The sequence below is a fragment of the uncultured Desulfovibrio sp. genome (assembly GCF_902477725.1).
In the GTDB taxonomy this organism is placed as follows: Bacteria; Desulfobacterota; Desulfovibrionia; order Desulfovibrionales; family Desulfovibrionaceae; genus Desulfovibrio.
Genome location: NZ_CABSIF010000005.1, coordinates 1 through 115,343, shown reverse-complemented (window position 1 = coordinate 115,343; position 115,343 = coordinate 1). Strand labels below are relative to the sequence as shown.

At 53.3% G+C, this 115,343-nt stretch carries 96 protein-coding genes, 1 tRNA gene and 1 pseudogene (1 of these 98 running past the window's edge); 62 read left to right on the top strand and 36 right to left on the bottom strand.

All coding sequences use genetic code 11. The features are described from left to right. Positions 1-999, top strand: the 3' portion of a protein-coding gene (locus tag RDK48_RS05795) for an aspartate aminotransferase family protein (protein ID WP_298996623.1). 360 nt of this gene lie to the left of the window's left edge; 999 of the gene's 1,359 nt are visible here — the last part of the coding sequence; its start codon lies beyond the left edge, outside the window; the stop codon is at positions 997-999. A 152-nt stretch (positions 1,000-1,151) separates the two neighbouring features. On the opposite strand, the gene RDK48_RS05790 is transcribed toward RDK48_RS05795, so the two are convergent. Next, positions 1,152-2,981, bottom strand: a complete 1,830-nt coding sequence (locus tag RDK48_RS05790; RefSeq protein ID WP_298996625.1) for a sigma-54-dependent Fis family transcriptional regulator — start codon at positions 2,979-2,981, stop codon at positions 1,152-1,154. A gap of 303 nt (positions 2,982-3,284) precedes the next feature. On the opposite strand from RDK48_RS05790, the gene xsc reads away from it, so the two are divergent. Beyond that, positions 3,285-5,027, top strand: a complete 1,743-nt coding sequence (gene xsc, locus RDK48_RS05785) for a sulfoacetaldehyde acetyltransferase (RefSeq protein ID WP_298996627.1) — start codon at positions 3,285-3,287, stop codon at positions 5,025-5,027. Positions 5,028-5,197: 170 nt separating this feature from the next. After that, the gene (locus tag RDK48_RS05780; protein ID WP_298996630.1) at positions 5,198-6,670 is read left to right on the top strand and encodes an APC family permease; all 1,473 of its coding nucleotides are present in this window, start codon (positions 5,198-5,200) and stop codon (positions 6,668-6,670) included. A gap of 604 nt (positions 6,671-7,274) precedes the next feature. Here RDK48_RS05780 and RDK48_RS05775 read toward each other — a convergent pair. Beyond that, positions 7,275-7,421: a hypothetical protein gene (locus tag RDK48_RS05775; protein ID WP_298996633.1), complete on the bottom strand. Its 147-nt coding sequence runs from the start codon at positions 7,419-7,421 to the stop codon at positions 7,275-7,277. A gap of 597 nt (positions 7,422-8,018) precedes the next feature. Here RDK48_RS05775 and RDK48_RS05770 point away from each other — a divergent pair. Continuing rightward, complete coding sequence (locus tag RDK48_RS05770) at positions 8,019-10,625, top strand: cation-translocating P-type ATPase (protein ID WP_298996637.1); 2,607 nt, start codon at positions 8,019-8,021, stop codon at positions 10,623-10,625. 327 nt (positions 10,626-10,952) lie between these two features. Here RDK48_RS05770 and pyk read toward each other — a convergent pair whose 3' ends face one another. The 6 genes from pyk to RDK48_RS05740 form a co-directional block, all read right to left on the bottom strand. Further along, entirely contained in the window at positions 10,953-12,380 is a 1,428-nt protein-coding gene (pyk, locus tag RDK48_RS05765) for a pyruvate kinase (protein ID WP_298996641.1), read from the bottom strand. Positions 12,381-12,416: 36 nt separating this feature from the next. Then, on the bottom strand, positions 12,417-13,745 hold the full coding sequence (locus RDK48_RS05760; RefSeq protein WP_298996647.1) for an enolase C-terminal domain-like protein: 1,329 nt from the start codon (positions 13,743-13,745) through the stop codon (positions 12,417-12,419). 1 nt (position 13,746) lies between these two features. Further along, complete coding sequence (locus tag RDK48_RS05755; RefSeq protein ID WP_298996652.1) at positions 13,747-15,120, bottom strand: MFS transporter; 1,374 nt, start codon at positions 15,118-15,120, stop codon at positions 13,747-13,749. A gap of 135 nt (positions 15,121-15,255) precedes the next feature. Further along, complete coding sequence (locus RDK48_RS05750) at positions 15,256-16,560, bottom strand: glycerate kinase (protein ID WP_298996661.1); 1,305 nt, start codon at positions 16,558-16,560, stop codon at positions 15,256-15,258. A gap of 110 nt (positions 16,561-16,670) precedes the next feature. Then, positions 16,671-17,558: a 2-hydroxy-3-oxopropionate reductase gene (gene garR, locus RDK48_RS05745; RefSeq protein WP_298996665.1), complete on the bottom strand. Its 888-nt coding sequence runs from the start codon at positions 17,556-17,558 to the stop codon at positions 16,671-16,673. Positions 17,559-17,582: 24 nt separating this feature from the next. Next, the gene (locus tag RDK48_RS05740; protein ID WP_298996670.1) at positions 17,583-18,473 is read right to left on the bottom strand and encodes a dihydrodipicolinate synthase family protein; all 891 of its coding nucleotides are present in this window, start codon (positions 18,471-18,473) and stop codon (positions 17,583-17,585) included. 225 nt (positions 18,474-18,698) lie between these two features. Between RDK48_RS05740 and RDK48_RS05735 the strand changes: the two genes are divergently transcribed. From RDK48_RS05735 to RDK48_RS05720, 4 genes are all read left to right on the top strand, one after another. Then, positions 18,699-20,897, top strand: coding sequence for a sigma-54-dependent Fis family transcriptional regulator (locus tag RDK48_RS05735; protein WP_298996673.1), 2,199 nt, complete (start codon positions 18,699-18,701; stop codon positions 20,895-20,897). Between the two features lie 315 nt (positions 20,898-21,212). After that, entirely contained in the window at positions 21,213-22,751 is a 1,539-nt protein-coding gene (garD, locus tag RDK48_RS05730) for a galactarate dehydratase (protein WP_298996676.1), read from the top strand. A 63-nt stretch (positions 22,752-22,814) separates the two neighbouring features. Beyond that, positions 22,815-24,149 (top strand): enolase C-terminal domain-like protein, encoded by a 1,335-nt coding sequence (locus tag RDK48_RS05725; protein WP_298996681.1) that lies wholly within the window; start codon positions 22,815-22,817, stop codon positions 24,147-24,149. A 958-nt stretch (positions 24,150-25,107) separates the two neighbouring features. Further along, positions 25,108-26,427 carry a hypothetical protein gene (locus RDK48_RS05720; RefSeq protein WP_298996686.1) on the top strand — a complete coding sequence of 440 codons (1,320 nt, stop codon included), beginning with the start codon at positions 25,108-25,110 and terminating at the stop codon, positions 26,425-26,427. Positions 26,428-26,685: 258 nt separating this feature from the next. Here the strand turns inward: RDK48_RS05720 and RDK48_RS05715 are convergent, their stop codons facing one another. The 4 genes from RDK48_RS05715 to RDK48_RS05700 form a co-directional block, all read right to left on the bottom strand. Beyond that, the gene (locus tag RDK48_RS05715; protein ID WP_298996689.1) at positions 26,686-28,383 is read right to left on the bottom strand and encodes a VWA domain-containing protein; all 1,698 of its coding nucleotides are present in this window, start codon (positions 28,381-28,383) and stop codon (positions 26,686-26,688) included. 130 nt (positions 28,384-28,513) lie between these two features. Beyond that, a complete protein-coding gene (locus RDK48_RS05710; protein ID WP_298996692.1) occupies positions 28,514-28,777 on the bottom strand; it encodes a hypothetical protein in 264 nt (87 codons plus the stop codon). A gap of 31 nt (positions 28,778-28,808) precedes the next feature. Next, entirely contained in the window at positions 28,809-29,843 is a 1,035-nt protein-coding gene (locus RDK48_RS05705) for a DUF3150 domain-containing protein (protein ID WP_298996700.1), read from the bottom strand. A gap of 9 nt (positions 29,844-29,852) precedes the next feature. After that, the gene (locus RDK48_RS05700) at positions 29,853-30,878 is read right to left on the bottom strand and encodes an AAA family ATPase (RefSeq protein ID WP_298996706.1); all 1,026 of its coding nucleotides are present in this window, start codon (positions 30,876-30,878) and stop codon (positions 29,853-29,855) included. Between the two features lie 68 nt (positions 30,879-30,946). Here RDK48_RS05700 and RDK48_RS05695 point away from each other — a divergent pair, with 68 nt between their 5' ends. After that, a complete protein-coding gene (locus RDK48_RS05695) occupies positions 30,947-31,186 on the top strand; it encodes a CopG family ribbon-helix-helix protein (protein ID WP_298996708.1) in 240 nt (79 codons plus the stop codon). Next, a complete protein-coding gene (locus RDK48_RS14945) occupies positions 31,176-31,463 on the top strand; it encodes a type II toxin-antitoxin system RelE/ParE family toxin (protein WP_081640410.1) in 288 nt (95 codons plus the stop codon). Before RDK48_RS05695 ends, RDK48_RS14945 begins: the two co-directional genes overlap by 11 nt. On the opposite strand, the gene RDK48_RS05690 is transcribed toward RDK48_RS14945, so the two are convergent. The 10 genes from RDK48_RS05690 to RDK48_RS05645 form a co-directional block, all read right to left on the bottom strand. Then, the gene (locus RDK48_RS05690; RefSeq protein ID WP_298996709.1) at positions 31,464-31,826 is read right to left on the bottom strand and encodes a hypothetical protein; all 363 of its coding nucleotides are present in this window, start codon (positions 31,824-31,826) and stop codon (positions 31,464-31,466) included. Positions 31,827-31,842: 16 nt separating this feature from the next. Then, complete coding sequence (locus RDK48_RS05685; RefSeq protein ID WP_298996716.1) at positions 31,843-33,003, bottom strand: hypothetical protein; 1,161 nt, start codon at positions 33,001-33,003, stop codon at positions 31,843-31,845. A gap of 68 nt (positions 33,004-33,071) precedes the next feature. Continuing rightward, positions 33,072-33,773, bottom strand: coding sequence for an ERF family protein (locus tag RDK48_RS05680; RefSeq protein WP_298996721.1), 702 nt, complete (start codon positions 33,771-33,773; stop codon positions 33,072-33,074). 303 nt (positions 33,774-34,076) lie between these two features. Continuing rightward, complete coding sequence (locus RDK48_RS05675; protein WP_298996724.1) at positions 34,077-37,433, bottom strand: DEAD/DEAH box helicase family protein; 3,357 nt, start codon at positions 37,431-37,433, stop codon at positions 34,077-34,079. Then, a complete protein-coding gene (locus RDK48_RS05670; protein ID WP_298996727.1) occupies positions 37,433-40,597 on the bottom strand; it encodes a site-specific DNA-methyltransferase in 3,165 nt (1,054 codons plus the stop codon). Before RDK48_RS05670 ends, RDK48_RS05675 begins: the two co-directional genes overlap by 1 nt. Positions 40,598-40,625: 28 nt before the next feature. Next, positions 40,626-43,520, bottom strand: a complete 2,895-nt coding sequence (locus tag RDK48_RS05665; protein ID WP_298996734.1) for an SNF2-related protein — start codon at positions 43,518-43,520, stop codon at positions 40,626-40,628. Positions 43,521-43,852: 332 nt separating this feature from the next. Continuing rightward, positions 43,853-44,512 carry a lysozyme inhibitor LprI family protein gene (locus tag RDK48_RS05660; protein WP_298996737.1) on the bottom strand — a complete coding sequence of 220 codons (660 nt, stop codon included), beginning with the start codon at positions 44,510-44,512 and terminating at the stop codon, positions 43,853-43,855. A 79-nt stretch (positions 44,513-44,591) separates the two neighbouring features. Continuing rightward, positions 44,592-45,962 carry a hypothetical protein gene (locus RDK48_RS05655; protein WP_298996740.1) on the bottom strand — a complete coding sequence of 457 codons (1,371 nt, stop codon included), beginning with the start codon at positions 45,960-45,962 and terminating at the stop codon, positions 44,592-44,594. Between the two features lie 11 nt (positions 45,963-45,973). After that, the gene (locus RDK48_RS05650) at positions 45,974-46,450 is read right to left on the bottom strand and encodes a hypothetical protein (RefSeq protein WP_298996743.1); all 477 of its coding nucleotides are present in this window, start codon (positions 46,448-46,450) and stop codon (positions 45,974-45,976) included. A gap of 28 nt (positions 46,451-46,478) precedes the next feature. Continuing rightward, positions 46,479-47,165: a hypothetical protein gene (locus RDK48_RS05645; protein ID WP_298996746.1), complete on the bottom strand. Its 687-nt coding sequence runs from the start codon at positions 47,163-47,165 to the stop codon at positions 46,479-46,481. A 151-nt stretch (positions 47,166-47,316) separates the two neighbouring features. On the opposite strand from RDK48_RS05645, the gene RDK48_RS05640 reads away from it, so the two are divergent. Then, positions 47,317-47,655 carry a helix-turn-helix domain-containing protein gene (locus RDK48_RS05640; protein ID WP_298996748.1) on the top strand — a complete coding sequence of 113 codons (339 nt, stop codon included), beginning with the start codon at positions 47,317-47,319 and terminating at the stop codon, positions 47,653-47,655. 405 nt (positions 47,656-48,060) lie between these two features. Here RDK48_RS05640 and RDK48_RS05635 read toward each other — a convergent pair whose 3' ends face one another. The 5 genes and pseudogenes from RDK48_RS05635 to RDK48_RS05620 form a co-directional block, all read right to left on the bottom strand. Further along, the gene (locus RDK48_RS05635; protein ID WP_298996750.1) at positions 48,061-48,687 is read right to left on the bottom strand and encodes an inovirus-type Gp2 protein; all 627 of its coding nucleotides are present in this window, start codon (positions 48,685-48,687) and stop codon (positions 48,061-48,063) included. An 893-nt stretch (positions 48,688-49,580) separates the two neighbouring features. Further along, entirely contained in the window at positions 49,581-50,891 is a 1,311-nt protein-coding gene (locus RDK48_RS05630) for a hypothetical protein (RefSeq protein WP_298996753.1), read from the bottom strand. A 3-nt stretch (positions 50,892-50,894) separates the two neighbouring features. Then, positions 50,895-52,469 (bottom strand): site-specific integrase, encoded by a 1,575-nt coding sequence (locus RDK48_RS05625; protein WP_298996758.1) that lies wholly within the window; start codon positions 52,467-52,469, stop codon positions 50,895-50,897. A gap of 12 nt (positions 52,470-52,481) precedes the next feature. Beyond that, positions 52,482-52,688 (bottom strand): annotated as a pseudogene (locus RDK48_RS14940) (DUF6538 domain-containing protein); the annotation flags it as partial. A gap of 145 nt (positions 52,689-52,833) precedes the next feature. Then, positions 52,834-52,920, bottom strand: a tRNA-Leu gene (locus RDK48_RS05620). A gap of 494 nt (positions 52,921-53,414) precedes the next feature. Between RDK48_RS05620 and flgF the strand changes: the two genes are divergently transcribed. From flgF to RDK48_RS05560, 12 genes are all read left to right on the top strand, one after another. After that, positions 53,415-54,209 (top strand): flagellar basal-body rod protein FlgF, encoded by a 795-nt coding sequence (gene flgF / locus RDK48_RS05615; RefSeq protein WP_298996765.1) that lies wholly within the window; start codon positions 53,415-53,417, stop codon positions 54,207-54,209. 59 nt (positions 54,210-54,268) lie between these two features. Continuing rightward, positions 54,269-55,054 carry a flagellar basal-body rod protein FlgG gene (gene flgG, locus RDK48_RS05610; RefSeq protein ID WP_298996772.1) on the top strand — a complete coding sequence of 262 codons (786 nt, stop codon included), beginning with the start codon at positions 54,269-54,271 and terminating at the stop codon, positions 55,052-55,054. 145 nt (positions 55,055-55,199) lie between these two features. Continuing rightward, positions 55,200-56,429, top strand: a complete 1,230-nt coding sequence (gene flgA, locus RDK48_RS05605) for a flagellar basal body P-ring formation chaperone FlgA (protein WP_298996780.1) — start codon at positions 55,200-55,202, stop codon at positions 56,427-56,429. 27 nt (positions 56,430-56,456) lie between these two features. Further along, the gene (locus RDK48_RS05600) at positions 56,457-57,176 is read left to right on the top strand and encodes a flagellar basal body L-ring protein FlgH (protein ID WP_298996785.1); all 720 of its coding nucleotides are present in this window, start codon (positions 56,457-56,459) and stop codon (positions 57,174-57,176) included. A 922-nt stretch (positions 57,177-58,098) separates the two neighbouring features. Then, positions 58,099-58,890, top strand: coding sequence for an HpcH/HpaI aldolase/citrate lyase family protein (locus RDK48_RS05595; RefSeq protein WP_298996790.1), 792 nt, complete (start codon positions 58,099-58,101; stop codon positions 58,888-58,890). Between the two features lie 2 nt (positions 58,891-58,892). Next, complete coding sequence (locus tag RDK48_RS05590; RefSeq protein ID WP_298996792.1) at positions 58,893-59,807, top strand: NAD(P)-dependent oxidoreductase; 915 nt, start codon at positions 58,893-58,895, stop codon at positions 59,805-59,807. 102 nt (positions 59,808-59,909) lie between these two features. Then, positions 59,910-60,680: a 3-deoxy-manno-octulosonate cytidylyltransferase gene (locus RDK48_RS05585; RefSeq protein ID WP_215647079.1), complete on the top strand. Its 771-nt coding sequence runs from the start codon at positions 59,910-59,912 to the stop codon at positions 60,678-60,680. Beyond that, positions 60,681-61,472, top strand: coding sequence for a DapH/DapD/GlmU-related protein (locus RDK48_RS05580; RefSeq protein ID WP_298996798.1), 792 nt, complete (start codon positions 60,681-60,683; stop codon positions 61,470-61,472). It begins immediately after the preceding gene. A gap of 79 nt (positions 61,473-61,551) precedes the next feature. After that, positions 61,552-62,187 carry an HAD family hydrolase gene (locus RDK48_RS05575; protein ID WP_298996801.1) on the top strand — a complete coding sequence of 212 codons (636 nt, stop codon included), beginning with the start codon at positions 61,552-61,554 and terminating at the stop codon, positions 62,185-62,187. An 89-nt stretch (positions 62,188-62,276) separates the two neighbouring features. Next, positions 62,277-63,272, top strand: a complete 996-nt coding sequence (locus RDK48_RS05570) for a hypothetical protein (RefSeq protein ID WP_298996803.1) — start codon at positions 62,277-62,279, stop codon at positions 63,270-63,272. A 142-nt stretch (positions 63,273-63,414) separates the two neighbouring features. Next, complete coding sequence (locus RDK48_RS05565) at positions 63,415-63,834, top strand: hypothetical protein (RefSeq protein WP_298996805.1); 420 nt, start codon at positions 63,415-63,417, stop codon at positions 63,832-63,834. A gap of 347 nt (positions 63,835-64,181) precedes the next feature. Continuing rightward, positions 64,182-65,933 carry a methyl-accepting chemotaxis protein gene (locus RDK48_RS05560; protein WP_298996807.1) on the top strand — a complete coding sequence of 584 codons (1,752 nt, stop codon included), beginning with the start codon at positions 64,182-64,184 and terminating at the stop codon, positions 65,931-65,933. Between the two features lie 102 nt (positions 65,934-66,035). Here RDK48_RS05560 and truA read toward each other — a convergent pair whose 3' ends face one another. From truA to thiD, 4 genes are all read right to left on the bottom strand, one after another. Continuing rightward, positions 66,036-66,818: a tRNA pseudouridine(38-40) synthase TruA gene (gene truA / locus RDK48_RS05555; protein ID WP_298996809.1), complete on the bottom strand. Its 783-nt coding sequence runs from the start codon at positions 66,816-66,818 to the stop codon at positions 66,036-66,038. Then, positions 66,818-68,122: a MotE family protein gene (locus tag RDK48_RS05550; RefSeq protein ID WP_298996811.1), complete on the bottom strand. Its 1,305-nt coding sequence runs from the start codon at positions 68,120-68,122 to the stop codon at positions 66,818-66,820. Before RDK48_RS05550 ends, truA begins: the two co-directional genes overlap by 1 nt. Beyond that, positions 68,079-68,516, bottom strand: coding sequence for a flagellar export protein FliJ (gene fliJ / locus RDK48_RS05545; protein WP_298996813.1), 438 nt, complete (start codon positions 68,514-68,516; stop codon positions 68,079-68,081). The genes RDK48_RS05550 and fliJ overlap by 44 nt, the downstream gene beginning before the upstream one ends. Before the next feature lie 120 nt (positions 68,517-68,636). After that, positions 68,637-69,440 (bottom strand): bifunctional hydroxymethylpyrimidine kinase/phosphomethylpyrimidine kinase, encoded by an 804-nt coding sequence (thiD, locus tag RDK48_RS05540; protein WP_215647076.1) that lies wholly within the window; start codon positions 69,438-69,440, stop codon positions 68,637-68,639. 247 nt (positions 69,441-69,687) lie between these two features. Here thiD and RDK48_RS05535 point away from each other — a divergent pair, with 247 nt between their 5' ends. Genes RDK48_RS05535 through RDK48_RS05525 form a run of 3 tightly spaced genes read left to right on the top strand, consistent with a single transcriptional unit; the run spans position 69,688 to position 72,295 of the window. Continuing rightward, complete coding sequence (locus tag RDK48_RS05535; RefSeq protein ID WP_298996815.1) at positions 69,688-71,037, top strand: hypothetical protein; 1,350 nt, start codon at positions 69,688-69,690, stop codon at positions 71,035-71,037. Further along, positions 71,037-71,600 carry a bifunctional adenosylcobinamide kinase/adenosylcobinamide-phosphate guanylyltransferase gene (locus RDK48_RS05530; RefSeq protein ID WP_298996817.1) on the top strand — a complete coding sequence of 188 codons (564 nt, stop codon included), beginning with the start codon at positions 71,037-71,039 and terminating at the stop codon, positions 71,598-71,600. Before RDK48_RS05535 ends, RDK48_RS05530 begins: the two co-directional genes overlap by 1 nt. Next, positions 71,594-72,295: a hypothetical protein gene (locus tag RDK48_RS05525; RefSeq protein ID WP_298996819.1), complete on the top strand. Its 702-nt coding sequence runs from the start codon at positions 71,594-71,596 to the stop codon at positions 72,293-72,295. The genes RDK48_RS05530 and RDK48_RS05525 overlap by 7 nt, the downstream gene beginning before the upstream one ends. Positions 72,296-72,399: 104 nt before the next feature. Here RDK48_RS05525 and lon read toward each other — a convergent pair whose 3' ends face one another. From lon to RDK48_RS05500, 5 genes are all read right to left on the bottom strand, one after another. Next, positions 72,400-74,838, bottom strand: a complete 2,439-nt coding sequence (lon, locus tag RDK48_RS05520) for an endopeptidase La (protein ID WP_298996821.1) — start codon at positions 74,836-74,838, stop codon at positions 72,400-72,402. A 301-nt stretch (positions 74,839-75,139) separates the two neighbouring features. Next, positions 75,140-76,432, bottom strand: coding sequence for an ATP-dependent Clp protease ATP-binding subunit ClpX (gene clpX, locus RDK48_RS05515; protein WP_298996824.1), 1,293 nt, complete (start codon positions 76,430-76,432; stop codon positions 75,140-75,142). 1 nt (position 76,433) lies between these two features. Further along, complete coding sequence (gene clpP, locus RDK48_RS05510) at positions 76,434-77,042, bottom strand: ATP-dependent Clp endopeptidase proteolytic subunit ClpP (protein ID WP_022658344.1); 609 nt, start codon at positions 77,040-77,042, stop codon at positions 76,434-76,436. A gap of 97 nt (positions 77,043-77,139) precedes the next feature. Then, positions 77,140-78,483: a trigger factor gene (gene tig, locus RDK48_RS05505; protein ID WP_298996827.1), complete on the bottom strand. Its 1,344-nt coding sequence runs from the start codon at positions 78,481-78,483 to the stop codon at positions 77,140-77,142. Positions 78,484-78,728: 245 nt separating this feature from the next. Next, positions 78,729-79,499: a S24 family peptidase gene (locus RDK48_RS05500; RefSeq protein ID WP_298996830.1), complete on the bottom strand. Its 771-nt coding sequence runs from the start codon at positions 79,497-79,499 to the stop codon at positions 78,729-78,731. A 316-nt stretch (positions 79,500-79,815) separates the two neighbouring features. On the opposite strand from RDK48_RS05500, the gene RDK48_RS05495 reads away from it, so the two are divergent. The 36 genes from RDK48_RS05495 to terL all read left to right on the top strand — a co-directional run bounded on the left by RDK48_RS05495 (position 79,816) and on the right by terL (position 114,997). Further along, complete coding sequence (locus RDK48_RS05495) at positions 79,816-82,428, top strand: DNA-directed RNA polymerase (protein WP_298996833.1); 2,613 nt, start codon at positions 79,816-79,818, stop codon at positions 82,426-82,428. A gap of 165 nt (positions 82,429-82,593) precedes the next feature. Next, on the top strand, positions 82,594-82,914 hold the full coding sequence (locus RDK48_RS05490) for a hypothetical protein (RefSeq protein ID WP_298996836.1): 321 nt from the start codon (positions 82,594-82,596) through the stop codon (positions 82,912-82,914). Continuing rightward, a complete protein-coding gene (locus RDK48_RS05485; RefSeq protein WP_298996839.1) occupies positions 82,904-83,644 on the top strand; it encodes a hypothetical protein in 741 nt (246 codons plus the stop codon). Before RDK48_RS05490 ends, RDK48_RS05485 begins: the two co-directional genes overlap by 11 nt. A gap of 2 nt (positions 83,645-83,646) precedes the next feature. Then, positions 83,647-84,117 (top strand): endonuclease, encoded by a 471-nt coding sequence (locus tag RDK48_RS05480; protein ID WP_298996842.1) that lies wholly within the window; start codon positions 83,647-83,649, stop codon positions 84,115-84,117. Positions 84,118-84,129: 12 nt separating this feature from the next. Further along, the gene (locus RDK48_RS05475; protein ID WP_298996844.1) at positions 84,130-85,818 is read left to right on the top strand and encodes a DnaB-like helicase C-terminal domain-containing protein; all 1,689 of its coding nucleotides are present in this window, start codon (positions 84,130-84,132) and stop codon (positions 85,816-85,818) included. Positions 85,819-86,074: 256 nt separating this feature from the next. After that, positions 86,075-87,982, top strand: coding sequence for a DNA polymerase (locus RDK48_RS05470; protein ID WP_298996846.1), 1,908 nt, complete (start codon positions 86,075-86,077; stop codon positions 87,980-87,982). Between the two features lie 237 nt (positions 87,983-88,219). Continuing rightward, positions 88,220-88,603: a hypothetical protein gene (locus RDK48_RS05465; protein ID WP_298996848.1), complete on the top strand. Its 384-nt coding sequence runs from the start codon at positions 88,220-88,222 to the stop codon at positions 88,601-88,603. 28 nt (positions 88,604-88,631) lie between these two features. Then, entirely contained in the window at positions 88,632-89,018 is a 387-nt protein-coding gene (locus tag RDK48_RS05460) for a hypothetical protein (RefSeq protein WP_298996850.1), read from the top strand. Between the two features lie 103 nt (positions 89,019-89,121). Next, positions 89,122-89,325 (top strand): hypothetical protein, encoded by a 204-nt coding sequence (locus RDK48_RS05455; RefSeq protein WP_298996851.1) that lies wholly within the window; start codon positions 89,122-89,124, stop codon positions 89,323-89,325. Between the two features lies 1 nt (position 89,326). Next, positions 89,327-89,905 (top strand): hypothetical protein, encoded by a 579-nt coding sequence (locus RDK48_RS05450; protein WP_298996854.1) that lies wholly within the window; start codon positions 89,327-89,329, stop codon positions 89,903-89,905. Positions 89,906-90,239: 334 nt separating this feature from the next. Further along, positions 90,240-90,596, top strand: a complete 357-nt coding sequence (locus RDK48_RS05445; protein ID WP_298996857.1) for a hypothetical protein — start codon at positions 90,240-90,242, stop codon at positions 90,594-90,596. Beyond that, positions 90,571-91,341 (top strand): hypothetical protein, encoded by a 771-nt coding sequence (locus tag RDK48_RS05440; protein ID WP_298996860.1) that lies wholly within the window; start codon positions 90,571-90,573, stop codon positions 91,339-91,341. The genes RDK48_RS05445 and RDK48_RS05440 overlap by 26 nt, the downstream gene beginning before the upstream one ends. 104 nt (positions 91,342-91,445) lie before the next feature. Further along, entirely contained in the window at positions 91,446-91,664 is a 219-nt protein-coding gene (locus RDK48_RS05435; RefSeq protein WP_298996863.1) for a DUF3310 domain-containing protein, read from the top strand. Continuing rightward, positions 91,657-92,091, top strand: coding sequence for a hypothetical protein (locus RDK48_RS05430; protein WP_298996866.1), 435 nt, complete (start codon positions 91,657-91,659; stop codon positions 92,089-92,091). Before RDK48_RS05435 ends, RDK48_RS05430 begins: the two co-directional genes overlap by 8 nt. Positions 92,092-92,123: 32 nt before the next feature. Beyond that, positions 92,124-92,588, top strand: coding sequence for an ATP-binding protein (locus RDK48_RS05425; protein WP_298996869.1), 465 nt, complete (start codon positions 92,124-92,126; stop codon positions 92,586-92,588). Positions 92,589-92,653: 65 nt separating this feature from the next. Beyond that, positions 92,654-94,579 carry an anaerobic ribonucleoside-triphosphate reductase gene (nrdD, locus tag RDK48_RS05420; protein WP_298996871.1) on the top strand — a complete coding sequence of 642 codons (1,926 nt, stop codon included), beginning with the start codon at positions 92,654-92,656 and terminating at the stop codon, positions 94,577-94,579. 3 nt (positions 94,580-94,582) lie between these two features. Further along, the gene (locus RDK48_RS05415; RefSeq protein ID WP_298996874.1) at positions 94,583-95,080 is read left to right on the top strand and encodes a 4Fe-4S cluster-binding domain-containing protein; all 498 of its coding nucleotides are present in this window, start codon (positions 94,583-94,585) and stop codon (positions 95,078-95,080) included. Then, complete coding sequence (locus RDK48_RS05410) at positions 95,055-95,276, top strand: hypothetical protein (protein ID WP_298996877.1); 222 nt, start codon at positions 95,055-95,057, stop codon at positions 95,274-95,276. The genes RDK48_RS05415 and RDK48_RS05410 overlap by 26 nt, the downstream gene beginning before the upstream one ends. A gap of 87 nt (positions 95,277-95,363) precedes the next feature. Continuing rightward, a complete protein-coding gene (locus tag RDK48_RS05405; protein WP_298996880.1) occupies positions 95,364-95,549 on the top strand; it encodes a hypothetical protein in 186 nt (61 codons plus the stop codon). Next, a complete protein-coding gene (locus RDK48_RS05400; protein WP_298996882.1) occupies positions 95,527-97,185 on the top strand; it encodes a portal protein in 1,659 nt (552 codons plus the stop codon). Before RDK48_RS05405 ends, RDK48_RS05400 begins: the two co-directional genes overlap by 23 nt. A 12-nt stretch (positions 97,186-97,197) precedes the next feature. After that, positions 97,198-97,356 carry a hypothetical protein gene (locus RDK48_RS05395; protein ID WP_298996885.1) on the top strand — a complete coding sequence of 53 codons (159 nt, stop codon included), beginning with the start codon at positions 97,198-97,200 and terminating at the stop codon, positions 97,354-97,356. Between the two features lie 24 nt (positions 97,357-97,380). Next, positions 97,381-98,142, top strand: coding sequence for a hypothetical protein (locus RDK48_RS05390; protein ID WP_298996887.1), 762 nt, complete (start codon positions 97,381-97,383; stop codon positions 98,140-98,142). Next, positions 98,139-98,663 carry a lysozyme gene (locus tag RDK48_RS05385; protein ID WP_308587834.1) on the top strand — a complete coding sequence of 175 codons (525 nt, stop codon included), beginning with the start codon at positions 98,139-98,141 and terminating at the stop codon, positions 98,661-98,663. Before RDK48_RS05390 ends, RDK48_RS05385 begins: the two co-directional genes overlap by 4 nt. A gap of 148 nt (positions 98,664-98,811) precedes the next feature. Further along, complete coding sequence (locus tag RDK48_RS05380) at positions 98,812-99,114, top strand: hypothetical protein (protein ID WP_298996889.1); 303 nt, start codon at positions 98,812-98,814, stop codon at positions 99,112-99,114. Between the two features lie 34 nt (positions 99,115-99,148). Then, positions 99,149-100,111, top strand: coding sequence for a phage capsid protein (locus RDK48_RS05375; RefSeq protein WP_298996891.1), 963 nt, complete (start codon positions 99,149-99,151; stop codon positions 100,109-100,111). 104 nt (positions 100,112-100,215) lie between these two features. Further along, positions 100,216-100,851 (top strand): hypothetical protein, encoded by a 636-nt coding sequence (locus RDK48_RS05370; protein WP_298996893.1) that lies wholly within the window; start codon positions 100,216-100,218, stop codon positions 100,849-100,851. Positions 100,852-100,853: 2 nt separating this feature from the next. Beyond that, positions 100,854-103,241, top strand: a complete 2,388-nt coding sequence (locus RDK48_RS05365; protein WP_298996895.1) for a hypothetical protein — start codon at positions 100,854-100,856, stop codon at positions 103,239-103,241. Positions 103,242-103,258: 17 nt separating this feature from the next. Next, positions 103,259-103,732 (top strand): hypothetical protein, encoded by a 474-nt coding sequence (locus tag RDK48_RS05360; RefSeq protein WP_298996898.1) that lies wholly within the window; start codon positions 103,259-103,261, stop codon positions 103,730-103,732. Continuing rightward, complete coding sequence (locus RDK48_RS05355) at positions 103,725-104,303, top strand: hypothetical protein (RefSeq protein ID WP_298996900.1); 579 nt, start codon at positions 103,725-103,727, stop codon at positions 104,301-104,303. The genes RDK48_RS05360 and RDK48_RS05355 overlap by 8 nt, the downstream gene beginning before the upstream one ends. A 41-nt stretch (positions 104,304-104,344) precedes the next feature. Further along, on the top strand, positions 104,345-106,279 hold the full coding sequence (locus tag RDK48_RS05350; protein WP_298996903.1) for a hypothetical protein: 1,935 nt from the start codon (positions 104,345-104,347) through the stop codon (positions 106,277-106,279). Between the two features lie 2 nt (positions 106,280-106,281). Continuing rightward, positions 106,282-110,085, top strand: coding sequence for a hypothetical protein (locus RDK48_RS05345; RefSeq protein WP_298996906.1), 3,804 nt, complete (start codon positions 106,282-106,284; stop codon positions 110,083-110,085). 55 nt (positions 110,086-110,140) lie between these two features. Next, positions 110,141-111,898 (top strand): phage tail fiber protein, encoded by a 1,758-nt coding sequence (locus RDK48_RS05340; RefSeq protein ID WP_298996909.1) that lies wholly within the window; start codon positions 110,141-110,143, stop codon positions 111,896-111,898. A gap of 10 nt (positions 111,899-111,908) precedes the next feature. Beyond that, entirely contained in the window at positions 111,909-112,388 is a 480-nt protein-coding gene (locus RDK48_RS05335) for a hypothetical protein (protein WP_298996912.1), read from the top strand. Between the two features lie 44 nt (positions 112,389-112,432). Beyond that, entirely contained in the window at positions 112,433-112,762 is a 330-nt protein-coding gene (locus RDK48_RS05330) for a hypothetical protein (protein WP_298996914.1), read from the top strand. 12 nt (positions 112,763-112,774) lie between these two features. Then, a complete protein-coding gene (locus tag RDK48_RS05325) occupies positions 112,775-113,050 on the top strand; it encodes a hypothetical protein (protein WP_298996916.1) in 276 nt (91 codons plus the stop codon). 120 nt (positions 113,051-113,170) lie between these two features. Further along, positions 113,171-114,997, top strand: coding sequence for a phage terminase large subunit (terL, locus tag RDK48_RS05320; RefSeq protein ID WP_298996918.1), 1,827 nt, complete (start codon positions 113,171-113,173; stop codon positions 114,995-114,997). The last annotated feature ends 346 nt before the right edge of the window (positions 114,998-115,343 follow it).

Below are 115,343 nucleotides of genomic sequence, written 5' to 3'. Positions count from 1 at the left end.
GCCTTCAAGATGGTTCGTCTGCGCGCCTATAACAGCGATACGAAAGCCAAGAAAAAGATTCTCTACCGGTACCGTGACTATCATGGCACTACCATTGGAGCTCTGAGCGCTACAGGCCAGCCTGAACGAAAGGAATGCTTTGATCCTTTTGTGCCTGGTTTTGTGGAAGTTCCCCATGCCTGTTGTTACCGTTGCGCCTTTGGCAAGAGCTACCCTGGCTGCGACCTTGAATGTGCTAAGGCAGTTGAAGAGGTGATTCTTAAGGAGGGGCCTGATACCGTGGGCGGCGCCATATTTGAGCCGATCACAGCCGGCGGGGGAGTGATTCCCCCTGTACAGGAATATTACAAAATTGTTGCCGAAATATGCAAAAGGTACGGTGTCGCGCTTATCATGGATGAGGTGGTCTGTGGTGTCGGTCGTACCGGTAAGATGTTTGGTTACCAACACTATGACGTTATTCCGGACATTGTGACCATGGCCAAGGGCGTGGCAAGTGCTTACATGCCTATCTCCTGCACGGTGAGTACGGAGAAAATATTTTCTTCGTTGCAGGATCCGACTAGCAAACTTTCGTACTTCCGTGACATCAGCACCTTCGGCGGTTGCACGGCAGCCCCGGCAGCCGCTCTGGAAAACCTTAAGATCATTGAAGAGGAAAAGTTGCTCGCCAATGTTGTGACTATGGGCGACTACACGCATGAAGGGCTGAAAGAGCACCTTGCACACGCTAATGTTGGTGATGTGCGCGGTAAAGGGCTTTTGCAAGGCATTGAATTTGTTGAAGACAAAAAAACAAAAATACCTCTGCCCGAAGAAAAAGTCATTGCTGTGTGCGGGGCAATGGCCAAGCGAGGTGTGCTTGTGGGCAGAACCAACCGCAGCTTTGCTGGGCAGAACAACGTAATTAACCTGGCTCCAGCCTATATTGTAACTAAAGATCAGGTCGACACCATTCTTAAGGCATTACGCGAGTCCATAACCGAAGTACTCGGCTAGCATCAATGTTTTGCCAGACTGATATTAGGTAGTCAGTCGCCCTCAGGCAATAATGAGCCTTGCCTGTTGGTGCTGGGCCGGTGATGATGAGACTGTCTGGCAAACCATCAGGGGTCGTTTCAGAGATAATACTCTGAGCGGCCCCTGTATTTTTATGCTTCGTTTCTTTTTTTCTCTGCAACAGGTATACGCAACTGCTTGGCTTTGCGCACCACGGTGGACTGGCTGATGCCAAGTCTGGCAGCAGCCTTGTATGTGCTGCCAGTATCTCTCAGAGCCTTGCTGATAAGTGAGCGCTCCAGATTCTCGACAGTTTCCCTGAAAGAAATATTTTTTTCAACTTGGCTTGGCACGGATTCTTCCTCTTCATCATCGCAATAGATTTCAGGAATATCTCCCAGCAGGTATGAAGGAAGGTCACGCATGGAAATAACGCTGCTCTCGGTCATGGCAGCCAAAAAATCCACTGCAGCGCGCAATTCGCGCACGTTTCCTGGCCAAGAGTGCTTGCTGAAACAGTCTACAACGCTAGGTGAAAAAGTTTTTATCGTATTGTAGCGAGTACAGGCCTTGTCCAGAAACACAGTAATGAGCGTCGGAATGTCTTCGGGGTGTTCCCGCAATGGTGGCATGTTTATGCTCAGCACTCGCAGGCGGTAATACAGGTCGGCCCTGAACAATCCACTGCTTACAAGCTGGTCCAGAGGCCTGTTTGTGGCGGCGATAATGCGCACGTCCACGCGTAGTTCTTTTTCGCCACCGATCTTGCGAAACCCTTGGCCGTCAAGCACGTGCAAGATTTTTGCCTGCATGCTCAACGGTAATTCACCAATTTCGTCCAGCAGCAGAGTGCCGTTATCGGCCAGTCCGAAATACCCCTTCTTGCCCGATCGGCTGGCCCCGGTAAAGGCTCCTTTTTCGTAGCCAAACAGCTCTGACTCTATGAGGGTTGGGGGGATGGCCGCGCAGTTAACGGAAATGAACGGACCATCAGCACGTGGGCTTTTCTTGTGTATGTAGGATGCAGCATAAGTTTTTCCTGTGCCTGTCTCGCCAAGGATAAGAATGCCCGAGGGCGCTCTCGCGGCTTTTTCAAGCTCGGCTACGCAACGGCGCATGACCTTGCCAGTGGCAACAAATTTGTTTTCATTACTGTGCTGCAGGGCTGCTGCTTCGGCCTGAAGCAACTGGGCGGCGCGTTCTGCATCTGCCAGCCGTCGCTGCAACATTTCAAGCTCAGTGATGTCGCGAATGCAGGCAACCACTCGCCAGATATTGCCCTGTTTGTCAAAGATTGGTGTGCTTGTATTGAGGCAGCGGGTTCCATTTGGATAGTCATCGAACCGCGTAACAATTTTTCTTTGTTCAAGGGCCTCCAGAGTCACCGCTGCTGAAAATTTTCCTTCAAGCATCGGAATAGTGACAGACTTGCCGATCATCTCTTCCGGTTCAATGTTGGCGATGCGCTTCATGGCCCTGTTGACATAGAGGGTTGTGCCTTTGCTGTCGATAATCCACATGCCATCGTACATGGAGTCCATGATGGCGTGTAGTTCCTTGTATAGAAGGTTCACGTCAGGCTCGTTATCCTTTGCGCTGTTTTCGTGCAGCACGACGAACCTGTGCCTGTCGTTTTCGTGTGTGGACCCAACATCGTCCAGCCATTTCCAACAGAGCGTCCATTTACCCCAAGGCAGACAGATGCTTATGGGTACATCTGGTTTGCTTGATTGTATTTTTTTGAACAAGCTGTGTCCGCAATATAATTCTATCATTTTTAAAAGCGAACTATAGTTATCGTGTTGACAGGTATTATTGTCTTTATCTGTTGGGTGTTTACTACATAGATTTTGTATAAATAGTTTGAAATGTCGATTACATGCCTCGATAACCCACTGTTCATCTCGGCAGATTAGAGCGCATATAGTGGAAGGCATCAAGTCAAGTGTGTGCATGATGCCATGTAAATACTTATTCATCATGTGGTTTTCCTTTTTGTCAGGTAATGCGAAGTTGCATCATGTTGGCATGATGATATGTTTTACAATGCGATGCTGCATTATAATTATGCAAGAGTGTAAATAATAATGTCAATATTTAAAATGTCTTAACTGTTTTTGTTCTCTGGAACACTTCTTGTAATACTCAGATACAAGCTGAAAAGGAGCGAAGGCAATGTCCACATTATCTTGCAATCCATGGGCCACAATTCCCTGCGACATGGAATCGCCAGATGTGTGGGCAGCAGTATCGTAACCCACCATGTATTCGTATCGGAGGATAGCATGCCCAAGATGACGCCCAGTGAGGCCATGACAGAAGTTCTGGTGCAGGAAGGAGTGAACCATGTAAGCGGTATTCTCGGTTCCGCCTTCATGGATATGCTGGACTTGTTCCCCTCTGCGGGGATTGATTTTATCTCGGTGCGTCATGAGCAGACCGCCGGGCATATGGAAGACGCCTATAGCCGCCTCACCGGCAGGGCTGGTGTTGTTATTGGGCAGAACGGGCCTGGCATCACCAACTATGTGACGGCTGTGGCTACCGCCAACATGGCGCATTCGCCCATGGTGGTCATTTCGCCTAGCGCTGGCAGCATTTCTGTGGGATGGGACGGCTTTCAGGAATGTGACACATGGAATCTGTTCAAACCCATAACCAAAGCATCGCTGCGCGTGCCGCATCCCAAGCGCGCTGCTGATATTATGCGTACAGCCTTCCGCATTGCCTATGCAGAGCGTGGTCCTGTGCTTGTGGATATCCCCCGCGATTACTTTTATGGCGAACTGGACGAAGATATCCTGCGTCCTTCCCAGTATCGTGTAGCTCCCGGCGGCATCGGCAACCCCCAGCATTTCGCCGCCGCCGTGGAAGTGTTAAAAAACGCCAAGAATCCGGTCATTGTTTCAGGCCGCGGCGTTGTAGACTCCGGCTGCATGGAAACAATCAAGGCAATGGCGGAATATATGGGGGCACCAGTAGCAACAACCTATCTGCACAATGATGCCTTCCCATGCGACCACCCGTTATGGACAGGTCCCATTGGCTACATGGGTTCCAAGGCCGCCATGCGCATTCTGCAGAAGGCTGATGTTATTCTGGCCGTGGGGACCAGATTGTCTTACTTCGGTACGCTTCCGCAGTATGATATCAACTATTTCCCCAAGGCTGCCAAAATCGTGCAGATCGACATCAACCCTCGCCACATTGCCAAGACGCATCCTGTGGCTGTGGGACTGTGTGCTGACGCCAAGGACGCTTCGGAAGAATTGTTTGCGCGTTTGCGTGAAGCCGTTCCTGCCAAGAAAGACCTCACCCATGTGCATAATATGGTAAAGGACGAGCTTGCAAGCTGGTACAAAGAAATAGCCTTGATTGCGGATGAACCTGTGGAAGCCGGGCGCATGCACCCGCGCAAGGCGCTGGAGGTCGTGGGCAAGTTTATTACAGACCATGACGCCATTGCCACCACTGACATAGGCAATACATCCTCCACTGCAAACAGCTATCTTCGTTTTAAGAAGACCAAGCGCCATGTGGCCACACTGACGTTTGGCAATACAGGATTCGCATATCAAGCAGCTCTTGGAGCGCAACTAGCCTGCCCTGATGATCTGACAGTGGCCATTGTGGGTGACGGCGCATGGGGTATGAGCCTTTTTGAAGTGCCGACCGCCTGCCAGTACAATCTGCCGGTTATTGCTACTGTGTATAACAACGGGGCATGGTGCGCCGAAAAGAAAAATCAGGTGGATTTTTATAATAACCGCTTCGTAGGCGCGGACATCTGGTCCAAGTCCTACGCTAAAATTGCCGAGGCCATGGGGGCAGACGGTTACACCGTAAATACGCAAAAAGATCTGGCCGAGGCATTGGATACAGCCAAAAAGAATCGGCGTCCTGCGGTTATCGAAGTCATGACCGATGGCACGCGCCTTGCGCCTCCTTTCCGTAGAGACGCTCTGGCTTTGCCGACCAGGTTCCTGCCTAAGTATGAACATCTCGACAAGGCGCATTTCAGCAAATAGCCTCAAAAAGGGCGCGCTCGGGTAAGGCCGGGCGCGCCCTCCTGTTTACAGGGGCAAATTTATCTCACGCCTTGTGTATGGCGAGTTTTGCACTCCACAGAACTGTAAATGCCAGCAATTTCATTGTCTGATGCGCCACGGAAGGTGCCAAAACCGAGGAGAACTGTTGTATGTCAAAAGTTCATGAATCCCGACCGGTCTTGGAAAAAAATATGTCCCCATTGTCGATATGGGCTTTAGCATTTGGCGCGATCATCGGGTGGGGAGCCTTTATCATGCCCGGCTTGCGTTTCTTGCCGGGATCTGGGCCGATCGGTGCCTGCATAGGTTTTGTATGCGGGGGCCTGTTACTCATGTTTATAGCGGTAAGTTACGGTAAGGTTGTGGGGCTTTACCCTGTTGCTGGCGGTGTTTTTGCCTTTGCCTATGCGGCGTTCGGGCCAGGATTGGCCTTTATTGGCGGATGGGCACTACTTTTGGGGTATCTATGCATAATCGCCCTCAACGGCACCGCTATCGTACTGTTGACGCGTTTTCTCATACCCGGGGTCTTGGAACTGGGGTATATGTACAGCATTGCCGAATGGAAAATATATTTCGGAGAACTATTGTTTCTGGAGGCTGTGCTGGCGCTGTTCTGGTATCTCAACTACAGAGGTGCGGACATAGTAAGTAGGGTGCAGGTCGTGCTCGCTGTGATACTGGCTATTGGCGTTCTTTCGCTCCTTGTGGGTGCCGTTATATCCCCGACAAGTAATTGGCAGAATATTGAGCCGTGGTTTGCGCAGGATAAATCGGTGATTGCCTCTATCGCTGCCGTTACAGCCATAGCCCCATGGCTTTTTGTGGGCTTTGACACTATTCCACAAGCTGCCGAGGAGTTTAATTTTTCCGCAAAAACTGGTGTGCGGCTTATGTTGCTATCTATTGTTTGCGGTATCGTAACTTACAGCATAATTACCCTCGCCGTAGCGGCCGTTATTCCCTACCCTGAATTGCTTGCACTCAATCCTGTATGGCATACCGGCTATACCGTCAGTGTTTCGCTGGGTAAAGTGGGGAGCGTTGTGCTTGCTCTTGCGGTGTTCTCCGCTATCTTGACTGGTATTAACGGCTTCTTTATCGCCAGTTCCCGGCTTATGTTCAGCATGGGGCGCGCCCATATTTTGCCGGTATGGTTTGCTTCTTTGCATGGAAAACACAAGACTCCGCACAACGCGCTTAATTTTACTCTCGTTGTCGTGGCTATCGCGCCCTTTTTTGGCCGGGAAGTCCTGTCCTGGGTTGTGGACATGTCTTCAATCGGCACGATCATCGCCTATTTTTTTGCTTCTGCAGCAGCCTTTGTTATTATGCGTAATCATGAAACTCCCTGTAACATAAGCGGAATATTAGGTTGCGTTGCCTCTTTGATATGTCTGGGACTGCTGACGTTGCCCATGTCTCCTGCCAGCATTGGACCCGAATCATGGCATGTATTGGTCGCTTGGTCGGTATTGGGAGTTTGTTTTTATATCGTACGCTACAAAGCCGTACATGCCATTTCTGAAGAAGAACGCACATATATGATTCTGGGCGAATCCGACTTGAAGAACCATGTAACTCAGCGGACTACCCAAAAGCCTGATCAGCTTGTGGCATGATCTGAAAAGTCCTCTCCTTAAGAGGTCATGACGCGAAGTAGGCTGCCTTTGTTTGGTTTATTTTCTTTCTCCAATTTTCTCCATGTCCATGCGCATGGGGAATAACGCCATCAAGTTAACATGTGTTTGCCCCGCATAATGAGTTGATGGCGACTTCCTCCACTGGTCGGTCCCTTCTCCACGTCAGGGACCGACCACCTTTTTTTGTGGATCGATCTTGTCCCATTGCCTGACGGTGTTCCCGTTGGAGTTTGCCAGAACTGGGAGGCGAAAAGATCCCGGATCCAATTAAATTTGACCCTCCCACCGAAAGGTATGGTATTGAAAAGTTAGTGTTCCTGACATAGCGGCAAGCTGAGGCTGGAGTTCGCGTTGTCGATCTGTGCCGCCAGCCTGTTATCTCGGATGCAACCTTTTACGAAATTCCCTAGCTTGCCATGTTAACGGAAGATTATGCCCAGCAAGGCCAGATCGGTACCACAATGCTGGGCATAATCGTCAATAGTTAATCCTTAAATTCGTCCCCAATAGCCTTTGCAGCTTTTAGCAGGGCGATTGCAAGACAAGCCATGCTGAGGCATCAAGATTGTGCGCAGGGGGATTTTCAGCCATTCTTAGCTCCTTTCAGTAATGCAGTCTGCAGTATGGCAAACATGGCAGGCACCAGATCAGGCAGATAGTTGACCACTTTGCTGGTGTGCGGCAGCAGGTACGTGATGTGTTCATTCCGTATGCCAAGGACGTGCAGCATTATGGCTCATTCAACAAAACAGCGCAGTTATTTCAGATCAACAGATCTACACTATTCAGAAAACTGAAACGTAGTCGGGCATACAGTTTATGTGTTGACGGCGAGGATTGTCTGTAATCAAGTTTGTGGCAACGTCGGCTATTCGCATCAGGCGTTGGGCCCTACGTGCACTGTGGATTGAACCCACCTTGGTAATATTGCTTGCTACCACCCAATACAAGCAACCTTTGCCTGGTTATGGCCCGCAATCCTTCCCTGCGCCCGCCTGTTCCCTGCAATTGTCTCCATGAATGTTTAAAGGCCGCCGCTTGGCTGCCCTTAAACCCGGTGTTGTGATTCATATCTGTGCGGCAGCAACAAACGTCTCCATTGTTTTTTCGGTAAGTGTGTCCAGCATGGCAGTTGGAGTCTGGCGGCAGGCGCATGTTGATGGCAGCCTGAAAGGCAAAATATGCCCCAAGAAGCCCAAAAAGTAGCCAGAGTACTGGGGCAAGTCATGTTCTGTCGACTTTTGAGGTCAGAAGGGTAAGGGTAGTCTTGGCACCAGCCAAAGGCACACCGGCTACCGCGAAACACCTCCAGGAGGGCAATGAGCCCATGACGCTGATGCAATTTGATCCCTCTCGCGCCACAGGTCTGAGCGAGGCCGAGGCCACCCTTCGGCAGCAGAGTGAAGGTTTCAACGAGATACCTCAGGAGGCCAAGCGTGGCGTGCTCTCCATCGCTTTTGAGGTCATGCGGGAACCAATGTTTCTGCTTCTGGTGGGGTGCGGCAGTTTGTACCTGCTCATGGGCGAACTGTCGGACGCACTTATGCTCCTGGCTTTTGTTTTTGTGGTCATAGGTATTACCATCATTCAGGAGCGGCGAACAGAACGTGCCCTAGACGCGCTGCGCGATCTCTCCAGCCCGCGCGCCCTGGTTATTCGCGCAGGCACGCAGCGGCGTATCGCCGGGCGCGAGGTGGTTCGGGGTGATCAGATTCTGCTTTCAGAGGGTGATCGGGTTCCTGCAGATGCGGTGCTGCGCTACGCGCTCAACGTGACGGTGGATGAATCTCTGCTTACTGGCGAATCTGTGCCTGTGCGCAAATCAAGCTCACAGAATGCCACCTGGAAAGGCAAGCCCGGTGGTGATGACCTTCCAGAAGTTTATTCTGGCTCGCTCATTACACGAGGGCAGGGTTTGGCCGAGGTGGTGGCCATCGGGGCGAATACGGAGCTTGGCAAGATAGGCCGGGCACTCCAGTCCATCGAACAGGCAAAGACGCCACTTCAGACCGAAACGGGCCGCTTGGTCAAGCACCTTGCTGGCATCGGGATTGCCCTGTGCGCTGTTACCATCGTGGCTTATGCCCTTACACGAGGCAACACACCGCAGAGCTGGGCGCAGGCGACACTGGCGGGCATAGCTATGGCCATGGCCGTGCTTCCAGAGGAGTTTCCCGTCATCATGACCGTTTTTCTGGCCATGGGAGCGTGGCGAATTTCTCGCAGCCACGTGCTCACCCGGCGCATGCCTGCCATAGAAACGCTGGGATCAGCAACCGTGCTTTGCACGGATAAGACCGGCACTCTCACTCTCAACCGCATGGCCGTTCGCCAGCTATATGCAGGCGGCCAGACCTTTGTTGCCCGCCAAGGTGCAGCGATGTCCGAAATGTTTCATCCGTTGCTGGAATACGGGGTGCTGGCGAGCAAAAAGGAAATTTTCGACCCCATGGAGCGCGCCCTGCATCAGATGGGTGACGAATATCTGAACAAGACCGAACATGGGCATGATCAATGGGAGATGGTGCGCGACTATCCACTTTCCTCCAGGTTGATGGCCGTGTCCCATGTATGGCGCGTGGCTGACGCTGAAAACCTGGTAGTTGCCACCAAGGGAGCCCCCGAGGCCATCGCTGATCTGTGCCATCTTGATGAAGAGCAACGAAGCGCCATAACCGCTCAGGTTAACAAGATGGCGGGCGGGGGGCTGCGTGTGCTGGGTGTTGCCCGGGCCATCTGGCCCACGGCAGCCGTATCCCAGCCTGCTTTGCCCGAAGTTTCTTTGCCCGACGATCAGCATGATTTTGCTTTCGAATTTTTGGGGTTAGTCGGCCTTGAGGATCCCATCCGTCCCACCGTTCCTGCAACGATTCAGGAATGCTACACGGCGGGGATTCGGGTGATCATGATTACCGGCGATCACCCAACTACTGCCCAAAGCATTGCCAGGCAGATTGGGCTGCGCGGTGTGCCCGGGGAGGGTATCAAGGTTATTGGCGGGCCAGAGCTGGCCGCCATGAGCGACGAGGAACTTACGCAGCGCATCAGGGATGTTGACGTGTTTGCCCGCGTGGTGCCAGAGCAGAAGCTGCGCCTGGTGAACTCCATCAAGGCCAGCGGCGAGGTTGTTGCCATGACCGGGGACGGCGTGAACGATGCCCCTGCCCTCAAAGCGGCGCACATAGGCATTGCCATGGGCGGACGCGGCACGGATGTGGCACGCGAAGCCTCGGCCCTGATACTGCTTGATGACGATTTTTCTTCAATTGTGCAGGCCATCCGCCTCGGTCGCCGCATATACGACAATATCAAAAAGGCCGTTGCCTACACAGTGGCCATTCATGTGCCCATTGCTGGGCTTTCAATGGCCCCGGTATTCGTTGCCGACTTGCCACTCATGCTGCTGCCTGTGCACATCGTTTTTCTTGAGCTTATAATCGATCCAGCCTGTTCGCTCATCTTTGAGTCAGAAGGTGCTGAAAAAGACGTTATGCTTCGCCCACCACGCAAGCCGGATGAGCAGCTCTTTAACGCGCGAGTGGTAAGCATCAGCTTGATGCAGGGGCTCTTTGTACTGGCCTCGATATTTTTCATGTTCTGGGTGGCGGGTATGCAGGGGCAGCCGCTGGATGATACCAGGCGATCCTTTGTTTTTGCCACCTTGGTTTTTGCAAATCTTGCGCTGATAATGACCAACCGCTCATGGAACCGCACCATCGTCACCATGTTCAAGGAGCCAAACGCCGTGCTGTGGTGGATATTGGGAGGCGCGACGGTGATGCTGATTCTGGTGCTCAACGTCCCAGTGCTCCGCATCCTCCTCCATTTAAATGCACTGGAGCCAAAGGATTTCGGCTTTTGCCTGCTGGCTGGTGCAGCGAGTGTCGGATGGTTTGAAGTGTACAAGCTCATGCGTAAAAATGTACATCCATGATGCCGCCAGCTCTGCACAAACGTTTCATTCAGCTGGTTTGCCGCAAAGGCATCTATGCCAATGGCAAACAAGTGCCCCAACAAATATGTATGGGGTGAAGCTCGGTGTTGAACAGGGATGTGGGCATAAAGATGCCACTGCTTTGAAACCTGCGTGTATACTGCGGCGGATTTGCAGTTGGCATCAACCGGCAGGCCGACTGATGTGCGCCAAAGAGTGTGCAATAAGGATCGCCCCAGCCATCCACCCCCGCCACCCTGTAAAATTGGGGTTGAGCAGGTTTGGAGGGCTGGGGCGTTTTGCGTGAATAAAGGGGCCGTGGAGCGGCTACTTCCAGAATATCTTGACCAGGTTTGTGCCTTTGGGGGCGCTGGACGAACCGGCATTCTGGCCTGCGGTGATAACAGCGCAGGAACCTTCTGGTATGCTGTCCAGTTCGGCCACAAAGCGTTGTGCCCTGGCAAGGTGGCTTTCTTCAGAAGCAGACTGCGGCATCAACACGGGGGTCACCCCCCATGAGAAGTTCAGCCCCTTCATGGATTCAGGATCATGGGTGATAGCATATATCTGTTGCGAGGGCTTGCAGCTTGAAACCAACCGTGCTGCGGCCCCCGTGATACTGTGGGCAACTATGGCGGCAGCGCTGGCCTTGTCTGCCAGCAGGCAGGCCGAGTACCCAAGGAATTGAGAAATCCCCTTGTCGCGTCCCGGTTCAACCAGTTGGCGGTTTGCCAGCAGCAGAGCTTCAGCCTGTGTTGTTATTTCGCTCATATAGCGCACAGTTTCTACAGGGAAATTGCCCATGGCAGTTTCTTCAGACAGCATAACGCAGTCTGCGCCATCAAGCACGGCATTGGCCACATCTGTTGTTTCCGCGCGTGTTGGAGCGGGGGAATTGAGCATGGAAAGCAGCATCTGCGTAGCAACAATGACGGGTTTTGCCGCCTTGTTGCAGGCGCTGATAATGCTTTTTTGCAGTCCCGGCAGCTGCGGCAGGGGGCATTCTACCCCAAGGTCGCCGCGCGCTACCATGACCATATCTGTCTCCGCAAGAATCTCTTGCAGGTTATCCACGGCATTGCGCCGCTCAAGCTTTACAACCACGGGTACATTGCGTCCCTCGGCAGCAATCAGCTCCTTGGCTTCGCGCACGTCATCTGCCGTTTGCACATAAGAAATGGCCACGGCGTCAACGCCCAGCTTGAGCCCTGCCGCAAGATCCCGCTTGTCTTTATCGGTAAGTGCCCGAAGCGTAGTGGCCTTGCCGGGCAGCGCCAGCCCCTTGCGGGACGTGACTACGCCAGAGTTGTTGGCTTCCAGCACCACAAGGCCGTTGCTTTGGCGTTGCAGAACCGTAAATTGTAACCCGCCGTCAGCCAGAACCATGATGTCGCCAGGTTCAAGGCTATCCATGATGGCCTGGTGGTCAAAAGGCAGATAACTGACCGTCTCTGGCTGGGCATCCTGCAATTCTGACGGGCCAAGCAGCAGATGCATACCCTTGGTAACCTGTATGCTGTTGACGCGCAGACCCCCCAGGCGGATTTTGGGACCGGAAAGATCCTGCATGATTGTCAGCGAGCGTTCGCACTGGCTTTCGGCCAGGCGAATGTGGCTGATAATGTCCACAAAGTCTTCGGCCTTGCCGTGTGAGAAGTTGAGCCTGAAAATGCTGACTCCAGCTTCTGCAAGCTCACGGATTTTTTCAGGGCTTTTGGATGCGGGGCCGATGGTGGCTACAATTTTTGTCTTCATTGTGTTCTCTGTCTGTAGGCTGTGATGCCGGTCTGACTAGCGCACCAGGGCTGGCCGTTTGCGGTCAAATGTCCAGCCGGGAATAAGGTATTGCATGGCAAGGGCATCATTGCGGCCACCCGCGGGCATGCTTTTATACAGGGCGTGAGCCTGTTCAACCATGTCCATGTTCAGTTCTACCCCAAGGCCGGGGGCGTCTGGCACGCGAATCTGGCCCTTTTCTATTTGCAGGGGGTTGTGGGTAAGGTGCTGCCCTTCCTGCCATATCCAGTGGGTGTCAATGGCGGTGGGGGTACCGGGCGCAACGGCGGCCACATGGGTAAACATGGCAAGCGACACGTCAAAGTGGTTGTTGGAATGGCAGCCCCATGTAAGCCCCCAGTTTGCGCACAGTTCTGCAACCTGCACCGCGCCCGAAAGCGTCCAGAAGTGGGGGTCTGCCAAAGGAATATCTACGGATTGCAGCATGACTGCATGGCACATTTCGCGCCAGTTTGTGGCAATCATGTTGGTGGCAACCGGCAGGCCTGTGCCCCGCCGGAATTCTGCCATGATCTCCCTGCCGGAAAATCCCTGTTCTGCACCGCAGGGGTCTTCCACATAGGTCAGCACGCCGCGCAGACCCTTGCACAGGGCAATGGATTCATCCAGTGTCCACGCACCGTTGGGGTCAATGTTGATGTGCCCCTGCGGAAAGGCCTGGTGCAGGGCGTGCACAGTCTCAATTTCTTCTGCTCCGGGCAGTACGCCGCCCTTGAGCTTGAAGTGTTCGAACCCGTATCTGTCGTGTGCCGCCTCGGCCAGACGGACAACCGAGGCCGTATCCATTGCTTTTTTGCGACGCAGGTCGTACCAGTCGTGCCCGTTCTCGGCTGCGGGATATGGCAGGTCGGTCTTGCCGGCATCACCAATATAAAACAGGTAGCAGAGCACAGTTATGGCATCGCGCTGACGGCCAGGGCCAAGCAGATCACAAACGGGAACACCCATGAACTGCCCAAGCAGGTCGTAAAGCGCCGTTTCAAGAGCCGCAACCGCGTTGACCCGCAGTTCAAACGTCCAGGCACCCTTGCCAAAGGTGTCAAAGTCAGCGGCCTGATGGTTGGTGTGCGCCTGATACACCGTGTTTTTGAGCTGCCCGAGGCTTTTGCCCACAACCAGATCGCGGAAGCTCTCCAGCGTCTGGCGGATAGTTTCACCACCGGGGGCTTCGCCCACCCCCTGATGCCCTGTATTGTCCCGCAGAATGATCAGGTTGCGGGTAAAATACGGGTGATGCGCGCCGCCAATATTCAAAAGCATGCTGTCATACCCGGCTACCGGGATAACGCGCATTTCTGTAATGCGTGGAGTTTGCCCGGCCATATTAGCTCTCCTGCGGCACGGTTTGAGCAGGGGCCGGTTCATTTTCCTTCTTCAGCTCAAGGCGCTGGATTTTGCCAACGATGAACAGGTAGCTCACAACGGCGATAGCCGCGTGCACTGCCACAAAGACCAGGGCCATCTTGAACGAGCCGGTGGACTTGATGATGTAGCCAATAGCGATGGGCGTAACAATACTGGAGATGTTGCCACACATGTTGAAAACGCCGCCGGTAAGGCCGCTGATTTCCTTAGGGGCAGAGTCTGCAAGTACAGCCCAGCCAAGAGCGCCAATTCCCTTGCCAAAGAAGGAAATTGCCATGAAGAAAACCACCAGCACAATGGAATCAGTGTAGTTGCAGGCCAGAATGACCATGGAAAGCAACATGCCAAGAACGATGGGGGTTTTGCGGGCAAGGGTGAGGGATTTGGTCTTGCGCAGAATAAAGTCAGACATGACGCCGCCCAGCAAACCGCCTGCAAAGCCGCAGACAGCAGGGATGGCGGCATAGATGCCCGCCTTGAGGATATCAAGGCCGCGTTCCTGCACCAGGTATACCGGGAACCACGAGATGAAAAAGAAGGTCAGCGCGTTGATGCAGTACTGTGCAAGACATACACCCATAAGCATGCGCGACTGAATAAGCTGCTTGATGTAGGAGAGTTTGGGGCCCTGGTTGCTGACACCGGGCTTTTTCTGATCCATGCTGACCAGCGCGCCGCCAGCGGTGATGTAGTCGATTTCAGCCTTGTTGGCATTGGGATGATCCTTGGGATCATGGATGAAATAAAGCCAGATAATGCTGCCCACAATGCCGATGCTGCCCATGAAAATGAACACGTAGTGCCAGCCAAAGGTGTGGGTCAGCCAGCCCATGATGGGGGCAAAAATTACTGTGGCAAAATACTGGGCTGAATTGAAAATGGAAACAGCCGTGCCGCGTTCCTGCGCAGGGAACCACGCCGCCGCAATGCGGCTGTTGCCGGGGAAAGAAGGCGATTCTGCCGCGCCAACGCAAAATCTGAGGCAAAAGATTGCCAGAAAGGCCCAGCCTGCGCTGAACATCCACACCGTGCCCTGTAACAGGGTAAACAGCGACCAGAAAAATATGCTGAAGAAATAAACTTTTTTGGAGCCAAAGCGGTCAAGCAGCCAGCCGCCGGGAATCTGGCAGATCACATAGGCCCAGCCAAAGGCAGAAAAAATATAGCCCATATCTACCGAATCCATGCCAAGTTCCTTGGCCATGGGGCTACCAGCAATGGATATGGTGGCGCGGTCACCGTAGTTGATGGCCGTGATAATGAACAGAATAACTACAATAAGCCAACGTACGTTGGTTCGTTTTTCAGTCGAGGTGGAAACTTGGGAATTCATGGTGTCGTCCTTGAGTTGGAGGCACAATTGCTAAAACCCAGAGATGAGGCGGAGACAGTGACGGATTGCGTGTGGCGTCATGTCCTGGTTACCTTCAGTCGTTTCCTTGATCCTAACTCCCTAAATTCAAAAAAGTTATGGTTTGCCAGAAACAAGAATGGCCATATCCATAACATTGGTGCGTGTTGGGCCGGTAATAAACAGATCACCGGCAAGGGCCAAAGCCTCATAGCTGTTGTTGTTGTGCAGCAGGGCATCTGGTGAGGCCTGGCTGCGGATGCGCGCAGCAGTTTGCGACAGGGCAAAACCACCAGCCGCGTCGGTGGGACCGTCTGTACCATCCGTGCCCGCAAAAAGGGCAGCAAGGCTGCTTTCCCCTTCCAGTAACAGCGAAGCGGCAAGAGCCATGTGCTGATTGCGTCCGCCCTTGCCCTGTCCTGTTATCTGCACGGTACATTCGCCGCCAGCCAGAAGGCAGGTTCCGGCTGGAGCGTTGCGCAGTTGGGCAACAAGCTCGCGGGCGCGGTTTTCTGCATTGCCGGTCATGCAGGTGGTAAGGATCTGGGGCGTATACCCCAGGTTGCGTGCCTGCGCAGCCGCCGCTTCGAGAGCCAGGCTGTTGGTGGCCACCAGTTCCATCTGCACGTTGTCAAAAACAGGGTTGGCAGACTTGGGCGTTTCTGGCTGCTTACCAATACACCCCTGCTGGAGATGCGACATTACCGTTTCAGGCAGGCTTTCCGCCAGGCCATAGTGGGCAATGATTTTCATGCAGTCGTCGAATGTTGAGTCATCTGGCGCGGTGGGGCCAGAGGCGATGACATCGAGGTTGTCGCCCACCACGTCTGATACGATAAGCGCCACCACCTTTGCGGGTGCGGCAGCCTGGGCAAGACGCCCCCCGCTGAACTGCGAAAGGTGCTTACGCAGGGTGTTGATTTCGTGGATTGTCGCGCCACAATCAAGCATGGCAAGGGTGAGGGCGCGCAGATCGTTCAGGGTTACGCCTGATACGGGGGCCGGTGTGAGGGCACTGGCCCCACCCGTAATCAGGCATATGACAATATCTTCGGGTCCGGCGGCCTGGGCAAGTTGCAGCATTTGTCGTGTTGCGTTTGCGCCAGCCTCGTCGGGAACCGGGTGCGCCGCTTCGGCAAGCTTTATATGTTCAAGGGGTAGACCGTGGTCGTATTTGACCACCACAAGGCTGTTATCAATGCGACCACCCAGCATGTTTTCCAGGGCCATGGCCATTGGGGCTGCCCCCTTGCCCGCACCCAGCACAATCACATGCCCCTGGCTCAGGTCGTAATTGCGTCCACAAATGCAAAGCCTGTCTCCATCCGTATGCAGGTGGGACAAAATGGCCTGATCGGGCGATACGGCGGCTACTCCCGCCTGAAAGATTGCAGTCAGGTCACTGCGGAAGGGTTCGCTCATCAATGCTCCCCATGTGTGCAGAGTGGTCAAGGGGTATGTTCACGCAGGGGGCAGCCAGCGGGAAGCCGCTGAATGCGGCTCCCCTGCGTATGTCGGTGGCTGCCTTGCTGCTAGCGTTTTACAGTGATGCCAGCCATTTTTTCATAGTACTGGATCAGGCCGCCGTGGTCGTCGCCCGCCTTGCCGTCAACGCGCAGGGCCTGCATAATTTCCATGACTGCCGCCGTAAGAGGCAGGGGCACGCCAACGGCGTGCGAGGTATCAAGGGCGTTTTGCAGGTCCTTGATGTGCAGTTCGATGCGGAAACCGGGCTTGAAGTTGCGGTCAAGCACCATGGGGGCCTTGGCATCAAGCACCGTGGAGCCAGCAAGACCGCCCCGGATGGCCTTGAACACCAGTTCCGGCTCAACACCTGTCTTGGTTGCCAGCACCAGCGCTTCAGACATGGCGGCAATGTTAAGAGCCACAATGACCTGATTGGCCAGCTTGGTCACGTTGCCAGCGCCAATGTCGCCGGTATGAACCACTGAGGCGGCCATGCTCTTGAGCACGGGTTCTGCCTTGTCAAAAGCATCCTTGGGGCCGCCAACCATTACAGACAGCGTGCCGTCAATGGCCTTTGGTTCGCCACCGCTCACGGGTGCGTCGAGCATGACCACGCCTTTGGCGGCAATCCCTGCACTGACTTCGCGGGCCACGAGGGGGTCAATGGAACTCATGTCCACATAAAGAAGGCCAGCGCGGGCGCCTTCGGCAATGCCGTTTTCGCCCAGGGCAACTTCTTTGACGTGCGGAGAGTTGGGCAACATGGTAATGACCATATCAACCTGGGCGGCCACTTCGGCAGGAGAACTGGCCACCTTTGCGCCGCATTCTGCTAAGGCCGCAGTTGCATCCGAGGGACGGTTGTAAACTACAAGGTCGTACCCGGCCTTGATAAGATTTTTCGCCATGGGCTTACCCATGATGCCAAGGCCGATAAAGCCGATAGTTTTCATATTTCCTCCTGAGTATTCAGTAAATTAGCAGGTGGGCAGATTGTCCAGCACTTCCCGCAGGCGTTGCCGCATGGGTTCGGTGAGGGGGCCGATGGGGCGGCGGCACGGGCCGACTTCAAATCCCATCATGTTCAGGGCCTCCTTGACCACAACCGGGAATGTTCCCAGATCAAAGGCCACGCGCAAGGGTTCGATTGCGGACTGGGCAGCCATGGCAGCATCGAGGTTGCCTTTCTGGAAGTCGTTGTAGATGCCCGACATGAGGCGGGGGGCAACGTTGCCGCCTGCGGCAATCGCGCCGGAAGCGCCGTAAACGAGGCCCGCGTAGATAAGTGTGTCGCGTCCGATAAGCACGCTGCAGTTTTTGCCTTCAACTGCCCGCAGATAGCTGAGCCCCAGCGACAGGTCGCCGCTGCTGTCCTTGATGCCCACAATGGTGTCAAATTCCATCAGGCGAGAAAGCAACGAGGGCAGGAACCTGACCTGCGTACGGGCAAAGTTGGGGTAGGGCATGGTGGGAATACCCACGGCAGCCACAGCCTTGTAATGTTCGTACAGTTCGTCCTGCGAGGGAGTGATAAAAAAGGGCGTGATAACCGAAACCACGTCCACTTTTACTCTCTTGGCCTCCTGGGTGAGGCGCACCGTTTCTTCTGTGGTGATGCAGCCGGTGCCGCCGTATACGGGCACACGCCCAGCCACGAAATCAACGGTCATTTCCATAAGTTCCACGCGTTCTTCAAAAGAAAGCGCCCAAGCTTCACCCTGGCTGCCTGAAACGAAAATGCCGTGCATTCCATTGTCTATCTGAAAATTTATGAGCTTTTTAAGAGAATCGGCCTGAATGCGTTTGCCGTCGGGGGTAAATGGCGTAACAAGGGCGGGGATAATGCCCTTGGGTTGAAATCTTTGCATGCAAGGCTCCGTTGTTGAGATTAAACCTGCTGGTGGCGCACACCGTTGCGCCCGAACGATATTGGCAAGAGTAGAAGCAAAGGCTTTGCCAATAATAAAAATAATTCGATATGCCGCATTGTTAGTTGTGTCGCTGAACATGTCTGCTTGCGAAATTCGCGAGAATGGAACATGTTTGCAACGATTTGATGTGTTAACCGCAACAAAATGTTGCAGAGGTGTCGTATGCAGGAACTGCCCATAGGTTTTATTGCCCCCATGGAACAACTATACAGTGTTGTTACAGGCGTTATTGCTGAAATGGGAATTGGCAACAAAATAGAGGTGCACAGGGCAAATCTGAAAGATGCCGTAGGTGTTGCCTTTGACATGGAACGCAGAAATTTTTCCTGCGTAGTTTCGCGTGGCGGTACGGCAGAAATGCTCAATTCATGCGGCATTGTTTTACCGGTTATTACTATTCCACTCACTTCGTATGAACTGAGTCACGCTATTTTTGAGGCAAAGCGCATCACTGGTCTCAAGCGGCCGCGCATTGCCATGTTCACCTTTCGCAATATGGAAGAGAATATTGACCTGTTTGCGAAGGTTCTGGGCGTGGAAATGCACCTGTACAAGATTGCGGGGAACGAATCCGACATCACAAGCACGCTGGAAAAAGCCGTCAAAGACGGGCTGGATGTGGTGGTAGGCGGGGAATGGACGTGCAGGATATCCAAGGAGCTGGGCCTGCCCACGGTCAAACTGTTTTCCAATCCCGCCAGTGTGCGCGGCGCGCTGGAAGAGGCCCTCAAGGTTCGCTACAGCATTCAGCTCGAGCATAGCCGTTCCGCCAGCCTGCGCATGCTTGTAAACAGCATCAAGGATGGCCTGCTGCATGTGGACAACCAAGGCTCCATCTGTCACGCCAATGCCGCTGCCGCCGACATGATGGGCCTGGAGGCCAATGGCCTGGTAGGGAAAAGTTTTTATGAATGTTTCCCACAGTTTCAGCCGATGGAAGGCAATCTTGACCAAAGTTATGAAGAGGTCGTCAGCTTTGGCAGCACAACCGCTCTTGTGACGCTCAGCCCCATGCCGGGTAACATTGATAGCTCGGCGCCATCGTTCATGGTTGTCATGCACGAGACAAACCGCGTTCTGCAAATGGACGCCAGGCTGCGTAAAATGCAGACAGCCAAGGGGCTTAATGCAATCCACCGGTTCAATGACATTGCAGGGCGTTCGCCCGTGCTGCGTGAGGCAAAGCGCCTGGCAACAAGTTTTGCCGCGTCTGATGCAACAGTGCTGATTTATGGAGAAAGCGGAACAGGCAAGGAGCTTTTTGCGCAGTCCATCCACAACGCCAGCCCCTGGGCCAACGGGCCGTTTGTGGCGGTTAACTGTGCCGCCTTGCCGCCCTCGTTGCTGGAGTCGGAGCTGTTTGGTTACGAAGAAGGCGCATTTACCGGTGCCAACCGCAAAGGCAAGATTGGCCTGATAGAAATGGCCCACAACGGCACGCTTTTTTTAGATGAAGTTTCTGAAATGGATCATTACGGCCAGGTGCGCCTGCTCAGGTTTTTGCAGGAGCGCAGCATCATGCGCCTCGGTGGCGACAAGTATCTGCCCGTGAATGTCCGGATCATAGCCGCCACCAATAGAGATCTGGGAGCAATGGTGGCCGAGGGTAGCTTTCGGCGTGATCTGTACTACCGTTTGCGTGTGCTGCGGCTGCGCCTGCCACCCCTGTGCGCAAGAAAGGGAGATGTCCGGCTGCTTACAGAAGACCTTTTGCGGGCGCTTGCTGTGCGGCATGGTTATGAAAAACGCTGCACAGCTGAGGCCTATGAGGTGCTGGAAGAACACCCCTGGCCAGGAAATGTGCGTGAACTCTATAACGTGCTGGAATGCCTTATGGTTGGGCAGCGCGGCAAAACCATTACGGCTTCCATGCTACGTCAGGTCTTTGCTCTGGACGACACGGGAGATGTTGCATCTGGTCGGCCCTGTGCAGTGGCATGGCCCGGCGGCGCGCCAGTGATGCCCTCGGTGCATGGAGGCGGATGGTCTGCCCAAAACAGCAGTTCTGCCCAGCCGCCAGATGCTTTGGCTGCGGCAACGCCTGGCAGGGCAGACAATACCTGGCAGTACCCGGAACATTCCGGGCAGGCGTTGCCAGCCGATAGCCAAGAACTCGGCTATGCCGTGCAGCCAGCTGCCGCGCATCCTTTGGTCTACGGTAACCAGCAGCCTGCCCCCATAATGGGGGCAGGCCAACGCTACCGTGTGCCGTTTGCTGATGATCCAAGCCCGGCAGATGAAAGGGCGCAGATTTTAGCCGCCCTTTACCGCTGTGGTGGACGACATGGCAAGGCAGCCGCCGTGCTGGGTTTGCACCGCAGTACGCTGTACAGAAAAATGCGTCGCCTGAATATTGAGTAAGCCATTTTGGCTGTTTGGTTGATTGGGCTGAGTGGGTAGTTTGTCCATGTGTTGCATATTTGTGGTGCAATGCTACAAAATGTCGCGTTGTAGTGTTTTGTGGTGCGGGATGTTGCATGTTTTGTTGCGTTTTTGTGTCGCACTGAGAGCAATAGCTATTTAGATGTTCCGTATTGTTGTGTAAAATCGGTATCATGGCTCTGTGGCATGTCTCTTGCTGTATGTGAAAATGCGTGTGGCAGAGGCGAGACGGGCGGTTTCTGTTGGAACAGCTCAGTCAACTGCGGTTTTTCCGCAAGGATGCAGAGGAACGCCATGAACCAAAGCAACGCAACTCCGGGGTTATGTGTACGCATTCATCCCGACGACAATGTTGCTGTAATTGTTAACGATGACGGGCTTCCGCCAGGGGCGGCCCTGGTCAACGGCCCTGTCCTCAAGGAACATATTCCCCAAGGGCACAAGGTCGCGCTGGCTGACATTGCCAGCGGGCAGGTGGTGCGCCGCTATGGTGTAACCATTGGGTATGCGCTTGAGGACATTCAGGCTGGCATGTGGGTTTCGGAGCAGCGCATGCGCATGCCCGAACCGCCAGAGCTGGATCATCTGGTATACTGCCCGCGCAGCTTCCCGGCTTTTTCGCCGCTTGAAGGCCGCAGTTTTCAGGGGTACCGCAACGATGACGGAACCTTCGGCACGCGTAATATTCTTGCTATCGGCGCGTGCGTTCAGTGCGCCGCAGGCGTGCTTGATGTTGCCGTACAGCGGGCCCGGCAAGAGCTGTTGCCCCGCTATCCCAATGTCGACGATATCGTAGCCATCAATCATATCTATGGTTGCGGCGTGGCCATTGATGCGCCCGCTGCGCCCATTCCCATCCGCACCTTGCGCAATATTCTGCGTAATCCCAATTTTGGCGGCATGCCTTTGCTGTGCAGCCTTGGCTGTGAAAAGCTGACACCAGAAAAGCTTATGCCAAGCAATACCCCTGAAACCGTATGCCTTCAGGACGAGCAATACCACGGCTTTGAATCCATGCTGGATGCTCTGCTGGATGCCATGCGCCGCAGGCTGGAGCTGATGGACAAGCGGAAGCGTGAAGCATGCCCTGCTTCCGGCTTGCGCGTGGGCATGCAGTGCGGTGGGTCAGACGCCTTTTCGGGCATTACGGCCAATCCGGCCCTTGGGGCTGCGGCTGACCGTATTGTGCGCGCCGGGGGTACGGCCTTTTTTTCAGAAGTAACAGAAGTGCGCGACGGCATAGATCAGCTTGTGGCGCGTGCGGCCTCGACGGAGGTGGCGCAGGGCCTCATACGCGAAATGCGCTGGTATGATGATTATCTTGCCGCCGGTGGTGTTGACCGCAGCGCCAATACCACGCCGGGCAACAAAAAGGGCGGCCTTAACAATATTACCGAAAAAGCCATGGGCTCGTTGATCAAGTCTGGCAGTGCTCCCATCGTTGGGGTTGTCTCGCCGGGTGAGCAGTTGCCGCAAAATGCCGCTGGCCTTTATTATGTCGCAACCCCCGCATCTGATTTTGTTTGCGGTACGCTGCAACTGGCGGCGGGCATGAATCTGCACATTTTTTCTACTGGCCGCGGCACACCATACGGGTTGCGTGAAGTGCCAGTAATCAAAGTGGCAACGCGCACCGAACTGGCACGGCGCTGGCACGACCTGATGGATTTTGACGCTGGCGGTATTGCAACCGGAGCTAGCAGCATTGATCAGTGCGGCGAGGATCTGTTCAATATGATTCTTGATGTTGCCAGCGGAAAACGCCAGACCTGCACCGACCGATGGGGGCTTTACAATGATCTGGCCCTGTTCAATCCGGCCCCCATTACATAATAGCAATCTACTCACAGGCCATATCCGGAAATAATATGCAAACTCCATACATAAGGAATTGCCATGAATATTGAATCTCCCCGCGTTACAGATATGAAGGTGTACCCTGTTGCAGGACGCGACAGCATGCTGCTGAACCTCAGCGGTGCGCACGGGCCATACTTTACCAGAAATGTTGTTGTTCTTACGGATAATACTGGCAATATCGGCATTGGTGAAGTGCCGGGCGGAGAAAAAATACGGCAGACGCTGGAAGACTCCATCCCCTTGGTTGTGAGCAAAGGCATTGGCGATTACCGCAACATCCTGCGCACGGTTCGCACTCGGTTTGCCGAGCGGGATGCTGGCGGTCGCGGATTGCAGACCTTTGACCTGCGCACGACCATCCATACGGTAACAGCCATCGAAGCTGCCCTGCTGGATTTGCTGGGCAAGTTTCTTAACCTTCCCGTGGCGGCCCTGCTGGGTGATGGTCAGCAGCGCGACACGGTCAAGGTGCTGGGATATCTGTTCTATGTTGGGGACAAAGAAAAGACTAATCTTTCTTACGACCGCTCAAACGAGGGCGAAGACAGCTGGTATGGTCTGCGCAACCAGGAGGCTATCACCGCTGAAAGTATCGCCCGGCTTGCCCAGGCATCGCACGATGTTTACGGATTTGAAGACTTCAAGCTCAAGGGCGGCGTGCTGAGTGCAGAGCAGGAAATTGAAGCCACCGCAGCCATTGCAAAGGCTTTTCCGCAGGCGCGTGTGACCATTGACCCCAATGGTGCATGGTCGCTGGAAGAAGCCGTGCGGGTTTGCAGCGCAGCCAAGGACGTGCTGGCCTATGCGGAAGATCCATGTGGGGCGGAACAAGGCTTTTCTGGCCGCGAGGTTATGGCAGAATTTCGCCGTGCCACGGGCATCCCCACGGCAACCAACATGATTGCCACAGACTGGCGGCAGATGTCCCACTCCATCATGCTGCAGTCGGTGGATATCCCCCTGGCCGACCCGCACTTCTGGACGCTGGAAGGTTCTGTTCGCGTGGCGCAGATGTGCGATACTTTTGGCCTAACTTGGGGCTCGCACTCCAACAACCACTTTGACATCTCGCTTGCCATGTTTACGCACGTTGCCGCTGCCGCCCCGGGCCGGGTCACAGCCATCGACACACACTGGATCTGGCAGGAAGGGCGCGAGCGCCTGACCAAGGAACCCTTGCCCATCCGTCAGGGCAATATCCGCGTTCCCGATGCGCCGGGTCTTGGCATTGAGCTGGATATGGCGCAACTGGAAGCCGCACACGATCTTTATAAAAAGCAGTGCCTTGGTGCTCGTGACGATTCCGTGACCATGCAGCAGCTTATCCCTGGCTGGACATTTAACCCCAAACTTCCCTGCCTCCTCCGCTAGCTCCTCAGTCATGGTCTGCTGCGGCCTGACTGCCATCAGGCCGCAGCAGACCAATTCAATCTTGCCCGCCTGAAATACCGCTTTTTCCACTCCATTGGTGCAGCAGTTTCGTTCCTGCGTCTTGGCGCAGAAAGATCATTAAGACTACATAGCATGAGTGAAGGAGGGGGCCTTAACCCGACTCCCTGGTGTTGTGCAGCAACGGATTCAAGTGTTGTTCCCATTGGCCAGATAATGCTCACAATCTCGTCCAAGCAGCTCTTCTGTCTCGTTTTCGTCATCTGTGATTTTTGAAGTTGGGTCAGAGGGACCTGCCCCGGAGGTCTCGTGCTGACTGAGGTGGTCGCTACGCTGCCGGACGATGATTGGGTTTCTGTCGTTTCTGATTCTTATGGGAGAGAAGCTATAGTTACCTTGCCTTTCAGCAATCCTTGAAGGCTATGACCTTTGAACGATGAGGACAGAGTATGGCTCACTTGGGACAAGATTCGTTACCGAAACATTGTGCAATTAAGGTGTGCAGGGGTTGATTTTTTGTCATCATCCTAGTTGTTGGCGATGGCATATTTTTTGGCGGGAGGGTCAGGCGGGTTTTTGTAAGGTGTCTATGCTGGGCACAAGCCAAACGAAGAGTCGTTACAGGCGGTTGCTTGTAACGACTCTTAAAAGATGATGAAGGGGAGACTCGGCACCATTTGATATGTGGAATTTCAACAGTCTGAAATCGTTGTAATTTATTTTTTGTCCACGAAGGCTTGTGACCCCGTTTGTGACCCCATAGTAGCTGTGACTTACGTGAAAATCTAGATAGCAGCGGCATACAACTTCAACAACCTATCGATACTGGAATATGCCCTTCCCCCCAAAAATATGTTATTGAAAAAATAGCTATCTAGATATAAATTAATATAATTATTGACAGTGGATTTTTTAAATAACTTGTAACTATCATAAATTTATGTTGAAATTTTTTCTATATCCATATTATACAATGCTGATTTCCGGTGCTTGGAGCATTGCACAGAACTTAAGCGGCCTTGGAATGCACCAAAGCATACTACTTCCCATGCCCGGTGCTACATCAGCACCAACTCCTCCTGAGGTCGCGCTAGCATGTTTTTTAGTATTGTTCATTTATGCGATTTTTCTTTCACTACTTCTATTTTTTGCAGGTTATGTCTTGCAGCGAAAAATCGGCTTAATGTCTATCGCCATTTTGCTTATATTGCCTGGGCTGCTGGGGATCTGTGATATATGGCCTAGCACCGGTTGGGTTCCAAAAAATTTTACTATTGATGGTACGGGGATACTTGGTGCCCCTTTGGGGACAGTTTCATTGCTTCTTTTCGGTCTGCTGTCGGGGTGGGCCATAACGATTTTACTAGTTGATATTTTTACATTTAAAGATGGCTTTTGGCATGCATACGATCATGTGTGGTGTGTCGCAGCAATTTTGGCTGGGATTTTTTTTGTGGCTGATGCTGAAATGAATCAACATCGACGGGAGCTTGATCAAACTATCGAAAAAATCAGCCAGACGAGTTCTTATCTTTTACGGCAAGTTGAACTATATGATGCTTGGTGTTTGAAGAACGGTGATGCCGCTAGTCCCTCATGTAAATGGGCTAATGCCGTTCAGTTTCGATTGTATGACTATGCTTACTCCAGTGCCACTAAATGTTTACCGGGCTTGGCGCCAAAATCTACTGCTCAAATATACGGGGACGGTACCTCCGACGCGTCTCTAGAAGAAATTCGTAAAATTCGAACCGAGATTGCAGCCTACAATCGCCTACAGTGTCCCGTGATTGATCTTGGGCACGGAACGTTGCGATACTCTATTACAACTAGCTGCAAGCCCACACCCATTGCCGTGGCAGAGGCTTTACCAGAAAATTTAGATGGTGAAAAAAATTCATACTCACCTGAGATTCCTATTGCGTTGGCAAGTGAACTTCTCGTGCCGAACATTATTAGATTGAGCGCTATTCATGATAAACTAATTGAAAATGAACAAGTATGTCTGCGAGACAAACAGTACCGTTGGCTGTTCTACATTTTTTTCTCTATAGTTATTGGAGGTAAAGTTGCAAATGCGACCGCTAAGCTAATTAAGATGTCAGAACGAACCGGAGAGGAAACTCGACGTTGCCTCTACTTGTTTCGCCGCATTATTATGTTAGAGCGACGGACACGCGTGTTCATTCTTCGCTCGATATGGAAGTTGACATCGTGGTTGATAGGCAAAGTTCGTAGCTTATTTTTAAAGCTGGAATAATTTGAGGAAAAGTGTCTGCCTGAGAATTAGACTCCAAGTGTGATGCTTCCAAATTTGTTCTAGGGTATAGCAGATCAAGAGTGCTGACGATAAAATCTTAAGGATTATGCCCAGTAAGGCCCAATTAATACCATATTACTGGGCGTAATCCTCAATATTTAATCCTTCAATTCATCCCAAATAGCCTTTGCAGCTTTTAGCAGGGCAATTGCAATGACAAGCCATGCTGAGGCGTCAAGACTGCTGACAGGATTATTTTCAGTCATTCTTAGCTCCTTTCAGTAATGCAACCTGCAGTATGGTAAACATGGCAGGCACCAGGTCGGGCAAGTCGTTGACCACCTTGCTGGTGTGCGGCAGAAGGAAGGTTATGTGCTCATTCCTGATGCCAATACCATAAACTTCAAAGCCAAGTTTTTGCGCCACCCCTATGGCGTTGTTTGCAGCCTGCGAATTGTCTGGCATGCCATCAGTGATAACCAAGATTATTTTACGCTGCTCTTTGAGGGGCAGCATGGTTTGCAGCACCCACCATAAAGCCTCAGCCAACGGTGTCCCGCCAGAAGCTCGACTATCGAACAAGTCTGGCATCGCCTGCCCGTGCCGCATGATGGGAAATACAGAGTTCGTGCCTGCGGTAGCAGGGAAGGCAGTCGCTGCCGGATTCACGCCACGAATGTGCCCCAGCGCCTTTGCCAAGGCAAAGCAGGCCCGATTGGCGAGATTAATCGGTGCGCCAGCCATGCTGCCGCTTACGTCCAGCAGGATGTGGACAGCGGTGTTAACGCCCCGCTGTTCTGATTCTTTTTGGAAAACACGAGTATTGCCAACCTGCAGGCGGTACAGAGAACTGGTATGGAGTTTGCCTCTGCGCCCAATGATACAACGTCTGTAGGTTTGCGCCTGCAGAAAGCCTTGCAGGCGTGTGCGCAGGGCGATGCTAGCCTGAAGTGCTTGCAGTTTTTGTTCTGCAGGCAAGGGGGCTGTTTGTCGGATGCCTTCCACAGCAACGCTCAGAGTGTCGCCTGCGGACTCCACGCTGTATTTGGCAAGCTCACTGGCCATGATTTCCCCGATGTTCTGGGGTAGATCCTGCGTCTCCGCATGGAAAAGGGCCTTGAGCGGTAAAGCGCTTAAGGCCTGCAGTGGAGCTACTGCTTCAGGCGAATGGGCGGGATGCCCCTGTCGCTTAATATGCGTGGTAGAATCGTTGGGCTTTTTTGTAGCCCAATGCTCAGAGTCTTTATGGTTTGTGTTGCCTTTGCGCAGTGATTCGCCGTGGATTCGTTTGTTTTGCGTGGTGTTTTCGTGGGGCTTGCGTCGTTGCTGTGATGGTTCCCACTGCCGGATGCACATGGCAATTTGTTGAGCATATCCGACTGCTGCCGCTGTATCCGGGCAATGGATGTAGACCTTGACCAAGATGGCATCCAGAGCCTCTTTCAGACCGGGGAAATGCTGCACCATAATGCTTGCCGCGTATTGGCGTGCCGGGGTCACTTCGTCCACATCCCAGACTCGCACCGTCAGCAGCACATAGTCTAAAACCGCAAGGGCCGGGGAATCATCCCCGGCCCTTGGCTGTGCTCGTTCTACAAAGAATCGTCGTATCAACCAGTTCAGGTTTTTCCGGCAGCCAGGGAAAATGCCTGACAGCTTCTTTTCAACGCGCCAGTCCTCAAGGCAGTTGAACAAATGAAAGGTTACCGGGTCAAGGGTAGCAGCTTTCAGCGCGCCAAAGTCTGTATACCGTATATGGGCCGCTTCATGGTCTGTGAAGCCCTTGGCCAGTGCCAGCAATTCAGGCTCACAATCCATAGGCAATGAGGGCAAGTGAATGATCTTACCGTTGGTGCATGCCTCCTTGCCGCCGATACGAACCTGCACCCCGTAGCGATCACCCAAAATGGACGCCACAAGCGGCAGGCAGCTGAGAACGTCTTTTGTACGAATCATGGTACCGCTCAATAAGAAAGCCCGACATTTCTGCCGGGCTTCTGTTTGGGTTTGTTTTGTATTTCTACAAGATTTCGCCAATCGCTTGCCACCGTAGTATGTCGCCCTGCGGGCAGGAGGTAAGTTCGATTCATTTTGCCAACTTTTTATAAAGCGTATCGTGTTCAATCATGCTTTTATCAAGAGCATCAAGTACGCTCTTCTGTGCAATATTTTCCTTGCGATTTTCAATGAATGCTCGTGTAGCATCTTCTAGAACTGCCCCAATAGGACGGCCTTCCTGTCGAGCAATTGTTTTGAGGCATTCATAGAGGTCCGTATCCATCTGGCTGGCGAACCTTGTCCGTCTGGTTGATACTTGTGGCATGAGCTCCCTTTCCTTGAGGCTAGCCATAGCGTTAGCCTTATTCAATGAATTTTTGATATTACCACAGGCCCAGGCTTGGGATGGCAGGATGCGGCAACGGGCTGTCCGCCTCGGTGATGTCGGGCAGAATGGGCTCGTCATATTCTTCATCAACAGCACCATCTGCCTGCATCGTGCTGTCATCCTGTTCAACTATGATGCTCGGACCAGCCAGCAGCGCATCTAATACAGAGGCTGGGCCATATCCTTCAATAACCTTTTGGGCATGAGCCACAAGCGCCGCGCTGTCCTTGAGCAGGCAAACCAGACCCTGCAACAACAGCAGATCTGTGCCGGTGATGTTGCCCTTCTTGGGCATGCGCAGCAGAGCAGCCTGCACGATGTCAGCCACTGGGGCCACATGTGGCTCTACAAATGATAAGCCCGTGAGCTTGGCATGCAGGGTTCGCAGTGGCGAAAGAGCCTTGTGGGTCACTTCCGTTCTGCCGTGGTAAACCCTGCGCCATATATCGCCAGCCGACTTGGTCACCTCATCAAACAGGGTACCACCAAGACCGTGAACCTCTTCAGCAAGACCGGCTTCAAGCACTGCTGTATTGTCCGCATGCTGTTCCAGAGGAGCTACCTTGTACAGCTGCCAACGAAAATCCATTCGGGCGCGTACATAGTCCGGTCCCACGATGGAGTTGCGGATGATTTCGCCCCATTGATGGTGCTTCTCAATCCATGCTTGCACATTTTGGTCGTAGCCAGCCAGGAACGCTTCCTTTTCTTTCTGGAATACGGTGCGGATGTTGAGCAGCTCCTGTACGATTTCGCCAGCCTTTTCTTCAGGTATGGCCCAGCCAGACATGAACCGTACCCCATGACGGTCAAGGTAGTTGAAGGCGCGGGCCTTGAGCGTGCCGAAAACATTGAGGTTTTCCGGGTCGGCAATGCGCTTTGATCCCAGAGATGCCAGGTCTTCAGGGGGCAGATCTGCACCGCCCAGGTCCTCCTGGCTCATCTTGCAACGAGCCGACCACAAGCTGACGCTGAGGTTGAGGGCCAGCAAGTTGTCCAGAATGCGGATGTCAGAAACAAGTTGTGTCATTATAACCTCCTACATTGATTTATCGGAAGATGTAGCGTTGAGACCTTCAGTCTCCACTAGTTGCGGGAACATGCGTTGAGCCAATTCATGCAACATGGCGCGAGTTTCACGGCTTGCGCGGAAAGCCAGAGCACGGTCAAGAGCATAGGTGACGGGCTGTATGCCGCGATGGGCCAGCGGCTGAAAACGAACGGTCAGATCACCCCAGCGAAGCAAGCTGCGCGTGGAGAATGTTACTTCAATGGTATTGGTCAGATTGCTGGTAGAGGACTCGCCCATGAACAGTTTGCGAACCTCATTGGCGTAGTCCACCATGGTGGCGCACAACGATTCGGGCAGCGAAGGAAATCGCTGGGCAAGCAGACTCTTTTCTACATCGGCAGAAGGGTAGCCCACTTCGCAGATGGTAAAGCGGTCCAGCCAGGCAAGGTTCTGCCGCTGGGTGCCCTGGTAGAGGCCGGTGTCATCGCCACCGCCATTGGTATTGGCCGTGGCAACCAGACGGAACAAGGGGTGCGGCACAATCAGTTCGCCGCCATTTTCCGCTATGCACAGGGGGGAGCCGTCCAGCACGCTGTTCAAGCCTGCTGCAATTTCAGGGGATGTCAGGTCGATCTCATTCAGCAGCAAAAGTGCGCCGCAACGCATTGCAAGCGCAAGCGGGCCGTATTCAAAGGTCATGTTGCTGTTTTTGACTGCCAGGTGACCAACCAAGTCGGCAAATTCCAGCCGCCCGTGTCCGATAACCTCAAAGACAGGGTAGTTAAGTCTGGCTGCCAGCTGCTTGATGCAGCTGGTCTTTCCACAACCTGTGGGGCCAAATACGTAAAGCGGTTCTTGTGGGTTGAGAAGCCAGACCACAACATCGCGGCTCGATTCATGGAAGATATAGTCAGGGTCAATAGCCGGGGTGTAGGCCGAAGGAACGGCGTAGCCCCTGACCGTGGTACCAGAGGGCTTGCCGCTGAAAACCTGCCCGGCATCAAGGTCGGTGGGTTGAAGAGAGTCAAGGCCAGAAGTAAGATTGGTGTGCATCACTTCTCCTGTGTGTTCTATTGACACGTTTAACTTGAATGTACACAATGAAGACAAAGGAGATTCCCATGTCTACGGTAACGGCACGATTGGATACGGATACGCAGGCGCAGCTTGAAAAGCTTGCCGCTGCTACGTCACGTTCTCGTTCATGGTTGGTGGCAGAGGCGGTAAGGCAATATGTGGCCGAACAGTCTTGGCAGATAGAGGCCATTCAGGAAGGCGTTCGTCAGGCAGATGAGGGGAAGTTTGCTTCTGACCAAGAGGTAACGGACGCCTTTGCTCGTTGGGGCGTTCATGCAAAATAGGCCTGTGCGGTGGCTCGCTCTAGCCATTGAGGATTTGGAAGGCATAGCGGCGTATTTAGCTGAAAAGGACTCAGATGCAGGGAAACAAATAGCCCAATGCGTATGGAATGCTGGGCAAAGCCTTGCCTCCCTGCCTTCACGAGGAAGGGCTGGCAGGGTCGCAGGGACTCGTGAGCTTGTTCTGACAGAATTTTCGTATTTTATTGCATACCGCGTCGTGAAATCGGAAGTACAGATACTTCGTGTTCTTCATACCGCCCGCCGTTATCCGCAATAATCACGCAAATGCGATTTTTCTTTCCACATATATCCCAAACGGTTTGCCACGAAAGCTACCGCGAGTTTCAATGTCGTCATAATCTTCGCCAATACGGATGAACAGGAAGTCTTCGTGGGGCAAGTTGTCCATGAGCTTGCCAACAAAGGCGATTTCATCAAATTCATCGTACCACTTTTCCCCTTCCCACAGAAAGACAACGGAGCCTGAGCCTTCATCGATTTTGTTGGGTTTGCCACCGATGAGCATTTTGATTGCTGCAAAGTTGTCGGGATTGTTCTTTTCTGCCTCTGCAAGAGCTGTTTTTAACCGATTCATGCCATTTTTTGTCAGGCACAGGGCCACGTCAGAATAATATCCCATGTAGATCTCCCGAAGTTCAGTTTATGGGCGAAATGCTCAATTTTTCGAAAGGTGAGCCAGTGCGCTCGCAACAGGCCAGCAAGGTGTCCACGTCGATGCCTCTCAGGTGCTCAGCGTTAAGAATCTCGGTCAATTTCTCACGCAAAGCATCCTTGTCTAACGTGGTCCGACCTGCTGCCACTGACATGCGGAATCGGTAATTTCCCGTGTCTACCCAATCCCGCGTGCCAGCCTGGCGGTGGACCAGCTTAAGCACAGTCTCCATTTCTTTGATTTCATTACCTAAGGCCGTGCGCTGCTCCTTGAGGGCAGCCAGCTTTTCCAGAGCTGGTTCCCATTGGGGCATTTGCACGCCCTGCGGGAATTTGGGACAGCCACCGTTGTGTTCGCAGTACGAGCACAATGGGTAAAACCCTTGAGCGCAATCCACCTGTGCTAGGGTTATGTGCCCGGCGCGGAATGCTGTAAGCTCGCCCCAAAGCTGCGCCGCATGGTCAAGGGCCGTATCCAGCATGGCCTGATTAAAGCCATAGGGGCCGAATGCTTTAACCTCTTTCATGGAAAGGCAGAGCAACCACGCTTCCACGCTTGCCTCGGCAGCAATTGGGGGCATCTCAAGACCAAGCTGGGCACGGCAAAGTTGAGGGAAGGTCATTTTGTCATGCAGAATCGTGCCGTCCTCAGCACGAAGACTGAAAACGGGCTTGTTCCATGCTTTTACCAAAAGGCCGATTTGCCCGTGCAGTTGCAGCAGATGGGAATCGTGCGGTATGTCGGGCAGCTTGTCGGTGCTTTTAACTTCCAGAATCCGTATGGCATTAACGGGCGCATCCCATACCAGCACAAAATCAAGATGAGCTTTGATGGGTACACCCTGATGCTGCCAGCTGATTTCAAGCTGGGGCAATACATGCAGGCCCTGCGATGCCAGAGCTTGCCCAACCCCGGATTCGAACCAGTGCCCGCGTTGCAACGTAAGCAGGCGTTCCAGGCTATTTGTGGTGGGGAGCACCTTTCTGGCTAGTGCCGCCCGGGGGCATTCCCAGTGTTGGCCGATATCACTCATTCCCACATAGCTGGAGCGGTCGCCCAGATGGGCGAGTGTGTCTTTGTGGGCAACGGCTTGCAGGCCTTGCCGAATTAACGCCCGTAATCCTTCTGTGCGGTTCTGTTCCATGGTTTAGTCTCCATAAAAGCGAGAGGGCCGCCATCAGGCAGCCCTCTCGCTCGGTCTTTTGATTTTTGTTATGCGGCATCAACATACTTCCACCACAATTTTCTCTGCGGGTTCCAGCGGAAGCCCGAACCGGTCAGTAATTCTTTTTTGGCCTGCGTGTTGCCGGTGGCAATGATGCAAGGGCGTCCGTCCTGGGCTGTAACTTGCTGGTAGGTGATGCCTTCAAGCGGTGGAAGGCTTTCAAGACTGGCTGACAGGCGATTTGAGGGGCCTGAAATATTGTTTGTGGTGGATGAGTTGCATTGTCGCTCTTTTTGTGACTCAGGGGTGATTACGGGTAATTTTTGCCGTGTAGGCGATTTTTTGCCATTTTTAGCCCCTTCGCCATCGTCATCTTCAGTTACCATGCCCAACATGGCGGTTAGAGCGTAGCGGCGGGCATAGGTAATTGCCGATCCCATGCCCTGCGGATCGGCCTTAGGCAGAGGAACCACTGCAAGAGAGCTTTGCCACTGCCCTGACTCTGCATGCGTCAGTTTGGTGACCAGCCCTATGGTGTTGGGCTGTTCAACAGGCACAGGGTACTGGCACAACCAGATGCCGTTTTCGATGAGCGCATCGCGGCAGGCGTCCATGACACTGTTGAGGCTGGCGTACCAGCTTTTGGTGAAAGGATTTTCAGCATCCTTTGTAACAGGTTGCACGGTTCGCTGCACATCAAGTAGAGATTTGGCCAGATCTGTGATGTTTTCTGATTGGTATTGGTTCATATGGGCATCCTCCTTAGATAGCAAAACGACAAAGCCCTGCCCAGCTTAGTGCTGGACAGGGCTATTAGGATGATCTGAAGCATTACTCTGGTGTTCTCAAAAGAGTAATATGTTTTTTAAAATTTATGAATAACGTTGTTCCATTATTGTGCACCTATGTCAGGGACACTAACTTTTTAATGGCATACTTTTCGGGTGGAAGGTCAACAGAATACAGCTCCTGCTCTTCACAGAACTACAATCAAAGCCCCGTCACCTGAAAAATTTCCGTTATCCACTAACGATTTACTGCCTCTTCCCCCCTCACTCTAAAATCTTTGCGAACATTTTTTGCAAATATACGGTGTCGCCGTCTTCCATAAACAGAACATGGCGGTTTTCAAGGTCTGCCTTGGTGGTAGTGCTGGCAAGGTTCAGCAGGTTTTTATGTTCCGTGGGTGTAAGAATGAAGGCGTTTAGAACCAGCGGGGCATCGCCTGGTTTTGCCTCGGCGTGCAATTTGGCTTCCAGTACTTTAATTTCTTGATACAGACCAAGTTTTGGGTCGGAAAGGTCAAGTTGCCGCAAGCCCTTGGGGTCTACAAAGCTTAGCCACTGTTTGCCTGTGGCATCGTCCACCAGCCACAGTAAAAAGTCTGGGTAGAAGTTGCCAGCCAGGGCAAAGCCAAGGCCTTTTTCTTCGCTGGCGGCGTTACGAAGTAAATACAGGCTGTAGCCTTTAAGGCATGCCTTGCCGTGTGCTGAAGCATAGAAGGCTTCCAGCGCCTTTACAAATTCCCATTCACTGGGGGCATCAAAGGCAAGGGGCCGCATTTTTAAGGGCACGGCTTCTTTATCTTCCAATGAAAGCAATGGGTAATACAAGTGTCTGTCAAAGCTTATGGCCACCATGTGTGGTGCATTCCATGTGCTGGCTTCACCAATCTCCCCATTCGTCACAAGTTCTTTTAACTTATTCAATTTTTCCAGGTATTCTTTGCCCGTGTCTGTGTTATCAATGGCAAACTGGTACAGGTGCAGCATGGAACCATGCTCTTCAGTCACATGGGTTATATCGTAAAACTGGCCTTCATAGGCATTTTTCAGGGCCTTGTAAAAACGCTCAGTATAGTCCACCAGAAGCTGGCGCAAAATACCTTCCTGCTTTTTCACATCGGCAAAGACAGTAATTTCTAGCTCTGACTGGGGTATCAAAAGAGTATACCAGTCTTGCGAGGCAACACAAAAATCATAAAGCTTCTGCTTGTTCAGCCGCAGGTTGCTCCAACTACGCTGCATTTTATAGTCTTGCAGGACAAGATACAGGCTGTCCCAGTCGAACAGGCTAAAAAGCGCAGGATCTAGCTTGCCTTTGTGGCGGGCATCATTGCTGCTGTGGGCGCTGGCCCCCTTGCTACCCAGTGCTTCCACCCTTGGGTAGAGGTCTAGCAGCACATGCGGTTGTTTGATTTTTCCCAGGAATTCTGCAGGCACTTCATATAGCCAGGGAAAATGCGTGCGCTTGAAGCCCATTTTTTGGTTGTCTTTGTAGCCATCTTTCAGGGCCAGGGTTTTCAGCTTGGCAGCAGGCAGGTTGGGCTGCGTGGGAAAATCCAGCTCCAGAATTTCATCACTGGGGGTAATGCCTTCTTCCTTCAAATAGTCTTTGAAGGCTGCCATATACCCTGCCCGCACACCAAACACGTTGAGCGTTTCCAACTTGTCCACATGGGTGCCTTTGGGGCGTTCATGCTCCAATGTGCGCTTCAGGGAAAAGCCTTTGCCTTTAAGGCGCACACCACGCCCAAAAAGCTGGATAATTTGCGAGCCTTCGCTAGAGCCCATGTTCAATAGGCCCATTGTTGCTACGCGCCAGCTGCTCCAGCCCTCGGTAAACTTGCGTGAACCAATAAGCACGTTGGTTTTACTTGTGGTGGTGTTAATGCTGTGAAACTGGGCTTCAGAAAATTCGTCCTGCTCCTGGTCAAAATCGGTTTGTTCATCAGCCAGTTTGAAAAAGCCAGAATCATCGCCAATGCTAATAAGCCCGAAGGGGTCTGCACCGCCCACCCGCAAGGCTAGCTCGCCCTTGCTGTTTTTTATGTTCACCAACTTCAGGCGTTGCCGGGCAGGGGCATTGAACACCCGGCGCAGAATGTCGGCATACAGGGCTCCCGGCTTTTCCATAAAGCCCATAAGCGGTGTGAAACGCCCAAGGAAAATGTTGTTGCCTTTGGCGTCCAGTATGTGGGCTTTATCTGCCACAAGGTCTGCCAGCCAGGTTGTTATAAGGGCATCATTATTCAGGAAGTATGCAAAAAAGTTCACCACTTCCATAATGTCAGAATCTTCTGCAGAAACGGTGTTGCCCACAAACACCCACAGGGGCTTTTCAACATTAATGTCGCGCAGCCTTTCCCCGTGGGTGTCCCACAGCCAAAGCTGCTGGTAAAAAGCAAGCAGGCAGGCGGTGAAATACTTTTTTGCGTTGTCTTCACTTTCATACGCCTTGCCAGCCATGTTCAGAATGAGAGAGTCTTTACCGTAGCCGTCTTCATAAAAAAACTTATAGGAATAATCGAACAGAATGCACTTTGCATAAATTTCTTTGGTAGCGCCAATGCGGGCCTTACGTTGTTCTTCTGCCGTAAGCACAAGCTGTGCTTTTTGCGCCTCGGTGAGTTTTTTCAAGCTGGCAGTTTCAAACAGCATTTTGGCCCGTTTTTTCAGGGCTTCTTCTTCAGCTGCCTGCACAGTAAGCCCTTTGGCCACGGCCTGCCCAAACGTGGCGGAATATTCAAAGGCAAAGCCCCCACGCACCAGTGCCTCGCGCCTGCTTAACCAAGCCCCGGCGGTGGTACTGGAACCTCTGTGCCCTTCATCTACCAACACCAGATTGTTGCCTTCAAAGGCTTCTACAGCAACGGTTTTGTCGCCCATTTCATCGCCAAGCTTGTTAATGTCAATCACTTCTATGGTGCTTGGCGTTGGCAGGGTGTTGTTTTTATCAAACAGCCTGCCGGAAAAGCCTGAGAGCTGCATTTCTTGCACGTGCTGGCGGGAAAGTCCTTCATTGGGTGTAAGCAGAATAATTTTGCTGGGCCAAATGTTGCTGTTGCCTGCCTGAAAATAGTGTAAATATTGTAAAATGTTCACATGCAGCAGCAGGGTTTTGCCGCTGCCCGTGGCATTCCAGAAGGCAATTTTGTTTAAGTCGTCCGCCTCAAAGGGGCTGAAGTTTTCACTACCTTCTTCTTTATTATATTGGGCAAGCTCTTCATTCAGGCCGTCCAGCATTTCCTGCTTGTGGTTGAAGTACCAGTCCAGATAAATTTCGGTAAACAGCAGGGAAAGGTACTGAAAGTACTTCATGTGCAGCACATGTCCTTCCTGCTTGTTACGCTGCTGGGTAATGCGCAGCCAGTGCGCTACAATGTTCAGGTCGTAACGGCGCAGAGTGGCATGGGGAATTTTATCCACTTCAATCAAGGTGCGTGTGAGCTCGTGAAAGTAGTGTGTTTGGCCATCCTCTGCCAGTCCTTCCAGCCTGTCTGCCCCAAGGCGGACTTTTAAAGAAGCAAGGCCGCCCCCCATAAAAAAGCCGAACATCCAGCGGTTCAGCACAAGATCCTGGTGAAAGCTGCGTTTTTGGGTGCCCTTTTTTTTCTGCGGTGCAGCCATTATGCCCCCTCCACCGCAAACATACGTTCCAGAAACTCCGTTTCAATCTGGCGTAGCTTCAGGGTTTTGGTGCCCCCGCCTTCTGCCGCTGTTTGGGCAAGCACGGTGGGAATGTTGTGGTCGCCGTTAATGTACACTACGTCATATTCACTATCTGCCGGGTTAATGGCAAGTTTTTCGCACAGTTCTGCAAGAGTTTCATAGCCCAGTGTTTCGCAGTCACGCCAAAGCACAAGGCAGTTTTCCCCGCTGGGCAGGGTGCCTTCCACCGTCACAAAGCCTCGATTTTTTTGGCTGTCAATGTGCTTAACCCGAAGCCCCAGCAGGTAGTTGAAAGTTTCCACCAAATCAACGGCGCGTGGGGCAAAGGCCCCGGCAGAATCTATGCTCACATTCAAGGTGTAATGGAAGGGTTTGGCAAAGTCTTCCACAGAAAGGAGAGAGCCTTTGCTTTCCACATCCAGCATATACTGCACCAGATATTCGTTTTGGACTTTTTCAGGCAGCAATTCGAGCATACTGGTTTGCATGGCACTGCGTTGCAGCTTCAGGTTGTTCAGGGCATCTTCATACGATTCAAGGCGAATGTACTTGAAGCAGTGAGAAATACCCGTGTTGCGGGCTACGGGCTTGCCGTTTTTCCACTCGCTGCCATACACCACCTTGGCAATGCGGGGTTTGAGTACGGTGTTGAAGTAGTCGCCCATTTCCACTAGAATGTACTTACGCTTGCCGCCATCTTCCCGGTTCAGGTTGATAACGGCATGACCTGTTGTGCCGGAGCCTGCGAAAAAGTCCAGCGTTACGTCATGTGCTGCTTCAATGCCAGAGGCTTTTAATGCGTCAATGACTAGTTGTTTTGCCTTTGGAAAATCAAATGGCTTATCTCCAAAAAGCCCCTTAAGTTCCGTTGCACCATAGTTGGCAGAGGCATATTCACTCTTATCCCACCATGTTGATGGGGCTGCCGTAGTATCCATACGAGTCTTGAAATCAATAGTAATTTCTCCCTGCTCGTTTCTTCGTACTCGATACTCGCCATATTCCTCAGAAACACGCTTATGGCCTCTTTGCCACCTTTTTTCAATTGTGCCTTGATCTGTTTTTTTTATTGGGTAAACCAAAGTCTCTTCTTCATTACATTCTTCAAGAAGAATATATTCTCGCCTCGGATCATTCCATTTCATGTCCAATATGCGAATTTGATTGCTTTTAGTTACAGCGATCGGATAATAAAGTTTTGGTCTATCGGTTCTTAGGTCATTATTCCCAGAACGAATAAAATTCATCCACGCATATTGACCTAGCTGATCTGTATGGGGATATCGTGATAATTTCCCCTCTGTGGAACCTATGGTTGCAGGGGTAGCTTCATCACCACATCCAAAAAAATACATATATTCATGGACAGGCGATAATTTTTCCTTCGCTTTACGGCTCTGCGGATTAGAGCGCACAACTGCAACTCCAAGCGCTTTGGGAAAGGTAGATTTTAATAAATGATCTAGAGATGAAGCTTCTTGATCGTCAATTGCAACACTAATAATACCGTTTAATCTCATAAGTCTTTTGGCAACATCCAATCTGTTTTGCATCAAAGCAATCCAAGACGAATCCTTATAACCATTCTTGTATACTATCGCTGACGCATCCGTATTATACGGTGGATCAATGTACACACACTTCACCTGTTCTCTGTACCGTTCCTGCAAAAGGTTCAGTGCTTGGAAGTTTTCGGAATGCACCAGCAGGCCGTCGCACTGCTCGTCAAAATTGTCTATGCTGGTCAGCAGTTTGGCTTTAAAGGTGTCATCAAAAAAGCGGGTGTCCAGCACAAGATTGGTATTGGCCTGCAAAAAGAGTAGGGTAAGGGGCCGGGTGAAGCCGGGGGCTTCTTGCACGGCAAACAACTGCTCCCATTCGTCAATTTGCGCTTCATTTTTGGCAATTTCGGCATACAGGCTTGGTGGCACTCTGTCCAAGGTTATGCAATAGTTGGTTTCCACCACAAATTTCTTTTTCAGCCACAGCTTTTTCTGGAAGTCTTCCAACTGGGCCAAAAACACAATAAGTTCCCCGGCAATGGCCCGCAGGCACTGTATCATGCGCAGGTTTTGTTCAATGTCTGCAAAGGTGTTGGCATTTTGCACATCGTCCAGGTGCAGCACTTCGTTTTTTATGTAAAAGTCCAGTTCCCGGCGTAAAAAACCGCCCAAATCTTTATGAATAAAGTAGTCTGCGGTGTGTTTGGCGGTGTAGTCGGTAAGGTGCTTTTCCAGCAGGGTGCGTTTGGGCTTTTTTTCTGTGGGGGTGCGCTTTTCCAGGGCCAGCCAGCGGGCCTTTACCGTGGCATGGCCAAGCACTGTTTCCACAGCCCCTGCAGTAAGGGTTTCCTGCTTGCTGCCCTTGGGCTGCGCCTTGTATTCAAAGTAAATAACCAGTTCCTTCTTGCCTGCATCCCCGGTTATTTCTTCCACAGGCACAAGGTTTTCTTCATATTCTTCGCCTTCCTCGTCTACCCGTGTTACGGTTTTGGCTTCCACCAGGGTAAAGCGGCGTTCTTTTTCATTGTCCTTATTGTTGTCTTTGGCGGTGTCCGCTGCCACAAGGCGAAAATGCACCAGCCTGCCGTCTTCCAGGCGGAAGCTGTAGTTGGTGAAGCTTTCCCCGCTTTTGGTGTAGTACTGATCTTTGTTGGCCCAGTGCAGCACCACTTCTTCCCCTGCGTAGGGAATGGCGTAGGTGTCGCCCTTGTAACGGCGCAGGCTTAAAAAATCGCCTTTTTCATAGTAGCGGGAAAAAAAGACGAGCAGGTGAGAGAACACAGCGTTTTCATATTCGCTGCTGCCCTGCCGGGCAGCGGCAAGCTTGGCCTTCAATTCCAACACCTTGGGCACGCTTTCTGCCGCAACGCCAAGGGCAGCGGCCTTATCAATGGCTTTTTTCAGTTCTTCCTGCACGCTTTCAATATTGGCTGTGTTGCCAGCGGCAAGGGAAGCAGCCACCTTTGCGGGCAGTTTTTTTTCCAGATATTCGTTAATTTCTTGCTGGCGGGAATTCAAAATGCGGTAAATGCCAAAGTCCAGGTCTGGCCTGTCTATTTGAAAAATTTCGCGCAGTTTGGAGACAAGCTCCTGGAATTTGGCAGAATGCGTTGCTTGCATGGAGTTTCCCTTCATAATTCAATGGTAACTAAACAACGGTCCAGCGTATGGTAAACACCGGGTTAATTGTGGATTTTTGGTGCATGCGCTTTTCAAGCGAGTCCACAAGGCGGTCGCGCTTTTCAGCTATTTCGTCTTCAAGGTCAAAAATGCGGGTACGCAGAGTGCGCTTTTTCCGCTCCCAGCGGGATATCTCTTCCTGCAGGGTGTGCTGTTGCTGCATGGTGGTGGCCTGGCGGCACTGGCGCTGCAATTCTTTTATGCGGCGTTTGGTGTCGTCAATTTCTTTTTGGGCGGCAAGTTCCATGTCTTCTGCCCATTTATCAAGCTGGTCGCGGGCTTCGGCAAAGTGTTTATTGTTTTCTTCCAGGTTTTTGGCAAGCATGGCCAGTGCATGGCGTTCCTGTTCTTGTCCAAGGCGGTGTTGTACCTGCTGGGGTACAGCTGTCAGGGGCTGGGTTTGCCCCTGGCAGTGGAACAGTTTTTCACACGTTTCCTGGTCAAGACTGTTGCCAGCATCATCAAAGGCAGAAAACAGCAGGTATTCCTGTGCGTCAAAGGAATCTACCCGCATGTGCTGCAAATGCAACCAGCCTGCTTTGCCCTTTAGCCGTTCAACAAGGGCTATACGGGTGGGATTGCCCGTTACCTGAAACACCACCTGCGCCGAGGGGCAGGGGCCATGCAGGGCTTTTTGCACGGCATATTCCCCAAGGGGGTGGCTTAGGCGGTATAAAAACTGCCCCGGTATGTTGGACTGCTGTTTGGAAATAAGGTGGTAGGTGCCTGTGGCAATGCCCTGAGCCGGGCTTTTGTGCAGAGCAAAGGCACAGACGGCATCGTCAAATTCCGCATGATTTTTCAGTGTGTGCCGGGTTACGGCCCAAAACATTCTGCCAATGCGGTCTAACCGTTCCTGTGTGCCTGCAAGATTTACCTTAAGCCGTTCGTGCACGTCTTCATCAAAATGTTCCAGCAATATTTTACGGGTGTCGCACATTTTGGTTTGAATCTGTTCGTCCAGCTCTGCCTGCAGCTTCTCGAACGCGGATTGAATTTCTTCTTCGCTCCGACACCCTTGGTATATTTCCAGGATACGGCGTTCAAAATCCACACCGGCTTCAATTGAGCCAAGAACATCATCGCTGGCCCCGAATACGCCGGTAAACAGCTTGAATTTTTGTTCCAGCAGCTCATGGACGCGCCGGTCGGCCTCGTTGCGCTCGTTGAGAAAGTTGATAACGACGACATCGTGTTTCTGCCCGTAACGGTGACAACGGCCAATCCGTTGTTCGATGCGCTGAGGGTTCCAGGGCAGATCAAAGTTGACGATGGCTGAACAAAACTGAAGGTTAAGACCTTCTGCACCAGCCTCTGTTGCAATCAACACACTTGCTCGATCACGGAAACGGTCAATAATTGCCGCTCTGAGGTCCACCTGACGAGAACCGGTCGCACGACCTGATTCCTTGTTGGCGGCAAGCCAATCCTGATAAATTTGGCCGGAGGCATCATCTTTGTTGGTGCCATTGAAAGTCAACACCTGACCAGCATACCCATTCCCTTCTAGGAAATCTTTTAGCCAATTTTGAGTTCGACGGGATTCGGTAAAAATTACTACCTTTTTAGCCGCACCCATTTCTTCCATAGCGCTAAAACCGACATCCAGGGCTGTCAGAAGCGCTTTCGTTTTTGTGTCAATGCCAAGACTTCTAGCCCAGCGAGTATAGTCATTCAGTTCTTTAATTTCAGCATTAAGCTTTTCCAGATCGACTTTTTTCCTCTGCGGCTCAGGCACGTTCGCGGGCATAGAGGATTCATCCTCAAGGGAGGCCTCCTCCTGGTCTTCGAGAATTTCATCGAGGAGATCGTCGTCAATTTCTTCACCGGAAATCAAAAGGTCCAAAGCGTCCGCATTTAGCTTGGCTTCGTCTCTCAATTTAAGCAGACGGTCACGCATGATCTCAAGTGTTCCCGCTACGGCGTGTGGCGAGGATGCCAGAACTTTTCGGACGAGAAGTATGAGGAGATGTTTTTGTCCTGATGGTAGCGCATAGGTTTCGCCACGCATGAGATAGCTGGAAACTGCCTCATACAGTTCGTGTTCCCGCTCTGTGGGTTTGAACGGTCTGGTAATGAGCCTGCGCTCGGTGTAGCGCACAAATTCGATGACCTGGCTGCGTAGCGAACGCCAGCAAAATGTGGCCAGGCGTTCCCGCAGGCCAGAAATATCGCCACCATAGTTAATGTACTGCGTTCTGAAAGATGCCAAATCACCAAATAGCCGGTCATCGATCAAGGTCGAAAGGCCATAGAGCTCGATCAGAGAATTTTGCAGAGGCGTAGCTGTCAAAAGCAGCTTTTTGCGATCTTCAGTTGCCCAGCGGATACGCTGGCCTAACCGATTGCTTTCCCTGTAGGCATTACGGAGTTTGTGAGCTTCATCAATAACCACAAGATCCCAGGCAATCTCTTTGAGTTCTTCCGCACGGCTGGCGGCAAAGTGCATGGAACAAATGATGATTTGCTTGTCCCTGAACGGGTTCAGAACGCCAAGCTTTTGCTGGTCTTTATAAGCTTTTGCATCCAAAACGATGGATGGCAGATTAAATTTTTCGGCGAGCTCCAGTGCCCACTGCTTGCGAAGCGAGGCGGGACTAACAACCAGAATGTTTCGCCTGCGTTCTGCCCAGTATTGGCATAATACAAGACCAGCCTCGATAGTCTTGCCAAGGCCGACCTCGTCGGCAAGCAACACTCCCTTTGAAATGGGTGAGCGTAATGCGAAAAGAGCTGCTTCAATCTGGTGTGGATTCAAATCTACACACGCATCAAACAACGCACGTCCAAGGCGATCAACACCAGCACCACCAGACTTCATCAACTCAAGGGCGTAATACTTTGCATGGAAATTTGTAATCATTTGTGGCCCGATTGTATGGACAGGTTGCCGAATTTGTTAAGCTCTAGGGCAGTTTATCATGCCGACTTTGAGGTTGAATTCCCACCAGTATACGGCCATTGGACGCTGGCCGTCAAAAGCTATATGCTGCAGCTGTTCGTGTGGTTCTGAACTGTGAGCAACGCAGAGGACGGTAGCTCCGCTGCTGCATATGTATGCTATAATCAATAGAAGCATTTTTGAAAAAAGAAGCATGAAAAGCCCGACCTCAAGTGAGGCGGGCTTTATCGTGCAAGAAAGTTTTGCAAACTGTATCAGGTTATTTGAGCTAGTCAGAATTATCCAACGGGTTTTTACTGCTGCGCTTTAAGTCTTTCAGCTTGTCGTTGAGTTTCTTCCAGGATGAAAGAATTTGCGGACAGAGCACTCAGGCTCCCCCCTCCGTCAAGTGCTCTGAGTGCGATGGCCATCTTGTCACGCCAGACCAGCCATGCCTGTTGGGCAGCTTTGAGCGCGGCCTTGTCCTGCTCAGATTCCAGAGAAGACAGTGCGGTTTTATAGTTGGCGTTCAGTTGCTTGTCCCACAGAGTAGTTGCCTGTCGGATGCACTGCAGCACGGAATCCGTCACACCAACGGCTTTATCAATGCATTCATCAAGAGAAAAGGTCTGAGGTTGGGCGGTGAGAGGGCCCCCATCCTTACATACATATTGCCGAGAGCATTCATTGCCTAACTCATTCCAGAATTGCTGCAATTCAAGAGCTGCTTTGACATGTGCCCCTTTCTGCCCGAAAAACTTGGCGGCATTGTCCTCCCCACAGAGGAAGGTTAAGTCCTCGCCATTACGAAGTCGTATGGTCGAGTAACAAAAATCCTCGCACGCTGTTCCTAAATACACCCCCTCAACCGCTTCTGTCCCCAAAACCTTATCGGGGCACATGGATTTACTTGCCGCGGAGGCATTGCCTGAGAGCAGAATTACTGCAATTAATATGTGGAAGATAACCCTCATGCCCGTATCTCCTCGGTGTTGAATTATACCTATAAATGGCGCGTGATACTGTATGCAAGAGGTGCTTGAGTAATAGGCGTCAAACCGGTAGTGGTGCGGCCTTGATTTCCAGAACTTCAAGCTGTGCAACATAGCTCTGTAGCTGTTCGATTTCTTTAGCTTCAATTTCTCCCCATAACTTAAAATGCTTCTGCAGCAACGCCCACTTGAGTGCGTGGAAGCCGTTCCAAGCCAGCCCCATCCAGGAAGCATAGTTAAGGTTGAGGAGATTTTGAGTGATATACATCCTGCCAGCGTTGACGCCACTAAATGTACCGAACGCCAATGCCAGAAGTATGCGGAACCGTGGGTTCATTCTGGTTGGCACGGTGTCCAAAAGAGTTTGTCCAAAAGGAGCATCGTATAGTTTGACCTGCTTGCCGACGTAGAAGGCACGAAGCAGCACCTCCATAATTGCAACAGGAATGCTTGTTGCTACGAATTGACGGAAGTCATAGCCTCTAACGTACATCCATTCGATTTGCTTCCCGAAGTTCGAATCACCAACAGGGATATTCTCAAACATGCGCAGCAAGCCCATGAAGGGCGCAGGCAATCCCATCCCCCTGTTGCCGTTGGCAGAAGGGGCGTTCACGTCTGAAAGCAGGTGCCCAAACATTCGTCCAATCATCTGAAAAACCGTGCCGCCAACCGGGGGCTTTGTACTGGAATAGCTCGTAATACTGCCATTGTGTACGACTGTGCAGGTATTGCGCAGCATATCAAGCACGCCAAATATGAGGCCTAGTACGGGGTCGTGCGACAGCGCGCGCAAACGATGGTTGGTTGGAGTGATGGTTTTTGCTGGGGCTCCCAGAAGGTCGCTGATCACTGAAGAATCTGGAGCTCCAATCGTATATGCATCACTGAGCTTTTTGCTCAAATCGGGTGGAATGAGCTTGTTGAATGCCTCTTGCACTGCACGGTTAAAAATTCCGTCTGCCTGTTGCGTGAAAGCGGCAGTCGGCTTGAGGGGGGCTCTGACACACAGAATATCCAACATGGCTGCAAACAATCCACAGCAACCTGCAATGGCATAGTCCCAACCATCAAGGCCATAGCGCTGGTTGAAGCTGGCTATATGTGCATCATAGCGGGCTTGGGCTTCTGCAAACTCAGCATTGTTCAGCACATCCGTAAGGCTGATGGCCTTTGGGTAAAGCTGCTCTGCCATGGAGTAAATGTTCGTCACTTCCTCTTGTGGCAACGGCTTGTGAGTACCCCATTGGGCAAGAATTGACTCTTTCACTTGGAGCACATCCGGCGTGGCATTGACTGAGCTTCCAGTAAGTATTGTCAGCTCGTTGCGCAATGTGACCAGGTCGGCAGCCATGTCGTGATGGCAATCATCAATCTTCTCACCCCGATCCTGAAGCAGACAAATAGCTTTGAGCTCTTTCTGGTACGGCATGGTTGCGTCCGTTAGGCCTGCTTGGCCTTCAAAAATTCTATCGTTGCCTTGATTGTTGCTATTTCATCCTTGAAGTATTCGGCATTTTTCATAAGCCGAGTTTGGATGTTGAACAGCTTCTCAATGGCCGTACCCAGTGCCGCAGCAAGTTTGGCATTCTTATGCTTTTTGGCTAAGGCGTAGCCAAGTACGCCAAGCGCGGCTACAGGGGCTGCCAGCACCCCAATTCCAGCAACCATCCCTCCACCTACAAGGGCACCAGCAGCAGCCAAGCCTGAGGTTATTCCCGCAGCGGAGAGTCCTGAAACCCCAAGAAAGGTGAGCGCGGCGAATGATCCTGCTGCCCCTGTCCCTGCTCCCAAGGCAGTTGCTAATCCTTCTGAGATTCCTGGGTAGTCGTTTTCCAGCGCTTTGATAACAGAGTGTGTTTCTTCACTGGCTTCTTCCCGCATGGCTGCTACCGCCTGTTCGCTCATATGCTCTTGCATAAAACTGCCTCACTATTATGGCGGTTGCTTAATCGCTAGTAATTGCTTTCAAAAAATCATTAAACGTGAGATTGGGGAGTCCATCTCCTCCGAATTGAGAAAGAGCAAAACTCTTTTTGTTGTTGCTTATTTTCCATTCTATAAAAACTTGTGAACCTGGCGTCCAAAAGTAAGTCTTGATAGAATCACGTACGACGGATTCAAATATTTTTATGCACTCTTCAGCTTGTGCATTCCATTCTGGAGAAACATTTACTCCGGTAGCAGCAGATAATTTTTGGCAGTCGATGGCTCGAGGCAATAATCCCGTTTTGACGTGTTGATATTTCTCAAAATCAACACGATTGGCTTCACCCAGAGTCTGCGGAAGACGATGAAATGCTGCTAACATCTGTGTGAGTTTCTCTTTGGTAGTGTCAGGTGCTAATATGCCATGGTTTACCATCATCAATAGCAACTGATAAAGCGCAACATCCATTTTTTCATGTAATTTTGGTGAAATGCGCCCATCAAAGCGGACAACAGTTTCACCAATAGCAGTCTGTGATGAGGACCATTTTATTTTCTCAAAATTGCTGTCCAGAATTTTTCCAACAGTTGTGGTGGGGTATCCAGTAAAACTTCCATTTTTTACTAATTCCACGTCACTATTGCTGAAACAGCCCGCAGTCAGGACTAACAGGGCGACAAGCGCAGCAGGCAGGCATTTTTTCATCGTGATCTCCATGCAATGTGTTGTTGAATATAACGAAGCGTGAATTTTGGTATTAAACAAGTTTTAGTTGTTGATTTTGACAACTACTACTCCCTTACAAGTATTGTCAAGGCGCTCCAAGATTTGTGCATAACAATCGCAGGAGATCTTGATGAGCAACAGCCAAGAATCATTAATAAAAATTCTGGGAACGAACATCGCAGTTCGAAGGAAAGCGCTTGGGATGAGTCAGGAAATTTTGGCGGAGAAAATAGGCATAACCCAGCAGGCTCTGGCACGGATGGAGCAGGGGAAAATTGCCCCCAAGCTTACCAGGTTGCCCGAATTGGCTGGAGCCCTGCAATGTACGGTTGCAAATCTTGTAACGGTTCAGGAAGGCGACACGCTTGAGGCCAGCAGCAGACTACAGGCCGCGTTAGAAAGAGTTCCAGCCCATAAGCAGGCAGCCTTTATTCAGCAAGTCTGGCTGACAGTTGAATTGATGCGATGAGTGGATCATTCTCAGCGCATACCACTTGGATTGGTGCCGATTCGATTGCTGGAAAGAATACACGCCTTACCGGTTTATTGCTGTGGCCTTCGTTGAACGTCTGTTTTGCTCTGACCTAGCTAGATGAACAGCTTATGACCGTTCCCGAATCTGGATGGAGGCATTGCTCAACTTGGTGGTAGAGATTGCCAAAGAGATGAATTTGAAGAATGAGAAATGAAGGTGAGTGTTGCTCGTGAAGCCAACACTCACCTTTTCAAATGCATATAGCGTTGCGATAGGGGATGGCAGGATCAAAGCTTCTAATAGGGGCTCGTCCTAAACAAAACCCTAGAGGTTCTTTTTCTTACGCCTCTGGCTATCCATGGAATTGGGTATATCAATCTCAGCAGAATCAGTGATTTTTTAGTTGTCATTTTTCTTCTTTCTCCTGGATGAGGATGACACCCATGATCCCTCAGGGGTGTGTTTCTTGGAGCTAGTTTTAGCCAGATAACTGCCAGCATAAACTGTGTTATTCATCTGCTGCTCAAAATCATCAGAGTTTCTGTTGATCATAATGCCTGTATTTCCATTACTTTCTGAAAAATGGACAAGTCCATCATTGTCAGTATCAAGCTTATTTTTTACCTGCTTGTTAAGTTCAGAAAAAATGGAGTAGCCATTCTGGATGGCATTGCCGTTAGCAAATGCCATGACATGGAAATGGGGATTAGCCTCTGGAGAGGTTTGCTCTGTTGTTACAATGAATTTGATATCTGGGTTGTTCTTCGAGTCTTTAAATCTTGAGTTGATGTTTCTTTTGGTGTTCTCAATAACACGAGTAACATCTCTTCTTGTAAGAACTCTTTCAGAGTCCTGTTCCGAGCGTACATCTGCTCTTACAGCAAGAACCCTCGAATGGTTTTCGGTCATGTACTCAACAGTATCAACTAGTTGGTCTAAACATTTCGTGCTGCATGGCAGGTTGTTGTCTTTGCCTGTGTTGATGGGGTATCCACGATACGTGTTTGATGTGGTGGTCTTTTGCATGATAGTCCTCCAATTTTTATAAAAGTCATTTTATTTAGCTGGCTTAGTAAATAATAACAGGGGCATGCATCTTGGTAATGCATGCCCCTGTGTTGTTTGCTAATGGTGGGTAATGGCTATCCTAGCCTTTTATACTTGTTTATCTCTGTACAGAGATATTACCAATTAACCGGGTAAGGGCTTCGTGCTTTCTCCCTTACCTCTCCGTATGTTTTTTTTAGCCCCTCCCCATCCACTCCGCATATTATATTATGCGACAAAGTTATTCGTTCACATATTTCCATCATCTGGAATCTCGGCATAGTTAACGGCCAGCCTCTCTACATATGGACGCCGAAGAGCAAGAGGGCCTAGCCGTCGATGGCAATCAGACTTGAGCTGTGCACACCTGAAGAAAGAATTAAGCGATGACATCCCATACGGGGGCCATGAAATTGCTGTTGTTGCCAGTTGCCCCCCCCCAAGTAGGACTTAGTCGGGTCTCGTCAAAGGATACTGATTGCCACCTTGCTTTAAGGGGCGTCGCATGAACTTTGCCGATTAGTTCTGCATCGCTTGATCGATCTGACATTCACTCCTTAAAGTCAGGCTGCGCTGGGGAAATTAGGACTAAAGGCCAGCGTTCGTCTTTGGGCTAGAATAAGACTTTGTGAGGACGCCCTATATAAAATGGGCCTCATGTGAAAGGATATCATTATCTGACGCCAATAATACGCAATAAACATTTATGTATTGGTTTATTGGAAAGAATAAATTTGAGAAGATAGAGCGGTGTGTGGCTGGAAATTAACCTTTCGGAATGCCCGTTGCCGACGTACATTCTGAATGGAAAAGTAGCCGATTAGCTGTATGCCTGTCAGATATTCTGGCTAATAAGAGGAATGAGCGTTTTCTTATATTCTTCTTAATTCTTTAATGTTGAATATTTGTTGTATGTTAGGCCTGTTTATGATGAATAGCTCGGATTTTTTCCCTGGTTTAAAGTTTTTAATAGCGGATTTTGCAGGAGTTATATAGTTAATTGCTATGAGATGTGAGAGTGCTTGGTCAACGTCATAGGTGCTTCGCATAGATTTTGGGAGCTTTGTATGAAGCTCTGCCCTGCGAAATAGAGCTCTGTCTTGGGGGAGCTGTTGCACAAATTTTTCGGCGGACTGGCTTAAAGCTGATGGTAACATGATGAAGCCTTGGCGGATATCTGGCTCCACTAGCAACTCTACCGGTGAACACGCCCCGCACCAGACGCCACAGGGGGGACTTACTTTGCTGCAACGCAGAGGTTTGATCTCCCCATGGCTAGCAAATGTAAGTAAGTCATTGGTCTGAACTCGCAGTCGGTGAAATTCGGTTGGATTCCGGTCAGGTGTAATTTGTAAAGCGTTATCTATTGTTTTCTTAATTTCTATGTCAAAAATATTTTTTATTAAATATTTTTTTCCAACATCACCCAGAGAAAACAAAAAATTTTGAATAGCTTTGTTGCGGTATGCATTATTCCAGGATATATGAATTATCTCTCTAAAATATCTACAATTGTGCAATGCCTTTTCAATGATTGAAAATATCAACTGGTCATTTGATGTCGTATTGGAGATAAGGTGTTCTAATATTGTTTTCAGGACAAGCATTGAAAGGTCTATAGAAGCTCCAGAAATTTTGTTACGTGCATCATTAATTTCATATTCTAGGAGAGGCATGTCTATTGAAAATTTTTTTGAAAATTTTTCTGGCGGTATACAGTAGTCGCGGGAGCAGTTATCTTGGTTTTTAAATTGGGAAAAAATTTTAGTAGGTATCGACGCCTGAAATCTACAGTCTGGAAAGTATGGGTGTAATATTTTATTAAAAATCATTTCCATTATGCTTTTAAGGCCGCAGCAGGAAATTTTGTTAGTGTAAAAGCAGACATATACCCCGCGCGGAGATTCAACGGCACGAATGAAAAGCTCCGCATGAACTTTTAAATATTCTGAGATTGCCCTAATAATTGTATATGCCCGTATTTTCTGATTTTCACCTTTATTTATGAATATGACGGGGTCACAGCTCTCTTGTAAAGACTCTTTTCTGTTTTTGGGCTTGCGTTGAGTTGACCAGCAAGAGAGTGCCTTCACAGTCCGTAAAACACGTTCATCAACTGAGCCAACAGGAAGCTCCAAGTATTTTCTATTCCCAGTCTTAGGCACGATTCTGTACCAAGGCATAAACTATTGCTCCTGAAAATTTATCATTGTGATGAGGCCCAAGCATTGCTTGGCGCTAAACCGCTCCCCATATTGCCGACCTGCCAGCTCTGCGATTTCGTGCCCGAATATCTGACGGAACATGTCATTGTGCAGGTTTCTGACCTTAAAAAACTGTGAGAACGAGTGCCGTAGCGAGTGGAAGCTCTTGGCGCCTTTAATCCGTTTTTTTGCCAGCCTCCGGCTGAACGTTTTCCCCACCTGCTTGCCATACTTGGGTGATGATGGCGTTTTTTTAAGTTCTGGGAACAGGCGGCACTCTCTATGACCTACAAGCTTTTCTCGAAGCCGCAGTAAACCCAACTCAATAAGATCATTATGTATCGGCACAAACCGCCGTGAGTTTTTGTTTTTTAGAATCTTGTCGTTAAGTCCATCATCCGAAGATTCCTTGATGTCAAAGATCCAAATTCCCTCGGGATCCTGAAAAATGTCTTCACAGTGAAGCTGGCAAATTTCCTCAAGCCGCATTCCCGTGTATAGGCCGATAAGGGGCACCCAGTAGTAGGCCGGTTTGGTAAATGCCGAGGGTTTGTAATCCCCGCCGAAAAAAACGGTTTTAATGTCTTCAGGGGTAAGCGGATCACGCTTTTCAACGTCAGGTTGAGGGTCTCGAATGCTCAGGCCCTTGGCAGGGTTGATGGCCAGCAACTGCTCACGAATTGCCCATTCATACATGCCTGATATGGCTTGAACAATTATGTTTACGGTCTTAACGGAAATGGTTACAGCGTGGGGCTTTGCAAGAAGCTCAGCAATACTTTTGTTTCTGTACTTTGGACTTTTCTTTCTCGAAGGAGGCAATTTGCGTAGGGTGTCGCGAACCATGCGCATCTCTCCGCGAGTGACAGATGCCGCGTCCTTGTCGCCCAGTATATCAATGATATTTTGCAGGCGTCTGAGGTGGTCTTTGACAGAATGCTCTTTCCAAGCGCCATCAGATAGGCGGGTAGATGAATATCGTTCCATCAGCTCGCTGAGTAAAAGCGAAGGCTGTGGTTTTTTTTCAATCGGTGTGGAGACCGGGGCAGACACAGTAGCGGAACGAGGGAAGGGAGTGCTCTCGGCGCTATAGAACGCCTGTTCTGCCCCATAGTCGCCACTGATCCGCGCCGCCTGAATTCTTTTAAACGTCACCTGCATGGCCATATATGACTTCGCCAAGGCCATGACGTTGTCGTGCCCAATCTCTCTGCGATCAAACACCTGCTCAGCAATCATTTCCATAATGCTCAGGGGAAGCCAATCTTCAACTCCGTCAAATGAATTCAGCTGGCGTTGTTGCTCTATGGCAGATTCAAGCATGGCCGTGTCGAGGCCAATCGACGCTATTACCGAACCATTCTGGTCTAGCTCGTGCGCAATAGGCCGCCCCTCGTCCGACTGTGCGTCAGCATCTAGAAGGAACCGGAGGTAGCCGTTCAAGCGCCTGCGAATTTCATCCGGTGCCACCAAACTTTTGTTGGGTTCATTGAGAACCTCATCCAGCGCATGTTGAAGCAGACGCTGGAGTTCTTCGTGCGTTGGTAGGTCTTCCATCTCTAGGGCTCGCTGTAGGCGTGAATGTAGGTCCCTTGCCAGGCGCAGTGCTTGGGGCCGATGACCAGTGCGCAGGCTGACACGAATTTCTGTGTGCCCCATGTGGGCTATCAGCCAACCAGGGAACCTGTAGCGATAGTAGAAAATTCCATTCTTTAGGTAAAGGAAGCTGGGAGCTTTGCCGGAACGGAGAGGATGGACGAAAGAAGACTGCGCCATAAATCGACTCGCTTGTGACCCCATTTGTGACCCTCTTTTGAGGGAGGTCTGATTTGGGGGGTCAAAAGGCCGGAAAGGCGCATTTCAAGCCGTGGGTAAACGAAAAAGGGATTACAACAAGCTGTTGTAATCCCTTATCTTCTTATGGTGCCGAAGGGGAGACTCGAACTCCCACTCCCTTGCGAGAACTAGACCCTGAACCTAGCGTGTCTACCAATTCCACCACTTCGGCGCGAAGATGTGTTTACGCCAACAGGGGGTGGCTGGCAAGCATTTTTTTTGATTTCGGCAAAAAAAGTTTATTGCGGCAAGTACGATAGGCTTAAGTTCCTTCCAAAGTTGGCTCCTGGGGCCAATTTATTGGCTGGCTACGGAGGGCGCGCGCAAATGCCGTTTTTGTCTCCATCAGGGGCTGCCTGTGGTCGCGGCAGTTCAACCTCCGTGGCGAGGCGCTTCGGGTAACCTCTTTTATCAATAATATTAGGGGCGACCTTAGAATCGTCTGATTAACGCTTGGGCACCATGCTTGCATCCACGGGCTGATAGCTCTGCTTGCCGCAGCCTGTGTCTTCTGTGCCTTTTCGGGGCTTCGCGAGCAAGCAGGGAATATTTCTAAATGTACGGGTATTGGCCCGCATATTGCAAAAGCTCTGGCAAGGGCCATCAGGCCCGAGGTAGACGGCGGCGCTTCATTTTCAGTGCTGCTGCCAACACAAGGAGCTGCTTATGCAAGCAGGCATGTTTAGCGGACTTTTTGCCGCATTGACCACGGAACACCGCATGAATTTCATCGCCAATAATTTGGCGAACGTGAACACGCGTGGCTATAAACGTGAGACAGTGGCGTTCAAAGATACCATGCCGACCTTTGCCTTTGACGAGATTCGGGAGCCGATTTTGAACCTCAAATCTACGCCCCTGTTTCCCGAACCGATGAATGCCGCAAGGGTTCGCTTATCTGTGGCGAACACTGATTTTTCGCAAGGTTCCATGCAATATACCGGCAACAACCTTGATGTTGCCATTAATGGAGAGAATGCCTTTTTCAGGGTCACTACGCCGACGGGGCAGTACCTCACGCGCAACGGGGCTTTTGTGCTCAACGGCGATGGCGTCCTCATGACGCCGCAGGGCTACACCGTGCAAGGCGCTGGTGGTGTTATCAACGTTCCGGCTGGTACGCGCCATTTGCAGATCAGCGGCGATGGCCAAATACTTGCCGATGGCAACGTTATTGACCAGTTGGCCCTGGTCAGCGTGAACAACCCGCAGAATCTTGAAAAAATGGGCGGCAACCTCTTTCGCCCGCGCGATGGTGTTCAGGTTGTTGAAGGCAATGCCTACGACAATGGCGCGCGTGTCGAGCAGGGCTTTACGGAAGCCGCCAACGTGGAAGTCGTGTCCGAAATGGTCAACATGATCGAAGTGCAGCGCCAGTTTGAAGCCTACCAAAAGGTCATGCAGACCTCAGACACGCTAGATCGCGCTGCCAACGAAAAAGTGGGCCGCCGCCAGGGTTAACCGGCGATGGTTTAGCAGCAACCGGCAGCCGCGCTGGTTATGTATAAGGAGAAATTCCCATGATGCGATCGCTTTGGACAGGCGCCACCGGCATGGTGGCCCAACAGCTCAATATCGACGTGATTTCCAACAACCTGGCCAACGTCAACACCACGGGCTTTAAAAAGAGCAGGGCCGAGTTTGAAGATCTCATGTACCAGAGCATGCGTATGGCCGGCGCCATCACCGAGGGTGACAACCGCCTGCCTGTAGGTATTCAGGTCGGTATGGGCGCTCGTCCCACTGCTGTGCACAAGTTTTTTACGCAGGGCGATTTTCAGAATACCGGCAATACTCTGGACGTAGCCATTGAAGGCGACGGTTTTTTCCAGGTGGATGTAAACGGCGAGCTCATGTACACGCGCGCCGGTTCCTTCAAGCTCAATCAGGATGGCACCGTGGTCACCGCCAACGGCTATATTCTGCAACCGCAGTTTGCCGTGCCCGCGCAAACCAAGACCATTTCCATTTCATCCTCCGGCCACATGGCGGCTCTGGATGCGCAGGGGCAGGAACTGGCCGGGGCCGAATTGCCGCTCTACACCTTTATCAATCCAGCGGGTCTTGATGCCCGCGGGCGCAACCTTTACACGCCCACTCAGGCTTCGGGGGATGCCACAGAAGGCGTGCCCGGCACAGACAATGTGGGTACCCTGGCTCAGGGTTTTCTGGAAATGTCCAACGTGGAAGTTGTGGACGAAATGGTGAACATGATTGTGGGTCAGCGTGCCTATGAAGTGAACTCAAAGTCCATCCAGACATCAGACTCCATGCTGGGCATCGCTGTGCAGCTCAAGCGCAGCTAGGGCCGATTATTGTTGAAATTGTTTATCTGTTTTGCGCTGATTTTGAAAAAATCTGCGCCACGAAAGGCTTGCTGGGGACTGGCAGCAATGCTGCGTCGCCGTCATGCAGGTATTTGAGCGTGAAAAGACTTTAGGGGTATGCGTCATGCGGTTTTTGCAGGTCATATGGGCAATGCGGGATGGTCAGGTGCTGCCTTTGCGCGCGCTTCTGGCTGCGGCTCTGGTGTGCTGCCTGTGGGCTACGGCTTCCGTGGCGGCTCCGCAGGGCGGCGTCCCCAGCGCCACCTGGCAGGATAATGACCGCAACCATCGTCGCTCGCCCAATCAGATAGTCACCCAGTTGCGCACTCCCCAGGCTCAGGCAGGGCAGATACCCCTTGCGGATGATGCGCAGGATCAGCGGGCCACCAAGGCGCGCAACCAGCTTGCCGCAGGCGAAGCCCCCGTGGTGCAGAATGGCCAGCTGAACATGCTTGGCCCTGACGACTGGCGGCTCAAAATTCTTTCAGCAGCGGTCACCAATTCAGATATGGTTTTGCTGGGTGATATTGCTGTCCCGCTGGGACAGATGGGGCAGGATACCTGGGCGCAACTGCGCGTGCAGCAACTTTGGCCTGCGCCCCCGGAAGAAGGCAAGCCCTTGCAGATCAGCCATTCTCGCCTTTCTCAGGCTTTGCGGCAGGCCTTGGGCAAGGATGTTGCCGGGCGTTGCATTTTGCCATCTTCGCTGGTGATTCAGCGCGGGGGGCTGGTGTTTCATGAGGAAGACCTGCGTTCCTATGTGGTCAAAAGTCTGACGCCGCAGCTGTCCGCCATGCCGGGGCAGGTGGAGTTGAGCGACTTCCGGCTGCCGGATTACATTTTTTTGGCCCATGCGCAGCAGAGGGTGCAGCTTGAACCGGGCAAACTGTCGCCCGGTCGCGTGCCCTTGCGCTTTGCTGTGCAGGAAGTGGACGGCAACGTGCTTCGGCGCATTTCCGGCACGGTCAACCTCACCCTCTGGATAACGGCTCCGGCGGCATCGCGCCCCATGAACAAAGGGGAAGCCCTGGCGGCAGAGTCCGTCACCTTTATGAAGGTCAACGCCAGCCAGTTGCGTGATCTGCCTTGGGATGGGCGCGGCGGCCCCTGGCAGGTGAACCGCGCGCTGAACACCGGCGAGCCAATTTTACAAAGCGATCTTGTGAGCCAGTTGATGGTAAGGCGCGGAGATGTGGTCAACCTCATCTATATAAAGGGCAACCTGCGCATAGCCACGCAGGCCCAGGCCCTGGCCGACGGCGAGCCGGGGGCCACCATTGCGGTACGGAATCTGCAAACCAAAAAACAGGTATACGCCATTGTCAAAGATGGCAGCACCGTGGAAATCCACTAGCGTTTAAAGGTGGAAGGAGAGGAGCATATGCAGGCACGATACATAATACCCGTTCTGGCGCTGAGCTACCTGTTCTGCGTCGCCTGCGGCGGCAGCCCAACCCGGCGACCTGCATTGCATCCGCCGGTAACACCGCCACAGGAATATCGGCAGGAGGCCAATTCGGCCAACAATCCGGGGTCGATTTTTGCCGCCAGCGAAACAGATACCCTTTTTGAAGACAGCCGCGCCCGGCGCGTTGGTGATATTGTTGTGGTCAAACTGGTGGAAAATACCAAGGCCCAGAACAAGGCAGAAACCACAGCCAACAAGAAAGGCTCCAACGATTACGAGGTTTCCGCCATGTTCAACAGGGATCACGCAGGCTTCATTCCCTTTGTTCCCGTGGGGCCGCAGCCTGCGGTGGGCTTGCCCGTCCTGAATACGGGGTCTACCAGCGGTCTGACGGCCACGGGCAAGACCAAGCGTGAGAACTACGTGACCACCTCGCTGGCCACGCGCGTACTCCGCGTGTTGCCGGGCGGCCTGATGGAGATTGAGGGCGCGCGCGAAATCCGCGTCAATGAAGAAACAGAGTATATGGTCGTGCGCGGCATGATCCGCTCCAAGGACGTCAGCGCTGACAACAGCGTACTTTCCACCCAGATTGCGGACGCAAGTATTGAATACTACGGCAAGGGCGTACTGGCCGACAAGCAGAAGCCGGGCTGGTTCACACGGCTTATGGATAACGTCTGGCCCTTCTAGACACTTCATCCAACGTATAGATACCTGCACACCCCGTCAGCGCTGCATGCGTTGACGGGGTGTTTGCGTGAAGTCACCAGAAAAACGGCAAATCAGCCTGATGTCTTCTGTAAGCTAATGCTTCTGTTTCCTGATTGCAAGGTGCTAAAAAATTATAGAAAAATGGCCGTTATTTTTTACTATTATATTTAAATAGTTACCTGAGCGGATAAAAAGAAATGCGTAAAAAATATGTGAAAAATTGCGCAGCTCCTTGACCTAAGGATTCTTCCATTCTATGTTGATCGCAGTTCATTGAGCCCGTAGGCTGAAGAGCAGGGGCTTTGCGCCGAAGCCCTTTGTTTGTTTTGTCTGTGCCCCGCGAGGGTTTTGTGGGCAAAATAAAAAAGCTCCTGAATCTTGCGATCCAGGAGCCCCGGCGGAGAGTGGATTCAAACACCCGTCTGGCAATGCCAGTTTCGGAGTGTCCATATACAAGTGTCAGCGCCATAAGGCGTTGACGTTCTTGTTGATTTTTCCAGCCTCCTCCTGCGAACCAGACTGTTCTGCCGCAGTCTGGCTCCTATCCAAGCCCCTCCGTTACCCACGGGGGGCTTTTTTATTAGCATGCTCATGTTAAAACGCCAAGCCCTGTCTTTTCTCTATTTCTTCTTTGATAAAAAAGTAACAATTTCGTTCTCATAACTGTCAGATCATCAAAAGCGCCGTGTTGCTGTCGCGTCCCTGGCGCAAACTGGCTTTGGCCGGGCAGCAAAGGGGCAGATACTGTTGCATTGGATTCAACGTGCGCCGAGTTTGCGCATGTCGGGTTTGCATTTCCACTGGCGGCGGGCTCTCTGTCCGTATTGCGCACGGTGGGCGCAGGGCGTATAGTAGAGAACGTTTATCGTAATCTTCAACCCTGCGGCGGCATCCGCTTGATATGACTGTACATGAAATTCGCACTCGGCTGGCGGCAGACAAGGCCACAGTCGGCACATGGCTGCAATTGCCCTCTCCTGATGTGGCCGAGCTTATGGCCCGCGCCGGTTATGATTGGGTTGCTGTTGATATGGAACATGGCTCTTTTGGCCGCACCGGGCTGCCGGACGTTTTCCGCGCCATCGAATGCGGCGGCGCGGCTCCTTTCGCGCGTCTTGGCGAGGCCAGCAAAACCCAGATCAAGGCTGCGCTTGAGGCCGGGGCTCAGGGGCTTATCTTCCCCATGATTGAAAGCCGCGCACAGCTTGACCGGGCCATTGATCTTTCTGTGTACCCCGGGCAGGACACCTGGCGCGCCGCGGGTGAAACCGCGCCCGAATATCGCGGGGTGGGCTACTGCCGGGCCAACGTTTTTGGCAAAAAATTTGACGAGTACCGCGCCAGTCGCGCGCCCGAGATATTTTTGGTGGCCCAGATCGAGCACATCCGCGCGGTGGAAAATCTGGAGGCCATTCTGGCGCATCCCCGCCTGGACGCCATTATGGTCGGCCCCTACGATCTCTCCGGCTCCATGGGGCTTACGGGTCAGTTTGACCACCCGGACTTCAAAGCTGCCATGGCGCGGATTGCCCAAGGTTGCGCCAAAGCAGGCGCGCGCATGGGCCTGCACATTGTGCAGCCTGACCCTGCGGAGCTTGAGCGGCAGATTGCCGCTGGCAGCCGTTTTATCGCGTATGGCATTGATTCGGTCTTTTTGTGGCGGGCGGCTGAACGCCCCAATTCGGGAGAATAACTGTGAATATTACCGTCTTTGGCGGGTCCGGCTTTCTGGGCTCGCATATCTGCGACAAGCTTTCTGAAGCCGGGCATGCGGTCACCATTGTTGACCTGCATCCCTCGCCCTTTCTGCGGCCCGACCAGACCATGCTTGCAGGCAATATTCTGGATGAAGAAACCGTCAACCGCGCCGTAGCCGGTGCGGATATGGTCTTCAACTACGCTGGCATTGCCGACATCGGCGAAGCCAACAACCGCCCGGTGGACACGGCGCGCATCAACGTGCTAGGCAACGTCATGGTGCTTGAGGCCTGCCGCAAAGCTGGCGTAAAGCGCTATGTTTTTGCCAGTTCCCTGTACGTGTACGGCAAGTCAGGCGGCTTTTACCGTTGCAGCAAGCAGGCCTGCGAACTGTATATCGAAAACTATCAGGCCATGCACGACCTGCCGTACACCATACTGCGTTACGGCTCGCTGTACGGCCCGCGTTCCGACCGCCGCAACGCCATCAACAGGTTTGTTTACGAGGCTCTTGCCAACGGCGCCATCACCTACTACGGAGCGCCTACGGCCCTGCGCGAATACGTGCACGTGGACGATGCCTCGGCAGCCACTCTGGCCGTGCTTGATCCGGAATTTGAGAACCAGAATATCATCATCTCTGGCAACCAGCCCATGCGCGTGAGCGACCTGTTCAAGATGATCGGTGAAATGCTCGGCAAGGAACTGGCCATCAATTATCTGAATGATCCCAACAGCGGGCATTACCAGGTCACGCCTTATGCCTTTATGCCCAAGGTGGGCCGTAAGCTGGTGCCGCCGCTGACTGTTGATCTGGGGCAGGGCATCCTGCGCGTGATGGAAGAGGAACACAAGGAGCTGCACCCCGAGCTGGCGTCTGAGGGCGGATACCTCGTATCCACTGACGACTAGACCTGGAAACGGCAGTTGCCGCAAGGGCATGCGTCCGTTTGCGGCATGATTGGATGCAGTTTTTTACGCACACAAATTATTGAGGCCACAAGGAGCCGTCAGATGAACATCATTGCCATCATTCCCGCGCGTATGGGTTCCAGCCGTTACCCCGGCAAACCGCTTGCCCTTATCCACAACGTTCCCATGGTGGGGCATGTGGCCTTTCGCACGGCCATGAGCAAGTGCCTTTCCGCCACCTATGTGGCCACCTGCGACGAGATCATTGAAAATTACTGCAAGGACGCAGGGCTCAAGAGCGTCATGACGGGCGACCATCACGTGCGCTGCTCCACGCGTACCGCAGAAGCCCTATTGAAGATCGAAGCCGCCACCGGCCAGAAGGCCGACATCGTGGTCATGGTGCAGGGCGATGAACCCATGGTGCGCCCCGAAATGATCGATGCCGCCGTGGCCCCCATGCTGGCAGATCCCTCCATCAACGTGGTCAACCTGATGGCCGATATGGACACCCTTGAGGAATTTGAAGATCCCAACGAAGTCAAGGTCGTTGTGGACCATTGCAACAACGCGCTCTATTTTTCGCGCGAGCCCATTCCTTCGCGTAAAAAAGGTTCGGACAAGGTGCCCATGCGCAAGCAGGTCTGCATCATTCCCTTCCGCCGCGACTATCTGCTGCACTTCAACGAAATGCCCGAAAGCCCGCTGGAAATTTATGAATCCGTGGATATGATGCGCATTCTCGAGCACGGCGAAAAGGTGCACATGGTGCCCACCGACTGCCGATCGTGGAGCGTGGACACCCCTGAAGATCTGGCCCGCGTGGCCCGCCTCATGGAAGGTGATGATCTTATGAAGGAATACCGCAAGTAAATGGCGGGCGAGCTTAATTCCACCCCTGCACAAGGGGACAAGGCCGCTGACGGTTCAAAAAGCGCGAGCGCCGTGGGGGCACAAACCCGCGGCGCTGCCGCCGAAACCTCGGTGTCGGCAGGGCCGTCTGCTCAACCTGAAGTCCAGCCCGGAGTAAAGGCCGCACCGCCAAAGCCGCATGCAGGGCCAGGGCTGTTCAGCCGGGTGTCGGCGGCGTTTGAAGAACTGTGGGTGGCCGCTTTTGCCTGGATTCCCACGCCTGTGGGCCTTGCCTTGCGCCTGTTTGCCTGGCGGTGGCTTTTCAAAAGCTGCGGTTCGGCGCGTTTTGGCACGGGCTTGAGCCTTGCGGGCTGCCGCAACATGCGCATTGGCAACGGCGTGCGCATGGGGCGCGGCTGTTTTGTTACCGCCTCTGACGGCGACCTGGTGCTGCACGACTGCGTGGCCCTTTCCCCCAATGTGCACGTGGGGGCGGACGCGGGCCGCATAGAGATAGGCGCGCAAACCGCCGTGGGGCCTGGCACGGTTATCCGTGCGGCCAACCACTGCATCGCGCGTCAGGATGTGCCGATCATGCACCAGGGGCATGTTCCCGGTCAGATTATTATTGAAGAAGACGTGTGGATCGGCGCCAACTGCGTCATTACGCCAGATGTGCGCATTGGCCGCGGGGCTGTGGTGGGCGCTGGCGCGGTGGTCACGCGCAATGTGGCCCCCTTCAGCATTGTAGGCGGTGTTCCGGCCAAGCTTATCGGCATGCGCGGGCAAGGCGGTCAGAAGCACTGGGATTAACGAGAGCCTTTCATGCTGAAATGCTCTGGCAAGATGGGGGCATGCCGCCCCGGAATCGAACAGCTTTTCAAGGAATATTATGTCACTGCAATGCCTTGTTTTTGACTGCGATGGCGTCATTCTTGACAGCGTGCCCGTGAAAACACGGGCCTTTGGCCGTCTTATGGAACCATTTGGCCCCGAGGCGCGCGACCGCTTTTTGATGTACCACAAGGTGCACGGCGGCGTGAGCCGTTACAAGAAGTTTGAGTGGTTTTATGAAGACGTGTTGGGCAAGACCATAACCCCCGAGGAATCAGAGGAACTTGGTAACCGCTTTGCCGAATATGTGCTGGACGAACTGCGCCGCTGCGAACTGATACCCGGCATTCAGGAAACTCTTGATTCCTGGCGCGGCAAGCTGCCCATGTTTGTCTGCTCCGGCGCGCCGCACGAAGAAGTGCTGGCTGTATTGCGCGAGCGCAAGCTGGATGGCTATTTTGACGCCATCCTCGGCTCCCCGCCAGCCAAGGCCGTGCTGCTGGCCCAGATTGTGAACAGGCAGAAGCTTGACCCCGCCGATGCGCTCATGGTGGGCGATGCCCCCACAGACAGGGACGCAGCCGAAACTGTGGGTACGCTGTTTTACGGTGTGGGGCCGGAGCTGAAGGGCGGCTCGTTCCCCTGGGGCGAAGACCTCACGGGCCTGAGCGCCTGGATAGCTGCCCGCGCCTAGGTATCCTGTCTGCTGGCAGCTTTACAACTACTTGTAACCACTACTGAACGTCCTGCCTTACAACGCGGGACGTTCGCTCATATACGCCAATGAAAAAATTCGTTCTTGCTTTGCTGCTGACCCTGAGTGTGGCCCTGCTTGTGACCGCCTGTGATTCCGGCAAAAAGGAAGAAGGCGCAAACGGCAAGCCTGCTGCCGAATCCTCCCACAGCGCGCCAAAGGCGGAAACTGCGGTTCAGGCACAAGCTGTGGAAGAAGCAACCCCGCCTCCCAGCCCGGAAGAACTGGACAGGGCAGACCGGCTGGTGGCTTTTTCCAACGCTGCTTCGATGGCTCTGGCAACCGGGCGCTATGCCCAGGCCGATGTGCTGGCGGCCTACACCAAGTATTACCTGGCAGAGTGGCAACTGGCCAAACGCCCTGAGCTGAATACGGATCAGGATGCCGCCCTTGCCCGCCGCCTGACGCCCCCTGTCAGCCTCTTTACTCCTGAGCAGACCAAAAAAATGGCCGCCTGCGTGCAGGACATGAATAAAGCCATCGTAGACATGCGGGCTGACTATCGCCTGCTCGAAAAGTACGTGGCCGACGAAAGCATTCAGGATAACGGCGTCAAGGGCAAGGCCCTTGCTGCAGAAATACTCAAGGGCCATGCCTCCTTTATTGTTGCCCGCGATGCCTATATGGCGATTGTGGAGGGCGAGGCTGCCCCGGCAGAAGATGTCTTGCTGCACAACCATCCGCTTAAACGGCAAATTCAGGCTGCGGAACGCATTTTTGCCGTGTTTGGCAAAACTGCAACCCTGCTTGCACCCGGCAAGCCAGACAGAGAGGCGCTGAAGGCCCAGCGTGACGAGCTTGCCGCAGCCATTGCAGAAGGCGGGCGGCCTCCTTTTATGGCAGCGCCGGAACTGGAGCGTCAGTACCGTGCTTTTCTCAAGCAGGCAGGCAGCTACGCGCAGCTTTTTGACCAGGGGCTTGAAGAAGAGTTTTACGTTCCAGTGCGGTTTGAAATGAACAAGGCCGCTCTGGCAAGCCGGGCCGCCTACAATGATTTTGTCAAGGTTGCCAATCAGATGCGCTGACGAGTCAATGTTCTGACTGCGCGCATTGATTGTTTTGTAACATGCTGTAATTTAATGGTTAGGTTTATTTGGCAAGGCCTTTGCAGATTGAATGTAAACGGGTGTCGATTACCCGAACATCCATCTGATCTGGAGGTTCAGCATGTTTTTTTTGCTGGGAGGCCACGATAAAAAAAGCCGCAAGGCCGAGAGAACTGTGGGCATTTCTGACGCAAGCGCCAGAGTGCGTGAGGTTTTTCTGGCCGGGCGCTTTCCTGTGGTGACAACACATCAGGTGGAGGGGCGACGCATTGCCAAGGTGCTTGGCCTTGTCTGTTGCCGGGGGTTTGACTCGGACGAAGCCTTTTTTGGCATGGCGGCAAGGGCCATGAACAAGGGCGCACAGGCTATTGTGGGCTATAATGAAAACGTGGCCTTTCATCCCGATGGCAGCAAGTATTTTTCCTGCTTCGGCACTGCCGTGATGTTTGAGTATGACCCTGCCGACCCGGAAGCATTGCCACTCATGCTGCAACAGAAGTTCAAGGCACAGGAACAATCCGGCCTCAGCGAAATCATCTGATCAGGCTGGTTCTTATATATGCCAAAGCCCCTGTTCAATCTGAACGGGGGCTTTGCATTTGTAACAGATGAAATATTGAATGGCATTCAAATGCATTAATTAATATTTATGCCTCTATTTGTTGATGGAATGCAATGTAACTTGTAGTATACTTTAGGTATGTTGTCGGTATGTAATTATTCTATCATATTGTTAAATAAAGATAAAAAATATAGTTTAAAAATGTATAAAGTGTTGGTATAGATAGACGATAAAAGACTGAAGTTCTGAAGACGTCTATTGAAAGTATATCATTATCCATTGAACGGATAAACAACGTAAATTGCAACTATCTCCAGGAGTTTATTATGAGGCTTTCGATAAAACTTGTGCTTCTTGCAGTATTGTTGACGGCATTTTCAATAATTATTGGATTTGTTTCTGTTGTTGGAATGTCTTCTATAAATAAAGATGTCAAGGATATTTCTGGAAACTGGCTTCCAACAATCAAGGTTGTTGGTGAAATTAATAGTATGGTGAATGAATACAGGCGCAATGAGCTAATTCACATTCTCACAACAGACCAATCATTGATGCGGCAGTATGAAAATAAGATACAGAGTTTGACCGGTAGTATTAATGAAAAAGTTAAAGAATATGAAAAATTAATCTCTGAGCCTGAGGAAAAAGTCGCATTCCCCAAGTTTCTTGCGGCATGGAAGGCCTATACGGAAAATCACGTGAATGTTGAGGTTCTGTCCAAAAGCAACAACACCGAAGAAGCTGTCAAGTTGGTGCTTGGCTCGGCAAGGGTGCAGTATGGTGAAGCTCTTGATCAGCTAAAGCTTATTATCGATGTCAATAACAAAGGAAGCAAGACTTCCGCTGCTGACGCGGAAGCTGCATACGAACAAGGGAAGTTGCTTACGATCTCGTTGATAATCGCGGTCATGCTCGCTGCCACAGCAGTTTCCATTTTGATTATCAGGGGTGTAACAAAGCAGCTCGGCGAGGACCCCGGTTATTTGCATCATGTGGCATCGGAGATAGCCGCCGGTCAGCTTGATCTGGCATTCAAGCCGTATTCCGGCGATGGCGGCGTTTACGGTGTGCTCATAAAGATGGTGGGCAATCTCAAAGCCAAAATTGCCGAAGCAGACAGCAAATCTCAGCAGGCCGAACAGCAGGCTAAAGCCGCGCAGGAAGCAACCGCTCTTGCCGAGGAGGCAACCCGCCGGGCAGAACGGGCCAAGGCGGAAGGCATGCTCCAGGCCGCGCAGCAGCTTGAAGGGATCGTACAGATCGTGTCGTCCGCGTCAGAAGCACTTTCTGAACAGATTGCGCAGTCCAGCCGTGGGGCTGACGAGCAGTCGGGCCGTGTGCGTGAAACCGCTACGGCCATGGAAGAAATGAACGCCACTGTGCTGGAAGTTGCCAGAAATGCCCAGCAGGCTGCGGATGTTTCGCATCAAACCCGGGAACAGGCCGTGGAAGGCTCGAAGATACTCGACGATGCAGTTAAGGGCATTGAATCCGTCCACACGCAGTCCATTGCCATCAAGGAAGATATGGATGCTCTGGGCAAGCAGGCAGAGAGCATCGGCCAGATTATGGGGGTCATTGCCGACATAGCCGACCAGACCAACCTGTTGGCGCTGAACGCCGCCATTGAGGCCGCCCGTGCGGGCGATGCGGGCAGGGGTTTTGCCGTCGTTGCAGATGAAGTGCGCAAACTGGCGGAAAAAACCATGACTGCCACGCAGGAAGTGGGTCAGGCCATTACAGGCATTCAGGCTGGCACCCGCAAGAATATTCAAAATGTCGAGCAGGTTGCTGTGACTATTGAAAGTGCAACCAACATGTCGGTACGTTCCGGCGAATCGCTCAAGAAAATTCTTGAGCTCGTCCATCTGGTCAACGATCAGGTTCAGTCTATTGCTACAGCCAGTGAGCAGCAATCCGCCGCCAGCGAGGAGATCAATCAGTCTGTCGAGCAGGTAGCGACAATTTCTGTGGAAACCGCTCAAGCTATGGAGCAGGCTTCCGGTGCGGTTGCAGACCTGACGCAACAGGCTCAGTCACTCCAGCGGCTTATAGAAAAAATGAAAAATCAGGCTTAGTCAAAAGTCATTGGTAAAAGGAAAAGGCCGTTCAGAGATGGACGGCCTTTTCCTTTTATGGGCTTTTTGCTTGTACCAGCGGGGACACAATAATCTGTGCGGCTATCGGGCCTCGGGATACACCACGTTCACCAGAGCCAGCCCTTGAGGCGGCGCGGTGACGGAGGGCACATCCCTGCGGTCGCGTGTGGCAAGCAGGGCGGGAATATCCTTTGGCAATACCTTGCCCTGGCCGCAGGCAGCCAGCAACCCCGCCATATTGCGCACCATCTGTTTGAGAAAGCCATCGGCAGTCACAATAAAGCGCAGCATGGGTGCGTGCGGCGGATAGAATTCGCAGGGGGGCATGGTGTGCAGCTCGGCTTGCAGCACCGTGCGCTCTGTGCTTTCCACATCCGTGCCCACATTGCGCAGCGCGGCAAAGTCGTGCAGGCCCGTCAGGTGGGGCAGGGCGGCGCGCATTGCCTCCATGTTCAGTGGGCCGCATTTCCACACAAAAGGCGTCAGCTGCGGCGGCATAAAGGTCTGTTCCAGCCAGAACTGATAAGCGTAGGTTTTACGCAGGGCATCCTTGCGCGCGTGAAAGTCCGGCGCGGCCTGCGTGGCCTCCAGCACACGGATATCGCGGGGCAAAACGGCGTTGAGGCTACGCCGCCAGTCCATGTTGGCGCGCGCATCGGGCACATCGCAGTGCACAACCTGCCCGTGGGCATGTACGCCGGAATCGGTGCGGCCCGAGCCGTGGGCGCGTATGTTCTGCCCTGTGATGGTGCGAAGGGCCTTTTCCATTTCGCCCTGAACTGTGGGCGGCGGGCTCGGCTTTTCCTGTATCTGCCAGCCGCTGTAGCAGGTGCCCACATAGGCGATCAGAAGCTTGAGGCGCATTAATCAGGTATCCTCATGCGGGTGATAAGCTCCGTAAGCTTGGCTGTCTTGGCCGGAGAAACGTAGGTGAGGATTTCGCCTGACTGCTTGGGCGACATGCCGGAAAGAATGCGGATGGCCACACGTTCGTCCATGCTTTCCAGAGCCTTGGCCGCAGCCTTGGGTTTCATCATGGAATAGGTGAGCACCAGTCGGTGAACTTTTTCGTTTTCAATGCCCTTGGCCTCGCGGATCATGTCCTGCATTTTCTTTTCAGTTTCCTGAATGTCCTTGAGGCGCTGATCCATCTGCTGGCGCAGCACAAGAATATCCTGCTGCTGGCGCGCCAGTTCCTGAGCCTTGGTATTGGGGTCGTTGGAATAAGCGCCTTGCGGCTGCTGCACCGTGGGGACGGGCAGCGTGCCCGAGCTTTGCCCCTGCGGCAAGGGGGGCAAAAAGCCGTCGTTGTTGCCTGCCGCGCCGCGCGGCGGCAAAGGTGCGCCGTCCGTGCCCTGACCGCGCGGAATGTTTGCCGGGATGGGCGGAGCGCCGGGTATGGTCAGCGGGGCCGTCTGCTCTGCGGGAGCAAAGGGCGATTGCCCGCCAGTGGGCGTCTGGGGAACAGGCATGTCCAGCGCTGCCGCGTGCGCGGCCTGCACGCTGCCAAGGCCGGGGATGGGCAGATTGCTCAGGCCCAGGGCGTCCAGCCATTCGGATTCGCTGGCGCGGTTGGGTCTGGCAGAAACAATCAGGCTACCGGAGGGGGCGGATGTGCCCGGTTCCGCCTGTGGGGCAGGCAGGGCCTGCGGTTCGGGAAAATTGGGGGAAAATGTCTGGCCGGGAGCCTTGGAAGCCGCCGCAGTTTCAGGTGCGCCGCCTGAGGTCGCTGTACGGATAAGCGGGGCGGGCAGGGCGGCATCGGTCACGCTGGTGGTTTGATCTGCATGGGGTTTGACCGCTGCGGCCATGCGGGCGGCGGCAGAACCTTGCGGGTCGCTCTGGCTCTTTTCAGTTTTGTCCTTGATGTTGTCTACTACGGAATCAAGGGCCGAACCCATGGACGAAAGAGTAGAACTGACGCTTTGCGCCAGACCAGAGGGGGCCGCATCAGCAACAGGAGCCACGGTTTCAGTCCGCTCCTGCCCATTGCGCGGCGCGTTTACGGCTACCGTGGCATCCTTGGGCGATCCGCCAAGCCAGGAGGGCACGGGCACATCCAGCAGCAACAGGCCGAGGATGGTAAGCTTCATAAAGCAGAGCACCGCCAGCCAGCGGAATAGCTTAGAGAGCCGGAGCTTTGTAGCGGAGTGTGGCTGTTTCGTCATTGACGCGTTGCTCCTTCAGTTGTTCCTCACGAATATACTGCTGGTTTTGGCGCTCCTTGAGCTTTTCCAGCAGCTTTCTTTCAATGGCGCGCGCGGCCAGCAGTTTGCGGGCTTCGTCAACAAGCTGTTCGTGCATGCGGGCCTGCAAGGCTGCATTGGCTACATCGCCGCGCAATCCTTTTACATATTGTTCCAGCAGCCAGCGTTCCGCCTGCGGCACAAGGGCTGATTCAAACAAGCGGTCTTCGGTCTGGCGCAGTTCAGCCTTCAGGCGTTCAAAAAGTGCGCGCGCTTCTTCCAGGAGTTTTTGCTTGTTGGCCAGATCAACCTTGGCTTCTTCTTCAAGCTGTTCCCGGTAGTCGAGTATTTTCTGTAATTTGAAACGAAAGGGCACGCCGCACCGCCTTGATTTTGACGCCCTGAATATCCACAGGGGGAAACTGCAAACAGCGGGCCAATCCGCCTGCCATGCGGTAGCGGAAAAGGGCCGTGCGGCTGACAGGCGGGCAAATGCCTATTTGATGTTTAAATCCGCAGCGTGGTTCACAGGGCCGCAGCCCTTGCCGGGAGCGTAGCTTTTACGCAGGGCAAGATTAAGAAATTCCTGCGCCCGGGTTACAGCAACCTGCAGGGGCAAACCGCGCCCAAGCCCTGTGGCGATGGCGGCAGAAAGCGTGCAGCCCGTGCCGTGGTTGTTTTCCGTCTCCACCTTGGCCTGCGGGAGGTGCTTGGGCTGTTCGCCGGGCACGCACAGGCAGTCTGTAACAACAATGGAGCTTTCCATGTGCCCGCCCTTGATGAGCACGGCGCGCGCCCCCATGGCAAGCAGCTTCTGGCCTGCGGCCTCTGCGTCTTCAAGGCTGTTGATGCTCATGCCGGTGAGCATTTCCGCCTCTGGGCGGTTGGGGGTCAGCAGGTCGCAGCCAGGCAGCATTTCTTCCACCAGTGCTGTCACTGCGTCTTCCTGCAACAGGCGGCTGCCGCTCTGGCTCACAGAAACAGGGTCAACCACGAGAGGAAAGTCGCGGTTGCGCAATTCGTCCGCAACAGCGCGGATGATGGGCGCGGAAAAGAGCATGCCCGTTTTGGCGGCCTTGACGGAAAAGCCCTCAAGCACCGTGCGCAGTTGCAAGCGCACAAAATCGGCATCCGGCGCATGAATGCCCGTAACGCCCAATCCGTTCTGCGCGGTCAGGGCGGTGATAACGCTCATGCCGTAACCGCCGAGCGCCATGATTGTTTTCAGGTCGGCCTGAATGCCCGCGCCGCCGCCGGAATCAGAACCGGCAATGGTGAGGATGTTGGCAGGGGTATGCATAAAAAGCCTCTCATAAAATACTGCGTACGAATTTTGTTACTATACCCCGCCGCCCGCCGGGGTGCAATGCGGGCACTACCAGCCCCGTATCCAGAAACTCTCTGGAAAATGTCTTCACAGCGCAGGGAAGCAATGCTAGCATTTACGCGCAATAAACGGAAATAATGGCTTGGTATGCCGTTTTTGCGGCGCTCAGGGCTGTACCCGTTGTGCCACAGCCCCATGCCTGCCGCAGTAGGAGAATTTTATGAAATTGGAAAAAAAGCCTCTGGACGTGCCGGACATAGTGAATATGCCCAAGCCCCGTCCTGCCCGCGCTGGCGCGCGCAAGGCCGTGGTGCTGGCGTTGCTGGCGGTTCTGGCCCTGGGCGGCGCGACCTACTGGCTTACACGCGATAAATCAACCCGCGACCAGTGGAAGGATAAAGCCGCCGACATCATAAACAACGCCACCAGCGGCACACCGCTGGCCGGGGTGGGTGATGTGCTGCGCGATGCGCCGCCGCCACCGCCCATTTCTGTTGTCAGCCCGCCCACCTCCCCCGGCACTCTGGCCGGGCAAACAGTGCAGGGCAGCGTGGGCGCGCCTGTGGACGGCTCTACGCCTGCCGGGTTGTATCCGCAGCAGAACGGGGCGCAGATGCCCCAAAAGGTGACGGAAGACAGCCACATCCGCATGGAATTTGTGGAAGATCTGGCGGCCTTTGTTGTGGCCCGTTTCAAGCCCGGCCCGCAGAGCGGTACGCTGAACGTCAGTGTGCAGGCGCTCAATCAGCGCTATGGCGCAAAGTTTGCCAATGTTACTGACGGCAAGGGCGGTCGCGAGGCCCTGCTGCGCTATGCTTTTCATCCCACCATGCTGCGCGGGCTGTACACTCTGTATGCGGACCGCTTTCTGGATGCCATTAACCGCGATGCGGCCTCAAAGGGCTTTACGCCTGAACATATCCGCCAGTTGCACATGGCGCTGGCCGGGCGTCTTGTGATTCTGGCTGGCGCGCTTGAAGGCGTGGCCTCTGTTCCCAATCTTGATGCCCGCCTGCGCGAGCAGGACAAATCCGCGCAGGGTGTTGTGGATATCAACGCCCAGATGGCCGAAGCCGTGTTCGCGGTAGACCAGCTGCGGGAGAACAATGCTTCCGAAGCGCAGATATCTACAGCGCAACTGAGGGTGGACGGCCTGAGTGCCCGATACCGCCGTGCGCTTGAGGAACGCGCCGCCTTGCAGCGCACCTTGGTTGCGGCCATACGCCAGAACGGCGGGCAGACGCTGGACGATGATTCCCTGCTGTTTGTGGCCCAGTGGGTTGACCGCCGCCTGCGCGCGGACGCTCAGGCCCTTGCCTCGGTGCAGGCCTCGGCGGGCGTGTTGCGCGATCTGGCGCGGCGCAGCGCGCAGGCCGGAACAGGCGCGCCGTTTCAGACGCAGAGTCCTGCACAGGGCGCGGCTCCCAATGCCGCACAAAACGCCGGACATGTGCAGACCTCCCCGCAGCTGACCCCGCCGCAGGGGCATGCGGCCCCCGCGCTGCCTGCGGAAAACGCGCATGGCGGTGCAGAACGTGCGCCAGCCCCCCGCGTGGGCGGTCAGCAGTAATGGGCGCAGCAGTTTTTTTTGTTGGCGGCACACGCAGCGGCAAAAGCGGTCTGGCTCAGCGCTGGGCCGAGGTGCAAGCCCCGCAGCGGCTGTATCTGGCAACGGGCCGCGAGGACGATGAAGAGATGGCGGCGCGCATTGCCCGGCACAAGCAGGAGCGCGGTCAGGGCTGGCATTGCCTTGAAGAGCCGCTTGACCCGGCTGGCGCTCTGGCATCGCTGATGCCTGCGGCCCAACCCGGCGGCAAGGGGCCGGGGGTTGTGCTGTTTGACTGCGTGAGCCTGTGGGTAGCCAATCTTATGGCTGCGGACATGACGGAAAGGGATATTCTTGACCGCGTGGAGGCTCTGGCCGCCAGCATTGCGGCCTATCCACTGCCGCTGGCGCTGGTGAGTGTGGAGGCGGGCCTTGGCATGGTTGCCATGTCGAGCCTCGGAAGACGTTTTCAGGATACGCTGGGTCTTGCCAATCAGACGCTGGCCCGCGTGTGCGGCACGGTACTTTTTGTAAGCTGCGGTCTGCCCCTTGTGCTCAAGGGCCAGTTGCCGGAGGAAATATGCTGAATTTTGTTGGGCGGACTGCCAGTGTGGAAGCGGGCGTAAAATCGGGCGGCAGGGTCTTGGCTCGTGTGCCTTATTGTTTCGCAGCGGCCCTGCTGTTGTGGGCAGCGGTTGTGGTGCAGGCCGGCTTTGCCTTTGCGGCAAATGATCCGCGCCAGTGCATTCTGGAAGCTGGCGGCGCTGTGGACAAATCTGACGTGGCCGCTTTTGAGCGGCAGGTGGATGTGGACGCCATTCTTGAACAGGCGTTGAATCTTTTTGTGCGCCGCGCGCAGGATCCGGAGGCGGCAAAGGATCTGCCGCCCATGGTTGCACTGCTCTTCACGCAGGCGGCGTCCAAGGAGGGCAACGTGCGCTCCCTGCTGCTGAACGAAACGCGGGCCTTTGTGATCAATGGTATTTCTTCCGGCGCATTTGCTGGCCGCAAGCCCTCGGGCAATACCGCGCAGGGGTTGCTTGCCCCTTTGTTTGCCGATGCCTCAACCGGGCGCAAGGAAATCAAAAACGTGGGGCAGGCCCGACGCGATGGCGATGGCTGGCTTGTGCCCTTTGTGGTGCATGACGGCGGCAACGGCGAATCCTATGACGTGACGGGCCGGGTGACATCCGCTAAAGGCGAGATGCGTCTGACCTCTGTAGCCAATATGGAATCCCTGCTGCGCAAGGTGGCGGCAGAAAGCCGCGCCGTGGAGCCGTAGCAGAATCTGCTGCCTGGCGCGACCAAGCACCAGCTAGGAATAAAAAAAGGGAGCCAGATGGCTCCCTTTTTTTATCGCTGATTTTTTATCACTGTCGCCGTGCGCTACTGCGCAGGCTGATTCTTGTCGTCATCATGTTTTTCGGGTCGCAGAATGCGGCTGATGGGCAGCGCCGTAGCCCGACCGGAGAAGATTTCTTCCGCCGTGGCGGCAAGGGCCTGAGGCAGCACTTCATCCACATGGTCAACAAAAACGATCTCCAGGTCGCGCAGCACTTCGTCCGGCACTTCCTTGAGGTCTTTTTCATTATCGCGGGGCATGATCACTTTTTTGATGCCGCTGCGGCGCGCTGCCAGCAGTTTTTCTCGCAGGCCGCCGATGGGCAGCACCCTGCCGCGCAAGGAGATTTCGCCGGTCATGGCTACATCATTGCGCACGGGAATGCCTAGCAGGGCGGAGGTGATGGACGTCGCCAGGGTGATGCCAGCCGAAGGGCCATCCTTGGGCGTTGCGCCAGCAGGCACGTGCACGTGGATATCTATCTTGCGGTGGAAGCGGGGATCAAGGCCCAGCACTTCGGCCCGCGAACGCACATACGAAAGGGCCGCCTTGGCCGATTCTGTCATGACTTCGCCAAGCTGACCCGTGGTCACCACATGTCCTGAACCGCCCATGAGGCTGGTTTCCACCAGCAGAATTTCGCCGCCGCGCTGATTATAGGCAAGACCAGCGCACACCCCGACCTGAGGTTCGCTTTCGCGTTCGTCATGACGGTATTTTTTCACGCCCAGCATAGAGGGCAGGCTCTGGCGCGAGATGTTGACGCACTTTTCGGTATCGTCGTCTTCCACAAGCTTGATGGCGGTCTTGCGGCACAGGGCGGCAATTTCGCGCTCAAGGTTACGCACACCGGCCTCGCGCGTGTAGGAGCGGATGATTTCGAGAATGGCGTTGTCCGACACGCGGATGTTGCCTTCCTTGAGGCCGTGCTCCTCCAGCTGGCGGGGCAGCAGGAAGCGGCGGGCAATGTGGCGTTTTTCCGTTTCAAGATAGCTGTTGAGCTCGATGATCTCCATGCGGTCAAGCAGCGGCACAGGGATGGAGTGCAGCGAGTTGGCCGTGGTGATAAAGAAAACCTTGGAAAGATCATACTCCAGATCAAGGTAGTGATCCATGAAGGTATTGTTCTGTTCCGGGTCGAGCACTTCCAGCAGGGCCGAGGCGGGGTCGCCACGGTAGTCGGAGGTCATCTTGTCCACTTCGTCCAGGCAGAAGAGGGGATTGTTGAACTTCACCCGCTTGAGGGACTGGATGATCTTGCCCGGCAACGCGCCCACATAGGTGCGGCGGTGGCCCCGGATTTCGGCTTCATCGCGCACGCCGCCAAGTGAGAGGCGCACAAAATCGCGCCCGGTGGCGCGGGCCACGGACTTGGCAAGCGAGGTTTTACCCACGCCGGGGGGGCCGACAAAGCAGAGGATGGGGCCTTTGAGCCCCTGGGACAGCTTCTGCACTGCAAGGTATTCCAGAATGCGTTCCTTGGGCTTTTCAAGGCCAAAGTGGTCGCCGTCAAGAATTGCGCGCGCTTTTTCAAGGTTGATGTCTATCTGCTTGAGGTCGTTCCAGGGCAGATCCAGAATCCAGTCCACATAGTTGCGCACAACAGTGTATTCCGCCGCAGAGGGCGGCATGCTGCGCAGCTTTCTGGCTTCGGAGAGCGCCTTTTCGCGCGCTTCTTCCGGCATGTCGCGGGTCTTGAGTTTTTGCTCTATTTCGTCAACTTCGGCCTGGGGGTCGTCATCGCGCCCCATTTCCTTGTTGATGGCCTTGATCTGCTCGTTGAGGTAGTATTCACGCTGGTTGCGCTCCATCTGCACCTTGACGCGGTTCTTGATGCGTTTTTCAACCGTGGCAAGGGCCACCTCGCCCTGCAAAAGCTCATAGGCAAGTTCCAGGCGCTGGGTGGCATCATCGATCTCAAGGGCTTCCTGCTTTTTGCGGTAATCAACCTTGAGGTGCGGAATGATGGCATCGGCCAGGGGGCCGATTTCCTGCAAGGCAAGAATGGAGAGCACAGCCTCCTGCGAAATTTTTTTGTTGTTCTTGCCGTATTCTTCAAGCGCCTCGTGCACGGCGCGCACCAGAGCCTCGCGCTCTTCGGGACGGCTCTGCTTTTCGGCGCGGCGGCGCACGCCAACCATGGCGCACTGCTCTTCTTCGTGCAGGTTTTCCCACGTGGCGCGGTACACGCCTTCAAACAGCACCTTGATGGTGCCGTCGGGCAGGCGCAGCATCTGAAGCACCTTGCTGACCACGCCCACAGGCGAAAGATCCTGAGCATCGGGCTTTTCCAGCTCCGGCTCGCGCTGGGCCACAAGAAATATCTGCTTGCTGTAGGTGGCCTGTGCGGCTTCGATGGCCTTGATGGAGGCCTCGCGCCCTACAAAGAGCGGCATGATGGAGCGGGGGAACATGACCACCTCGCGCAAAGGCATGATGGGCAGTTCAATATAAGCGTCAGAGCCGCGCATTTCGTCTGTCATAATTCTCCCCTGAAAAAAGCCGGACGGCGGCTTGCGCCGCCCGGCGGAACTTAGAGCTTTTTTGCCGTGAAATGCCTTGCGTCAGGCGGGGTGTTTGCTGTTGCCCTGCTGCATGGCTGGCCGCAACCTGGCTCAGGGTTCGCCGTGCAATCATTTCGCAGCGCGGATTTCAGGAAACCCGCACGGCGCACCGCAACAGTCGTACTGCCGGGCGCGCCATGTTTGCCTGCGGGGCCAACCGCTTGGCTGCCTCCTGTGCGCCCGGCTGCAATGGCAGACCGCGCGCAATTCAGGCGGTTGGCTAAGAGGCCTTGTCGCCCCCGGCCTGGGCCTTGGGCGTATCGGCGTTTTCAGCCTTGTCGCCAAACAGCAGCACCGGCTCCTTGCCCTTGTCGATAACAGCCTGATTGATCAGGCATTCGCGCACATTGGGCAGGGAGGGCAGCTTGAACATGATGTCGAGCATGGTGCGTTCCATCACGTTGCGCAGGCCGCGCGCGCCCGTTTTGCGCTCAATGGCCTTGGTGGCAATGGACTTGAGGGCATTGGGCGTAAAGCGCAGGTCAACATTCTCAAGCTCAAAGAGCTTCTGGTACTGGCGCACCAGAGCGTTTTTGGGCTCGGTAAGAATGCGCACCAGGTCGGGTTCGTCCAGCTCGTCCACATGGGTGATGATGGGGATGCGGCCCACAAATTCGGGGATAAGGCCGAACTTCACCAGATCCTGCGGATGCACCTTGTCGAGCAGTTCGCCAAGGGGCATTTCCTTGCTGGCGCGCACCTTGGCGCCAAAACCCATTGCGCCGCCGCTCATGCGACCGCCCACGATCTTGTCCAGGCCCACAAAGGCGCCGCCCACAATGAACAGGATGTTGCTCGTGTTCATGCGGATAAATTCCTGCTGGGGGTGCTTGCGCCCGCCCTTGGGAGGAATATTGGCCTCGGTGCCTTCAATGATCTTGAGCAGGGCCTGCTGCACGCCTTCGCCGGAGACGTCGCGCGTGATGGACGGGCCGTCGCCCTTGCGGGAAATCTTGTCGATTTCGTCAATATAGATAATGCCCTTGCTGGCGGCTTCCAGATCGTAGTCCGCATTCTGGAGCAGCTGCACCAGGATGTTTTCCACGTCTTCGCCCACATAGCCCGCTTCCGTGAGGGTTGTGGCGTCAGCAATGGCAAAGGGCACGCGCAGTACACGGGCCAAAGTTTTGGCAAGCAGGGTTTTACCGCTGCCCGAGGGGCCAACAAGGAGGATGTTGCTTTTTTCAAGCTCAACCTCGTCGCCCAGAGCGCTGGCGTAAAACACACGCTTGTAGTGGTTGTGCACCGCTACAGAAAGGATTTTCTTGGCATCGTTCTGTCCGATGACATACTGGTCAAGACGATCCTTGATTTCCTGGGGCGAAAGAAGGCGTTCTTCGCTCTGGGGGCTTTCCATCTGGTCGCGGGCGATAATTTCGTTGCAGGCCTTGATGCACTTGTCGCAAATGCTGGCGCCGTCCTGCACGATGAGATTGCGAACCTCAAGTTCAGTGCGCCCGCAAAAGGAGCAGCGCAGGGGTTCGCTCACCGTAGGTTTATCGTTCTTGGCCATATTACTCGCTCTTTTCCTGAGCCATTTCATTGCGCGATACAAGCACGCGGTCAATGATGCCGAGTTCCTTGGCTTCCTCAGGAGTCAAAAAGTTATCGCGTTCGGTAGCTTTGACAATATCCTTGTAGGGACGGCCCGTGTTGTCGGCCAGCATGCGGTTGAGGCGTTCCTTGAGGCGCAGCACCTCGCGCGCGTGGATTTCAATATCCGTGGCCTGACCCTGAAAACCGCCCGAAGGCTGGTGAATCATGATCTGACTGTTAGGCAAAGCAAAACGCATGCCAGGCTTGCCAGCGGCCAGCAAAAATGCGCCCATGCTGGCGGCGCGGCCCATGCACACAGTCGCCACCGGCGAAGAGATAAAGCGCATGGTGTCATAAACGGCAAGCCCGGCGGTAACAGAGCCGCCGGGGGAATTTATGTAGAGATAGATTTCTTTTTCGGGGTCTTGCGATTCAAGGAACAGCAACTGGGCGCAGATGAGGGAAGCAACTGTATCGTTGACCTCGGATCCAAGCAAAACGATGCGGTCCTTGAGCAGACGCGAATAGATGTCATAGGCCCGTTCAGAGCGGCCTGTGGTTTCAATAACCATGGGGACAAGCGACATATGAGCCTCTTGGCACGGCGTGTGGGCCGGTTGGGTGCGGTGTTGCCGCAAAATAAAACCAAAAGGCGGCCTTAAGGCCGCCTCCCTTATACTTCAGTTAGTCCTGAGCGCTGGCGGGTGCGCCCGGCGCGGCGTCGCCCTCGGCTGGGGCCTTGGGCTCCACTTCGGTCACCTTGGACTTGGCGTAGATCAGATCCATGGCCTTGTCGGCCAGCATGCGGTCACGCAGCACAAAGATCATGCCCGAGCGTTCATAGCTTTCACGCAGGGTCTTGAAATCTTCGCCAGTGCGCATGCTCATCTGGTAGATCTGAGTGTTGACCTCATTGTCGGTAACGTCAAGTGCTTCTTTCTTGGCGATGGAAAGCAGCAGAACCTGCGAGCGGGCCAGTTCGTCAGCCTGGGGCTGCACTTCGGCGCGCAGTTCGTCCATGCTCTTGCCAAGCGAATCAAGGCTGCGGCCCTGACGTTCGAGGCGGGAGGCCATGTCGCCCAGCAGGGTGCGCACCTGGGTGTCAACAAGGCTGGGCGGCAGTTCAAATTCAACCATCTTCAGCAGGCGGTCAAGCAGGGTCTTCTGCGCGGCGCTCTTGTTGAGGTTGGCGCGGCTCTGGGTGTAGCTGCCGGTGATGGCTTCGCGCAGCTTTTCCACGCTTTCAAGGCCAACGGTCTTGGCGAGGTCGTCGTTCAGTTCAGGAAGCTTGCGCTCCTTGATGGCGTGCACGCGCACCTTCATGGTGACGGTTTTGCCTGCCAGATCCTTGGCAAGAAAATCTTCGGGGAAGGTGATCTGGCCTTCGCCTTCTTCGCCATAGCGGATGGTCTTCACCAGGGCTTCAAAATCTTCAAGGGCCTGACGTTCGCCAAGGGCGAGGTCAAAGCTTTCGGCCTTCACGCCTTCCAGGGGCTCGCCGTTTTCAAAGGCGGCAAAGTCGATGGTGGCAACCTGGCCGTCCACAGCGGGGCCAGCGCCTTCAACGGGCACAAGCTCGCCACGGTCGCGGCGGATGCGGTCGATAACTTCCTGCACTTCCTTTTCGTCCACGACCACTTTTTCCTGCTCCACTTCCATACCTTCATAGGGAGGAAGGGTGAAGGAGGGCAGCATTTCAAATTCGACGCTGTATTCGTAGCCCTGACCACGTTCAAAGGTGCCCTTGGCGTCCACGTCAACGCCGGCGAGGGGCGAAACGTCGAGCTTCTGCATCACGTCGTTGATGTGGACGTTGATCAGATCCTGGCGGGCTTCTTCATAAATCTTGTCGCGGAAGCGCTGTTCGATGACCGACGCCGGAACCTTGCCCTTGCGGAAACCGTCCAGCTGCACTGATGTTTTGTACAGCGCCACGGCGCCCATGATGGCTGCTTCCACTTCCTGGGCTTCGGTGGTGATGACGACCTTTTTTCTGACCGGCGAGATGTCTTCTGCGCTATATTCCACGAGGGACTCCTTTTCTTGGTGAGGTAGTTGGTGCGAGAGGGGGGACTTGAACCCCCATACCATAGGTGCTGGATTCTAAGATTCAGCAGTTTCTCTATCCGTCTGATATATCAACAGGAATTGTCATTGGGGTGCAGTAACCTAGGAGGCATGTGCAACCTGAAAAATGCAACCCAGAAAGACACGTTCCTGTTTTTTTATTAAGCCAAAATTGTCTAGAGATTCTTGCTAGTTAGTCTAAACTTTTAACGATATTCCCGACCAACCCAAAGAACCTGACCAATCACCCGTGCTTGCTCCGCAAGATCACCACGCATATCCACCTCAATCGGGGGATAGGCTTGGTTCATGCTCTTCAAAATAAGCTTGCCTGGGATTGTGTCAATTTGCTTAACGTAAATTGCTTCCTCAATCCCAACTGCATACATACGGCCAGGGAGAATAGTGGTTTTTCCTTGGTCAAGCAATACCACATCCCCGTGTTTAATTTCTGGCTCCATGCTGTCACCGGAGACGCGCATCAATACCATTTTGCTTGGGGTGCCTTTCCTGTGCAAAAAATCGGAGCGGAAAGCATATTTACGTTCCCCGTCTGCACTGGTTTCAAGACTCCCCGTCCCGGCTGAAAGTCTCGCTTCTACCAACGGAATGAACATCATGTCAACATCTGTGCCATTGTCAGAAGGCACCGGAACATGATTCGCTGCTTTTTTCTCTATCGGGATTCTTTCAAGGGGCTGGCCTAGCTTCAACTTACCAAGCCTTGTCTCAAAGCGATAATCCCCATGTACCAGCCAATCTATAGAAATACCAAACATAGCTGATATTTTTTCAAGCCATGCCTTCGGAATACTGCCTCTTTTCTTTGCACCAGCGATTGAAGGAGGTTGGATATCCAATATGCGGGCTAAATCTGCATCGGTCTTAACCCCAGCAGCCTCAAGTACACGTTTGAACTGCGCTTCAAAATCATTCCGCTCTTCCATACGTTCTTTTGCAACATTTGAATCGGGCATCCCCCACCTCCAAGAAAAATCAACGGTTATTCCAGTTTGTTAGAAATGACCTGTTGAAAACATTAATTTAAAGTTGATAAAATTAGCTTGAAGCTAACAGCTCTCCTCGCTAAAACTATCCGTGGAGGCTAATTATGCTAGACACAAGTTAATCATATTCACCGCAGTGGTCAAGGAAATAAGCCTTGATTCTGCAATCTAGCAGATAACATGCTGCTAGAATTTGGCTTCTTTAGCCCTCTTGGTGGCCTTGCAATCTGCCAAGGGGGCTTTTTTGCACCCTAAGAACAAACCATTAGCTAAGGAGTAACGAAAAATGTCTGCCGACACTTGCGCCCATCGTATTAATCAAGAGCTAATTGCTAGGGAATTGTCCCTTGAAGAAGAAATGTTCAACCGTGGCCGTGATCGCTTCTTTGCCAACGTCAACCGCCTGAGAGAACAGAAGAATGAAGGGGGCACCAGCTACGGCAAGATGCTGCTCAAGCGTGGAATTGAACCCCTGGCTAAGGCTATTGATGAGTTTATGACTAAGGCCAAAGGCGGCGGGGCAGGGCGCAGGCATATGGCTGTGGGTCTGCTTGAAGGTATGGATTCTGATGTGGTGGCATTCATTGCTTTACGGGCTACGATTGATAGCCTGACCAGAGAACCACTTGCTCAATACACAGCTATCTGCATAGGGCGTGAAATTGAATCTGAAAAACGTCTTACAAATATGAAAGAGAATGATAATGAGCGGTATAAGGCAACACAGCGTTATATCCAAGGTCATAAGTCAAAAGAGTACAGAAGCACGGTGCTTAGGTATGCCTATGGCAAGTCTTGTACTGTAGATTTTGAGCCGTGGCCTGCTACTCAGTGCTTGCATCTTGGTATTAAGTTGCTTGAGTTAATCGTTGAGCATGTTGGTATTGTGGAGTTTAAGCTGCTTCCTGGGAAAGTAAAAAAGGGGAAGAAGGAGCATGGGGCTTACAGTGTGATAATGACGGAACGTATCAAGGAATGGCTTGAAAACCACCTTGAAACTAGATCAATACTTTATCCTGATTTTATGCCTACGGTTGTTCCTCCTAAAAGGTGGGAGTGGGCTACTGGTGGTGGCTACTATTTCCAAGAAATGCGCCCCCTTTCCTTGGTAAAAACAATAGATAGAAGCTATCTGACTGTCTTAGACAAAAAAATTGAAAGCGGGGAAATGCCTGATGTCCTCACAGCCATAAACGCTTTGCAGGATACAGCATGGGCCATCAACCAACCTGTCTATGCAGTGGCCCAACATCTCTGGGACTACACTGATGGGGGTGTGGCCGACATGCCCCCGCGTGATGGTTACAGACTCCCTGTGTGCCCGGTTTGTGGGGAAGACATCACAGACAGCGCCTCAGCCCGTATTCCTCATACCTGCCTCGACATCCTGCCTGAGGAAGAGCTGAAAAAATGGAAGCGGGCGGCTGCCATTGTCAGGGAGAAAAACATCTCCTGCATGTCTCGCCGCCTTGGTATTGCCAAGACCCTGAACCTTGCGAGTCGTTATAAGGATGAAGAAGCTTTCTACTATCCTTACCAACTCGACTTCCGGGGCCGCATCTATGCCGTTCCAGCATACCTCACGCCACAAGGGACTCATCTTGCCAAGGCTCTTCTGTGTTTCGCAGAGGGAAAGCCGCTTGGAACTATGGCTGCTGTGAAATGGCTTGCCATTCACGGCAGCAATACTTGGGGCAACGACAAGGTGAGCCTTGATGATCGCTACTCCTGGGTCTTGCAGAATCAGGAGAAGATCAAGGCCGTATCCGATGACCCCTACACTGTGACATGGTGGCAGGAAGCCGATGACCCGTGGGGGTTCTTGGCGTTCTGCTTTGAGTGGGCCGGGTATCTCACGGAGGGGCTTGAATTTGTGTCCCACCTGCCCGTGGCTATGGATGGTACCTGCAACGGGCTTCAGATTTTCTCCCTTATCCTGAGGGATGAGGTCGGTGGCGCTGCCGTAAATCTTCTGCCAAGTGAGAAGCCACAGGACATCTATGGGATTGTGGCTGACAAGGTAAAGGGCATGCTTGAGGCCCGTGCTGCTGGTGATGAAGATTCAGCTAACGTATGCTCCAAGGATTCTGACATACCTATATATAATGAGGTGGTTTGCTCTCGCTGGCTTCTGACCTTGAACATCAATCGCAAGATGACCAAGCGACAGGTTATGGTTCTCCCTTATGGAGGCACTTTTGATAGCTGCCGTGAATACACTGAGGAATGGCTGAAGGAGCAGGTCTATGATGACGCCCCTTTGGAGATACCTGCTGGGCATACATTGCGGGGCGTAGCGCGTTTCCTTGCAACCTTTGTATGGGAAGCCATTGGTGCCACAGTTATCAAAGCTAGAGAAGCCATGTCTTTTCTTCAGGATACCGCTGGGGTGCTGAATAAGGCAAACCTCCCCGCACGGTGGACAACACCTGTTGGCTTTTATGTGCAGCAGTTCTATCGGGAGCAGATAGGGCAGAGGATAAAGACGAAGATAGGGGATAGTATTGTCAAGCTGACACTGAATGAAGCTAACGAAGCCAAGTTGGCAAAGACTAAGCAAAAGTCAGCCATTTCACCTAACTATGTTCACAGTCTTGACGCTGCTGCGCTTATGAGAACCGTGCAACACTGTCTTGCTTGTGGTATAACACGCTTCGCTATGATTCACGACAGCTACGGTACTTTGGCCGCAGACAGTGAAAAGTTGGCGGGGCTGCTGCGCTCAACTTTTGTTGAATTGTTCGGTGGCACGGCAAACATGCTTGAGTTATGGAGCCGGGAGGTGCTAGCTGCTGTGCCTACAGATGTATTGCAGAAAGCTGACGCTCTTCCGGTGGTGCCTTCATTCGGGAAGTTGGACGTGTCAAATGTGACTAACTCGCTGTTTTTCTTTGCATAAATAGAGCTACTCGATAAAACAAAAAATCCCCAGGTTCTGCTTCAGGCAGGCTTGGGGATTTTTTGTTTTATCTCAGCATGTTGGAAATAGGTTCCACTAGGCGGGAAGAAGCACCCTCAACGCTTCTCCCTTCACCTTTAACCCACAGGAGGCCCGCCCACTCATATGTCTACCCCAAACTATCTCGACCCTCTTGTTCTCTCATCCCTGGCCCCCCGGCTGCGTGACCTCATGGGCAACTGCACAGCGCGTGAAGCTGCCCAATGCTGCATGGCCGTGGCAACAGCGATTCAGGACAACCCCAAGCAAGGCCCGCGCCTCATGGGATTGGCCTGTGCCTTCCTGCTGGCAGCGGAGCAGTCCGGTATCTCTGTCACCGACATGATGACCTATGCCCGTAACTGCATGAATGACGCTGAAGGCAAGCGGCCTGAGTTCGCCGCAACCGCTGAGTACATCAACAAGGAAATCATCAATGGCAAATAACAAAGACGAAAAGAAAAAGCGCAAGAGCCACACGACCCCCAAGGGTGAAGCGCTCTTCGTTCATCTGGTGGCTCCTGACTACGGCACCAAGGAGTTCCCTGATGAAGACGGCTCCTTCACCATCTCCCTGCGTCTGGACGAAGCTGAGGCTGACAAGCTGAAGCGTCTGATCGCTGAGGAGATTGAGGAAGGCAAGGCAAACATGCAGGAAGCCTTCAACGAACTCTCCGTTGCCAACCGCAAGAAGCTTGGTGAGCCGACCTGGGTTGAACCCGGTACTGTCGAATATGATCGTGAAACGGAAGAACCCACCGGCAACATCCTGTTCCGCTTCAAGACCAAGGCCATCTACAAAGATTCCAAAACTGGCCAGACCCGTCAGCGCAAGGTGCCTGTGTTTGATTCCATGCAGGCTCCGGTAAAGATGAAGGATGAGCCGGGCTTTGGTTCCCTGGTTCGCGTGTGCTTCACCGCTGCCCCGTACTTCGTCAGTGGTACCGGCAAGGCGGGCGTCTCCTTCTATTTGAACGCAGTGCAGATTCTCAAGCTGAACGCCGCTGGCGAACGCTCTGCCTCTGACTACGGCTTCGCCGCCGAAGAAGACGAAGACGGCTTCATGGCCTCTTCTCTGGCTGAAGAGCAGGGCTTCAACCGCAAGGCTGATGACGCTGATGATCTTGGCCCTGCCTTCCCCTCCGAAGCTCCCAGCGCCGATGACGTGCCGTTCTAGCCATGGCCGGAATCTCCAGCGGCGGCTACCGCACAACGCAGTACAAACGCTGGGCCAGCCTGAGGCGCAACACCGGCTTCCGTAGTCAGTTTGAGGCCGACATCCACGCCGGTCTGCCTGAGGGCAGTGCCCGGTATGAGGCGGTGCATATTCCCTACAAGGTGTCTGTCCAACGGCACTACACGCCGGATTGGGCACTACCAAAACAGGCCATCATGATTGAGGCCAAAGGCCGCTTCACCAAGGCAGACCGTGACAAGATGCTCATGGTCAAAGCTCAATGCCCAGACCTGGACATCCGGCTGGTCTTCATGAGCCTCACCGCCAAAGTAACCAAGGGCATGACCCATGCAGATTGGGCCAAGCAGCATGGTTTTTCCTGCTGCAAGGGGCCAAGCATCCCTGCCGATTGGCTTGAGCACAAACCCAGCAAACAGCAGAGGGCCGCATTTGATGCCTTCGTTTCCACTTAGGAGGCAACGAAAATGCAGCACCTCAATTCTGATTCTACCTTTGTTCAGCACGAACCCTGTCCCGCCTGTCGGGCCAAGGGGGATGATGCAAGCGGCAACAACCTTGCCCGGTATTCCGATGGGCACGGCTACTGCAACGCCTGTGGCTTCTACCAAGCCCCGGACGGGGAAGGGCATCAAGTGGCAGAGCCGAAAGAGAAGCCGTCATTTGAACCTATTGATTTTGAAATCGTCCCCCTGAAAGCACGGGGCGTTGATGGAGAAACCTGCAAGAAGTTCAACTACGGCATCGGACGGTTCGGCAAGAAACGCGAGTGGTGCCATGTGGCTAACTACCATGACACCAAGGGCAACCTTGTGGCCCAGCATATCCGCATGGAAGGCAAAGACTTCAAGTGGATAGGTGACATGAAGAAGGCTGTCCTTTTCGGGCAGCACCTCTGGCGTAGCGGTGGCCGCAAGGTGGTCGTTACCGAAGGGGAAATTGACTGCCTCACCATCTCCATGTTGCAGGACAACAAGTGGCCGGTGGTCAGTCTGCCCAACGGGGCCAACCATGCGGTCAAGGCTATCAAGGCATCATTGGAATGGCTTGAGACGTTTGATGAAGTGGTCTTCGCTTTCGATATGGATGAACCGGGGCAGGCTGCGGCGCAGGAATGTGCTTTGCTGCTTTCACCCGGCAAGGCCAAGGTCGCTGTGCTTCCTGAAAAGGATGCCAACGACTGCCTCAAGGAAGGCAAATCCAAGGCGCTCTTGAACGCCCTTTGGGATGCCCGCCCGTACCGGCCTGATGGCATCGTGTCCGGCAAAGACCTGTGGGACAAGATCAGCAAGACGCCCCCAACAGGCTATGACATTCCGTATCCCCTGCTGAACGAGCGCCTGCATGGGCTGCGCTGTGGAGAACTCTACCTCTTCACGGCTGGCTCAGGCATCGGCAAAAGCACCATCGTCAATGAGATTGCCTACCACCTCAAGATGGCCCACGGCCTCACGCTTGGCGTTATGGCCCTGGAAGAATCCACTGACCGCAACCTTCGCCGCTACCTCGGCATCAACATCAACAAGCCCCTGCATCTGCCGGAAGTCCACAAGGCTCTGCCAGAAGCAGAACTCCGGGCTGCTTTTGATGCCGTCACCGGGGATGAGAAGTGGTTCGCTTATGACCACTTTGGTTCATCCGACATCGACACCCTGCTTGCCAAGCTCCGCTACATGGTGGTGGGCCTGGGCTGTAAGGTGATTGTCCTTGACCACATCTCCATCGTGGTTTCGGCGTTGGATGAATCCGGTGGTGAGTCTGAAAGAAAGACCATCGACAAGCTCATGACCAAGCTCCGCTCCCTCATTGAGGAAACGGGGGTCATGGTTCTGGCGGTGGTGCATCTGAAGCGACCCGACAAAGGCAAAAGCTTTAACGAAGGGCGACAGGTGAGCCTTACTGATCTGCGTGGCTCTGGTTCTCTGGAACAGGTGAGTGATGTGGTCATTGCCCTTGAGCGTGACCAGCAGGGGGATACCCCCAACATATCCTCTATTCGTGTTCTGAAGAACAGGCCCATAGGTGAAGTAGGGCCAGCCGGAAGCGTTGCCTACAACAGCGAAACAGGACGCCTGCTCCCCGCCGATGGCATGGAGTTCGGCTTTGGGGATGATGACACGAATAATGCGAAAGGTGACACCGGAGAGGAGTTCTAGGGAATGGACAACCAAGCCCCATCCATCACTGCTTTCTGCCGCACCCTGCGGGGAGTGAAGCTGTCCAAGGTAAGCACCAGTCTTGTTAAGGCTGGTGTTTTGTATTGGGACTCACGCACAGAGAGGCTACAGCCTTGCCCTCGCTATTGTCTCTGGCATTTTGAGGTAAGCGGAAGAACCATCAAGGTACTCCCCGCTGGGCAGAAGCTTCTTACTAACCTCTACAATTCGGGCCAACTCATTATGAAACAAGGATATGACCACTATGGCAGTGGTGTCGCTGAGTCGTGAACCTTATCCGGGGTTCAACCACTCATGGATACCCACGCCCGAAACACCGGCCCTGCTCTTCGACATAGAAACTGACGGACTACTTGATACAACCTCTGTGGTGCATTGCATATGCGCTATGGAGTACCCCAGCGGCAAGCTGTACTCCTTCGGCCCGGACAAAATAGCTGAAGGGCTTGAACTCCTTGCCAACGCGCCGCTGCTTGTGGCGCACAACGGCCTCTGCTTTGACAAACCCGCGCTTGCCAAACTGCATTCCAGCGTATCCCTTCCACGCCTCTTCGATACCCTCACTGCCTCCCGGCTCATCTGGACTAACCTGAAAGACCTGGACTTTGATCGTCTGCGTTCTCAGGCCAAACGGAAAAAGCCCACAAGTTCTGCCTTCCCGGCAAAGCTCTGCGGCAAACACAGCCTTGAGGCTTGGGGTTACAGGCTGGGGGAATACAAAGGCGACTACGGCAAGACCACTGAAAACGCATGGGCGCACTGGTCACAGGAAATGCAGACCTACTGTGAGCAGGACGTTGCCGTTCTGTTCAAGCTGTATCAGCTCATCCTAGACCAGCAATACAGTCCTGAAGCTCTTGCCATTGAGCATGACTTCCAGACCATCATCTTCAATCAGGAACAGGTTGGGGTGCCCTTCGATGAGAAGGCTGCCATGAACCTCTATATTGATCTTTGTGCCAAGCGGGAAGAACTCAAGACTCAACTTCGCACGGTGTTCCCGCCCAAGGTTGAGGAAGAAGTCTTCATCCCCAAGGTCAATAACAAGACCAGGGGGTATGTGAAGGGTGTTCCCTTCATCAAGAAGCACATCATTGAGTTCAACCCGAACAGCCGGGAGATGATCGCAGACCGCCTCATTGAACTTCATGGCTGGCAGCCCTCCGAATTTACGGAGACAGGCAAGCCAAAGGTTGATGGGGATGTTCTGGCTTCTCTCGACTTTCCAGAGTGCAGGCCTTTGAGTGAGTACCTTGAGATCACCAAGATCATCGGGATGCTCTCTGAAGGCAAAGCAGGATGGCTTCGTTTGGTAGATAGCTCTGGCCGTATTCATGGCCGTGTCATCACCTGCGGAGCCGTGACCGGGCGGTGTACCCATAACAGCCCGAACCTTGCCCAGATTCCGGCGCACGGCACCTACGGCACCCAATGCCGCAGCCTGTTTGTGGCCGCTCCGGGCACGGTTCAGGTTGGGGCAGACGCCTCAGGTCTTGAGCTGCGCATGCTGGCATCCTTCATGGGCCGCTATGACGGCGGCAAGTATGCCAAGGTGTTGCTGGAAGGCGACATCCATACGGCCAACCAGAAGGCAGCCGGTCTGGAAACCAGAGATAACGCCAAGACGTTCATCTACGCTTTCCTCTACGGAGCGGGCGACCAGAAGCTTGGCTCCATTGTGGCCCCCACAGCCTCCCCAGCGCGTCAGGCGCAGATTGGCAAGAGGCTGAAGGCCAAGTTCTTTGCGGCCATTCCGGCCATCAAGGCGCTGATTGATGACGTGCAAAACGCCGTCAAGAAACGCCCCTTCCTCTACGGCATCGACAAGCGGAAGCTGCACGTCCGTTCCTCGCACTCAGCGTTGAACACCCTGCTGCAATCTGCCGGTGCCGTGCTTGTCAAATTCGCCACCATCGTTTGCCACCATGAAGCGGAACTCCGCTACGGGTGGAAGCTGGGGGTGGACTACACCCAAGTTCTTCACGTCCATGACGAAGCCCAGATGCAATGCCCAAGGGATAAAGCTGATGCCCTTGGGCAGCTCTTTGTTGAAGCCATAGAAATCGCAGGCCGACATTTTGGCATGCGGTGTCCTACTACTGGTGAATACAAGATAGGCAAGAGCTGGGCTGAAACACACTAACTTGCAAAGAGGTGTCCTATTCGCATCCTTGTCGCCTGTGAATACAGTGGCAGGGTCAGGGACGCGTTTCTGAAGATGGGTCACGAAGCTATGAGCTGTGACCTCTTGCCAACGACAAGCCCCGGCCCTCATCACCAAGGGGATGTTCTGGAAATTCTTTCTGACGGATGGGATTTGATGGTGGCACATCCACCTTGCACCTATCTGTGCTCAAGTGGCCTCCATTGGAATAAGCGTGTGCCTGAGCGCCAGGCGAAAACAGAGGAAGCACTTCTGTTTGTCAAAGCACTTATGGATGCCCCTATTGAAAGGATTGCCATTGAAAATCCTATTGGCTGTATTTCAACCAGAATCAGAAAGCCAGATCAAACAATTCAGCCCTACCAGTTTGGCGAAGACGCTTCAAAGGCAACATGCCTGTGGCTCAAAAATCTTCCCCTCCTCACCTCCACCTCTTTTGTAGCACCACGAATGGTGAATGGAAGACCCCGTTGGGGAAATCAAACTGATAGCGGTCAGAACAAACTCCCCCCAACTGCTGACAGATGGGCAATACGCAGCATGACCTATCTTGGTGTTGCTGAAGCCATTGCAGCACAGTGGGGAGCTTACTCCAATTAACTCAAAACTCATCAAGGAATATACCATCATGAACGAACAGTTCTCTCTTATCCCCGTTACCCGTTCCATGCCTTCCCGCCAGCATCCCGAAGTTTCCATGAGCTACGACAAGGAAGCAAACCTTGTGGTTGTCTTTTCGCCCGCCTTCCTGGGCCGCGAAGATGTGACCGTCAAGGTGGGCACCCGCGTTCTCTGCGGCTTTGACGCCGACACCCAGCGCCTCTGCATCATGCCCGCCGCTGAAGGTGCCCCCGGTGCCCGTGTGCTGGGCAAACGCCCCGGCTTTGCCGGTGCCGGTCAGCTTGTGCTGTCTGCCCGCAACCTGCCTGAAGGTCTCCCCAAGTGGGATGGCCGTGAAGCCTTCACCTATTCCTTCGGTGACGAAGGTGCGGTGATCGTGAATTTCAACGGTTAAGCCTGGGAGGCCCAAAGCCTCCTTTAATTATGGCCCCGGTTTCTCCTTCTGCTTGAGGAGGGGAAGCCGGGGTCTTCATTTATTAATGACAGGAGATTGAAAGATGAAGCTGAAGATCACGAAAGATGCCAACGACTGCTATTCGCTGTGGAAGGTTACAGGGGCCGGATGGTTTGGCCTTGGGGACAAGTGGCCCGTCATAAGCAGTAAGAATGCTTCAGTTGTTCTTGACGAAATGCGCCGCATCCTCGGCAGTAGCATTGAAACCGGCCTTCTTGATGTCGAGTGCGTTAAAGAGGAGGCGTAGCATGTGGGTTCATATCATCAGTGAATACGGCCTTGATGAAGCCCTTCTTGGCCTCGGCTTTTCCTTTGGGAAAACCTCTGGCTATTCATCCCCGCTCCCCAGAGAGCTTCGGGTGGCTATGTATGAACGGGCCTCCAACCTGAGCGGTAAAGGCAACGGACACGATAAGTTTCTGCGGGCCATTACGGTTTATCTGGATATTCAGGCACCCCTGTATTTCTGGTCTGAGTTCGACACCTACAAGATTGGCACCGTGGCTCAGTCGGAATCCAAGATGCACACGCTTCTGAAGACTCCACTTACCGAAGCCTGTTTTGACAGGCCCATTTGGTACACCCTCCTCAATCACCTGGAAGAACTGCGGCAGCTCAGAAAATTTGATGAGCTGCTGGACAATCTGCCTATGTCCTTTCTTCAGCGCCGTGTAATCACATGCAACTATGCAGTGCTGCGAGAGGTTTACATACAGCGTAACCAGCACAAGCTTCCGCAATGGCGTGAGTTCTGCCGACACCTGTATGGGAACTTGAAATACCCCGAACTGTTTGAGTTTGGGGGAGAGCAGGAGAAGAGAGCATGAGCCTGCGCCGCCTTTCTGATGGGCGGTACCTAACCAGGAAAACGGTCTGTGTGGATTGGCAGAGGTTCCGTGGGATGTACCAGTTTCGCCTCGCAACATTGGGTAAGAACCCTAAAATAGTTGCCATGTCCTTTGATTCATCAAGGGACTGCTTGGTAATAACCACCGAATGTGAGCCGCGTTATCTGAGCTGGGAACCAGACGCTACCTCTCTCAACACACCCATCCAACGTGAAGAGCTGGTTCTTGCACATGCTTCGATTCTTGGTGGCTACACCGGGAAGCTCTGGCTGGTTCACGACTTCAGGGCCGTGTACGAACCGGGGGTTTCATCATGATGAGCAGGGAAGCAGAGCTTTGCCGTCTGAAGCGAGTAACCAAAACATACGCTGTTGATTGGGTGGAGTATAGCGCCCCACGCGGCCCATTCTGGATATCCGTCCCTGGCGACCACATTAAAGTTGTTGGAGCCTCCTTTGATGAGCGCAACAACCAACTCCTAATCACAGTCACGTTTGATTTTAAAGGCTGGGATGCGGTGCATTCGCTATCGAACCCTTACTCAACAAGAGTAGTTTTCGCCTGTACCCCTGTGGTTTCAAACTGCATCGGCAAGCTATTGCTGATTCATGACAACAAAGCTGTTTATCAACTGGAGTTACCCCGTGCCTACACCTCTCCTTCTCATTGACGCTGACGTGGTGGCCTACCAAGCCTGCGCCGGGGCAGAGAAGATCATCTGCTTTGATGATGATTCCTGCTTTCCGCAGTGCAATCTTACGGACGCCATTTCGGCTTTTAACTACAAACTGAACTTCATCAGGGAAACCTTGGGCAGCGACAATTGCCTGCTCTGTTTCTCCGATGAAGGTGGCAACAACTTTCGCAGGGCTATCTTCCCTCAGTACAAGAGCAACCGCGCCGGGAAGCCCCGGCCTGTGGCCCTGAAGTTCTTGAGGGAACACTTCATCAACAGCAACACTCACAAGACACCCGTGCTGCCCCGGTTGGAAGCTGATGATGTCATGGGCATTCTTGCGACTGACCCGGAGAGACGAAGGGAAACCATCATCGTCTCCATCGACAAAGACCTCCGTTCCATCCCCGGCAAGTTCTTCAATCTGGGGCACCCCGAAGAGGGTGTCCACGAAATCAGCGTTGAAGATGCTGACTACTGGTTCATGATGCAGACCCTCATGGGGGATGCAACAGATGGCTACCCCGGCTGCCCCAAGTTCGGCCCTGCCACAGCGGCAAAGGCTCTGAAGGATGTCCCCAAGACCATTGAGGCTATGTGGCCTGTGGTTGTGTCGGCTTATGAAAAGGCTGGCTTCGGGGAAGACTATGCGCTGCTTATGGCCCGCATGGCTCGTATCCTGCGGGAAGGGGATTATGACTTTAAGGAGCGGGAGGTGAAGCTGTGGGCACCAGAGTAGAATGCAGCACATGCCGCAATGCTCATCTTATGGGGCTGGGAAAAGAACCATGCAAGAGTTGTGTCTTGTCTGGCTATTTAGATTATGAGCCAAGGGATAAACCTGTGGCTCCCTCTACCCCCACCAGCCCTTCCTATTACTCCCGGTTCAAGATTCAGCCTCTGGACTTCATAGCCGCAAACAAGCTCGACTTCCTGACCGGCAACATCATCAAGTACGTCATGCGGCACGATGCCAAAAACGGCCTTGAGGATTTGCAGAAGGCCAAGGTGTATCTGGAGCGGCTTATCCAGCAGGTAAAGGAGAAAGAAACAAATGCCTGACCGCACAGATAACCTCGCCCTTGTGGCTCGGTTCATGAAGGCCATGAGCCAGCCCGTCTGCCAGGACTTTGATGACATGCCGGGAATTGATCTTGGCATTGACCTCATTAAGGAAGAGCTGGAAGAGCTGGAGGTAGAGGCTGCCAACCTTCGGGCCTATTGGTGGGAAGGTGTGGCCCCCTCTGAAGTCATCAAGGAACGCTTCACCAAGGAACTGGCCGACCTCCTCTACGTCACCTACTGGCTGGCTGCCCGCATCGGCATTGATCTGGACGCTGCCTTCCGGCTGGTTCACCAATCCAACATGAGCAAGCTTGGGCCTGACGGCAAGCCGGTCAAACGCGAAGACGGCAAGGTTCTGAAGGGGCCGAACTACAAAGCCCCCGACCTCACACACATCGTCAGAAACACCCCTGTTTCCATTTAATCAAAAGACACGCAACACAGGAGACTCAAACTGTGACCAAGAAACCCACCATGTTTATTATGCTGGGCCTTCCCGGCGCTGGCAAATCCACCTACGTCAATACCAACTTTGTCCCTGCCGGTGTGCAGGTGCTTTGCGCTGATGATCTGCGCATGGCCCACGGCCACAAGTTCTATGGCCCGCTGGAGCAGCAGATTCATGGCATGCTCTACACCCTGGCCCGCGCTCACATGCTGCGGGGTCTGGACGTGGTGATTGATGAAAGCACCGTGCGTACCTCCTATGTGCAGCGCTGGGCGCGTCTGGCCGAAGACATGGGCTACGACATCAAGGTTGTCCATCTGAAGACCCCCAAGGAAATCTGCGTGGCCCGCCGCAAGACCGTCACCCCCGACTTCCCCCTGGATGTCATCGACATGAAGGAACGCGACCTTGTACGCAACCTGCCCGACATCAAGGCCATGCTCAATCCCGAAGAATACATGGAGGTGGAATAACCTTGCCGTTGCTCCTCCCTCAAACATACGATGAGGCTTTTGTAGCCCTGATCGAAAGGCTCCGCATGAAGTATCCTGCGGGGCTTTTTCTTTTGGAGGGCATTCATGAAAGCCAGCTCGACATCAACCACACAAGCCGGGAATACTTCAGCACATCCAACCGCAAGGGTTCAGCCACGGCTGACCATTCCATTGACCCCAACGCCAACGTCACAGGCCGGGATGTCATCACCTTCAATTACGAAGTGCCCAAGCCGCTCATGAAGCTGAACTCCCTGTACAACCTCTGGAATGCCGTGCGGGAAGCTGAAAGCATTGAAGCGGCTGACGTTGTGATTGAAGCGGAACTGACCGGGCGCATCTACATCAATGACAGTTGGGACATTGGCCGTCCGTACTGCTTCAACTACTCAACCCTGGATATTGCCCTGGAAGGGCTGAAGATGGGCGGGCGTCTCGACATCGTGCCTCCCAAAAGCCTTTCGACCCTGCTGCGGCAGGTGGAGCAGTTCACGGTGTACGCCGCCAACAGCACCCTCGGTGCTACTGGCCTTGCCGACATGCTGCTTGTCATCTCCCGCTATGTGGACATGATTCTGGATGGCGAAAAGGATTGCCGTGCGTACTACGACAACCATGTATGCGTGGGCACCAACAGGAAAGAAGTGTGGACGTACATTGGTGAATGCCTGACCTCCCTGATCTACACCCTGAATTGGGAGTTCCGGGGGAATCAGTCTCCCTTCACCAATGTCAGCATCTACGACAAGCCTTTCCTTGAAAAGCTGCTCCCGTCTTACGTCATCAATGGCGCTGCCCCCAAGCTTGCCACCGTGCAGGCTGTGCAGGAAATGTTTCTGGACTGCTTCAACGAAGTCCTATCCCGTGACCCTGCCACGTTCCCGGTGGTGACAGCCTGCTTCTCTCTGGCCCACGATGAACAGGAAGGTAAGCATGTTGCTGATAAAGCCTTCCTGCGCATGGTCGCCAAAAAGAACCTGAAGTACGGCTTCATCAACTTCTACATTGGCGAGACCAGTACCCTTTCGTCTTGCTGCCGTTTGCGGTCGAACATCAACGACCTCGGCTATGCCAATTCGTTTGGGGCTGGCAGCACCAAGATCGGCAGTCTTGGTGTGTGTACTCTCAACCTGCCCGCACTGGCGCGGGAGGCCAACGCAGATACCGCCGATAAAGATGACAAAGCTGCCCTGAAGTCGCTGTGTGAAATCCTCGTTCAGGCCGTCAGCCTTGTGGCTACCATCAATCACGCCAAGCGCACCTTCATCAAAGACCGTATTGAACGTGGCAGCCTGCCGCTGTACTCGCTGGGTTTCATGGATTTGAAGCACCAGTATTCGACCTGCGGTTTCACCGGCCTTTACGAAGCCCTGAACATTCTGGGCTACGACATTCGTGAGCCTGAAGGGCTTGCCGCCGCCAAGCGCATTCTCGGCACCATCAATGCCGTGAACGACTTGCAGACCGGCCTGCTGGGCACCCCGCACAATATGGAGCAGGTGCCCGGTGAATCCTCTGCGGTCAAGCTGGCGAAGAAGGACAGCCTTCTGGGGCTGAACCCTGAGGGCTATCCCCTGTATTCCAACCAGTTCATCCCCCTGTGGGAAGAAGGTGTTGACCTCCTTGACCGCATTCGCATTCAGGGAGAGCTGGACAGCTATTGCACTGGCGGGGCCATCTGCCACCTCAATGTTGGTGAGCAGATTGAGAAGGCCGAAACCATGGAAGCCCTGGTGCTGCATGCCGCAGCCTGCGGTGTTGTTTACTTCGCCGTGAACTACGCCATCAACAAGTGCGCCAACGGCCACATGACGGTGGGTAAGGATACTCCCAAGTGTCCTGTCTGCGGTGCGGAAGTGACCGATACCTTCACCCGCGTGGTTGGCTTTCTGACCAACACAAAGCACTGGAACGCAGCGCGCCGGGAACATGACTGGCCCAACCGTACATTCTACCACAAGGCAGAATAACCTTTGCTCCGCATTATAGGCACTGAGTACAACCCGGCCCACCAAGCTTTTGAAGTGTATGTGGCCGGGTGTACGCGCAAATGCCCCGGATGCCACAACCCGGAATCTCAGTCTTTCGGCAAAGGAAGGCGCTGGCCTGAATGGCTCAGAGATAACAGGTACAAGCTGGGCACCCAGATGTTCAAGCACGTCTGGGTGCTTGGCGGTGATCTGCTGTGTCAGCCGGATATGGTTGATGCTGCTGAGTTCATAAAGGCGCTACGCCATGCCATGCCTGAAGGATTGGCGCTCTGGCTGTGGACAGGGGGAGGTATTGAGGATGTGCCCAAAAACCTCCTCCCGTGGTTCAACTTCGTTAAAACAGGGGAGTACCGGCGAGGAGAGGCTAAGTCCATCATTATATATGATGCTTCTTCTGCCCCTCTCAAGCTGGCCTCTGCAAACCAGAACGTATGGAAAATTGAGGAGAATACATATGAATCCTGTCGTGTTGGCGGGTAAAACCCCCACAAATCTCAGTGATGTTCCCATTAACAGGGAACTTGTGGAATGGCTTGAAAAAACCATCCCTGAACGCTGCCCCGACATCCTGGATACCGAAAGGCAAATCTGGATGTACGCCGGTGAACGCGCCCTGGTGCGAAAGCTCCGGGCAGCTTTTGACAGGCAGCAGAACAGGGGAGGGGTAATCCAGTAACCTCAAATAAAGGAGGAATGCCTAGTGTGTGTCGGAGGTGGTGGGGGCGTTAGCTCCCCTAAAGTACAATCGGTAGCTGCACCAACCGTGGCGGCTACACCTCCCCCTGTTGAACAGGTGGCTGAAGCCCCTGTGACCAGTGAAGGCTCCAAGCGGAGCAAGACGGGGGAGACCCAGCGCAAGGGCACCTCTGCTCTCAAAATCAACCTGAACCTTGGCGGCGGCAACATGGGTGCTGCGGGAGGAACAAGTGGCCTCTCAATCCCCCAATAGTTCGGCAACAGCCGAAGATGCCGCAAAAGGAACCACCGCAGCCAGGTATGCCACGCTGGAAGTCGTAAGGCAGCCCTATCTTGACCGGGCGCGGGACTGCTCCGCACTGACCCTGCCTTACCTCATCCCTCCTCAGGATACGCCGGAAGGCCAGAAGCTCCCTTCACTTTTTCAGAGCGTTGGAGCCAATGGCGTTACCAACCTTGCCTCCAAGCTGTTGCTCACCATGCTCCCGCCCAACGAACCCTGCTTCAGACTGCGGGTGAACAATATGGTTCTGGAAGAGCAGCAGGAGCAGGAAGACAAGGAGTTCCGCACAAAGATGGACAAGGCTCTGTCGCGTGTGGAGCAGGCAATTCTGGCCGACATTGAATCCACGTCTGACCGTCCGGTGGTTAATGAAGGGAACATGCACCTCATAATTGGCGGCAATGTTCTTTACCACAATGACAAGGAAGATGGCTTGCGCATGTTTCCCCTGTCCCGGTTTGTGGTGGACAGGGATTCAATGGGCAAGGCTGTGGAGATCATTGTTAGGGAAGATGTTTCCATCAACACCCTGCCTGAAGCTTTCCTGAAAAACCTCAAGGAGCTTTCCGGCCCCATAGGTGATGCTGCCAAGAAAAAGCTTACAGAAGCAGACGGCGGCAGCGGGGGTAAGGAATGCGAGGTTGAGCTTTATACCCACCTCAAGCTGGCTGGGAAGAAGTGGAAGATTCATCAGGAGTGTATGGGCCAGAAGGTGCCTGGGACATCTGGCAGCTACAAGACTGACGAATGCCCCTGGTTTCCGGTGCGTATGTACTCGGTGGCGGGTGAGCCTTATGGTCGTTCCTTTGTGGAACAGCAGATAGGCGACCTGAACTCTCTTGAATCCCTGAATCAGGCTTTGGTTGAAGGTTCCGTTGTTTCAGCCCGTATGTTGTTCTTTACCAATCCAAATGGGTTTACCTCTGCCAAGTCTGTGGCTGAAGCAGAGAACGGAGCGGTGCTTGAAGGCAATGCCCAGGATGTCACCACACTACAGGTGCAGAAGGGCGCTGATCTTCAAGTCACAGCCACAAAGATTCAGGCGCTTGAGCAGAGCCTCAAAACAGCCTTCCTCATGATGGATGGCATCAGACGGGACGCGGAACGTGTTACGGCTGAGGAAATTCGTATTATCGCTCAGGAATTGGAATCCGGTCTTGGCGGTGTTTATACCGTTATTTCTCAGGAATTTCAGTTGCCCTACATCCGTAGCCGCATGGCTGCCATGACAAAGCAGCGCCGGATTCCTGAGTTGCCCAAGGATATTGTGGCCCCCTCCATCGTCACTGGCTTTGAAGCCATAGGCAGGGGGAATGACAAAACCAAGCTGGTTGAGTTTTTTAAGTTTGGTCAGGCCACCTTTGGGCAAGCCTTCATGAGCTATGTGAATCCAACTAACGCCATCATGCGCCTTGCTGCCTCTATGGGCATTGCCACTGAAGGACTCATCAAGACCGAAGAGGAAATGAAGCAGGCACAGCAGCAGCAAACCCAGGCGGCACAGCAGCAGATGATGACGGAAAAACTTGGCCCTGAGGTCATACGCCAGGGTGGCGCAATGCTTCAGAACCAGCAAAATCAGCAGGCCACTGAGCCTGTGGAATAAAAGGAGACCCCTATGGCCGAACAGGCACAGGAACCCCAGAAGACTTCCAGCGAACAGAAGCCCACCGTTACCACCAGCAATCCCGGCGCGGCGTCTACCAAGACCACCCAGCCCCAGCAGAAGGGTGAGCCGATTGGCTCCACTGGCAAACTTACCGTCTTCCACAGCTAACGGCAAAAAACAAAAGGAAACAACGTGAGTGACCCGACCAATACTGTTGAAGCCCCCTATGAAGTGGCAGGCGCTGAAGACCCCAAGGCTGTACAGGCTGCTGAAGAAACCGCTGGCGGCACTGGCTCTGCTTCTCCTGCTGGCGAGGGAACCACTGCGGCCCCTCAGGAAGGGACAGAAGCCGCCGCTGAGGACAGCGCCAAGAAGCCTGAGGGTGAAGCTGCCCTGATTGAACAGGTTTCCAAGGCCACCCGTGAGGAGGCTACGGAAACCCTCAAGCAGACCGGCCTTGATTTTGGTCAGTTTGAGCAGGAATACCTTGCCAATGGGGGGCTTTCCGAAGAGTCCTATGCGGCCCTGGAAAAAGCTGGCATCGGCAAGAACTACGTTGATGCCTACATCAAGGGCAACGAAGCCATCCTTCAGCAGTTCGTGGGTGAAGTTACCGGCATGGCTGGCGGCGCTGACCAGTACAAGGCCATGACTGCCTGGGCTGAAAAGAGCCTCCCCAAGGACGAAATTGAAGCCTTCAATTCCGTTATGGCTTCCGGCAGCCAGCCAATGATAAAGATTGCTGTTTCCGGCCTTGTCTCCCGTTACCGGGATGCAGAGGGCGTGGAACCGCAGATCATCAAGGGCAAGGCATCTTCTTCCAGCAGCGCCGAAGGCGGCAGCTTTGCTTCGGCTGCTGAAATGACCAAGGCCATGCGCGACCCGCGCTATGGTAAAGACCCGGCGTACACCCGTGAAGTGGAGCGGAAAACCGGGAACTCCAATTTCTTCTGATAGGAGGTGTCCTTATCGCTATCGTTCTCAGCGTCTCCCAGCTCACAGCCTCCCCGTTTCTCGCAGCAGTAAAGCACTACGAAGGTTTTTATCCTGCCCCCTACAGATGCCCCGCTGGCGTCTGGACTATCGGCTACGGCCATACCAAAGGCGTCTCCGCGTCCTCCAAGCCCATAACCCAGGCTGAAGCCAATATCCTGCTTTTGGGGGATATGGCCGAAGCCGGTATGGATGTGCTGCGGCTGGCAGGAGATGTCTTGCAGGATACGGATGATCTGGCTGCTGCGGCGCGCCGTTTTGAAGCCCTGGCCTCATGGGTGTTCAACCTTGGCGCAACCAACCTTTCCTCCTCCACAATGCTGAAACGCATCAAGGAAAAGCGTTGGGAAGATGCCGCCAAAGAAATGCTCAGGTGGGACAAAGCCAAGGTTAATGGCGTAGCACAGACGCTTTCCGGCCTGACCAAAAGACGCAAATCTGAATCCCATTATTTCCTCACAGGAGAAGTGGTCATCTTCTAGCCAACACTGCCAAAACGCACTTTAGCCGTTGTGACGCAGGAAGCTACGGATAAAGACAGCAATTGGTTGCACGGTAATTAACCAACACAATCACTGTCGCTATCCGTAAGCCCCGGCTGCGGGGCAACGGCTACCGCAGAGGAACCCTATGTGGTCATTTCTTGCGAGCATCGGCAGCACTCTTCTCGGAAAGATCATCCCTGACAGAAGCAAAACCAACGAAGCTCAGTCTCGCATCAACGAGGCTGAAGTAGCTGGTGCCCCGGCTTCACGCCTCCGTCTCTGGCGCAGCTTCCTTGGCTGGCTGCTCTCCCTGCTGTTCGCATGGGAAGTGGCCGGTCGGCTTATCGTCATCCCTTTGTTCTTTCCCGATCTTGTGAAGAACCTGCCCCCCTCCGCACTCAATCAAATCATGACCCTGCTGCTTGGCATGCTTGGGCTTGGTTTTTAATTCATCAACCTTTCCTTTGGAGGAATCCAACTACATGGCTGAAACTCTCAATCTTTCCCGTCCTGGTCAGGCCAACAAAACTGGTGAAGCCGATGCAATGTTCATGAAGGTCTTCACCGGTGAAGTCATGACGGCTTACGCCGAAGTGAACATCATGAAAGACCTGCACCGCATGCGTACCATTGACCACGGCAAGTCCGCTTCCTTCGCCGTGCTTGGCAAGGCCACTGCCCGCTATCACGTTCCCGGCACCGCCATCCTGGGCAGCAATCAGATTGCCGCCAATGAGCGCACCATCAACATTGACGATCTGCTGATTGCTGACGTGGCAATCTACGACCTGGAAGACGCCAAGAACCACTATGACGTGCGCCAGGAGTATTCCAAGCAGCTCGGCTGGGCGCTGGCCCGTGAGTTTGACAAAAAGACCATGCGTGTGGCCGTGCTTGCCGCCCGTGGCGCTGGTATCATTGACGATGAACCGGGTGGTGCGGTCATCAAGGGAGGCCCGACTGTTGCCACTGACGGTGAAGTGCTGGCTGACTCCATGTTCGCCTGCGCCCAGACCTGGGACGAAAAGGACGTGCTTGAATGGGAGCGCTCCTTCATCGTGCGTCCCGCGCAGTATTACCTGTTGGCCCAGACCACCAAGGTGCTGAACCGGGATTGGGGCGGTGAAGGCGTCTACGCTGACGGCACCGTGCTGAAGGTGTCTGGCCTCCAGATCATCAAGTCCAACAACCTGCCCAACACCAACATCACCACGGCCACCACTGGCGAAAAGAACAACTACATCGGTGACTTCAGCAACACTGTTGCCCTGGCTCTCCAGAAGGAAGCCATCGGCACCGTGAAGCTGAAAGACCTGACCGTGGAAAAGTCCGGTGACGACTTCCACATCATGTATCAGTCCACGATGATGGTGGCGAAGTACGCCATGGGCCACGGCATCCTGCGGCCTAGCTGCGCCATTGAGGTCAGCAAGGCCACTGCCTAATGTGGGCAGTAGGCTAAAGCCGGACTAAGAAACAAACAGAAGGGGCATCTCCGTATATTCGGGGGTGCCCCTTTTTTTCGTCCTTTAATAAGGAGGCATGATTTATGTCGGAAGTTTCTTCTTCCGCTAACTTCGTCACGCCCACCACGGAGCTTGAAGCCGTCAACATCATGCTCTTCGGTATTGGCGAAACACCGGTTAACTCCCTTGAGGAAGTAACTGCTGATGTATCTGTGGCTAATGCAATTCTCGCTGAGATTTCCAAGGCGGTGCAGCTTGACGGCTACCAGTGGAACACTGAAGACAACTACCCGCTTATCCCGGATTCCTCTGGGAGAATAACCCTTAACCCTTCCATCGTGCGAGTGGCGTTTCGTGAGCCTGATGACCGTGAGCTTACCATGCGTGGGCGCAAGGTCTATGACCGCATCAACCACACGTACATCTTCGACAAGGCAACCACGCTCTCTGTGACCATAACCCTGCTTCTTCCTTTTGAAGACCTCCCTGAAGCGGCGCGCAGGTATATCAGCATCCGGGCGCTCAGGGTATTTCAGGCCCGCACTGTCGGCTCCAGCACCCTGGCTGGCTTTGAAGAAGTGGATGAAGCCCGCGCCCGCGCCCTGATGCTCATGGAAGAGCGCAAGCAGGACAGGCCCAATATGCTGACCGGAACGCTGCCCCCGGTGGGAACATGGCGTCCGTCTTCAGCGCTGCGGTACCGTGGCAGGAGGAGATAGGCATGGGCAAGCTTATCGCCGCTGACATCCCCAACCTTATTTCCGGCGTGTCCCAGCAACCCTGGAATGTGCGCCTGCCCACCCAGGCAGAAGAGCAGATAAACTGCTACAGCTCTGTGACCGACTTTCTACGGCGCAGACCAGCGACAAGGCACATAGCCAAGCTCAGGGATACAAAGTTTTCCAACGGATGCGCAGAGCATCACATCAACAGGGATGAGCAGGAGAAGTACACCTGCCTGTTCACAGCTTCCAGTATTGAGGTCTTTGACCTGCGGGGGCAGAAGAAAACCGTAAATGCCTCAGCAGATGCAATGGCCTATCTGAGTAATGTCGTGAACCCGGAAACAGACCTGCGGTTCCTGACCATCAATGATTACACCTTTGTTCTTAACCGCAGAAAATCTGTGGAGCAGAGTTCAGAGCTTGCACCAAAGCGTGTGGCCGAAGCCTTGGTCTTCATCAAGCAGGCCAGCTACAACACAACATATTATGTAACCCTTGATGGAAAAACAGTTTCCTTTACTACCCTTGACGGCGTTGCTCCGGCAGATCAACCGGCAGACAAGCTATCCTCCAAGGAAATTGCGGAAAGTCTGGCAAACCAGCTAACTACCGATGCCTATTCCATCCAGGCACAGAACAACACCATATGGATTCGCAAAAAGGATGGGACGGAATTTGTCATCAAGGCAGAAGACACCCGTTCCAACACGCATATATCGGTATTCAAAAACAAGGTGCAGCGCTTTTCTGAACTGCCCACCGTTGCCCCAAAAGGCTTTACCGTAGAGATATATGGGGATTCATCCTCAAGCTTTGACAACTACTATTGTCAGTTTGAACCTACAGACGACAATGACGCCTTCGGCACTGGACTGTGGAAGGAAACAGTAAAGCCTGGAATCCCCTACAAGCTGAATGCCGCCACCATGCCTCACGCACTTGTGCGCAATGCTGACGGGACGTTTGAGTTTAAAACCCTTGAGTGGACAGAGCGAACTTGCGGGGATGAGGATTCGGCTGCCATGCCTTCCTTTGTGGGGAGGACGATCAACAGTGTTTTCTTCTACCGTAACCGCCTGTCCTTCCTGTCGGAAGAAAATGTCGTCATGAGTGAAGTGGGGGAGTTCTTCAACTTCTTCCCCACCACAGTGACCACGATGGTGGACTCTGACCGTATTGACGTTGCCGCCTCGCATGTGCGCAGCAATACCCTTGAAAGTGCCGCAATCTTCTCAGGCGGGCTGCTGATGTTCAGCGACCAGTGCCAGTTCAGCCTTGAACACGATACCACGCTTTCCAATGCAACGGTATCCGTAAAGCCGGTAACGGAGTTTGAAGCCTCCATCAAGGTAGTGCCTGTTTCCTCAGGCAAGACAGTCTTTTTCGCTACCGAGCAGGGGGCATTTGGTGGCCTGAGGGAATACATAACCCTGCCAGACTCCAGCGACCAGAACGATGCCGCCGATGTCACAGCCCATGTGCCCAGATATATCAGGGGTCATATACGTTCTCTGGTGTGTTCCACCGGGGAAGACGTGTTGCTGGCGCTTGGGGAGGAGATTCGTTCCTCCATCTGGGTTTACAAATATTTCTGGAATGGTAGCCAAAAGATTCAGTCAGCATGGTTCCGCTTTGATATGAGCGGGGATGTGCTGGCTGCTTTCTTCATCAATACGCAATGCTATTGCATCATGCAGTATGAGGATGGGGTGTACCTTGAAGTGATGGACTTTGCGCCAGGGCATAAGGACGAGAACAGTGATTTTGAGTTCTGCCTTGATCGCAAGATAACAGAGGCATCCTTGGTTGTTGGTGAATATGATGTGGCATCCAACACCTCAAGAATAACCCTGCCTTACTCTGTACCTGCTGGGAAAGTTCCCGTTGTTGTCACCCGGCCTGTTGAAGCGGGGGCAAACGGGAGTGGCGAGGTTTTCTCTGTGACCTCCGACCCATCCGACCCCAAGACCTTTATTGTGGCCGGAAGGCTGACCGGGAAGGCTCTTTATGCAGGCATACCCTACACGTCATCCTACACCTTCAGCACCTTCGCCATAAGGGAATCCGAGAAAGGCAACGCCGTCACCACGGGGCGTCTGCAACTCAGGAACCTGACTCTCAACTGTTCCAACACCGGGTATCTGAAAATGCTGGTAACGCCCGCATTCAGAAAAACCAGCACCTACGTGTTCACGGGGCGGCAGTTAGGGCATGGTGCTAACCGCCTTGGCTACATCTCGCTGTACACAGGAACCGTGAAGTGCCCAATCCTGTCTTTGAATACGCAGGTGACAATCAAGGTTGAATCTGACGCCTTTCTTCCCTTTGCCGTGGTCAACGCCAGTTGGGAAGGGTTCTACAACACAAGAGACCAGAGGGTATAGGAATGCAGGAAATACCAATGGCCTTGCTTCCGTTCACCCGCAAGGCATTCCAAAGCGACATCACCGCCCTCAAGGACAATTTACGCCAGGATGACTGCAAAGATATCCGTCAGCTCTATGGCCGTACCCCCGAAGAAGCATTGAAACTCAGCCTCCGTCTTTCTTCAACCTGCGTGACATTTTTCATGCCGGGGAAACCTGAGCATCCAGTGGGAATGGGGGGAGTGGTCTATCCGGGCATTGCCTGGGTTTTGTTCCACAGGGATTTTCTGAAAACAAAGGAGGAACGGGAGGTGTTTCTCCATGCCTGTCCCCTTGTTCTTGATTGGTTCCTCAGTCTGAGTTCCGGGGGTTTTATCCATAATGTAACGCGCCGGGAGAACAAAAGAATCCGGCGCTGGCTGCGCTGGCTTGGTGCCCAGGAATTACCGGACACCGGGGACGGCCCCATATACTTCTACTTTACAAAGGAGGGCAGAATCTATGTGTGACGGGGGTGTTTTCAGTATTCCTATTGCAACTATGGTGATAGGCACAGCAACGTCTCTGGCAAGCGCTGAACAGCAGCGTCAGCAGGCTGAAGCTCAGTCTGAATATCAATCAGCGCAAGCGGCTGAGTATGCCCGTGCGTCTAATTTGAACAATAAAGCCGCAGTGCAGGAGTATGCCAATCAGTCTGCGGCTGAACGTATTACCCAGATGCAGGAACAGGCGGCAACGAGCGAGAAAATTCAGGAGACCCAGCGGGAAGCCTTGGAAAAGAAAGGCACCATGCTTGCTTCTACCAATGCCGCAGGCGGGGCGCTGACTATGCTCATGGCTGACTATGACCGGCAGGAGGGTGTTCGTAAGGATTCACTCAGGCAGCAGTATGACATGAATGCTGTAAGTCATGAAATCAATATTGCCGGGATGCGTGACAAGGCACAGAACAGGATTAACTCACAGGCAAACTATGTGTCTCCTGGGGTAAATTCCCCAAACACATTCCTGACTACGGCGCTTGGCATTGGTAGTGCTGCCGTTGATGCGTATGGTCAACACCTTAAATACAAAAAATAATGAACTGTTAACGTAAACAATTGCAAAGAAGGAGCCATAACATGACTCAACAAAGTAGGTCTTCACAGCCTGCGATTGCCACAAAACTCAATGTCTCCCCTGGTCTCACGCCAACAGTAAGAGCTTCTTCGGTCATTACTTATGATGAGGCCCGCCCTGGGTATGTTGAGCGGGATAACCTTGCCGGTAACGACATGGGCAGGCTGGCTAAAAGCTTGGCAGCAGTGGACAGCTCCCTCATTCCTGTTCTGGAGAAATATCAGGACAGGAAGATTGAGCAGGCCATAGCAAGAGGTGGAGAACTCTTTTCCCAGAATGAGGCCCAGGATAAAAACAGAACAAACTGGAAGGACTACGTTGAGGCCAACCCGCAGGACAGCGGGATGAACCCCTACCTGCAAAAAGGGTATGAGCAGGCCCGCCTGAAGTCACTGGCAATTGACCAGGGGACTGCCATGGAAGACGCCTTTGTGCAGAGCGGCATGGTCAACGAACGTGACCCTGCCAAGGTGAGCCAGTGGGTACAGCAGTTCACCCAACAGTTCCGTAAGGACAATAATCTTGATGCTTATGGAGATCGTCTGACACTGGCTGAAAACTTCAGCCCCATTGAGTTCAAGAACAGGGCTGTGCTGCTGAATAAACACAACACCTACCTGCAAGAGCAAAACGAAAAGATTGCCATGCAGCAGTTCACTGATCTTGGCATGAAGCAGATAGGTGCGGCTTTTAATCCCTCCACAGGGGGAGCCGTGCCTGGAGACCCCAGCACAGACCATCACACCCTCCCCAACATGGCACAGACTATTGAAGGGACAATGCAGGAGGCTGCCAAAAACGGTGTCCTTAATTCCCATATAGGTGAGATGGGGCTGAAAATGGTTGAGGCTGCCTACTTCAAGTATGGCAAACAGCCTGGAATCCTCAAAGCTCTGGACGCCATCAAGACACCTGATGGGGTTCCTCTCTCTTCCCTGCCGGGAGCGCAAGAAAAAATCGACCATTGGCAACGTGCCAGAATTGAAGAAGCCCGTTCCAATGAGCGCCACTGGTGGGCAAAGCAGGAGCATGACCGGAAGGTTGAGAAGGACTATTGGGCTGGGGAAGGTGTCATGAAATGGGATACCGGTGCCCCTCCAACTCCTGACAATATGGATAAAGCCGGTGTGCCCAAACGCCTTCAGCCTCTTTTTGCTGCTGATATAAACAAGTGGCATCAGTCGCAGTACACAGGGCAGAAGGATGCCCCCGCTCATCAGGTCAGTGTTGTTGGCTACCGTATGATGGCCGACATTGGAGAGCTGTCTAATGAGGACATCACGGGCGTGGCTCCTGTACTTGGTAGGGAATACGCTGAAGACCTGTACGACAGGCACTCTAAGTCAAAGAAGGAGGAAGAAACACACTTCACTTCTTCATTGAAAGATACAATGTCGAAGGCGTTCTCCATGTTCTCCCGTGACAAGAAGGACTTGATGGATGCCATCAATGCAATGACATTCGGTTTTTCTGCGGGGTTGTCGAAGGAGCAGCAGATAGGGCTTGAGGCCAGCCAATTGGCGAACGCCAAAATGAAAGCTGCGCGGGCTGAGTATGTGGATAAGAATAAGAAATCTCCGACTCAGGAGTTTTACACCACCATACAGCCCAAGATTCTCAGTGAGGTAAATACCCAGCTTCGTGAGAAGTATGGGAAAACCGGGGAGGCAGATGAAAATGGTGTGCAGGTTCCTACTTCACAGAAAAACGTAACCAGCCAGCAGCCACAGAATAAAGTTCAGAATACTGTCGGCAGCAGCTCTCCTGAAAGACTTCCAAACACTGTTGTTTCATCATGGATTGCACAAAATGTTCCCAATGCTCCCCCTTCTGTGAGTAACATGGATAAAAGGGAAGCAGCCTTGTGGTTGAAGGGCGCTCACCCGGATAAGTTTTCAGAGTTTAACAACTACATAAATGCCAATAGAAAGAGGTAATAATGGACGAAAAACTCAAGGTAACACCTGATATACAGCAAAATATACAACCACAAACGGGGATTCCTGAGGCGCAGAATGAAGCTGAAGGAATCCCTTCTGCATCTGAGGGGGGTGAACAACAGCCTCCTCTTTCATCCCCTATCCAACAGCCCTCTGAAGTCAGCGGTCAGGATGTAGCCCCTGAGGGATTCCCGCAAGACCTTTGGGATAAGCTGGGGGATAATCCCCAGCCTCCCCAAGCCACCCCCATAGAAGCCACCATCGAAGGCGACAAAAGCACCATAGGCTACATCACCGAAGCCATTAAAGGGTTCAATAGTGGCCCGGTGGCTGCGCTCAATGAAGCTATGGATTTGTCCTACAGCACCAGTAAGTTTGCTGTTGATATTTTCAAGGAAGGCTGGAGCAAGGCGAAGTTTGTTGAACAGGATGCCCCCTTCAAGTTTCCAGAATACCATCCTGAAGGTATTGTTGGCGGGATTACCAAAGGATTCACGCAATGGGGCACGGGATTCCTGCTTGCCGGGGCTGCTGGTACTGCCGGGGCTTTTGGAAAGGGCGTTACTTCTGTTGGCGGTAAAGCTGCACTTGCCCTTGGGCGGGACGCTGCTGCCAACGTGGTTTTCTTTGACCGTCAGGAGCAGCGTTTCTCCAACTTTATGGAGCAATTTCCTGAACTGCGAAATCCTCTTACCGGGATGCTTCAAGCTAAACCTGATGACTCGGTTCCAGTATCCATGGCGAAGATGGCTGTGGAGGGGGCGGGTCTGGGGGCGGCGGCAGAGGTTATTATCGCTGGTCTGAAATGTTTGCGAAGCGGGGCCAAGACCCTCTGGGGAAAGGCGAATACCCGCTACAGCGTTGAGCAGTATGCCAAGGATGTCGATGAGCTGAATAAGGTTCTGGCTGACAGACAGGCTATTGAGGGGAAGCCCACAGCAGAAGCCCCTGAATTGCCTGAGGGGGTAGCAGGAAAGCCTACGGAAGAAACTGGAGCAAAGCCGCAAGCTGCCGCAGATGAGCTTGCTTCACTGCCTGAGGGAAGCACAGGGAAACCTACAGAAGAGCCGGGAGCACAGCCTGAGGGAGGTCATGAGGCAGCCCCAGACGGTCTTCCGGCCAAACCTGAAGAACCTGCTGCCGGGGGCACCTCTGCTTCTGGCGAAGAGTCAGCCAAAAGCACCCTTGGCCCGGAAAACCTTGCACCGGCCAAGGATGTGCTGAAGATCGTCAGTGAGGCCGCAAAAGAGGAAAACCCGCTCTCTGGCGTACACCCTGGCATCAACCTCAACCATGAGGTGTTTGATAAAGCCGGGGGGTCTCACATCCTCTACAAGCTCAGTGACCTTCAGGCAGAGAACACCATCAAGGCGGCTGGCCCGGAGAAGTATTCAGAGCTTGTCTCCAGCGCGGTTGATGAGGTCAAGCAGATGGGCTTTACCTATGACATCAATCTCAATGAAGGAAAGGAAGCCCTGGCCAGCATCAATCAGGCAGAGAAAAACGTGCTGACGGCGAGGGCGGTCATGCACAACCTGTGTGATGCCTCCATGACCCTTGCCAGCAAGATCAACAATGGCACTGCTTCCGCGCTGGATGCTGCACGTTTTGTCATGCTTTCAAAGAACATGCAGGAATTTGTTACGCTGAATGCCGACCTGCGCACGGTGACAGACCGCATGTTGGGGAGCAGAGGCACCGGGGTAAGTGATGAGCTTGCGCACTCCATGAGTGGAGCCAAGGATTCTGACGCCTTCTTCAGTAAGTGGCTCAGTGCTGAAAACATGACTGAAGCTGGCGCTGTTGATTACCTTGTGAAGTCTGGTATTTCCAGGGAAATGATTATGGATGTCGCGAGGCGCACCATAGTCTCGGACAATCCCATCAATAACGTGCGGGTACTGAAGCAGCTCAAGCCTGAGTTCAGCGTCATAGATTCTTTGGTTGAAATGCGGGTGAATAACATTTCATCCGACCCGGTGAAGCATATCGCAAACATAGCTGTTACGGGTATGAACAGTTTTTTGGTAAAGCCCGTGGAACGAATGATCGGCGGTGCCTTGACGTTCGACAAGCAATCCTTGGTGTCTGGCTGGAACATGCTCCGGGGAATGACAGGAAGTGTGGGTACAGCTTGGGAGTTTGCAGGTAAGGCATTGCGTGTTGGGGATAACATTCTTGATCAGGCCGGTAATCGTTTTGAGCATCAAACACACCAACTCAGTTATGAGCGGATACGCAACTCACTGCTCAAAGGAAAACCCGAAGGTGCGGATCTCTCCCCGATGCAGGAGCTCATGGCCCGGAGCATGGGTTGGCTGGGTACTGTTACCCGTATCTCGTCCCGCCTTGGAGTTGCTGAAGATGAGTTTTTCAAACAGATGACATTCAGAGGGCAGCTTTATGCTGACATTGCAAACGAGGCTGCTGAAAAGGGCATAAAGGGTAAGGACGTTGAGGCATATGCTTCTGCAAGGCTGAAAGACGTTTTTGATGCGAACGGCTTAATCATACAGGGTGACCTTTCCAAGAAAGCCTGGGACTTTGCCAGAGATGCCACATGGGCTTCGCCTCTTGAAGGTAACTCCATTGGGGGGTGGTTGCAGCAGGGGGTAAACAACCACGCTTCTCTCAAGCTTCTATTTCCATTTATCAAAAAACCAATAAATATTTTCTATGATGTCATGCGCCACAACCCTGCTGCCCTTATGTCCAGCCGGGTGCGGGCCGCTATCATGGAGGGGGGAGAAGCCAGGGCGGATGCCCTTGGGCGAATTGCTACTGGTTCCCTCCTTATCACCTCAGGTGTGCAAATGGCCGCAGAAGGAAGGGTGACAGGGGCTTACCCTGAAAACCCGAAGCTGAAGGCATTGTGGCAGGAGAATGGGATAAAACCGTACTCTATAAAGGCTGGAGATAGCTGGCTTGAATATCGTCAATTTGACCCCTTTGGACTTATTCTCAGCGTTTCAGTTGATGCCTACAACCATGTCAGCGAAGAGTCTTATGATCGTGCTGGGAATTCTGACGTTAGCAAGCCTGTGATGAAGGCCATGACAGGCGTTCTTATGGCTGTTGCAGAGAACCTGAGCGACAACAAATATGTCCGTGACGTTTCTGATGCCATGAATGCCATCACAAAACCTCAGCGTTACATGGATCACTACCTAAAGACAACCGCAGCTTCTTTCGTGCCTTACTCCGGTGCCCTTCGTTGGCACAAGAACAACTTTGGCGACCCGCAGCAGAGGGAAACTGAATCGTGGCTGGACTATATGCGGAACACCACCTCTGCCTTTTCCAAGGATTTGCCCCCCAAGATGAGCTGGCTGACCGGGAAACCGGTGTTGTACTCCGGGCATATCAAAGAACCGCAGAAGCATGATGGTGTCCTTGAGGAACTGCTTCGGCTTGGCTCCTCCGTAACCGGCGCACCTGCCAGGGAGATTGAGGGAGTTCCCCTGGCCGCAGAGCAGTATTCCCGCCTCTGTGAACTGCATGGGGGGATGAAGGTTGAGGGCAAGTCCATGTATGATGTCCTTCATACTGTCATGAATTCCGAAGGGTATGACATCAAGCGGGAGCGCCTGGGTGATGGCATACCCGGACAACCTACTCCACGAAGTGATCTTGTAAACAAAATCATCAGGAATTTCCGTGATCTGTCAGAGTACCAACTGAAAAAGGAATATCCTGACATCATGGAGAAGGTTAAGCAGGCCAAGATCAATAGAAAAGCCAGCAAGGCTGGTGCAATGACCAAGGATAACCAGCAAACATTGCTTGAAAATCTTATCCACTAACATACGGAGGCCGGGAACATCACCCGGCCTTCTTCATTTTAACGAGGAGGCCCATATGGCATATAGTCGCGTCACCTATACAGGTGATGGAAGCACTACCATCTTCACTGTTCCGTTTGAATATATCAAAAAGAGCTTCGTAAAGGTGGTGGTGGCAGAAGAACCTGTTGCTTCTGATGCTATAGAGTGGCTGACAAATGCCAGCATCAAGCTGGCTGTGGCCCCGGCAGCAGGAAGCACAGTGTATATTTACCGAGACACTGAGAAGGAATCCCCCGTTACCGGATACAGGGACGGTTCTGTACTTAGTGGCAGTGATCTGGACAATCAGACCCGTCAGCTTCTCCATATTGCTCAGGAGACTCAGGATGTGGCTGATGAGCAGATGCGCCTTGACAGCCATGATCTCAAGTATGACGCCCAAGGTCGTGTTATAAAAAATGTTGGTGATGCGGTAGCTGACACCGATGCTGTAAACTTCCGTACCTGGAAGCAGGTCATACAGCCTGCCCTTGATGACGCTCTGGCTCAGGCTACAGTGAAGGCAAATCAGGCAGAAGCCTCCGCTGTAGGCGCAAACTCTTCAGCCTTGCTGGCCTCTGGGCAGGCGACCATAAGTGGGCAGCATGCCAGAGAGTCTGAGGTCAGCGCGGTGGCGTCAGCACAGAGTGCTGCTGAGGCCCGAATTGCCGCAGAAGCAGCAAAAGAAACCTTGCCTGAAAACTGGATTCCCCGTGTGCAGAGCCTTGAGGCTTTCAGTGTGACAGAGAAAGTACGCATGGACGCTGTGGAAGCAAAAGACATCCAGCAGGATACGCGCCTGAATGGGGTTGAGGGGGGCATCACCGCCCTCAGCGCAACGCTGATCGGCAGCATCCAAACCATGCTGTGCGCCGACAGCTACGTGCCCAACGGCGCGGTTCCGGCCAATGGCGGCGAGTACACGCGTGAGCAGTTCAGGGAGTTTTACGACACGTATCTTGCTGGCGGCAAACTGCTCACCTGCACCTATGCGGCCTTTGCCGCCCAGGTGGCCTTGACGGGCAACTGTGCCAGGTTCGCATTGGACACAACAGCCCAGAAGTTCAAGGTGCCGCTGCTGAAAGACGGCGATTCCATCACTCAGGCAGCAAGTGCCGCAGAGCTTGGCAAGAGCGTAAAGGCTGGACTGCCGAATATTACAGGCAGCACTCTGGGGTTTCAGGCGATTACTGGAGCTTATGGAGCAGGAGCTTTATACTCAACAGGTTCAGGTGGCATTGGGTTTGGTCAAACATCGGGTGGTGGCTGGAACTCTATCGGGCTTGACGCGAATCGCAGCAACCCCACGTACAGAAATGATGTTTCTACAGTCATTACTGAGCAGGTACGCCTGCGGCATTTTGTGGTTCTGGCCTCCACGCAGAACAGCGCCAGCGTATTCGACTGGTCGAATTACATGGCAGGTCTGGCGGGCAAAGCAAACGTGGATTTGAGCAATATTGATGGGGCCGCAAGATCAGTTATTAAAAATGTAGCAAAGCCTATTTCTGGTCTTGCTTCAAGATCGACTACAGGTGCGTGGGCAATAGCCGGAGTTGTGCCATGGATACCCATTAAAATATACTTGCAGGCTGTAGACTCAGCTAATGGTACTTCGACTATCTGCACTTATGGCGGTAACAGTAGCGGATTAGCAATAACGCATGTTGATACAGTCTTGGGTAATAGCGGAGGAATCAATAGATCGTCAGAGATGGAACTACTCCCAAATGCAACAACTGTTACTATCTATGTTTCTGCATTGAACGGTGTACTCTACGCCGAACAATAGGAGGCTACTGATGATACATATTATCAAATTTGCAGATCATTGCTGCAATGTGGACAATGCTGACGACCTTGCCAAAATGCTTGCGCTTGGGGGTGTTGAACTTACCACAGATGAAATCACCATCGTTGGCATGGCTGGCTATGAGAGTCTGGTGGGGCCGAGCAACACCAAAGTTAACGCGGACGGCAGTATTACATTCAACAGGCCGTCATGCCCCACCTTTTCCGAGGTGCGGGCCGTCAAACGCAATGCAATCAATGCTGGATTTGACGCAGCCATGACTGCAAGCCTCACAATGCCCAGTGCCAGCACTCCACCCAGCGCATTTACGGTCTATCGCGCCGTAGAAACATGGAAAGCCGATGACCCTGACGGCTTTAATACCCTGCTGGCAATCCACACAGAACGCCGTGCCGAGCTGCTTGCCGCCGTGGATGCTGCAACGACTGCTGATGCTGTACAGGCCATCACGGTTTTCTACGCGGTATAACACCTACCACCAGCACTATAACCTGAGCTACCAAAGGAACTCATTTGTCGCTTGAAAAACCTGCCGCATTACATTCCTGTTCCCATGAATCCGACTTTGGCGCTATCAACACTGCCATCAAAGCCTTTCAAGAAACCCTTGGTGATCTGAAGAAAATCCTGACATCCAATGCCACCCTTGAGGAGCAAGCCCAGCAGTTCCGTAGCCAGCTCAATAACCTGTTTGAGCGTCTTCATACGGTAGAGCTGGAGCAAGCGGCTTCCAAAGGGTCATCCAAGTGGGTGGACAGGGTGATCTGGTTTCTCATCTGCACAGCCCTTGGCGCTCTTTTGAACGCAAAACTCCCTTCCATCACACAACTTCTTAAAGCATAAGGACATCCACACATGCCTGACGATTACAACGGGCGTGGTACTGAGGATATGCTTGCTGACCTGCATGGCTTGATGGCTTCCTACTTCAAGGATGTCCTCAGTAACAGCAGGGCAACTGGTGAGCCTCTTCCTCCTGCCACGCTCAATGCCATACGGCAGTTTCTCAAGGATAACGGGATTGACTGTGTTGGCCGTAACAACGCCGACATGAACGATATCACCAGGGATTTGCCCACGTTTGAGGAGGATGAAGCCGGGGAGGGAATCTCGCCCGGTCTTCTGAACTAACCAGAACCACATAAAATCGGCCAGAATTGGCCCCTGCTGCCCCGGAATCCCGAAGCGTGACACGTTGTTCACGTCACAGGGTTCCGGGGCATTTTTTCACCTTTTCACAGGAGGACACATATGGGCGTTCTGCCCAGCAATTACCCACCGATACCTGAAAAACTGAGAGATTTTAGAACGTTCCTTGTCATGGTGTGGCGGCATCTCAACCTTCCTGACCCAACCCCGATACAGCTGGACTTCGCAAACTACCTTCAGAACGGCCCACGCCGTACAGTGAACGAAGCCTTCCGTGGTATGGGCAAAAGCTGGATTGCCGCTGCCTTCGTTGTATGGAAACTTCGTATCAACCCCAACCTCAAGTTCATGATTCTGTCAGCATCCAAAGACCGAGCTGACAACTTCACCACATTCTGCCTCAGGCTCATCACTGAGATACCTGTACTCCAGTGCTTGATGCCCAGAGCTGACCAGCGGTGCTCAAAGCTCTCCTTTGACGTTGGCCCAGCCAAGGCCGACCACGCACCTTCAGTGACCTCCAAGGGTATCTTCAGCCAGATCACTGGTGGCCGTGCCGACATCATCATTGCTGACGATATTGAGGTTCCCGGCAACAGCTTTACGCAGGCAATGCGTGACAAGCTTTCGGAAGCCGTTAAGGAATTTGACGCCATCATTAAACCCGGTGGTGCCATTGCTTACCTCGGCACCCCCCAGACAGAGCAGAGCCTTTACAACTCCCTGCCTGATCGTGGCTATGCCGTGCGTATCTGGCCTGCCCGCTACCCGGCTGATGACCAGCTTGCCAACTATGGGCAGGGTCGGCTGGCCCCCTACATCCTTGAGCGCCTGCGTGGACGCCCGGAGCTGGTGGGGACATCCACTGACCCCCGAAGATTTACTGATGATGACCTGCTGGAGCGTGAGCTGTCCTACGGGCGCTCTGGGTTCCAGCTTCAGTTCATGTTGGACACAAGGCTCAGTGACGCTGACCGCTACCCCCTGAAGCTCAGTGACCTGATCGTGATGGGCTGCGGCGTCTCAGATGCCCCGGAGAAGCCCATCTGGGCCTCTGGAATCGGCAACGTGGTCAATGATATACCCTGTGTCGGTTTGAACGGAGACAGGTACCATTCTGCCGCGTTTCTGTCTGGTGCGTGGATTCCATACACCGGGTCTGTGATGGCGATTGACCCATCCGGGCGTGGCTCTGACGAAACCGCTGTGTGCGTCATCAAGATGCTCAACGGGTTCCTCTACCTGACAGCCATGAGAGCATATCGTGATGGGTACAGTGATGAGACCCTTCAGGACATCGTTAAGCTTGCCAAGGTGCAAGGGGTGAATCACGTCATCATCGAAGGTAACTTTGGTGATGGTATGTTCACCAAGCTCATCTCACCCTTCTTTACCAGGGAACATCCCTGCATGATCGAAGAGGTCAAGCACAGCAAGCAGAAGGAAGCCCGTATCATCGACACCCTTGAGCCTGTCATGAGTCAGCATAAGCTGGTTGTGGACAGGAACGTGGTCATCTGGGACTACACAGAAAGCACCAAGGGGATGCCGCCTGAGAAAGCCCTGAAGTACCAGCTCATGTACCAGATGAGCAGAATCACCAGAGATCGTGGGGCACTGTCCCATGATGACCGGCTGGACTGCCTCAGCATGGCCGTGGGCTATTGGGTGGAGCAGATGGGCCAGGACGTTGACCGCAGGATAGACCAGCGGAAAGACGCCCTGCTCAAGGAAGAGCTGAAGGCGTGGGAGAATGAAGGAAAACTGAGCATTGCCAAGAATCGTGTGGCGTTGCAGCAGCCGAACCTGAGCCTGACTAAGGGGGCCGCAGATATGCTGTTCAGCTTCAAGTCGTTGAGCCTTGGAGGGCTGATGGCAAGAGCGGATTATCCTGGGCGGGGCAGGGGAGGGTTGAGGAAGATTTACTGAGTTATCGAATTGATAGATGGATAAGCATGATGAGTGGGGGGTCTCCTCTGGGAAGCCTGAAAAGGCTGGGGAGACCTCCTCCTCTTTTTGGTGGGGAGGAGGAAATAGGGTCTTTATAAAAAGTTAATTAATTCAGAGTGTTAGTGTTTTTAAAAATTGGATAAATCCAGCAAGAAAAGTTAACTATTTTAAGATGTTGAAATTAAGTTCCACTAGGCGGGAGAAGAGACAAGTCCCCTAAAGTTACCCTAAATTCCCCCTAACAAACCCTAGCTAAAATTTATCCATATTTAAGCTAAATTCCCTATATTTTCTTTATTTATAATTAATTTAAAAACTCTGATTT

Coding starts and splice junctions, on each gene's coding strand:
- RDK48_RS05710 (WP_298996692.1), bottom strand. CDS start 28,777: ATGGCTAGCCTCAAGGAAAGGGAGCTCATGCCACAAGTATCAACCAGA.
- RDK48_RS05535 (WP_298996815.1), top strand. CDS start 69,688: ATGAAATTGGAAAAAAAGCCTCTGGACGTGCCGGACATAGTGAATATG.
- RDK48_RS05460 (WP_298996850.1), top strand. CDS start 88,632: ATGAACGAACAGTTCTCTCTTATCCCCGTTACCCGTTCCATGCCTTCC.
- RDK48_RS05680 (WP_298996721.1), bottom strand. CDS start 33,773: ATGAACCAATACCAATCAGAAAACATCACAGATCTGGCCAAATCTCTA.
- RDK48_RS05640 (WP_298996748.1), top strand. CDS start 47,317: ATGAGCAACAGCCAAGAATCATTAATAAAAATTCTGGGAACGAACATC.
- RDK48_RS14945 (WP_081640410.1), top strand. CDS start 31,176: ATGCAAAATAGGCCTGTGCGGTGGCTCGCTCTAGCCATTGAGGATTTG.
- RDK48_RS05495 (WP_298996833.1), top strand. CDS start 79,816: ATGTCTGCCGACACTTGCGCCCATCGTATTAATCAAGAGCTAATTGCT.
- RDK48_RS05475 (WP_298996844.1), top strand. CDS start 84,130: ATGCAGCACCTCAATTCTGATTCTACCTTTGTTCAGCACGAACCCTGT.
- RDK48_RS05350 (WP_298996903.1), top strand. CDS start 104,345: ATGACTCAACAAAGTAGGTCTTCACAGCCTGCGATTGCCACAAAACTC.
- RDK48_RS05430 (WP_298996866.1), top strand. CDS start 91,657: ATGCCTGACCGCACAGATAACCTCGCCCTTGTGGCTCGGTTCATGAAG.
- RDK48_RS05775 (WP_298996633.1), bottom strand. CDS start 7,421: ATGCTGCACGTCCTTGGCATACGGAATGAACACATCACGTACCTGCTG.
- RDK48_RS05575 (WP_298996801.1), top strand. CDS start 61,552: ATGTCACTGCAATGCCTTGTTTTTGACTGCGATGGCGTCATTCTTGAC.
- garD (WP_298996676.1), top strand. CDS start 21,213: ATGAACCAAAGCAACGCAACTCCGGGGTTATGTGTACGCATTCATCCC.
- RDK48_RS05665 (WP_298996734.1), bottom strand. CDS start 43,520: ATGATTACAAATTTCCATGCAAAGTATTACGCCCTTGAGTTGATGAAG.
- thiD (WP_215647076.1), bottom strand. CDS start 69,440: ATGCATACCCCTGCCAACATCCTCACCATTGCCGGTTCTGATTCCGGC.
- RDK48_RS05700 (WP_298996706.1), bottom strand. CDS start 30,878: ATGCACACCAATCTTACTTCTGGCCTTGACTCTCTTCAACCCACCGAC.
- RDK48_RS05600 (WP_298996785.1), top strand. CDS start 56,457: ATGCAGGCACGATACATAATACCCGTTCTGGCGCTGAGCTACCTGTTC.
- RDK48_RS05720 (WP_298996686.1), top strand. CDS start 25,108: ATGTTGAAATTTTTTCTATATCCATATTATACAATGCTGATTTCCGGT.
- RDK48_RS05740 (WP_298996670.1), bottom strand. CDS start 18,473: ATGCAAAGATTTCAACCCAAGGGCATTATCCCCGCCCTTGTTACGCCA.
- RDK48_RS05675 (WP_298996724.1), bottom strand. CDS start 37,433: ATGGCTGCACCGCAGAAAAAAAAGGGCACCCAAAAACGCAGCTTTCAC.
- RDK48_RS05375 (WP_298996891.1), top strand. CDS start 99,149: ATGGCTGAAACTCTCAATCTTTCCCGTCCTGGTCAGGCCAACAAAACT.
- pyk (WP_298996641.1), bottom strand. CDS start 12,380: ATGAAGACAAAAATTGTAGCCACCATCGGCCCCGCATCCAAAAGCCCT.
- RDK48_RS05725 (WP_298996681.1), top strand. CDS start 22,815: ATGAATATTGAATCTCCCCGCGTTACAGATATGAAGGTGTACCCTGTT.
- RDK48_RS05630 (WP_298996753.1), bottom strand. CDS start 50,891: ATGCCTTGGTACAGAATCGTGCCTAAGACTGGGAATAGAAAATACTTG.
- RDK48_RS05595 (WP_298996790.1), top strand. CDS start 58,099: ATGACTGTACATGAAATTCGCACTCGGCTGGCGGCAGACAAGGCCACA.
- RDK48_RS05705 (WP_298996700.1), bottom strand. CDS start 29,843: ATGACACAACTTGTTTCTGACATCCGCATTCTGGACAACTTGCTGGCC.
- RDK48_RS05450 (WP_298996854.1), top strand. CDS start 89,327: ATGTGGGTTCATATCATCAGTGAATACGGCCTTGATGAAGCCCTTCTT.
- nrdD (WP_298996871.1), top strand. CDS start 92,654: ATGAAGTATCCTGCGGGGCTTTTTCTTTTGGAGGGCATTCATGAAAGC.
- RDK48_RS05325 (WP_298996916.1), top strand. CDS start 112,775: ATGCCTGACGATTACAACGGGCGTGGTACTGAGGATATGCTTGCTGAC.
- RDK48_RS05530 (WP_298996817.1), top strand. CDS start 71,037: ATGGGCGCAGCAGTTTTTTTTGTTGGCGGCACACGCAGCGGCAAAAGC.
- RDK48_RS05690 (WP_298996709.1), bottom strand. CDS start 31,826: ATGGGATATTATTCTGACGTGGCCCTGTGCCTGACAAAAAATGGCATG.
- RDK48_RS05635 (WP_298996750.1), bottom strand. CDS start 48,687: ATGCAAAAGACCACCACATCAAACACGTATCGTGGATACCCCATCAAC.
- RDK48_RS05565 (WP_298996805.1), top strand. CDS start 63,415: ATGTTTTTTTTGCTGGGAGGCCACGATAAAAAAAGCCGCAAGGCCGAG.
- RDK48_RS05445 (WP_298996857.1), top strand. CDS start 90,240: ATGATGAGCAGGGAAGCAGAGCTTTGCCGTCTGAAGCGAGTAACCAAA.
- RDK48_RS05770 (WP_298996637.1), top strand. CDS start 8,019: ATGACGCTGATGCAATTTGATCCCTCTCGCGCCACAGGTCTGAGCGAG.
- RDK48_RS05355 (WP_298996900.1), top strand. CDS start 103,725: ATGTGTGACGGGGGTGTTTTCAGTATTCCTATTGCAACTATGGTGATA.
- flgG (WP_298996772.1), top strand. CDS start 54,269: ATGATGCGATCGCTTTGGACAGGCGCCACCGGCATGGTGGCCCAACAG.
- clpP (WP_022658344.1), bottom strand. CDS start 77,042: ATGTCGCTTGTCCCCATGGTTATTGAAACCACAGGCCGCTCTGAACGG.
- RDK48_RS05670 (WP_298996727.1), bottom strand. CDS start 40,597: ATGCAAGCAACGCATTCTGCCAAATTCCAGGAGCTTGTCTCCAAACTG.
- RDK48_RS05760 (WP_298996647.1), bottom strand. CDS start 13,745: ATGGCCGGGCAAACTCCACGCATTACAGAAATGCGCGTTATCCCGGTA.
- RDK48_RS05790 (WP_298996625.1), bottom strand. CDS start 2,981: ATGATGAATAAGTATTTACATGGCATCATGCACACACTTGACTTGATG.
- RDK48_RS05625 (WP_298996758.1), bottom strand. CDS start 52,469: ATGGAAGACCTACCAACGCACGAAGAACTCCAGCGTCTGCTTCAACAT.
- lon (WP_298996821.1), bottom strand. CDS start 74,838: ATGACAGACGAAATGCGCGGCTCTGACGCTTATATTGAACTGCCCATC.
- RDK48_RS05650 (WP_298996743.1), bottom strand. CDS start 46,450: ATGCAAGAGCATATGAGCGAACAGGCGGTAGCAGCCATGCGGGAAGAA.
- RDK48_RS05500 (WP_298996830.1), bottom strand. CDS start 79,499: ATGCCCGATTCAAATGTTGCAAAAGAACGTATGGAAGAGCGGAATGAT.
- RDK48_RS05335 (WP_298996912.1), top strand. CDS start 111,909: ATGATACATATTATCAAATTTGCAGATCATTGCTGCAATGTGGACAAT.
- RDK48_RS05550 (WP_298996811.1), bottom strand. CDS start 68,122: ATGACGAAACAGCCACACTCCGCTACAAAGCTCCGGCTCTCTAAGCTA.
- RDK48_RS05715 (WP_298996689.1), bottom strand. CDS start 28,383: ATGATTCGTACAAAAGACGTTCTCAGCTGCCTGCCGCTTGTGGCGTCC.
- RDK48_RS05410 (WP_298996877.1), top strand. CDS start 95,055: ATGAATCCTGTCGTGTTGGCGGGTAAAACCCCCACAAATCTCAGTGAT.
- flgF (WP_298996765.1), top strand. CDS start 53,415: ATGCAAGCAGGCATGTTTAGCGGACTTTTTGCCGCATTGACCACGGAA.
- clpX (WP_298996824.1), bottom strand. CDS start 76,432: ATGGCCAAGAACGATAAACCTACGGTGAGCGAACCCCTGCGCTGCTCC.
- RDK48_RS05735 (WP_298996673.1), top strand. CDS start 18,699: ATGCAGGAACTGCCCATAGGTTTTATTGCCCCCATGGAACAACTATAC.
- xsc (WP_298996627.1), top strand. CDS start 3,285: ATGCCCAAGATGACGCCCAGTGAGGCCATGACAGAAGTTCTGGTGCAG.
- RDK48_RS05695 (WP_298996708.1), top strand. CDS start 30,947: ATGTCTACGGTAACGGCACGATTGGATACGGATACGCAGGCGCAGCTT.
- RDK48_RS05365 (WP_298996895.1), top strand. CDS start 100,854: ATGGGCAAGCTTATCGCCGCTGACATCCCCAACCTTATTTCCGGCGTG.
- RDK48_RS05655 (WP_298996740.1), bottom strand. CDS start 45,962: ATGCCGTACCAGAAAGAGCTCAAAGCTATTTGTCTGCTTCAGGATCGG.
- RDK48_RS05455 (WP_298996851.1), top strand. CDS start 89,122: ATGAAGCTGAAGATCACGAAAGATGCCAACGACTGCTATTCGCTGTGG.
- truA (WP_298996809.1), bottom strand. CDS start 66,818: ATGCGCCTCAAGCTTCTGATCGCCTATGTGGGCACCTGCTACAGCGGC.
- RDK48_RS05570 (WP_298996803.1), top strand. CDS start 62,277: ATGAAAAAATTCGTTCTTGCTTTGCTGCTGACCCTGAGTGTGGCCCTG.
- garR (WP_298996665.1), bottom strand. CDS start 17,558: ATGAAAACTATCGGCTTTATCGGCCTTGGCATCATGGGTAAGCCCATG.
- RDK48_RS05750 (WP_298996661.1), bottom strand. CDS start 16,560: ATGAGCGAACCCTTCCGCAGTGACCTGACTGCAATCTTTCAGGCGGGA.
- RDK48_RS05340 (WP_298996909.1), top strand. CDS start 110,141: ATGGCATATAGTCGCGTCACCTATACAGGTGATGGAAGCACTACCATC.
- RDK48_RS05525 (WP_298996819.1), top strand. CDS start 71,594: ATGCTGAATTTTGTTGGGCGGACTGCCAGTGTGGAAGCGGGCGTAAAA.
- RDK48_RS05480 (WP_298996842.1), top strand. CDS start 83,647: ATGGCCGGAATCTCCAGCGGCGGCTACCGCACAACGCAGTACAAACGC.
- RDK48_RS05645 (WP_298996746.1), bottom strand. CDS start 47,165: ATGAAAAAATGCCTGCCTGCTGCGCTTGTCGCCCTGTTAGTCCTGACT.
- RDK48_RS05560 (WP_298996807.1), top strand. CDS start 64,182: ATGAGGCTTTCGATAAAACTTGTGCTTCTTGCAGTATTGTTGACGGCA.
- flgA (WP_298996780.1), top strand. CDS start 55,200: ATGCGGTTTTTGCAGGTCATATGGGCAATGCGGGATGGTCAGGTGCTG.
- RDK48_RS05585 (WP_215647079.1), top strand. CDS start 59,910: ATGAACATCATTGCCATCATTCCCGCGCGTATGGGTTCCAGCCGTTAC.
- RDK48_RS05755 (WP_298996652.1), bottom strand. CDS start 15,120: ATGAATTCCCAAGTTTCCACCTCGACTGAAAAACGAACCAACGTACGT.
- RDK48_RS05360 (WP_298996898.1), top strand. CDS start 103,259: ATGGCCTTGCTTCCGTTCACCCGCAAGGCATTCCAAAGCGACATCACC.
- RDK48_RS05580 (WP_298996798.1), top strand. CDS start 60,681: ATGGCGGGCGAGCTTAATTCCACCCCTGCACAAGGGGACAAGGCCGCT.
- RDK48_RS05380 (WP_298996889.1), top strand. CDS start 98,812: ATGTGGTCATTTCTTGCGAGCATCGGCAGCACTCTTCTCGGAAAGATC.
- RDK48_RS05395 (WP_298996885.1), top strand. CDS start 97,198: ATGGCCGAACAGGCACAGGAACCCCAGAAGACTTCCAGCGAACAGAAG.
- RDK48_RS05490 (WP_298996836.1), top strand. CDS start 82,594: ATGTCTACCCCAAACTATCTCGACCCTCTTGTTCTCTCATCCCTGGCC.
- RDK48_RS05470 (WP_298996846.1), top strand. CDS start 86,075: ATGACCACTATGGCAGTGGTGTCGCTGAGTCGTGAACCTTATCCGGGG.
- RDK48_RS05370 (WP_298996893.1), top strand. CDS start 100,216: ATGTCGGAAGTTTCTTCTTCCGCTAACTTCGTCACGCCCACCACGGAG.
- RDK48_RS05485 (WP_298996839.1), top strand. CDS start 82,904: ATGGCAAATAACAAAGACGAAAAGAAAAAGCGCAAGAGCCACACGACC.
- RDK48_RS05660 (WP_298996737.1), bottom strand. CDS start 44,512: ATGAGGGTTATCTTCCACATATTAATTGCAGTAATTCTGCTCTCAGGC.
- RDK48_RS05685 (WP_298996716.1), bottom strand. CDS start 33,003: ATGGAACAGAACCGCACAGAAGGATTACGGGCGTTAATTCGGCAAGGC.
- RDK48_RS05780 (WP_298996630.1), top strand. CDS start 5,198: ATGTCAAAAGTTCATGAATCCCGACCGGTCTTGGAAAAAAATATGTCC.
- RDK48_RS05345 (WP_298996906.1), top strand. CDS start 106,282: ATGGACGAAAAACTCAAGGTAACACCTGATATACAGCAAAATATACAA.
- terL (WP_298996918.1), top strand. CDS start 113,171: ATGGGCGTTCTGCCCAGCAATTACCCACCGATACCTGAAAAACTGAGA.